104 protein-coding genes and 2 pseudogenes (2 of these 106 cut by a window edge) are annotated in these 115,343 nt (G+C 47.2%); 24 read left to right on the forward strand and 82 right to left on the reverse strand.

The window, feature by feature from the left end; all coding sequences use genetic code 11:
- The 3 genes from V6668_RS28670 to V6668_RS28680 form a co-directional block, all read right to left on the reverse strand.
- Window positions 1-2,177: the 5' portion of a tetratricopeptide repeat protein gene (locus V6668_RS28670; RefSeq protein ID WP_338707273.1), read on the reverse strand. 106 nt of this gene lie to the left of the window's left edge; 2,177 of the gene's 2,283 nt are visible here — the first part of the coding sequence; the start codon lies at window positions 2,175-2,177; the stop codon falls past the left edge of the window.
- Window positions 2,178-2,255: 78 nt separating this feature from the next.
- On the reverse strand, window positions 2,256-3,701 hold the full coding sequence (locus V6668_RS28675; protein WP_338707274.1) for a DUF6385 domain-containing protein: 1,446 nt from the start codon (window positions 3,699-3,701) through the stop codon (window positions 2,256-2,258).
- A 45-nt stretch (window positions 3,702-3,746) separates the two neighbouring features.
- The gene (locus V6668_RS28680; protein WP_338707275.1) at window positions 3,747-4,244 is read right to left on the reverse strand and encodes a DUF6385 domain-containing protein; all 498 of its coding nucleotides are present in this window, start codon (window positions 4,242-4,244) and stop codon (window positions 3,747-3,749) included.
- A gap of 197 nt (window positions 4,245-4,441) precedes the next feature.
- Here V6668_RS28680 and V6668_RS28685 point away from each other — a divergent pair, with 197 nt between their 5' ends.
- Window positions 4,442-4,975, forward strand: coding sequence for a hypothetical protein (locus V6668_RS28685; RefSeq protein WP_338707276.1), 534 nt, complete (start codon window positions 4,442-4,444; stop codon window positions 4,973-4,975).
- 30 nt (window positions 4,976-5,005) lie between these two features.
- The gene (locus V6668_RS28690; RefSeq protein WP_036671589.1) at window positions 5,006-5,587 is read left to right on the forward strand and encodes a hypothetical protein; all 582 of its coding nucleotides are present in this window, start codon (window positions 5,006-5,008) and stop codon (window positions 5,585-5,587) included.
- A gap of 427 nt (window positions 5,588-6,014) precedes the next feature.
- Here the strand turns inward: V6668_RS28690 and V6668_RS28695 are convergent, their stop codons facing one another.
- The 27 genes from V6668_RS28695 to lspA form a co-directional block, all read right to left on the reverse strand.
- Window positions 6,015-6,263, reverse strand: a complete 249-nt coding sequence (locus V6668_RS28695; protein ID WP_221819765.1) for a hypothetical protein — start codon at window positions 6,261-6,263, stop codon at window positions 6,015-6,017.
- 34 nt (window positions 6,264-6,297) lie between these two features.
- Window positions 6,298-7,080: a hypothetical protein gene (locus V6668_RS28700; RefSeq protein WP_076320090.1), complete on the reverse strand. Its 783-nt coding sequence runs from the start codon at window positions 7,078-7,080 to the stop codon at window positions 6,298-6,300.
- Between the two features lie 644 nt (window positions 7,081-7,724).
- Window positions 7,725-9,071: an MFS transporter gene (locus V6668_RS28705; protein WP_338707277.1), complete on the reverse strand. Its 1,347-nt coding sequence runs from the start codon at window positions 9,069-9,071 to the stop codon at window positions 7,725-7,727.
- A gap of 69 nt (window positions 9,072-9,140) precedes the next feature.
- Entirely contained in the window at window positions 9,141-10,319 is a 1,179-nt protein-coding gene (locus tag V6668_RS28710) for a winged helix-turn-helix domain-containing protein (RefSeq protein WP_338707278.1), read from the reverse strand.
- 192 nt (window positions 10,320-10,511) lie between these two features.
- Entirely contained in the window at window positions 10,512-11,306 is a 795-nt protein-coding gene (locus V6668_RS28715; protein WP_036606660.1) for an ABC transporter ATP-binding protein, read from the reverse strand.
- A gap of 2 nt (window positions 11,307-11,308) precedes the next feature.
- On the reverse strand, window positions 11,309-12,169 hold the full coding sequence (locus V6668_RS28720) for an ABC transporter permease (protein ID WP_047841071.1): 861 nt from the start codon (window positions 12,167-12,169) through the stop codon (window positions 11,309-11,311).
- 194 nt (window positions 12,170-12,363) lie between these two features.
- A complete protein-coding gene (locus V6668_RS28725; RefSeq protein WP_338707279.1) occupies window positions 12,364-13,413 on the reverse strand; it encodes an ABC transporter substrate-binding protein in 1,050 nt (349 codons plus the stop codon).
- Window positions 13,414-13,751: 338 nt separating this feature from the next.
- Window positions 13,752-14,045 carry a hypothetical protein gene (locus tag V6668_RS28730; protein ID WP_338707280.1) on the reverse strand — a complete coding sequence of 98 codons (294 nt, stop codon included), beginning with the start codon at window positions 14,043-14,045 and terminating at the stop codon, window positions 13,752-13,754.
- 118 nt (window positions 14,046-14,163) lie between these two features.
- Window positions 14,164-15,069, reverse strand: a complete 906-nt coding sequence (locus V6668_RS28735) for an Rpn family recombination-promoting nuclease/putative transposase (protein WP_253504028.1) — start codon at window positions 15,067-15,069, stop codon at window positions 14,164-14,166.
- 196 nt (window positions 15,070-15,265) lie between these two features.
- Window positions 15,266-15,913 (reverse strand): helix-turn-helix transcriptional regulator, encoded by a 648-nt coding sequence (locus tag V6668_RS28740; protein WP_338707281.1) that lies wholly within the window; start codon window positions 15,911-15,913, stop codon window positions 15,266-15,268.
- Window positions 15,914-15,925: 12 nt separating this feature from the next.
- Complete coding sequence (locus V6668_RS28745; protein WP_338707282.1) at window positions 15,926-16,813, reverse strand: rhodanese-related sulfurtransferase; 888 nt, start codon at window positions 16,811-16,813, stop codon at window positions 15,926-15,928.
- A gap of 239 nt (window positions 16,814-17,052) precedes the next feature.
- Window positions 17,053-18,159 (reverse strand): hypothetical protein, encoded by a 1,107-nt coding sequence (locus V6668_RS28750; RefSeq protein ID WP_338707283.1) that lies wholly within the window; start codon window positions 18,157-18,159, stop codon window positions 17,053-17,055.
- Between the two features lie 60 nt (window positions 18,160-18,219).
- Window positions 18,220-19,725 carry a HAMP domain-containing sensor histidine kinase gene (locus V6668_RS28755; RefSeq protein ID WP_338707284.1) on the reverse strand — a complete coding sequence of 502 codons (1,506 nt, stop codon included), beginning with the start codon at window positions 19,723-19,725 and terminating at the stop codon, window positions 18,220-18,222.
- Window positions 19,722-20,432, reverse strand: coding sequence for a response regulator transcription factor (locus tag V6668_RS28760; RefSeq protein WP_338707285.1), 711 nt, complete (start codon window positions 20,430-20,432; stop codon window positions 19,722-19,724). The genes V6668_RS28755 and V6668_RS28760 overlap by 4 nt, the downstream gene beginning before the upstream one ends.
- 213 nt (window positions 20,433-20,645) lie before the next feature.
- On the reverse strand, window positions 20,646-21,485 hold the full coding sequence (locus V6668_RS28765) for an Rpn family recombination-promoting nuclease/putative transposase (protein ID WP_036671594.1): 840 nt from the start codon (window positions 21,483-21,485) through the stop codon (window positions 20,646-20,648).
- Between the two features lie 85 nt (window positions 21,486-21,570).
- Window positions 21,571-22,467 (reverse strand): helix-turn-helix transcriptional regulator, encoded by an 897-nt coding sequence (locus V6668_RS28770; protein WP_084650287.1) that lies wholly within the window; start codon window positions 22,465-22,467, stop codon window positions 21,571-21,573.
- A 249-nt stretch (window positions 22,468-22,716) separates the two neighbouring features.
- Complete coding sequence (locus V6668_RS28775) at window positions 22,717-24,126, reverse strand: MATE family efflux transporter (RefSeq protein WP_036671595.1); 1,410 nt, start codon at window positions 24,124-24,126, stop codon at window positions 22,717-22,719.
- Between the two features lie 31 nt (window positions 24,127-24,157).
- Window positions 24,158-24,301 (reverse strand): hypothetical protein, encoded by a 144-nt coding sequence (locus tag V6668_RS28780; RefSeq protein WP_338707286.1) that lies wholly within the window; start codon window positions 24,299-24,301, stop codon window positions 24,158-24,160.
- Window positions 24,302-24,362: 61 nt separating this feature from the next.
- Complete coding sequence (locus V6668_RS28785; RefSeq protein ID WP_338707287.1) at window positions 24,363-25,250, reverse strand: carbohydrate ABC transporter permease; 888 nt, start codon at window positions 25,248-25,250, stop codon at window positions 24,363-24,365.
- Window positions 25,251-25,443: 193 nt separating this feature from the next.
- A complete protein-coding gene (locus V6668_RS28790; RefSeq protein ID WP_036606643.1) occupies window positions 25,444-26,325 on the reverse strand; it encodes a carbohydrate ABC transporter permease in 882 nt (293 codons plus the stop codon).
- Window positions 26,326-26,363: 38 nt separating this feature from the next.
- Entirely contained in the window at window positions 26,364-27,683 is a 1,320-nt protein-coding gene (locus V6668_RS28795; protein ID WP_036671596.1) for an extracellular solute-binding protein, read from the reverse strand.
- A gap of 114 nt (window positions 27,684-27,797) precedes the next feature.
- Window positions 27,798-28,592 (reverse strand): response regulator transcription factor, encoded by a 795-nt coding sequence (locus tag V6668_RS28800; RefSeq protein ID WP_338707288.1) that lies wholly within the window; start codon window positions 28,590-28,592, stop codon window positions 27,798-27,800.
- Window positions 28,582-30,354: a sensor histidine kinase gene (locus V6668_RS28805; RefSeq protein WP_338707289.1), complete on the reverse strand. Its 1,773-nt coding sequence runs from the start codon at window positions 30,352-30,354 to the stop codon at window positions 28,582-28,584. Before V6668_RS28805 ends, V6668_RS28800 begins: the two co-directional genes overlap by 11 nt.
- Before the next feature lie 329 nt (window positions 30,355-30,683).
- A complete protein-coding gene (locus tag V6668_RS28810) occupies window positions 30,684-31,511 on the reverse strand; it encodes a carbohydrate ABC transporter permease (protein ID WP_076251848.1) in 828 nt (275 codons plus the stop codon).
- Window positions 31,511-32,377 (reverse strand): carbohydrate ABC transporter permease, encoded by an 867-nt coding sequence (locus tag V6668_RS28815; RefSeq protein WP_036606633.1) that lies wholly within the window; start codon window positions 32,375-32,377, stop codon window positions 31,511-31,513. Before V6668_RS28815 ends, V6668_RS28810 begins: the two co-directional genes overlap by 1 nt.
- Window positions 32,378-32,401: 24 nt before the next feature.
- Window positions 32,402-33,592 (reverse strand): ABC transporter substrate-binding protein, encoded by a 1,191-nt coding sequence (locus tag V6668_RS28820; protein ID WP_422395295.1) that lies wholly within the window; start codon window positions 33,590-33,592, stop codon window positions 32,402-32,404.
- 529 nt (window positions 33,593-34,121) lie between these two features.
- Complete coding sequence (gene lspA, locus V6668_RS28825; protein ID WP_036606631.1) at window positions 34,122-34,613, reverse strand: signal peptidase II; 492 nt, start codon at window positions 34,611-34,613, stop codon at window positions 34,122-34,124.
- 178 nt (window positions 34,614-34,791) lie between these two features.
- Here lspA and V6668_RS28830 point away from each other — a divergent pair, with 178 nt between their 5' ends.
- A complete protein-coding gene (locus V6668_RS28830; protein WP_081745843.1) occupies window positions 34,792-35,319 on the forward strand; it encodes a heme-degrading domain-containing protein in 528 nt (175 codons plus the stop codon).
- 78 nt (window positions 35,320-35,397) lie between these two features.
- Here V6668_RS28830 and V6668_RS28835 read toward each other — a convergent pair whose 3' ends face one another.
- From V6668_RS28835 to V6668_RS28880, 10 genes are all read right to left on the reverse strand, one after another.
- Entirely contained in the window at window positions 35,398-36,345 is a 948-nt protein-coding gene (locus V6668_RS28835) for a nucleoside hydrolase (protein ID WP_338707291.1), read from the reverse strand.
- Window positions 36,346-36,402: 57 nt separating this feature from the next.
- Entirely contained in the window at window positions 36,403-36,807 is a 405-nt protein-coding gene (locus V6668_RS28840) for a DUF350 domain-containing protein (protein ID WP_017691702.1), read from the reverse strand.
- The gene (locus V6668_RS28845) at window positions 36,789-38,192 is read right to left on the reverse strand and encodes a glutathionylspermidine synthase family protein (protein WP_036606627.1); all 1,404 of its coding nucleotides are present in this window, start codon (window positions 38,190-38,192) and stop codon (window positions 36,789-36,791) included. The genes V6668_RS28840 and V6668_RS28845 overlap by 19 nt, the downstream gene beginning before the upstream one ends.
- Window positions 38,193-38,196: 4 nt before the next feature.
- Window positions 38,197-38,481, reverse strand: coding sequence for a hypothetical protein (locus tag V6668_RS28850; RefSeq protein ID WP_036606625.1), 285 nt, complete (start codon window positions 38,479-38,481; stop codon window positions 38,197-38,199).
- Window positions 38,481-38,948, reverse strand: a complete 468-nt coding sequence (locus V6668_RS28855; protein ID WP_081745842.1) for a hypothetical protein — start codon at window positions 38,946-38,948, stop codon at window positions 38,481-38,483. The genes V6668_RS28850 and V6668_RS28855 overlap by 1 nt, the downstream gene beginning before the upstream one ends.
- Before the next feature lie 393 nt (window positions 38,949-39,341).
- Window positions 39,342-41,423 (reverse strand): ribosomal protection-like ABC-F family protein, encoded by a 2,082-nt coding sequence (abc-f, locus tag V6668_RS28860; RefSeq protein WP_036606623.1) that lies wholly within the window; start codon window positions 41,421-41,423, stop codon window positions 39,342-39,344.
- Between the two features lie 98 nt (window positions 41,424-41,521).
- Complete coding sequence (locus V6668_RS28865) at window positions 41,522-41,683, reverse strand: hypothetical protein (protein WP_179086570.1); 162 nt, start codon at window positions 41,681-41,683, stop codon at window positions 41,522-41,524.
- 113 nt (window positions 41,684-41,796) lie between these two features.
- Window positions 41,797-42,081 (reverse strand): YesK family protein, encoded by a 285-nt coding sequence (locus tag V6668_RS28870; RefSeq protein ID WP_036606621.1) that lies wholly within the window; start codon window positions 42,079-42,081, stop codon window positions 41,797-41,799.
- Window positions 42,082-42,134: 53 nt separating this feature from the next.
- Window positions 42,135-43,133: a glycosyltransferase gene (locus tag V6668_RS28875; protein ID WP_076329250.1), complete on the reverse strand. Its 999-nt coding sequence runs from the start codon at window positions 43,131-43,133 to the stop codon at window positions 42,135-42,137.
- An 18-nt stretch (window positions 43,134-43,151) separates the two neighbouring features.
- Entirely contained in the window at window positions 43,152-44,135 is a 984-nt protein-coding gene (locus V6668_RS28880; RefSeq protein ID WP_051447006.1) for a phosphotransferase family protein, read from the reverse strand.
- Window positions 44,136-44,295: 160 nt separating this feature from the next.
- Here V6668_RS28880 and V6668_RS28885 point away from each other — a divergent pair, with 160 nt between their 5' ends.
- Together V6668_RS28885 and V6668_RS28890 are read left to right on the forward strand one after the other, a co-directional pair.
- Window positions 44,296-44,886 carry a TetR/AcrR family transcriptional regulator gene (locus V6668_RS28885; protein WP_036606709.1) on the forward strand — a complete coding sequence of 197 codons (591 nt, stop codon included), beginning with the start codon at window positions 44,296-44,298 and terminating at the stop codon, window positions 44,884-44,886.
- Window positions 44,887-45,198: 312 nt separating this feature from the next.
- Window positions 45,199-45,777, forward strand: a complete 579-nt coding sequence (locus V6668_RS28890; RefSeq protein WP_036606617.1) for an NAD(P)H-dependent oxidoreductase — start codon at window positions 45,199-45,201, stop codon at window positions 45,775-45,777.
- 569 nt (window positions 45,778-46,346) lie between these two features.
- Here V6668_RS28890 and nikE read toward each other — a convergent pair.
- The 10 genes from nikE to V6668_RS28940 all read right to left on the reverse strand — a co-directional run bounded on the left by nikE (window position 46,347) and on the right by V6668_RS28940 (window position 57,412).
- Window positions 46,347-47,147, reverse strand: coding sequence for a nickel import ATP-binding protein NikE (gene nikE, locus V6668_RS28895; RefSeq protein WP_338707292.1), 801 nt, complete (start codon window positions 47,145-47,147; stop codon window positions 46,347-46,349).
- 160 nt (window positions 47,148-47,307) lie between these two features.
- Entirely contained in the window at window positions 47,308-48,114 is an 807-nt protein-coding gene (gene nikD / locus V6668_RS28900) for a nickel import ATP-binding protein NikD (protein ID WP_100528229.1), read from the reverse strand.
- Window positions 48,115-48,153: 39 nt separating this feature from the next.
- Window positions 48,154-48,984 (reverse strand): nickel ABC transporter permease subunit NikC, encoded by an 831-nt coding sequence (gene nikC / locus V6668_RS28905; protein ID WP_338707293.1) that lies wholly within the window; start codon window positions 48,982-48,984, stop codon window positions 48,154-48,156.
- A complete protein-coding gene (nikB, locus tag V6668_RS28910) occupies window positions 48,981-49,925 on the reverse strand; it encodes a nickel ABC transporter permease subunit NikB (RefSeq protein WP_036606609.1) in 945 nt (314 codons plus the stop codon). Before nikB ends, nikC begins: the two co-directional genes overlap by 4 nt.
- A gap of 74 nt (window positions 49,926-49,999) precedes the next feature.
- Window positions 50,000-51,634: a nickel ABC transporter substrate-binding protein gene (gene nikA / locus V6668_RS28915; RefSeq protein ID WP_076329285.1), complete on the reverse strand. Its 1,635-nt coding sequence runs from the start codon at window positions 51,632-51,634 to the stop codon at window positions 50,000-50,002.
- A 295-nt stretch (window positions 51,635-51,929) separates the two neighbouring features.
- A complete protein-coding gene (locus tag V6668_RS28920; protein WP_076329284.1) occupies window positions 51,930-52,871 on the reverse strand; it encodes a glycoside hydrolase family 113 in 942 nt (313 codons plus the stop codon).
- Between the two features lie 5 nt (window positions 52,872-52,876).
- Entirely contained in the window at window positions 52,877-53,914 is a 1,038-nt protein-coding gene (locus V6668_RS28925) for a glycoside hydrolase family 130 protein (RefSeq protein ID WP_036671614.1), read from the reverse strand.
- Window positions 53,915-54,179: 265 nt separating this feature from the next.
- On the reverse strand, window positions 54,180-55,013 hold the full coding sequence (locus V6668_RS28930) for a carbohydrate ABC transporter permease (RefSeq protein ID WP_036671615.1): 834 nt from the start codon (window positions 55,011-55,013) through the stop codon (window positions 54,180-54,182).
- A 2-nt stretch (window positions 55,014-55,015) separates the two neighbouring features.
- Window positions 55,016-55,903, reverse strand: coding sequence for a carbohydrate ABC transporter permease (locus V6668_RS28935; RefSeq protein ID WP_036606603.1), 888 nt, complete (start codon window positions 55,901-55,903; stop codon window positions 55,016-55,018).
- A gap of 195 nt (window positions 55,904-56,098) precedes the next feature.
- Window positions 56,099-57,412, reverse strand: coding sequence for an ABC transporter substrate-binding protein (locus tag V6668_RS28940; protein WP_036671616.1), 1,314 nt, complete (start codon window positions 57,410-57,412; stop codon window positions 56,099-56,101).
- Window positions 57,413-57,827: 415 nt separating this feature from the next.
- Here V6668_RS28940 and V6668_RS28945 point away from each other — a divergent pair, with 415 nt between their 5' ends.
- The 3 genes from V6668_RS28945 to V6668_RS28955 all read left to right on the forward strand — a co-directional run bounded on the left by V6668_RS28945 (window position 57,828) and on the right by V6668_RS28955 (window position 61,416).
- Window positions 57,828-59,018 (forward strand): AGE family epimerase/isomerase, encoded by a 1,191-nt coding sequence (locus V6668_RS28945; protein ID WP_338707296.1) that lies wholly within the window; start codon window positions 57,828-57,830, stop codon window positions 59,016-59,018.
- Complete coding sequence (locus V6668_RS28950) at window positions 59,015-60,199, forward strand: glycosidase (RefSeq protein WP_338707299.1); 1,185 nt, start codon at window positions 59,015-59,017, stop codon at window positions 60,197-60,199. The genes V6668_RS28945 and V6668_RS28950 overlap by 4 nt, the downstream gene beginning before the upstream one ends.
- Before the next feature lie 140 nt (window positions 60,200-60,339).
- Window positions 60,340-61,416, forward strand: coding sequence for a substrate-binding domain-containing protein (locus V6668_RS28955; protein ID WP_338707300.1), 1,077 nt, complete (start codon window positions 60,340-60,342; stop codon window positions 61,414-61,416).
- 75 nt (window positions 61,417-61,491) lie between these two features.
- Here V6668_RS28955 and V6668_RS28960 read toward each other — a convergent pair whose 3' ends face one another.
- From V6668_RS28960 to V6668_RS28970, 3 genes are all read right to left on the reverse strand, one after another.
- Window positions 61,492-62,169 (reverse strand): hypothetical protein, encoded by a 678-nt coding sequence (locus V6668_RS28960; protein WP_338707301.1) that lies wholly within the window; start codon window positions 62,167-62,169, stop codon window positions 61,492-61,494.
- A gap of 324 nt (window positions 62,170-62,493) precedes the next feature.
- A complete protein-coding gene (locus tag V6668_RS28965; protein WP_422395233.1) occupies window positions 62,494-63,921 on the reverse strand; it encodes a hypothetical protein in 1,428 nt (475 codons plus the stop codon).
- A 289-nt stretch (window positions 63,922-64,210) separates the two neighbouring features.
- Window positions 64,211-64,726 carry a DUF2179 domain-containing protein gene (locus V6668_RS28970; protein WP_036671622.1) on the reverse strand — a complete coding sequence of 172 codons (516 nt, stop codon included), beginning with the start codon at window positions 64,724-64,726 and terminating at the stop codon, window positions 64,211-64,213.
- 346 nt (window positions 64,727-65,072) lie between these two features.
- On the opposite strand from V6668_RS28970, the gene V6668_RS28975 reads away from it, so the two are divergent.
- Window positions 65,073-66,287 carry a Leu/Phe/Val dehydrogenase gene (locus V6668_RS28975; RefSeq protein WP_338707302.1) on the forward strand — a complete coding sequence of 405 codons (1,215 nt, stop codon included), beginning with the start codon at window positions 65,073-65,075 and terminating at the stop codon, window positions 66,285-66,287.
- 720 nt (window positions 66,288-67,007) lie between these two features.
- On the opposite strand, the gene V6668_RS28980 is transcribed toward V6668_RS28975, so the two are convergent.
- The 11 genes from V6668_RS28980 to V6668_RS29030 form a co-directional block, all read right to left on the reverse strand.
- A complete protein-coding gene (locus V6668_RS28980; protein WP_338707303.1) occupies window positions 67,008-68,675 on the reverse strand; it encodes a hypothetical protein in 1,668 nt (555 codons plus the stop codon).
- 1 nt (window position 68,676) lies between these two features.
- Window positions 68,677-69,462 (reverse strand): ABC transporter ATP-binding protein, encoded by a 786-nt coding sequence (locus V6668_RS28985; RefSeq protein WP_036606587.1) that lies wholly within the window; start codon window positions 69,460-69,462, stop codon window positions 68,677-68,679.
- A 233-nt stretch (window positions 69,463-69,695) separates the two neighbouring features.
- Entirely contained in the window at window positions 69,696-71,204 is a 1,509-nt protein-coding gene (locus V6668_RS28990) for an RICIN domain-containing protein (protein WP_338707304.1), read from the reverse strand.
- A gap of 34 nt (window positions 71,205-71,238) precedes the next feature.
- Window positions 71,239-71,430 (reverse strand): hypothetical protein, encoded by a 192-nt coding sequence (locus tag V6668_RS28995; RefSeq protein WP_338707305.1) that lies wholly within the window; start codon window positions 71,428-71,430, stop codon window positions 71,239-71,241.
- A 135-nt stretch (window positions 71,431-71,565) separates the two neighbouring features.
- The gene (locus V6668_RS29000) at window positions 71,566-72,162 is read right to left on the reverse strand and encodes a PepSY domain-containing protein (RefSeq protein WP_338707306.1); all 597 of its coding nucleotides are present in this window, start codon (window positions 72,160-72,162) and stop codon (window positions 71,566-71,568) included.
- A gap of 271 nt (window positions 72,163-72,433) precedes the next feature.
- Window positions 72,434-73,234: a PepSY domain-containing protein gene (locus V6668_RS29005; protein ID WP_165789942.1), complete on the reverse strand. Its 801-nt coding sequence runs from the start codon at window positions 73,232-73,234 to the stop codon at window positions 72,434-72,436.
- A gap of 78 nt (window positions 73,235-73,312) precedes the next feature.
- Window positions 73,313-74,689 (reverse strand): sensor histidine kinase, encoded by a 1,377-nt coding sequence (locus V6668_RS29010; protein ID WP_338707307.1) that lies wholly within the window; start codon window positions 74,687-74,689, stop codon window positions 73,313-73,315.
- Window positions 74,686-75,441, reverse strand: a complete 756-nt coding sequence (locus tag V6668_RS29015) for a response regulator transcription factor (protein ID WP_100528216.1) — start codon at window positions 75,439-75,441, stop codon at window positions 74,686-74,688. Before V6668_RS29015 ends, V6668_RS29010 begins: the two co-directional genes overlap by 4 nt.
- 55 nt (window positions 75,442-75,496) lie before the next feature.
- On the reverse strand, window positions 75,497-76,141 hold the full coding sequence (locus V6668_RS29020) for an SDR family oxidoreductase (RefSeq protein ID WP_127550365.1): 645 nt from the start codon (window positions 76,139-76,141) through the stop codon (window positions 75,497-75,499).
- A gap of 315 nt (window positions 76,142-76,456) precedes the next feature.
- Window positions 76,457-77,638: an NAD(P)/FAD-dependent oxidoreductase gene (locus V6668_RS29025; RefSeq protein WP_036606574.1), complete on the reverse strand. Its 1,182-nt coding sequence runs from the start codon at window positions 77,636-77,638 to the stop codon at window positions 76,457-76,459.
- A gap of 24 nt (window positions 77,639-77,662) precedes the next feature.
- Window positions 77,663-78,109 (reverse strand): DUF1641 domain-containing protein, encoded by a 447-nt coding sequence (locus V6668_RS29030; protein WP_017691658.1) that lies wholly within the window; start codon window positions 78,107-78,109, stop codon window positions 77,663-77,665.
- A 685-nt stretch (window positions 78,110-78,794) separates the two neighbouring features.
- Here V6668_RS29030 and V6668_RS29035 point away from each other — a divergent pair.
- Window positions 78,795-78,971, forward strand: coding sequence for a CsbD family protein (locus tag V6668_RS29035; protein WP_074092719.1), 177 nt, complete (start codon window positions 78,795-78,797; stop codon window positions 78,969-78,971).
- Between the two features lie 165 nt (window positions 78,972-79,136).
- Here V6668_RS29035 and V6668_RS29040 read toward each other — a convergent pair whose 3' ends face one another.
- The gene (locus tag V6668_RS29040) at window positions 79,137-80,138 is read right to left on the reverse strand and encodes an NAD-dependent epimerase/dehydratase family protein (RefSeq protein ID WP_200868488.1); all 1,002 of its coding nucleotides are present in this window, start codon (window positions 80,136-80,138) and stop codon (window positions 79,137-79,139) included.
- Between the two features lie 152 nt (window positions 80,139-80,290).
- Between V6668_RS29040 and V6668_RS29045 the strand changes: the two genes are divergently transcribed.
- On the forward strand, window positions 80,291-80,809 hold the full coding sequence (locus tag V6668_RS29045) for a cupin domain-containing protein (protein ID WP_338707308.1): 519 nt from the start codon (window positions 80,291-80,293) through the stop codon (window positions 80,807-80,809).
- Window positions 80,810-81,086: 277 nt separating this feature from the next.
- On the opposite strand, the gene V6668_RS29050 is transcribed toward V6668_RS29045, so the two are convergent.
- From V6668_RS29050 to V6668_RS29085, 8 genes and pseudogenes are all read right to left on the reverse strand, one after another.
- The gene (locus V6668_RS29050) at window positions 81,087-82,166 is read right to left on the reverse strand and encodes a DUF1835 domain-containing protein (protein WP_282319922.1); all 1,080 of its coding nucleotides are present in this window, start codon (window positions 82,164-82,166) and stop codon (window positions 81,087-81,089) included.
- Between the two features lie 67 nt (window positions 82,167-82,233).
- The gene (locus tag V6668_RS29055) at window positions 82,234-82,869 is read right to left on the reverse strand and encodes a TVP38/TMEM64 family protein (protein ID WP_338707309.1); all 636 of its coding nucleotides are present in this window, start codon (window positions 82,867-82,869) and stop codon (window positions 82,234-82,236) included.
- A 291-nt stretch (window positions 82,870-83,160) separates the two neighbouring features.
- Window positions 83,161-83,604: pseudogene (locus tag V6668_RS29060) on the reverse strand (HNH endonuclease); the annotation flags it as partial.
- 1,583 nt (window positions 83,605-85,187) lie between these two features.
- Window positions 85,188-86,360, reverse strand: a complete 1,173-nt coding sequence (locus V6668_RS29065; protein ID WP_338707310.1) for an acyltransferase — start codon at window positions 86,358-86,360, stop codon at window positions 85,188-85,190.
- A 281-nt stretch (window positions 86,361-86,641) separates the two neighbouring features.
- Window positions 86,642-87,988: a cryptochrome/photolyase family protein gene (locus V6668_RS29070; protein WP_076320118.1), complete on the reverse strand. Its 1,347-nt coding sequence runs from the start codon at window positions 87,986-87,988 to the stop codon at window positions 86,642-86,644.
- Between the two features lie 35 nt (window positions 87,989-88,023).
- The gene (locus tag V6668_RS29075; protein WP_338707311.1) at window positions 88,024-89,187 is read right to left on the reverse strand and encodes a response regulator; all 1,164 of its coding nucleotides are present in this window, start codon (window positions 89,185-89,187) and stop codon (window positions 88,024-88,026) included.
- A 95-nt stretch (window positions 89,188-89,282) separates the two neighbouring features.
- On the reverse strand, window positions 89,283-92,378 hold the full coding sequence (locus V6668_RS29080; RefSeq protein ID WP_338707312.1) for an ATP-binding protein: 3,096 nt from the start codon (window positions 92,376-92,378) through the stop codon (window positions 89,283-89,285).
- A 239-nt stretch (window positions 92,379-92,617) separates the two neighbouring features.
- Window positions 92,618-93,046 carry an SRPBCC family protein gene (locus V6668_RS29085; RefSeq protein ID WP_076320120.1) on the reverse strand — a complete coding sequence of 143 codons (429 nt, stop codon included), beginning with the start codon at window positions 93,044-93,046 and terminating at the stop codon, window positions 92,618-92,620.
- A 227-nt stretch (window positions 93,047-93,273) separates the two neighbouring features.
- Here V6668_RS29085 and V6668_RS29090 point away from each other — a divergent pair, with 227 nt between their 5' ends.
- The gene (locus V6668_RS29090) at window positions 93,274-94,041 is read left to right on the forward strand and encodes a class I SAM-dependent methyltransferase (RefSeq protein WP_338707313.1); all 768 of its coding nucleotides are present in this window, start codon (window positions 93,274-93,276) and stop codon (window positions 94,039-94,041) included.
- A 265-nt stretch (window positions 94,042-94,306) separates the two neighbouring features.
- On the opposite strand, the gene V6668_RS29095 is transcribed toward V6668_RS29090, so the two are convergent.
- Both V6668_RS29095 and V6668_RS29100 read right to left on the reverse strand, forming a co-directional pair.
- Window positions 94,307-95,341 carry an NADH:flavin oxidoreductase/NADH oxidase gene (locus V6668_RS29095; RefSeq protein ID WP_017691643.1) on the reverse strand — a complete coding sequence of 345 codons (1,035 nt, stop codon included), beginning with the start codon at window positions 95,339-95,341 and terminating at the stop codon, window positions 94,307-94,309.
- 48 nt (window positions 95,342-95,389) lie between these two features.
- Window positions 95,390-95,581, reverse strand: a complete 192-nt coding sequence (locus tag V6668_RS29100) for a tautomerase family protein (protein WP_017691642.1) — start codon at window positions 95,579-95,581, stop codon at window positions 95,390-95,392.
- A 442-nt stretch (window positions 95,582-96,023) separates the two neighbouring features.
- On the opposite strand from V6668_RS29100, the gene pepT reads away from it, so the two are divergent.
- Window positions 96,024-97,262, forward strand: a complete 1,239-nt coding sequence (gene pepT / locus V6668_RS29105) for a peptidase T (RefSeq protein ID WP_036671635.1) — start codon at window positions 96,024-96,026, stop codon at window positions 97,260-97,262.
- A 136-nt stretch (window positions 97,263-97,398) separates the two neighbouring features.
- Here pepT and V6668_RS29110 read toward each other — a convergent pair whose 3' ends face one another.
- Both V6668_RS29110 and V6668_RS29115 read right to left on the reverse strand, forming a co-directional pair.
- Window positions 97,399-97,938: a Crp/Fnr family transcriptional regulator gene (locus tag V6668_RS29110; protein WP_338707314.1), complete on the reverse strand. Its 540-nt coding sequence runs from the start codon at window positions 97,936-97,938 to the stop codon at window positions 97,399-97,401.
- Window positions 97,939-97,947: 9 nt separating this feature from the next.
- Entirely contained in the window at window positions 97,948-98,091 is a 144-nt protein-coding gene (locus tag V6668_RS29115; protein WP_338707315.1) for a hypothetical protein, read from the reverse strand.
- A gap of 663 nt (window positions 98,092-98,754) precedes the next feature.
- Here V6668_RS29115 and V6668_RS32250 point away from each other — a divergent pair.
- Entirely contained in the window at window positions 98,755-99,213 is a 459-nt protein-coding gene (locus V6668_RS32250) for a methyl-accepting chemotaxis protein (RefSeq protein WP_223200021.1), read from the forward strand.
- A 145-nt stretch (window positions 99,214-99,358) separates the two neighbouring features.
- Here the strand turns inward: V6668_RS32250 and V6668_RS29125 are convergent, their stop codons facing one another.
- Window positions 99,359-100,795 (reverse strand): alanine/glycine:cation symporter family protein, encoded by a 1,437-nt coding sequence (locus V6668_RS29125; protein ID WP_338707316.1) that lies wholly within the window; start codon window positions 100,793-100,795, stop codon window positions 99,359-99,361.
- A gap of 329 nt (window positions 100,796-101,124) precedes the next feature.
- Between V6668_RS29125 and V6668_RS29130 the strand changes: the two genes are divergently transcribed.
- Window positions 101,125-102,054: a response regulator gene (locus V6668_RS29130; protein ID WP_100528198.1), complete on the forward strand. Its 930-nt coding sequence runs from the start codon at window positions 101,125-101,127 to the stop codon at window positions 102,052-102,054.
- 173 nt (window positions 102,055-102,227) lie between these two features.
- Here V6668_RS29130 and V6668_RS29135 read toward each other — a convergent pair whose 3' ends face one another.
- Complete coding sequence (locus tag V6668_RS29135) at window positions 102,228-102,404, reverse strand: aspartyl-phosphate phosphatase Spo0E family protein (RefSeq protein ID WP_017691636.1); 177 nt, start codon at window positions 102,402-102,404, stop codon at window positions 102,228-102,230.
- A 435-nt stretch (window positions 102,405-102,839) separates the two neighbouring features.
- On the opposite strand from V6668_RS29135, the gene V6668_RS29140 reads away from it, so the two are divergent.
- From V6668_RS29140 to V6668_RS29155, 4 genes and pseudogenes are all read left to right on the forward strand, one after another.
- Window positions 102,840-103,463: an acetate uptake transporter gene (locus tag V6668_RS29140; protein ID WP_036671640.1), complete on the forward strand. Its 624-nt coding sequence runs from the start codon at window positions 102,840-102,842 to the stop codon at window positions 103,461-103,463.
- Between the two features lie 143 nt (window positions 103,464-103,606).
- Window positions 103,607-104,678, forward strand: a pseudogene (locus tag V6668_RS29145) (IS3 family transposase); the annotation flags it as partial.
- Between the two features lie 651 nt (window positions 104,679-105,329).
- Entirely contained in the window at window positions 105,330-106,268 is a 939-nt protein-coding gene (locus V6668_RS29150) for a DUF6973 domain-containing protein (RefSeq protein ID WP_036671642.1), read from the forward strand.
- A gap of 664 nt (window positions 106,269-106,932) precedes the next feature.
- Window positions 106,933-107,445, forward strand: a complete 513-nt coding sequence (locus V6668_RS29155; RefSeq protein WP_026081401.1) for an acyl-CoA thioesterase — start codon at window positions 106,933-106,935, stop codon at window positions 107,443-107,445.
- Between the two features lie 41 nt (window positions 107,446-107,486).
- On the opposite strand, the gene V6668_RS29160 is transcribed toward V6668_RS29155, so the two are convergent.
- On the reverse strand, window positions 107,487-108,563 hold the full coding sequence (locus V6668_RS29160) for an anthranilate phosphoribosyltransferase (RefSeq protein WP_076329232.1): 1,077 nt from the start codon (window positions 108,561-108,563) through the stop codon (window positions 107,487-107,489).
- An 18-nt stretch (window positions 108,564-108,581) separates the two neighbouring features.
- Window positions 108,582-109,175, reverse strand: coding sequence for an ANTAR domain-containing response regulator (locus V6668_RS29165; RefSeq protein WP_036671644.1), 594 nt, complete (start codon window positions 109,173-109,175; stop codon window positions 108,582-108,584).
- Window positions 109,176-109,765: 590 nt separating this feature from the next.
- Between V6668_RS29165 and nirB the strand changes: the two genes are divergently transcribed.
- The 4 genes from nirB to cobA are packed head-to-tail and all read left to right on the forward strand — an operon-like array spanning window position 109,766 to window position 114,227.
- Window positions 109,766-112,207: a nitrite reductase large subunit NirB gene (gene nirB / locus V6668_RS29170; RefSeq protein WP_338707317.1), complete on the forward strand. Its 2,442-nt coding sequence runs from the start codon at window positions 109,766-109,768 to the stop codon at window positions 112,205-112,207.
- A 16-nt stretch (window positions 112,208-112,223) separates the two neighbouring features.
- Complete coding sequence (gene nirD, locus V6668_RS29175; protein ID WP_338707318.1) at window positions 112,224-112,541, forward strand: nitrite reductase small subunit NirD; 318 nt, start codon at window positions 112,224-112,226, stop codon at window positions 112,539-112,541.
- A 37-nt stretch (window positions 112,542-112,578) separates the two neighbouring features.
- Complete coding sequence (locus V6668_RS29180) at window positions 112,579-113,460, forward strand: formate/nitrite transporter family protein (protein ID WP_338707319.1); 882 nt, start codon at window positions 112,579-112,581, stop codon at window positions 113,458-113,460.
- Window positions 113,457-114,227 carry a uroporphyrinogen-III C-methyltransferase gene (cobA, locus tag V6668_RS29185; RefSeq protein ID WP_036671651.1) on the forward strand — a complete coding sequence of 257 codons (771 nt, stop codon included), beginning with the start codon at window positions 113,457-113,459 and terminating at the stop codon, window positions 114,225-114,227. Before V6668_RS29180 ends, cobA begins: the two co-directional genes overlap by 4 nt.
- A 232-nt stretch (window positions 114,228-114,459) precedes the next feature.
- Here cobA and V6668_RS29190 read toward each other — a convergent pair whose 3' ends face one another.
- Window positions 114,460-115,098, reverse strand: a complete 639-nt coding sequence (locus tag V6668_RS29190) for a TetR/AcrR family transcriptional regulator (RefSeq protein ID WP_036671653.1) — start codon at window positions 115,096-115,098, stop codon at window positions 114,460-114,462.
- A gap of 195 nt (window positions 115,099-115,293) precedes the next feature.
- Between V6668_RS29190 and V6668_RS29195 the strand changes: the two genes are divergently transcribed.
- Window positions 115,294-115,343, forward strand: partial view of an SDR family NAD(P)-dependent oxidoreductase gene (locus V6668_RS29195; protein ID WP_036671654.1) — the start only. The gene runs 718 nt beyond the window's last position; 50 of the gene's 768 nt are visible here — the first part of the coding sequence; it begins with the start codon at window positions 115,294-115,296; its stop codon lies beyond the right edge, outside the window.

A 115,343-nucleotide genomic window follows, 5' to 3' on the forward strand; every position in this document is an offset into this window, starting at 1 on the left:
AGCCTTTGTTCCAGTGCATTATGTTGTGCAACGAGTACACCTGAAGAAGGAGATCGAACCAATTCCTGCCGAATCGCCTCCATTGCCAATCGCATGTAACATACAGCTGCTCCAACTCGGGCCTGCCACATATCAGGCTCCCGCTCCAGAGCCTGCTCGAACAGAGACAGCGCTTGATCGTTGTGGCCTTTTGCATACAGCGTTTCACCCAGCCAGAATAACCCTTCGGCATCCAGCTCACTCTCGGTCATGCACTGAATCAGGATGTTCGCGGCTACCATGGTATACCCGTGACGATACAGCAGACTTGCAAACTTTCGCCTTCGAGTTAAAGTCGTTCCCCAATGATCACACATCATCATGGCCCGCAACTCATGCAGTTGCTCAGCAAGTGTGAGCTGTCCTGTTTTTACGGCTTGCTGCACAACCTTCTCTGCTACCATTTCTGCCTGCGGACCCCATTGAATAAGCTTCTGTTCTTGTGACGCAGGTTCCGTGCTTCGCGGCTCTTTCGATAGCTGATCCAGCAGTCGATCCATGACCTTCCAAACGTTATTTTCTTGTGGAAGCGTAGTTGCGAGGAACGCCTCGGATAATCTTAATCCGTTGGCCCAACAAGCCAGTGCCCAATCCATTCTGTGCTCAGCCAGCAGATTGGCTTCATGCACACACCCCACGCTCCAGTGTTCTTCTGCCAGTTGCAGTGCTTCGGAAACCCTATTCGCACACAACATCCAATGTATTTGATCCGCTACATGGATACGAGCAGTACACGAATCTGCATCCAGCATTTTCAATGCCTGTTCATATGCTCCACAGCCTGTTAGAACATGAATCATTTGCACCAGATGATCCTCATTTGTCACTGCATATGAATGGGGCATTTCACCACGAATCAAATCACCGTGATCTGACTCTCCGATTCCTCTGCTTCTGGAAAGTAATGTTTCTCCTATGTTCTCATCCGTTTCACCGGATTGTTGCAGCACGTCTGCCAACCCGGCCCATGCCGGAGCATATGTGAACATGCTGTCCAGAGCCAGCCCGTACAGATGTGCAGACTCTTTATAGAATCCCCGTTTCTGTGCAAGTCTTGCCATGGCGGTATAGGCTCTGTAACTGTTAGAACCCGCTTCCGTTACATATGACGCGTCTAACGTGCTACCGCCATCACTGTGTCCAACACGGTCTATTCCCTCCCGGCAGTTCGTTGCTCGGGCATACGATTGATATGCACGCTCCTCCAAACCTTGCTGCTCCAACGTCTCCCCATACAACAGATGCAGATCAGCATAGGATGGATAACGCTGTCTTTCCACAGCCAGAATTGCATGCGCCTCGTCGTAATGTTCCGATCCTACAAGGGTCATTGCATAATCTCTAACCAGTGTAGAACGATATGGCGCGAGCGACTCTGTCAGGCGCAATGATTCACGGAACGCTTCAATTGCCTTTTCGACCTGACCAAGCTGGCAATACGTTACTCCCAGATTGTACAGGTGAAAAGGCTGTGCAGGCTCATCTGCAAGTTCCCGCTCAATCAGCTTTAAATTACGTCTTGGTTTATGTTCCTTCGCAATCGTTGAGGCCAGATATCCATCATGAATCAGACATAGTGGAGCAAGCGGTTCAGTCTCGATCAATTGGCTTTGTTCATCTGTATAGGTCTCGCTCTTATTCATATCAGCAGCCTGATCCAGGACAAGCTTGCTTGGGATACAACGAACCAACTGCTCATGGACGCGTCCCGCATATCGATACCCCTGATGAGCACGGAACAGCCTCACCGGCCGAGAGATAACGCTCTCTTCTACCCCTTCGCCGTATCGATTTTCTATGGTAATACGTAATCTTGAAATGCTTTTATGGACTTTAGGTAAATAATTCAGCAGTTCTTCCAATCCCTGCGTAACGTACTCATCCGCATCCAAACACAGGACCCATTCCGTGCTCGCCAGAGGCAGGCTGATATTTCGTGCATGGGCAAAGTCATCTTGCCAGCAGGCGTGCAACACCGTTGCTCCGTATAATCTAGCGATCTCGGGTGTACGGTCAGATGAGCCAGTATCGGTGATAAAACATTCCGTGCTGATATGCTTCAAGCTGTCGAGACAGCGGGGCAGGTGATGTTCTTCATTTTGCACAATCATATGAATTCCAAGTAAACGGTTCTTCAAATGTAACCACCTCCAATACAAAAAAGTACATGAAGTCCACCAAAGGAACTCCATGTACCTATATGACAAATAAATGGGTTATGTGCCTTGTCCATTGAAGAACACATCAATCGTGCTTGGTGCGCCGATTAGGCTGGAGCGGTAGGAAAGACGCGTGTATTTGAGAAAACGCTGTGGTACCAATACATCGACTGACCCGGACAAAATGCCCGTTACCGTCGTCACATCCGTGTACCAGTTCGTTCCATTGGCGCTGATCTCAACAAGAGCATCTACCCGGTTTACACCCGGCCCCCGGTTATATACAAAGAAAGAATACGTGCCAAATACACTGGTCGTAACCGCCGGGAGCGCTGTGAAGGTGTTGGCGGTCGGGGTGCTTATGAGTTGGGACTCCTGGAAACTCTTCTGTGAAATGGATGTCACACTGCTAAGTGTTCCCGCTGTAATTGTAGCACCCAGCACACTGGTAATCGTTCCGTTCAACAAATTTGTCAGGGTTCCTGCGGTGATCGTTGCCCCGAGTACACTCGTAATCGTACCGTTCAGCAGGTTCGTCAATGTACCAGCAGTTACGGTTGCGCCAAGTACGCTTGTAATGGTTCCGTTCAATAAGTTCGTCAGGGTTCCGGCTGTAATCGTTGCTCCCAGTACACTCGTAATCGTACCATTCAGCAAATTGGTCAACGTACCCGCTGTTACCGTTGCACCGAGTACACTGGTGATCGTACCTGCGGTAATCGTTGCTCCGAGTATACCTGTGATGGTACCCGCCGTGATGGTCGCTCCAAGCACGCTAGTGATCGTTCCAGCGGTAATCGTCGCTCCCAATACACTGGTAATCGTACCATTCAGCAAGTTCGTCAATGTTCCTGCGGTCACCGTGGCCCCGAGCACACTCGTGATCGTTCCGGCGGTAATCGTTGCTCCCAATACACTGGTGATCGTACCATTCAGCAAGTTCGTCAGTGTTCCTGCGGTCACCGTGGCTCCGAGCACACTCGTGATCGTTCCGGCGGTAATCGTCGCTCCCAATACACTGGTGATCGTACCATTCAGCAAGTTCGTCAGTGTTCCTGCGGTCACCGTGGCCCCAAGCACACTCGTGATTGTACCGTTCAACAAGTTTGTCAGCGTTCCTGCTGTTACAGTTGCCCCGAGTACACTTGTAATCGTTCCCGCCGTGATCGTTGCTCCCAATACACTTGTGATCGTACCATTTAGCAAGTTCGTTAATGTACCCGCTGTAACTGTGGCTCCAAGCACACTGTTGATCGTACCTGCCGTGATCGTCGCTCCAAGTACACTCGTGATCGTTCCGTTCAGAATGTTGGTAATGGTTCCGGCGTTAATTGTAACCGTGGTCAGACCTGAGATGTTACTGATGGTTCCGTCCAAAATAATGCCAACCACGTTCCCGCTTGTATCCGTTCTGACAGGCTGGGCTGTGCCTGTACTATCCTGGCCAAAAATCAACGTTCTCAGATTATCCGGATTCGTATTAAACGTTGTAAAGTTAGGCATGTGCCTCGTCCTCCTCCCTGGTCAAATCTGTGAGATCATACTCCCTTATGGCATACGCTGCGCCTGAAAGTAAACATCGAGCCGGGTCGGATGATCCGGTTCAACGGATCGAATTGCAAGCCGGGTATAGTGCAAAAATCGCAATGGTACCAGCGCTTTGGTCTGGCCTCCCGCGACCACCTCCTGGCTGTCCACAGCATAATCCACGGCATTGGGGCTGATCTGGATCTGTACAAGAGCCGGATGTTTTCCCCGATTCACAACGCCATAGGTATACATGCTGAGTGATGAGGTGTCTTGTGCCGGGAGTGAATCCATGCTGCTACTGGTTTCGGCTCCGACATACGTATGCTCTGTAAAACAATGAATAGCACCAGGAAGTTTCGTACGTGAGGAAGCACCCTGCTTGAACCGGGGACGAGTAATCCGGGAACAAGGGGGTTTCAGCAATTTAGCGCGGCAGGAATGACGGGAGCGGCGGCGACTGACATATTTAGTTGGTTGCTTCGTTCTCTTCTTGCTTTGCTTCGCTGTTCGACTCATCTCGATTTCCCCTTAAAAAATGTGCTTACGCATCGTATGCCCGGATTGGATATACGGGCACGGCAACCGCCGTTATTTCCAGATATACGGCTCAGTCCCCAATCCATTTTGCTTCTTTCACATACACTGCAAGTACAATGAAATACGAATCAATCGGAATGTTGCTCAAATGAACTGGTCTATGGGAGGTGGATGAGATGACCAACTATAATGTATTCAACCAATCTAATCGTCCCCTGTTTACTCAACTGACCAATACCTTCTCAGCCCCGGGCATTGAAGCGTCACCAGACAGCGGTGCAGCTGCTGCAGGCAGTTTTTTTGCCCTGACGACCAACAATACCTTAACTCCTTCCAACCAGAGTCTTCTTCTACAGATCCTGAATGCGGCCGGCAGCGGCCGAACAATACGTATATCCAGCCTCACAGGAGGCACAACAGCGGCAGCTACTCTTGTTATCTATTCAGGAGGAACCGTGACTGCTGGTAGCACACCAGTGCCTGTCAATACGTTACTTGGAAATACCAACGCCAGTGTAGTTACCACAAGACAAAATACAGGTACCCTGGGGGGAACCTTCACGAGCATCGCAAGTATTCCGCTCACCGCAGGAATGTATTCACTGGATCTGAATGGCTCCATTATTGTTCCACCGGGACAAACATTATCCATTAGCGTAGGCACGGGGAATCAGACCGCATCCATTAATCTGTTCTGGTGGGAATTCTGAGTTCGACCCTGATGAAAGGAGGTGCACACTGTGCCAAACAATAATGTATTTAACCCGTTAAGCCAGCCCGTCTATACGTCCAACACCAACACGTATATTTCTCCCGGCATTGTTGCACCTCCGGAGAATAATGCTGGCAGTACAGGCAATCTGTACAATGCAGGTTCCACCAACTCCACAACACTGGGGTTGCTGGGAGGAACGGTTATCGCCACCGTACAATTGGCCAATCCCGCAGGGAGCGGGAAAACCTTATACGTATCGCGGCTCTCTGGTGGAATTACGGTCTCACTCAATCTGTTATCTTCCTTCAGCGGTTCCATGAGTCTGAGCGCTAATGGAACACTGACATCGCCCACCACACTAACATCAGTAAACAGCAATCTTTCCAGCAGCAATACCAGCGTAGCCACGGTACGGTTCTCTGCTGCTACACCTTCAGGAGCGACCCCATTGATGGCTATGCCCCTTCAAGCAGGGCCGTTTCTGTCCAATGAATTTGGCCGTTACGTGGTTCCTCCGGGTCAGGCCATTAACCTCTCTGTCAGCGGATCACTTTCGGTTGGCGGACTGATGGCCTCCACTGCTTATTTTGCTTGGTGGGAAGTATGATTCGTTCAATATATAACATTCTAGGATAGCAAACGGCCGACACACATTAAAAAGAACCGGCATATGCCAGTTCTCGCCATGTTTTAATCTCTTTAGTGTCTATCTTTCTTATTTCCCTAAAAGCATATGGATTTGTACTTCGAAGATCGAACCATCAAAATAGCACTCTATCATAATCCGTTACCTCTACCGATTGTTCAGCACAGAGCATAATGAATTGCTCCCACTCCGGTTTTAATAAGTTATCTACACTTATACCTTCTAAGTAGTTACGAGAATGTAATGGCCACCTAATGTGGCGGCGACACGTAAAAATTCATGCTTGCAGTGTGTTATATTCTCACGGACATAAAATCGATTCATTTAAGATCAAAAAGAGCACCCGTATGGATGCTCTCTAAGAATGAGTAAAACGATGATTTATTATTCAATGCACTTCTTTCTTTTTGTCCATTTCAGCCCATACTAGATAAATAATTCCTAGACATAGTGCAATTATTTCTGGGACAAAAGAAAAGGATCTAGTAACTGACAAAGCGTACTCAAACATACCCTCACCTAAAACATTATCTTTGCGGCCCATAATTGCCGCAACAATAAAATGTGTACTATTTCTCGAAATAAACAATATGGCAGAGATGACAAGGAGGGTAATACCAGCTGCCCGTTTATTCATATAATCATTCCTCCTTGGTATCAATAGATTTGTTTTAATTCGGAACTGTATCAGTTTCCATTATTACATAGAGCCCATCAGGCAATCCTGCATTTCCTTTTTTCGCGATATAAACGTCTAGAAAATATGTCTCATCAGTTATTTTCACATTGGTCTTACCATCGAAGTTCCATAGTTCTTCATACATTGTACCAAAAGAATTACTCATGTTGGGAGTATATTGCATCCATGAGTATTTTTTTGGAGGTATTGGTTGAGCAATTGAATCAGTGTTAGAGTATGAGTTGCTCCACGATGCCCCTACTGATACCCCTGCAGTAAATGCTTTTTTTGTATGAGAAGCGGATAAACTAACGTTACTCGTAAAGGATTGTGAAGCCGCAAAGGAGATAGTTCTAGTGGCAGTTTGTGTCCCAGAATTATAAACCGGAACGGAAATTCTGCGAGCTAAATTTTGCCGATACACTGTAGGTACGAAGCCAGCCTGAACGTATCTACTTCGATCAATCAAAGCAAATGGTGTAATCAAATCATCATCATTAGAACGACTCTTTAAATCCCCAATATTAATTCTATTAGTCATAATACTTTTCTGTGCCTCTAAAAGTTGTTGTTTTTCCTCATTTTCCTTTATTAAAAGATCATACTGCTCAGTATTAAGCTCTTTTTTCACCCCATCTTCAACGATAAATGCTCTTGATACATTAGACTCGGCCGAGACTGTATTTTCAGTTTCAGCAAAAGCAGCTGAGCTGGTACCTCCTACCAGTGCTACTACTAAAGACAGAATTACAGGAAACTTCAACTTCAACTTCATTTTTCACTTTCCCCTCTCTTAGGTTTATTTACGTACAACCAAATACAATTAATGTATTAAATGTATCTGATTATAATAAGAACACCTTATCTCAGTGTAAAGTTATGGAATTTTATAAAAAAATAATAATTTATTATCCATATGAGAAAATAACATCCATATTTATAGGTTTCCACACCAGATCCAAGATATAATCACTAAAAAAATACCGATGAGGATCACCGTTTCTTTGAATATTCAAGCTCAATCAGAACAACACGTACTCTTCATCTAAGAATAGTTTTGGGAATTGATCTCTCACTTTTTCTTCCTTAGAATTTACAATCATTTTATAAGAAAATAGTTGAGCGTCACTGCTCCAGGGTTTAGTAACCTATAATTCACGGATTCTTTCCTCTTATTCATGTTCAGGATAAGGAACTATATCAGGATCAAGTAATGCATCATCAATTCCTAAAATATTGAAGATACGCTTGTCGTATCTTATTTACATGTAAGTTCGCTTCTCTCGGCTTTGGTAAAACCATGATTATCTCCTCACTCTTTTATGGTAGGAACAGCTAGCTATTAAGAGAGCCCCAAGTTTTAATACGGCTAGTTGTCTGACTGTGGATACAATGATGTTAGGAATCGGGTCAAAGCTGTCAGGCCGATTCCTGCGGAATGTTCTCTTTGGCTTCCGTTATGAGAGGCTGTTTCCTCTCCCATAAGATACGTTGTAGCAGTATGCCGGCAAGACCAATTACCAGCGTAGCGAGACCGATATATTGAAAGGTGGGGCTCGGCCCCGCAACTCGAATGAGCGCTCCACCTGCAAGTGGAGCTACAACCAGTACAACACTGGATAACGAGTTTTGAATGCCAAAGACGCGCCCTACATAGGCAGAAGGGGTCTCTTTTTGCAACAAATAATTCAGTGTTACCATAAAGAGTCCATTACCCAGCCCAATGCAGAGGCCCCAGATAATGACCCAAATTTCAGGTGTTTGTGGGCCGATCCACCCCAGCGCAGCGATTCCGGCACCCACGAACAGATATCCTCCACCCAGTCCCCACCCATACCCAATTCTCGGCAAGCGATTTAACAACAAAATGGTGACGACTGCCCCGGCTCCTGCCGAAGACCCCAACCATCCGAGCAGTGATTCATTACCTGGCTTGATCTCCCGAAACAGAGTCGTAAACTGATAATCAATCATCAAAATGGCCATGAGTCCAAAACAGCCGAACAAAATCGTACTCAGCACGGTGCGACTGCTACGTATAAAACGCCAGCCTTGCTTCCATTGGGAGAACAAAGATTCCGAACCATCCTTTTCACTAGCAGCACTTCCATCTGATTCAAGGGACTCCGACCTTTCCACCAAACGCCGCAAGGGCCATAATACCGCACCCGACAACAGGCGGGTACAGGCATTAATGACAATACAGATTTGTGGTGAAAAGAAGGCCAAAATGACTGCACCCAGAAGTGGTCCCGCCACTTTCGAACACTGGCTCACAAAACCGTTTAGGGACGATGCCTGAAACAGATGCTCCTCTGCCACCACCTGGCGGGTTAACGCCTGCTGGGCTGGAACATGGAACACCCCCATCATGGCCCGCAGAGCAAGAAGTGGCAGCAACCAAACCGGGCTTGGTGCGAATAAAATAGCAACGGTTAATCCCACGGTGATCACATCACACAAGATCATGATCTTTACTTTGTGCAGTCGATCAGCCAAGGCACCTGCAAAGGAGCCAAGCAGTATACCCGGGACAGCCATACATACAGGAATAAGTGCAATGATCAGTGGGTCAGCACCCCAGCGGTAAGCCACCATCACCTGGATCGCAAGTACATCGAACCAATCTCCAAACGTAGCCAGTGAGTATGCGATAAACATGCGGACAAACTGGAGGTTAGTCCATAAGCTTTTGGAAGATTCCGCAGATGAGGCGGTTAATTCGGTGGATTCATTGGATGTGGGTTCATTTGAAATGACGGTCATACATGTACTCCCTCCCTTGATTACAGCCGTTAGCGGTCTGTATGTTCCTTGGCTGTAATCATAAGGGCGTTATATCAGAGGAAGATCAGAGGATGGGGAGATAGGAGATAAGAAGTTACGTATTTCATCTACAATTTGTTGTCCAAATGCGGGTACACTGTAACTTTTGCCGATCCCTGTATACACTTGACGATACTTACTGCGAATTCTACCTTCAATTCGATGATGACCCAGGAATAGGAGAATCTGATATGCAGCATTCAGATATAGCGGTGCGTTCAGCGACATTTTCAATACATCCAGACCGTCATCCATTCTTAACTCTGCCTCACGAATCCGTCCCTGCCGAAGTAACCATAATCCTTCCATCATCTGAAAACGCCCGATCTCTCGCAGATACGGGGCATCCTTCAATCCTGATTGCAGGACTGCCATCTGAGCCTCAACAGCTTCACCGCTGCCACCCCACAGTTCCACATACAACGCTGCAAGTGCTACAGGCAGTCTGAAATTCTTGAGCTCGTCAGTCTCTATTACACGATATGTTTCTTCCAGCTGCTCTTTGGCACGTTGATATTGGCCCACCTCTACATAGACTTCAACGATGTTCAGAATGCGGAATTCGCGAAGCTGATCGGCAGACAATGCCGATGAATTCAATGCCTGCTCATACAAAGGTAAGCTTTCTGATGGTTCGATTAGGGGATGCACGAAAATCAGTAGCCAATATAGTCGCTCCTCAAAGGGAATTTCCTTTGTTGTAATCAGCCATTCCAGATCTCCCTGTATAAAACGGATATACAACTGATAATAAGGGGCAATCTGAATGCCAAGTTCTTCCTGCTGTTGAACCAGTGTCTGTATGGCGTTTCCCTGCCCAAACAAGTGATATTTACGAAGTAATCCGTGAATGACCTCCTGCATTTCTGGGTCCTGAGCAGATGGGCTAGCGGGTAGAGCGGACTTATTCTCATGCACAGCAAGTCGATATCCGTAGCCCCGTACTGTATCCAGACGGATCTCGTCCCAGCGTTTCAGCTTCTTGCGCAGGCGATAGATATGATCGTCCACAGTGCGTTCAACCGGATATTCAAGCGGCCATACCCGATCCAGCAATTGACTGCGGGTGAAGGCTTTCTCCTTGTTTTCATACAGAAAATGCAGCAGTGCAAATTCCTTGGCGAGCAGGCGAATGGACTCTGTACGCCGCGTGACCGTATATGTCCCTTCATCCAATTGCAAAGACATGCCTGGTTCCTCCTACTATGTATAATTCGCTGATCCGAAATCGTATAGATTCATTCCATTTTTTCAACGTGTTCAACATACCACAAAAACCCTTTGCGAGAACGCAAAAGGTTTTTATCGTCTAACTTATAGATGGCTTAGATTGTGGATTACGGTACGTATAGCTGTTCTTCCAACAAGTGTTCCCTTGTCTTAACCCAGCACGACACGATCATCTGCCATTTTTTTGCCGCTAATCCGTTCGAATTCACCAAGCAACTCAGGGACAGTCAACGTACGCTTGCGCTCTTCGCTGACATCCAGAATTATTCGGCCTTTGTCCATCATGATCAGACGGTTACCCAGACGAATGGCCTGCTCCATATTGTGCGTCACCATCAATGTAGTAAGTCTCATCTCACGCACAAGTGTCTCCGTTAGTTCCGTTATCAGTTCGGCACGTGATGGGTCAAGGGCTGCCGTATGCTCATCCAATAGCAAAATTTGCGGCTGGGTAAACGTAGCCATTAACAGGCTAAGTGCCTGGCGCTCCCCACCAGACAAGAGACCTACTTTTGCATTGGGACGCTTTTCCAGTCCGATTCCCAGCTTCTCCAGTTGGGTGTTGAATATCTCCCGTCTGGCACGGGTAACTCCGAAGCCCAGTCCGCGTCCTTTGCCACGTTTGTATGCCATCGCCATATTCTCTTCAATGGACATATGTGGTGCTGTTCCTGCCATCGGGTCCTGAAACACCCGGCCAATCCAGCTGCTGCGTTTATGCTCTGGCAGGTTTTTAATGGAGCGGTCATTGATCAGCACATCGCCCATATCCGGCTTCATCACACCCGAAATGATGTTCATCAGCGTGGATTTACCCGCTCCGTTACTGCCAATCACCGTCACAAAGTCTCCCGGATTCATCGTCAGATTCACACCGACCAGCGCGGTCTTCTCATCCGTTGTACCTGGGTTGAACAGCTTGGTTACTTGCGTAATCTCCAGCATGATCACATACCTCCCTTCGCCTGTTGACCCCCGGATCGCATCAACTCTTCCGTTCGTTTGCGAGCCAGACTACGCTGCTTCATGGAGCGCTGCATCGTTGGGAATACAAGAGCAATAATGACGATCACCGCGGTGATCAACTTCAGATCAGATGTATCAAACCATTCCACTTGAAGGGCAAGCGCGACCACAATCCGATAAATGATTGAACCAACGATCGCTGCAAGTGTAGCCCAGAATACCGTTCTTGCTCCAAGAATGGCTTCACCGATAATGACGGAAGCCAGTCCAATAACGATCATACCGATGCCCATCGTGATGTCTGCAAAACCTGATTGCTGTGCAATGAATGCACCAGATAGTGCAACCAATCCATTGGATAAGCTGACACCTACAATGGTAGTCACATCCGTATTTGCACCAAAGCTGCGAATCATGCGTTTGTTATCACCTGTCGCGCGGAGTGCGAGTCCAACATCTGTTTTCATGAACAGATCGAGCATGATTTTAAACACCAGCACCACGATGATAATTAACACCATGACATGCTCACCTGAGAATGGATTATCCATACCCATAATGGATTTATTCGGTGCGCCAAGAATACGCATATTAATGGAGTAGAGCGCGATCATCATCAAAATCCCGGATAATAATCCGTTGATTTTGCCTTTGGTATGAAGCAGACCTGTACAAGCCCCAGCCACCATGCCGCCAGCCATTGCCGCCAAACAGGCGAGCCAAGGAGAGAAGTCATTGGAGATCATAACCGCCGCGATTGCGCCTCCTGTTGTAAAACTTCCGTCTACGGTAAGGTCAGGAAAATCGAGTATGCGGAACGTAATATATACACCAAGTGCCATCAGTGCGTATAAAAGCCCCAGCTCGATCGCCCCTTCAATTGAATTCCAGCTTATACTCACACTACTTCCTCCCTGTCTATCGAAAAGAATGAGGCGAACCCGTTGCATGTCCGCCTCGCATCCATACTGCCGAATTTGCATTCCGGTCAGATTATTGAATCAATCTGATAACTCATTAAATTTATGAATTGATTCTATTGAATAATGTTGTTTTCCTGGTCTTTTACTTCCGCTTTCATCTCATCCGTAACCGTGATACCTTGGGCTTCAGCCGCTTTCAGGTTCAGGATCAGATCCAGTTTGTCCGGAACGGTGACTTTCATATCACCAGGATTCGTACCATTTTTCAGAATGTCCGCGGCCATCTCACCAACCTGATATCCATGGTCATAATATTTGAAGCCAACGGTTGCGAAAGCTCCTTTTTCAACGGTATCCCGATCACTGGAGAAGAACGGAATTTTATTACTGTTTGCCGTTTGGATGATCGTATCAACAGCACTCACGACAGAATTATCCAGTGTAATGTAGAAGGCATCTACTTTGCCAACGAGGGAATCCGTAGCCTGTTTTACTTCTGATGTATTCGTAACTGGTGCTTTCACCAGCTTGATATTATGTGTTGCGAGCGCTTTTTCAGCGTTATCTGCCATAACCACCGCATTTGGTTCACCTTCGTTAATGACCAAGCCCACCGTTTTCACATCCGGCAGATTTTTAGCGATAAAGTCAGCCAATTGTACAATAGCCTCCGGATTCGTATCCGATGCACCTGTAACATTGCCGCCCGGCTTATCCATATCGGTCACCAGTTTGGCACCCAGTGGGTCTGTCACTGCTGCAAATAACAATGGCTTGTCCTTCACTTGTTGAGCCAGAGCCAGCGCAGATGGTGTTGCGATGCCGAGTACGAGATCATTTTTGGAATCACCTGAGATTTTCTGTGCAATGGACAGGTTGTTCGTCGAATCACCTTGAGCATTATTGTAATCGATTTTGAGGTTCTTGTTCTCTTCAATGCCCGCATCCTTCAGGGCTGCGATGAACCCTTCACGTGTAGCATCCAGAGATGGATGTTCAACAATCTGCGAGATGGCAATCTGATATGATTTTTCCTCGCTGCCTCCACCTGTTGTAGTCCCTGATCCTTCGGATTCCGAGCCTGTACCGCTGTTATTTCCGCAACCTGCTGCAACGATCATTGAAGCAACCATCATCAGTGACATCCAAAATTTCTTTTTCATGTGTGAGAACCCCTCTCCATCTTATAAAATGTGGTTACCCTTATCGAGATTCCATTGACACGATAGGGCGGGACAAAACAAACGCTTCAACGCATTGTTGCTTTGATCGACAAAAGCAGACAAATATAGACTTTTCTCATGCGACTGAAGTCCATGACCCGTGTTGGTGTTTTATTGTTCCCCTAATATTAAGGGGCGTCCCGATATCCGTCAATGGTTGAACCGCTTCCAATTTACTTTCATCGTATGGTTGTGATAGAAAACATTACATAAAACATAAAAACCACCTACATTGTTCTGTAGATGGTCGCCATGGGTACAGCAAAATAAGGTCCTACTCATGAAAGTGGAGTATGAAGTCTTCTTCTAATCTCGTCCACAAGTATTGTTTTCTCCGCTTCTGATATGGCATCCGCGATCAATTTGCGTACCGCAACAAGCTTAATCCAGGGTTCGATATCTGCAAAGCCAATACCGGACAACTTCTCATACTCCTTCATAAAGATGCGAATGCTGGACGCTCTGGTAACATCAAGAACAACCGTCGCTTCATGTGGCAGATGCGGGGGCAGTATGGCGTTGGGTAATTGATCCAACTGGGCAATCACGGCAGCTTTCTCCGCTCCAGACAAGTATTGTGCTTCATCATGAGATTTTTCAAATTTAAAATTTTCAAAAAAAAGAGGCCTCCCTCCCAATGTACTTTGGGTATGGTCGCCTTATATCAATCAAAGGATAGCTCCAGAGTGCTTATTCCTTTTCTTTTTGCAGTTCCTCTAGTTCAGATGGAGTTAGCCCGGTAGCCTTAATAATCGTAGCCTGATCAAGACCTAAAGTGAGCATATTCATTGCGATTTTTCGCTTGCTCTCAGCTTCACCTTCTTTGATCCCTTCTTCGATTCCTTTTTGAATTCCTTCCTCCATGCCTTTCTTGAGACCCTCTTCTCGTGCGCCCTCAATCATGGAAGCTTCGTCCCATAGAAATTTCTGACGGTCGATATATCGTTGACGTGCTTGCTCATCCTGGCTCAGAAACTCCAATACACTCATGGCTTTTTTCAAAGCCGGTTCGGGTTCGTGCATCATTAACGCCTCCCAGCTTGATTTAGTCATTCCTTTCAGAAATAACAGCCAACGCACCAATCCATCCTTTATTTGAATATTTTCATCATTCAGCTTTGGTATTTCCATAAAATGAATCTCTATAACATCCGTCAACGGAATATCAGTATGGTCTTCTCTTAAATGAAATACGTTGTGGTACTGATCATTAGCGAGCATTTTGAAATTAACAATGTTGATCGCTACGCATTTTTTGAGTTGACTATATCTCTGTCCTTCAAGTAATTGTCCGGAATATTGTTTACCCCAATAGAACAAAGTCCTCTTCTCTAAATCATACTGATTAAACAACTGCATTTCAACATTAATTAGCTCACCTTGATCTGTTTTGGCCCGTATGTCCAGTATGGACTGTTTATCTCTCGGTGTATCCTTGTCCAGATAAGGGTTGATTAACACAATCTCGGTCAGTAAAGATTCACCTGCATTTTTGAAGGTATGATTCAGAAAAGCCAAAAGAACATCCTTATTCTCTTCACTTCCAAAGATTCGTTTAAACACATAATCGTTCTTGGGATCAAGCAACTCTGTCATTATTATTCACTCCTACGCGCAAAATGGACAGGATATATCTGCTGAAGTATAAGCAAATATAAGGATGCGAACATGCACTGGATGTTCGTTCCATTATAACACGCATCGCCATACGTAAATAGCGTTTATACGTAATTCATTACCAAAAAAAGAGACTATTTCGACGAATCGAAACAATCTCTTGTGTATAAACCAATTAATTCCCCGACGCTTCGCGAATCTCATACTTGCACCTTTTGCCGCCATCGGCGTAACATTCGGTACGCTCCACCTCAGCTTGAAGTAGCGAGCGAAACAGATCGAGTTCACAGCGGCAAGCCTGCTTGTAGACACTCGCGACTTGTACAATCGGGCAGTTCATTTCCGTAATGACGTAGGTTCCATCTGCATCTCTGGACGCATCCGCCATATATCCGTTGGCATTCTGGATTCGCGCGAGTTCCTCCACCCGTCCAGCCAGATCCTGGCCCTCCATCTGTGGCAATCCGCTGCGAAGCAACTTGTCCCGGCGACTCTCGAACAATGCATCTACCACACCGCTCCCGGCTGAGTCAGACAATTCTTCAAGAAGTTCCAGCGTAAGGGACGAATATGATTTTGGAAAAAAGCTGTCCCCGCGTACCGTCAATTGGTACACCGAGGACGGACGTCCGGCCGTAGCCCGGGCCTCCCGAACCTCAATCCAGCCGTCCTGCTCCAGTGCCGTCAGATGACGGCGAATGGCCATGCCGGTCAGACCCAGATCAGCTGTCATTTCCCTCGCCGTCAATGTACCTTGCTGCTTCAGCATGAACAAAATCCGTTCACGCGTCGTTCGTTCCTCTTCGCGCTTCACGATCAGCACCTGCTCTCCTGCTTATGCGTGTACCGGTGCTGCCTCCCGGCAGGCATCCGAGCAAAAGCGGTTATGCGTCTCTTCGCAATCCTCACAGCTTACGTGCTGCAGGTTGCAGGTTGGACAATTAATATATCGGTCATGTGTCGTTCCACAGTGATAACAGCTGGCAATGACAACATCCTCTTCTGTCCGGTTAATCGGTACAGAGATGCGCTCGTCAAACACGTAACACTTGCCATCGAACAGATGGCCTTGTACTTCCGGATCTTTACCGTACGTGACAATACCGCCGTCCAATTGAGCCACATCCTGGAATCCTTCATTGATCATGAACCCGGTCAGCTTCTCGCAGCGAATGCCGCCAGTACAGTAGGTAATAATCGTTTTGTCTTTCATGTCACCCAGGTTCTCCCGAATCCACTCCGGAAACTCACGGAACGACTCCACATCTGGACGGATGGCCCCGCGGAAATGACCAATTTCGTATTCATAATCATTGCGACCATCGATAACGATAACGTCATCACGTTGTAGATGTTCATGGAACTCTTTCGGCGAAAGGCGTTTGCCGCTAGTCACATTTGGGTCAAGTTCATCTTCCACACGGAAGGTTACCAGCTCTGCTTTGTGACGAACAAAGATTTTTTTGAACGCATGCTCCTCGACATCATCAATCTTGAACACCATGTCGCTGAATAGCGGATTAGCCAGCATATCTTTCATGTACTGTTCCGTCTGTTCTGGCGTTCCGGATACCGTACCGTTAATGCCTTCGGATGCGATCAGAATACGGCCTTTCACACCAAGGTCCTTACAGTATTGCAGATGCTCTTGTGTAAACGTCTCGGGGTCTTCAATCTTCACGAACTTATAATATAAAAGCACGCGGTACGCGCTGTTACACATGTATATCACCTGTTCCTATTCCATGTTGTTATTAGCCGGATCATCCGGCAAGACGACTACGTTGCACCCTTACTGTTAAAAAGAAAATAAACAGCCGCCCGAAACATCGTCTCGAACTGCTGCCTGACATTCGACTTTTATTCCTGCATTCTAGTTTATCGGAAGCGGAACAGCTTAGTCAATATAAATGTATAGAAAGGCATGAAAGATATGGAACATATCTTTCTGCACCATTCACCCTATTCCGAGATCGTAATGACCGAGGTTACAAAGTGATACGATTCATTCTCCAATACCGCCTGCGATAACAGGATTTTATTTCCTTTCGGGCTCCAGGCGAGTGGGTCAGAAGCGTTGTCCATATCCGCCGAGATCTGGAACTGTTCTGCTGACTCCGTGTTGGAGACAAACAGCCCTTTCTCATTATCATTCTCGGAATTGATCGTATACGCAATCTTGGAATCATCACCCGACCAGCTTGTGCCGAAGATCTGCGTGCCTCTGGCGAGCGTGGCTTTTTCATTGCCTTCCAGATCGGTGAGCACCAGCGCCCGTTTGGTATCCGCCGTTCTTTTCACAATCGCAAGCCTTGTTCCATCATTAGAAGGGATGACCCACTCCACACTTTTCAGCACCTGTTTCACGTCACTCGTCTTCGCATCGTATGCATTCAACTGGCCATCTTCGCCCGTAATATAATAGAGCATATTGCCCGACACCTTGATACTCCGTACATTGAAATTACCTGTCTCCACCAGCACTTTCGTTGTGCCATCTACACTTGCCGAGATCAGATCACCCTTCATATTGGGGAAAACGACATGTTCATTATCCAGCCACGCGCCCTCTTGGATGAATCCATCCTCCTTACCAGCAGGGGTTGTCTCCCCGTTATGCAGGTTCAAGAAGTAGCCTTTGCCCGTATTTTCCTCCGGCTCCCGATAGAATAAGTACTGACCATCCGGTGACACTAGCGGTGCACCCAGGCTGGCTTCACTTTCCTTAAGCGGCGTGTCTGTGCCTTTCGTCAGATCATACATATATAAGTTATGCGGGTATCTTTCCTGACCTTCAACCGTGACGGGTTTCAGGGACTTGTTCTCCTTGTCGGATACAATCCAGTCATCACTAAGCCATGCAATTCCGCGCATATTCGGCAATTTATCAATCTTCTCCAGCTTGAAGCTCTGGTACACGGACGTGTTGGTATTATCTTTTACCGTAATATCCGTGCCCGTTTTCCCGCCTTGTGCGTTGCCCCCCGGCTCCGTTGTTCCCCCGCATGCCGCTGTCGTTAACAGGGCAATGGCTCCGAACGTGCCCATAGCTGCTTGTTTCCAATTCATGATGGTCCCCCCTGGTTTCTCTTGCTATAGACCAAGCATACACATCGCATACTTCCAAAGTTATTCAGACTTGTTTCGAACTTGTAAACTTGAATCAGCCAAAGGGAACATGAGCTGGAACGTCACACCTTCCCCATCTTCTGGATCGCCCGACAGCAGGGTGATTGTACCGCCCTGTTTTTCAACAAACTGCTTCACGAGAGATAGCCCCAGTCCGGTTCCGCCGGTTTTTCTGGCTCTGTCTTTGTTCACGGTGTAAAAGGGTTCAAAAATTTTCTCCCGCGCCTCTGCCGGAATCGGCGTACCCGAGTTGTAGATGCGAATGACTGCTTGACGCTCCTGCATCCGTAATTCATTCTTCACCCGGATCACACCATCCGGAACGTTATATTTGATGGCATTATCCAGCATGTTGATGAAAATATGCATAAGACTCTCCCGATCGCTGCGGATCACCGCCGGTTCAAGATCCAGTTCCATGTTCAGCGCAAACTTCTCCGCTTTCCCACGCATCCGGCCACAGGCATCCTCCAGCAGAGCGCTGACCTCTACATCTTCGGCCTGGTTCTCGAAGTCATACTTCTCCAGAGCAGATAAATGTAGTACTTTCTCGACCATCTCGTACAGCCGCTCCGTTTCTTTGCCAATGTTACTCGTGGCATCATCAAGCAGTTGCGGATCATCCTTATACATGTCGAGCAGCTCCACATAAGCTTTGATCGATGTCAGTGGTGTCTTGAATTCATGGCTAATGTTACCGATATATTGTTTCTGCTGCTGTTCCAGCGCCTGAAGTTTCTCAATCGCCAGTTGCAGCTTCTGCTGCTCCGCATGCATGGCTGTGATATTTTGCTGAATGGATGTACTCATATAATAAATGCCCTGCCCCAGCTCCCCCAACTCATCCTTGCGCTTTAAAGGAGACTCCGTAATGTAATTCCCTTCGCGAATGGAATCTGCGGACTTTTTCAGCCGAGTAATCGCAACGGCAAACCGATTGTAGAACAGATAACCTAATATGAAGCTCAGCGCAACAACGGTAATTCCTGCCCATATGAACAATTGAAGGATGCGAGTATAGAATTCATGGTAGCTTTGGACCGGATATTGCATCCATACGGCACCCATCTGTCCGTCCGGACCGTCCAGTGGTGCGGCATAGAGCAAGGTATCCCCTTGTTCATGATAGGCAATTTTATTTTGCAGTGCATAGTTGAGCGTATCCTGAACAATCGCACTCTCCCCAGAGCTGATCGATGAGCCGACTTGCTGGCCTTTCATATCATAAAGCGCTATCGGCAATCCGGTAGAGTTGGCCAGTTCCTGTGCAAGCCTGCGGCCGTTTTGTTGTAAAAAAACGTCCTGTTCAAGATGAACGGACTCCGTGTAGTAGGACTGTCGCACATTCAGATTCACCAGCCGTGTCTGCTGTGATAAAATACCTTCAATCTGTGACTGCTGATTGCGTTCAATACCGCGCAGGACCAGTGAACTAAGCACCACCACGGTAAGGATAAGTAATGCTGCCAGAAAAACACTGAACTTCAGCTTGATGCTGACTCTCATATGGCCCCGCCTGTTTCAGGTGCAGATGCTTTGTAGCCAATCCCGTATACGGTCTGTAATTTTTGCTGATCCGTATCTCCAATTTTTTTACGCAAACGCTGGATGTGAATGTCTACGGTTCGTGTACCACCCGCATATTCCATGCCCCACACTCGATCCAGCAGATCGTCTCGTGTGTACACACGTTCAGGATTGGACATGAGAATGGTCAGCAGGTCGAACTCTTTTGGTGTCAGATCCAGCTTCTCCTCATTCACGGTCACTGTGCGGTGAGCAACATGAATACGCAGTGTGCCATTCACGATGGCCTGATTCTTCGAATCGTCAGGTGGTGGACTGCCTTTCTCGACACGGCGCATGAGCGCTTTCACCCTTGCAAGCAGTTCACGGATCTCGAATGGTTTGGTCATGTAATCATCGGCGCCCATTTCCAGGCCAACGATTTTGTCCACGATATCATTTTTGACGGTCAGCAAAATAATGCCGATATCCTCGCGGTCCTCCAGCCTGCGGCATACGCCATATCCATCAAGCCTTGGCATCATGACGTCCAAAATCATGACCTGCGGATGAAACGATGCGACCTTGACCAAGGCCTCTTCGCCGTCACTCGCAGTATCTACTTCATATCCTTCGCGCCGCAGCGCGTAAGCAATGGCACTGACGATGCTTGATTCGTCATCTACCACGAGCACTTTTTTATTCATGGGATTCATCCTCTTTATCTATGTCATGAGTTAGTTTATGGGTCTATGTTAGCAAGGTCTTTGCGATTTAGCTATGGATGAGTTTGCAATTTGTATGAGAAGCTTTCATCCTCTCAGCTTGGACTTGGCTCTACTTTCTTTATACCCCAATGACGACAAAAAGAGCCAACCCGTGATTGGATCAGCCCTTAATCTATAGATTCCCGTTTCATGTTACTGTTTAGGCAATAACTTCTTAATTTCATCTTCAGAGAGTCCAGATGCTTTAACTATAGCTGAGAGATCTACGCCAAGTGTGAGTAACTCACGAGCCATTTCTCTCTTGCCTTCAGCCGCTCCTTCAGCTCGTGCGCCTTCAATCATTGATTTTTCGTCACTCAATGCTTTCATTCGAGCATCGTAGGCCATTCTGGTGGACGCATCCTGACTCAGAAATTCCAGCGTATCCATCGCCTTTTTCAACATCGGTTCATTCATGGCCAGCACCTCCCAGTTTGATGTATCTATTCCTTTAAGGAATAATAACCAATTCACGAGTCCGCCTTTTTCCATCGGAACAGAATACTCATCCAATTTGGTTAGTTCCATCACATGTATTTCGATATCATCCGTCAAACCAATACCTGTATGATCTTCTCGTAAATGAAAAACATTGTGATATCGCTCATTATCCAGACAGGAGTAGTTGAGTATATTAATAGTCACGCATTTTTTGAGTAGACTATAGTTTTCACCCTTTTTTATCTGATGAAAGTACATCTCACTCCAATAAAACAACGTCCTTTTCTCCATGTTATACGGGTTAAACAGCTGCATTTCAATGTTAATTAGTTTGCCTTCTAACGTCTTGGCTTTAATATCCAGAATGGATTGTTTATCCTCTGGACTATCCTTATCTGTATACGTGTTAACCACAGTGATCTCCGTAAGAGGAGATTCGCCGGTCTCTATAAACGTGCTGTTCAGAAAAGCTAACAAAACATCTTTGTTTTGCTCACTTCCAAAAATGCGTTTGAACACAAAATCTACTCGTGGATCGAGTAATTCCGTCACTCAGCATCAGCTCCATTCTCACCAGCATTATATCATAATTCCCATATAGCCTCAGCTTGATAATGGATCTGCACTTAAATTGCATTTACTCCTCAAATGACAGATTCAGCGGCTCGTCCGACATCTCGTACTCTGTCTCCATATGTGTCAGTGGTGTGTTCAGATCAACCTCCTCGAAGCGGAAGCTGTCGACCCACACTTTTCCTTTGCCGTTCAAAATAACCCCAAACGAAATGACCGCACTGCCCTCCGGTACATCAAGCACAATACTATACTGATTCCATGGCTGCGTACCCGTAATTGGCCGATCATGCATGTTATCAAATTGAAGTACATCATGCACGTTATTATCCACACGCATCCATAATCCGCAGAATGCATCCACATGCTCGGTCTTCACAAATCCCGATAACTTCATCCGCTTGCCCACATACTTGTCCGCTCTGAACTGTTGCATCATTGTTGCGAACTCGTTAGGCTCCATCGGCGTAACGGCCTTCAAATATCCTGAAGCTTTCCCCTGATGCACTTCAGCAGGATCAATACCCATCTCATAATTCTGCGGGTGACTTCCGGTTAACATCCAACCTGTAATTGTTGACGTCTGATTCATCTGTAATTCTCCTCCTCTGGTTCTTCCTTCGAATAATTTCAGATCAAACAATTTGCGAAAACGTCCTGGTGGCATGCCATATAATTTGCGGAATGCACGGGTGAAGGCTTCCTGACTCTCAAAACCACATGCCAGGGCGATGTCCAAAATGCCCGCATCCGTCGATCGGAGGGTGGTGGACGCCAGACTCATCCGACGGTTTCGGATATAATCCACCACGGTCATGCCCACCTCATTACGGAAAATCCGATGGTAGTGATATGGCGACAACAACGCCTCGGACGCCACTTCTTCCAGCCCAATCTGCTCATGCAGATGAGTCTCAATATAGAACAAACTTTGCTGAATCATTGCACGGTAACGGCTCAACTGAGGTAAAGCCCCCTTCCATATCCTTACTATACGTGAATGGTGTAACCGCCGTTTTGATCATTTTTGCTATCTTCACTTCGGTTGTCCTCTATCAATAACGAAAAAAAGAGCCAATCACGGATGGAATCCTGTCCGTAATTGACTCTTCTGGGAAACTGCTGCCCTGTGGCTACTGTAGAGCCACTTCATTGATCTACAGCAGGTTCATTTATATCTTTGCTTTGTTTATCCGCACATCATTCTTCGTCAGACAGCCGGTACCGGCTGTGCACCAACCTCTTCGTCATCATGTTCCACCAGTTCATGTTTCTCCCAAGCTCTACTCTTCCAGCGGAAGTACATAATGACCGCGCGGGTCCACTCATCCGCCGCAATGGCAAGCCACACACCAGCGAGTCCCAGATGAAGCTTGAATATGAGCAGATATCCCAGTGGCAGACTCATGCAGACCATGGAGATCAAACCCATGTATACCGGGAATTTTGCATCCCCTGCCGCACGCAAGGAACCAATGATCACTATATTGCAGGTACGTCCGGTTTCGAGCAAAAGACTGAGCAGAATCACTTGAGCCCCCAGCTTGATAATTTCCGGATTATCCGTAAAGATGCTCATCAGTGGCACACGGAAAAAAATGATGATTACATCAATGATAACCGTGGCCAGAAGGGCCCATTTTACACTGTCAAAAACACGTTTGTACGCATCGTCTTTACGCCGCGCACCCACAAGCCGACCTACAATGATCGATGTCCCCATACCAATTGCCATGCTGAACAAGTAGATATAGCTGGAGATGTTACCCGCATACTGCTTGGTTGCCATAGCTTCTGCGCCCAGATAGGTCACATACAGCGTGAACACGAGCTGGCAGGAATGATATACCATCGATTCCATCGCAGACGGAATGCCAATCCGCAGAATTTTGCCAATGAATTTCTTGGATAACTTAATGTAGTATTCAAAATCCACCCGCACCTCGCTCACACGATACAACAACCAGAAGAAGATCAGCAGGCAGATAAAACGGCTTCCCACCGTGGAGATCGCTGCCCCTTCCACCCCAAGCTTCGGCAGGCCGAAGTGGCCAAAGATCAATGCATAGTTACCAACAACGTGAATCACGTTCATGAATACAGCAACATACATCGTTTCTTTGGTGTAACCATGTGTACGAATCGTCGCAGCCAGCGCATTAATGAGCGCCTGAAGGAAGATACCGCCACCGACTATATTTATATACGAACGGGCAAAATCATAAATTTCGCCTTGAATGTTCAGGAGTGATAACAAATGTCCTCCGAACAGAAGGAAGATTCCGCTCAGGACCAGACCTACGATAAGATTCAGTGTGATCGCATTACCCGTAACTTGTGCTGCTTCACTTAACTTTTTGGATCCGATATATTGTGCGACTACAATCGCAGCACCATGTCCAATGACTTCCAATACAAGGATAGCGATAGAAATAATCTGATTGGCTGCTCCAACGCCGGAGACCGCATTATCGGATACCGAGCTGAGCATGAGCGTATCCACGCTCCCCATCAACATAAATAAGAAGAGTTCCAAGAAAATAGGCCATGTAAGTCGAATCAGATTCAGATCCTTGGCATCAGAACGAAGGGACTCTTTGGTTGAGGATATTGCTGTCATTTTCTCACCTTTCCCATGTGGGCTTTAATTCTTAGGGTATGTTAGCACAGGTGGTTTGAAAATGCAGTAGTTTTGCGAAAATAGTTGAAAGTTTTTTGTAATTCCATAAATAGGTATTTTCACCACTTTCATAAAGCCCCATTTCCGTAAGCTTATCAGATGTTTCAGAAGACAAAAAAGGCCCCTCCCAACTCGCTTTTAAGCAAGTAATGGAAGGACCTTGGACCCTCAACCTTTTAACCTTTAACAGAACCCGCAGCAATGCCCTCCACAATTCGATTACTCAAGATGAGAAAAGCAATCAGGATTGGCATAATGCTAATCATCAGCGTTGCACCAATGGCTCCCCAATCCGTTGTGTATTGACCAATAAAGTTCTGTACCCCAACAGTCAGGGTTTTGTACGAATCTGTACTGATGAACGTATTAACAAAGATGAATTCATTCCAGTTATAGATCATGTTAATGATCGCCGTTGTGGAAATGACCGAAGACGTCATCGGCAGCACAATCCGAAAGAAAATCCGATGCACGGAGCAACCATCCATCACTGCGGCTTCTTCCACTTCCCGGGGGAGCGCGTAGTAGAATCCAAGTAGAATCATAATGGTAATTGGCATATTAAAGGCAATATAAGACAGGATGACTGACAAAGGATGATCTGTGAGATGAAGCTTCAGGAACAAGCTGAACAGCGGGATCAACGTGGAGTGTACAGGGATCATCAGACCCACCATAAATAGCCCCAGCACCAGCGAACGACCCTTCCAGCGCATACGTGTAATGGCAAAGGTCACCAGACTGGCGAACAGCACGGTGATCACCACCGAGACCACCGTAATCCATACACTGTTGAAGAAGTACAAGCTGATATTTCCCTCTGTCCATACCTTGACATAGTTTTCCCAACGCGGAGTAGCAGGAAGGGAAAAAGGCGCCATGTCGAATACTTCCTGATTATTTTTAAGCGAGAACAACAGTAGCCATACCAAAGGTAAAATTTGCAGCAAAGCTACCAGGGACAAGAGGAAATACAGCAGAACATATCCGAATCTCCTTAACCATGCCGAACCTCGGCTTGTCCCCGGGTAAGTTGGTAATCTTACAGCCGTATCCGTCTTCACCGGGATGGACCTCCTTTCATTTCACTAGGGCGTGTCTGGAAACTCCGAAGGTGGCAGATTTTGCCGAATTTTCGTTCCAAGCAAGGAAATTTTCCGCAGGCGTGCCGGGGCACGTCAAGGGAAAGTGACGCAGCAGGGGGCGAAAAGGCGGTAAAAGGATGCACTTCAGCGAGTTTTCAGACACGAACTAGCGTCAGGAATACTGGATCGTATCTTTGGATGCTGTCGCTTTTCGAAGCAGCCAGGTAACAAGCAGACAGATCAAGAGCAGGAAGAACCCTACAGCACTGCCGTAACCAAAGTCGAAGCTACGGAACGCCTGACGATACATATAGGAGGCCATCACTTCGCTGGAACCATTCGGTCCGCCATCGGTCATCACGTAGATGAGATCAAAATACTTGAGTGAGCCTACCACAGCCAGTACCACAGTCACCTTGATGACTTCTGTAATAAGGGGCAGCTTGATTCGAAAAGCGATCTGCCAAGGGCTTGCTCCATCAATCCGGGCTGCTTCCACCAGAGATTCCGGAATATTTTTGAGGGCCGCATAATAGATCAAAATATAGAAGCCTGCATACTGCCATAGAATCGGCACGAACAGTGCATACAACACCAGGGATGGCTCCGCCAGCCAGGCTGGCGGATTGCTGAAGCCGATCGCTTCCAGAAAGGTGTTTAGCACACCATTGCTGGGATGATAGATCTTCAGCCATAACTGGGCGATCGCGACCGAAGACAGCAGCATCGGGATCAAATATATTTTACGGAACAGATTGGCCCCCTTGATCTTGCCTGACAGCACCAAAGCGATCATCAGATAACCGATCAGACTCAGCGCAGAGAACAAAGCAAGCAAAAAGGTATGATTCGCACTCTGCCAGAATGTTCCGTCTTGAAGAAGTCTGGCGTAATTATCCAATCCAATAAAGGTCATTGCACCGATCCCGTCCCATTGCATCAACCCATAATACCCGGTGAGCACGATCGGGATGTACACCAAGACCAGCAGCAGAAGCAGTGCAGGAAGCACGTACAACGCAGCAACGAGACGGTTGGACATGACTTTGTCCATCACATTATCCTCCCTTCAAGCGTTCAAACGTGTGTACGTCAATTGCCTTTATCAATTGCAGCCTGATGATTCTTCACAAAGTCCTCCGGTGTTACCGCTTTGCCAAACAATGCCTGAATCATGTCAAGATGGGCCTGAGCGGCTGCCGGTTTCATCTGTACGTCTGCAAAGAGCGTAAGGCTGCTGGCCTGATTCAATTCGTTCAGCAGGTCAATATAGAGCTGTGGCAACTGTACTGCCGCCGTATCCACTTTGGTAGCCGGGATGACGCCTGCTTCAGTTACCGAACTTTCACCCCATTTTTCCACAAAGTATTGCACAAACTTCTGCGCTTCTTCCTTCACTTTGGAGTTCTGGGCCACGAACAACCCTACACCTGGACCACCTACCCAGCTATTAATATCGCTCTTGCCATCTTCCATTGTTGGGAATTTGAAAAATCCAATCTTGTCTTTGAATTCCTGCGGGATGTCCGGGTTAGTCGTGAAGTTTGGCAGTTCCCAGGTACCCATCAGATACATAGCAGCTTTTTCGTTCATGAATTCGGATTTGCCCTCATCGTTAGACAACCCGTTAAAGCCTTTGTTGAAAGCATTCATATCCACCAGTTTTTGTACCTCGGCAGCAGCTTGAGTCAGCGCAGGGTCGTCAAACTTGCCAGAGCCATTGATGGCCTTTTCCAGTGCATCTCCACCTAACCGATTCGCCAGATACATATACCAGAGTGAGCCGGTCCAGCGGTCTTTATTGCCCAGTGCGATCGGCACCTCACCGTTCTCTGTCAGTGTCTTCAGCACACTCAGGAATTCATCGTACGTTGCTGGCGGCTGCAAGTTATATTTCGCAAAAATGGCTTTGTTATAATAAATGGGGGAGATATTCAACTCGATTGGTAACGCATATGTTTTGCCGTCTATGGCATAAGCTTCTGTTGTACCGGCTATGAATTTCTCGCCCAGCGAGTCGCTCAGCAGATCATCGACCGGTGCGAACAGGTTCCCCTTTACATAAGGCTCCAGAAATCCAGCAGCCCAAGTTACACCCACATCGGGAAGTTCATTGGATGCCGACAGAATTTTCAATTTGTTCTTATATTGTTCATTCTCCAGCACTTCCTGCTTAATGGTTACATTCGGATGATCCGTTTGATACTGCTTGATGATATCGTTGACCAGTTTGTTTTGCTGTGCGGAACTGCCTGCTGGCCAGAGGTGCATAAATTTGAGGGTTACTTTCCCATCTGTGCCGTTGCTGCCTGTTTCACCCTCTTCATCCGAACTTGAACTGTTACATCCGGATAAAATTACGGCGAGAACCAGCGTCCATGACAGAAGAATGGCCATCGTCTTTTTGCTCATTATTCCAACCCCCTTGGTTTTATCGGTTAATGTAACCGCTTTAACCAAATTGTAGCACGCGCCTATCACACCTATAAGACCAAAACAATTTGGAAAAACTCCACTTTTTTGAGGTTATTTGTTATTTCGTTCAGATAGGGAATGCCGATATTTGCTTGGACTTAGCCCCTCAAGGCTTTTAAATACTGTGATAAAATACTTATCCGTCTGATAACCCACCTGTTCCGCAATCTCCGAGATTGGCATCGTTGTCTGCACAAGCAACTCCTTCGCGCGCTGAATGCGTTTGCGGGTAAGGTATTCACTAAAATTGATGCCGATCTGTTCCTTAAACAATACGCTGAAGTAACTGGAGTTTAGATGGAGTAGATCAGCGATTTCACGCATGGTCACATGTTCACCCAGATGAGCATCCACATAGGTCAAAGCTTCACTGATCTGGCTATTGAGCCTCTGTTCTCCGCGCTCCTTAACATCTAGCAGCTTCGGGTCAACCATTTCTTGCATCGTTTGAATACGTCGCTGTTGTTCGCTGAACTTTAGGGCTTTTTCGACGGTCTGCAGCAATTGTTCCTTATCAATCGGTTTCAACATATACTCCACAACACCCAACTTAATGGCCTGCTGGGCGTATTGAAAATCGGCATGTCCCGACATAATCAGGACAACAGGCTTGTTCGAAAAATGTTGAATGGCTTCAATCAGAGACAAGCCAGAGAATTCCGGCATGCGAACATCCGTTATTAACAGATCTGCCGGCTTTTTCTTGAGCCATTCCACAGCCTCGACGCCACTTTCTGCAGTCTGAATGTGATTTCGTCCTGCCGACCATCCCTCCAGTATTTTGCGAATACCCTCTCTTGTACGCGGCTCATCATCCACGATAAGAATTGTTTTGTCATGAATCATATGCACCCTCCGTTCCCATGGGAATCTCAAAGCAAATGACAGTCCCTTCCCCAACCTTACTTGTTATGGAAAGCTTGCAACGTTCGCCAAGTTGGCTGCCAAAGTAAAGCATCAGTCGCCGATGTACGTTGATTAGACCTACACCTGTACCCTTGTTAGATACAGGGGGGCCACCATGTAAAGCTTGAATGACAGCTTGAAGCCGTAATTCATCCATACCGGGACCATCATCCCGAACCTTAATGCAAACCAGATTTTTCTCTGTCAAAGCATCCACATGGATGCTTATCTTTCCCGGTCCCAGTTTACTTTCAATCCCATGGAGAATCGCATTTTCCACTAAGGGCTGTATGAGCAGTTTCGGTATTGCGACCTTACGCACCGTATCACTCAGCTGAATCTCCCATTGCATTCTCTCTCCCAACCGCATCTGCATAATTTGAAGATAACGCTCGGCGTGTTCCAGCTCGTTGGCAATCGTAACCCATTCATCCTGCTGCGAACTGGAGATGATATAACGAAATAATCGGGACATCGCCACAACCATACGTGCCATCTCCTCGTCTCCCTTCTCCTCAAGGGACCAATAGAATGCCTCCAGTGTGTTGAATAAAAAATGGGGATTAATCTGAGACTGCAACGCCTTCAGCTCAGCCCGGGACTGCATGACTTCCTTCTCATGAACCACACGGGTCAATTCATTCTGCCTGTAGACCATCTGGTTATATACGTTGTTAAGTTCATTGATCTCCATCGTAGAGCTAACCATTAGATTAGGTCTCATTGCTCCCGGCTCTGCACTGCGCATGGCCCGCATCAGCCGTATGAGTGGACGTGTAATCATTGTGGACAGGAAGAAGGACATGATAAGGAACAGAACAACACCAATCATTCCCGAGACGAGCAACGCTGTTCTCAGGATGGATACACCTTCCGTTGTCTCCCGCAACGGGGTCAGGACAGCAAGTGTCCATCCCGTTAACTCCGATTTTTGCCTGACGACGATATAGGATTCCTCCCCGTTCTGCACGACTGATCCGCTGTCCAATATGGCCTTTGGATCGAGATTAATCTCCAGATCAGAAGTCACCACTTCGCCTGCCCCATCCAAGAGCATGATAGAGTCCTGCGAACCATCTGCCCCATTCGAATCATTGAGTTGAAAAAAACTACGCTGCATCCGCACCACCACATAACCTCCGTGTTCGAAAGAATGATCCAGCAGGTTAATCCGCCGAATAGCCAGGAGCACACCCGGATCTTCAGGGTCAGCGCCTGCCCATACCAGTCTGCCTTTTCCTTCATCCGCCAGGTTGATCCAGTTGCGCTCCACTCTGAGATCGAGGGATCGGTCATCCATCGGAAAGATGCGGTTATAACCCGTAGTGTATATCTCCATACTCTGCGCGCCATTAATGAAAGACTGATAACTGCCTGCAATCTGCAAGAGAGCTTGGCGCTGATTAAAGGTGGCCGGGTTACCTTGCTTCTCATCGCTGAGCAGACGCTGCACGTATGAATCATCCGCCACCTGGGCGGTCAGCGAATTCACTTGTGCAATGAGTGCATCCAATCTGCCACTGGCTTGGACGGCGGTTTGGTGAATATGTTTCTCCGCATTGCTTTTCAGCAGGGCAGCTACCCGATCATAAGCCGATATGCCTGCGAGCAGCAGAACAACAAGCATCACCATAACAAAACCAATGAAGATCTGATTGCGAAGTGAGTTGAAATGTCCTTTTTTCCCGTGCAACTTCCCCATTCTCCTCTCTTTTTGGCATGTAAAAGAACCCACCACCTTACGCCCGTGCTCTTGAAGACTGGGTACAAACGATGCCGGATTATCTACGTATTCAGTTCTTCTCGTTAAAGCGCTTGCAGAAATGAACCTTACTCTTCTTCTCTCTTAGTCTTTGTTTACCGATTAAACTAACGACTAAAAAATAGCATAGTTTTACAGGTTAATCAATCCTCCCGAATAGTTCCCAAACGTTAAATGACAAGGATCAAAAAAAGAGAGGGGACTTTTAAAGTCCACCTCTCTTTGTTCATATCCCTTCACACATATCCTTCTCTGTGACACATCTTCAGTTATTTCACGGACCCTTGGGTAACCCCGTTGATGATCCACTTCTGCGCAAACAGGTAGATGATAATCATCGGCAGCAACGCGAGCAGGTAGGATGCAAACGCAAGGTTAAATTCAGTATTAAACTGTCCTTGGAATACATACTGTACCAGCGGCAGCGTGTACTGTCCCGGATCACTGATAATAATGAGTGGTAGCAAGAAATCGTTGTACGTGGATAGGCATGTCAGAATACCAACCGTGGCACTGATGGGTGCCATGAGCGGGAAAATGATTTTCCAGAACGTGCCCCAAGTTGTCGCCCCATCTACAAACGCCGCTTCCTCAAGCGCTACCGGAATGGACCGGATGTAGCCAACGTATACAAATACGTTGAATGCCAAGCCATAAACCGTGTGAAGCAGGATCAGACCTACCAGATTTGTCATCTCCAGCGATGCGGTCAGCTTAACAATCGGCAGCATGATGATTGGAAATGGAATGAACATCGCGCTGACAAAGTAATAATACAATCCTTTGAAAAACTTGCGTTTCTCCATATTCCGCGCAATCGCATAGGCTACCATCGAGTTACTGAGCAACGTCAAAAGCACGGTGGATGCGGTAACGATTGCACTGTTACGGAACGATTGGAAGAAGTTTGTCATGTCGATGGCTCTCGCGAAATTCTCCCAGTGAAGTGTTGTCGGAATGGCAAAGACCGATTGGGCCATCTGTTCCGGATTTTTCAAAGCTATTGTAACGGTCATATACAATGGGAACAGGATAAACAAGGTACCCAACACAACAAGCAGCATAACGGGCCAATTGATTCGTGTACGGCTTCTCATTACAGATCCATCTCCCTTCTTTGCAGGAACCGGATTTGCAGAATTGAAATCACCGCAATAACGATGAAGTAAATAACCGAGTTCGCAGATTGATATGCATATTCGCCGCCCTCAAATCCACCGGTATAGATCAAGTGGGAGATGGACTGCGTCGCCCGTCCGGGACCACCGTTGGTCAAGGCTACGATTTGGTCGAAGACCATAAGTGAATTTTTCATCGCCAGCACCATATTAATGGTGAAGAATGGAGCAATGAGCGGGAATGTAATACTCCAGAATTCACGCCATTTGCCTGCACCGTCGAGGTTGGAAGCCTCGTACAGTGTCGTTGGTATCGTTTGCAGACCAGCCAAATACAGAATTGTATTCAGGGCCACCGATTGCCATACTGCAACAATGACGATACCGATCCAAGCCAGACTCTCGCTGCCAAGAATGTTGGTGGATAGCGCGTTGATGCCCAGATTTTGTCCCCAGATCGGGAATACGTTGGAGAACAGGTAGTTAAATATGTAACCTACGATCAGTACACTCAGAATATTGGGCAGGAAGTAGATGCCGCGGAAAAAGTTACGGAACTTAATCTTGGCATTCAGCCCGAGTGCAATGAGTAAGCTCAGAATATTGGTCAGGATCGTCACCACGATCGCGAACTTGAACGTAAACCAGTAGGCATTGCCTACATTGTCATCTTGGAACAAGTTGAAATAGTTTTTAAAACCAACAAAATCATATTCTTTCCCGAAACCGTTATAATTCGTAAATGAATAATAGATGCCCTGGAGGGCCGGCAGCGTCATAAACACAAAGAACAACACGACTGCCGGAACCGTCATCCAGTAATAGGGTGCGATACGCTTGTTCATACTCCATCCTCCTTCTGACAAGGCTTAGCGCCGATTAGCAACCTTGTCCCATTCTTTGTCGAGTGTATCTAGATAGTTGTCGATGTTTTGGTTCTGCAAAAAGGACTGTACGATGGAATTCAGCTGCACGGCAGCCGGAATATAGTGATCGGGAAAGTCAATAACCTTGCCCTTCTCGATATAAGGCATCAATTCCTGTACGGCAGGATCATCCTGCTTCACGCCTTCTACCGCAGAGAACAGCGTCTGTTCGTCAATGTATCTTCCGATATTTTCAGGCTCTAATAGAAACGCAATAAACGTCTCTGCCTGCTCGCGATTAGGCGTGTCCTCCGCAATGGTAAACAGGGAGTCGATCCCGTTCACCAGCTTGATCTCGCTTGCATCGTTGCCTGTTGGGAATGGGAAGAAACCAATTTCAACACTCGGGTTCGCTTTGCGAATCTCCGAGATGGCCCAGGTTCCCTGGATGTACATAAAGGCTTCACCGTTAGCAAAAGCGCGGTTACCGTCCGAATAAGCTTTACCAAAGTTATCGCCGTGACCGTATTTCATGAGTTCCAGTTGCTTCTCAGCTACCTCGCGGTACTTCTCCTTGAACGTCACTTTGTTATCTCGCCGCTCTTGGTAGAAATCAATACCGACCAGATTGGAAGCTAGTGCATTGAACGGCAGGCTCGTCTGCCAGTCATCCTTGTATGTGAAGTAAAATGGAATCTCACCTGCATCCTTAATCTTTTGGGCGGTCGCAATGAGTTCATCCCACGTCTTGGGCACGTCCAATCCCATTTCCTTAAACAGCGTTTTGTTGTACATGATGCCGTTTGCATTAGTCGCGTAAGGAATACCTGTCACTTCGTCCATGCCTGTGAGATCCTTCAGCATTTGTATGTAGTTCGGATCAATCGTCTGGAGTAATGAGCTGTCCGTCAGATCGGTGAAAATATCACTCTGGGCCAGAATGGAATAGGTGTCGGTTGCACCCATGGCCATAATATCCGGTATATCATTTTTGACTACACGCGTTTTTAAGACCGTCTCCGCATCTGGCGGATTCACCTGGGTCACCTGAATATCGTTATGCTCCGCGTTGAACGTCTTGATCAATTCATCAAAGGTTGTTTTGGCTTCAGGCTTGTTCTGGAAAAATTCAATCTGCACTTTGCCATTCGCGCTATCTCCACTGGTACAGGAAGATAAAAGTACAGCCATCATTCCACACAGCAACATTGTCCCGAGAGCCTTGGTAAGCGTTGTTCTCATGTTGTACCTCCCTCAGCTTAATAAATTGAACTAATGTGATTTACACAGTGTCACTCCGATTGCAGTACCATCTTCCGATCGTTGTTATCCCCAGATTTTTTTGATTCCCTTCCTCAAAGGGAAAATCCGGTTTTTAGCGTATGCTTTCGAAGTAGCTTTCTTTCAGAAAGCTTTTAGCTGCGCTTCTTCAGATTGGTTCTGCACTCTCCGTGTTCGTGTATATCTTAGTTTCACTTTATATACGTAAAGATTTACCCATAAAAATAGTGAAATAACCATTTGGTTAATCCTTCCAAACTAACTTCAATCTGAATGGATGATATAGGTCTTTATTATTCCTAAAACGGTTTCGGTAAAAATGAATCACGGCAGTTCTTCCCATGACCCGAATTGGGCATAACAAAAAGGACACTGGATAATATCCAATGTCCCTCATTTAATAAGCTTATATTCAGCCACTGTAACGCTTTTATCCAACCTATTACGAACGTTCTGCTTTCGGCAAAGCATTACGTAAACGCTTGGCCCGATAACTCTGATATGCACGAATCAACATGCCGATGATAATCATGACCACACCGATGTTAATTGCAACATCAGCGAGATTCAAAATCCCGCGTCCTGACGGAAATACGAGGAAATCCGTTACCCGGGCATAGATAAATCGATCGATCGCATTTCCTAAAGCCCCGCCGACCATAAAACCCGCGCCAGCTTGCATCCAGAAACCGCGAATCTCACCTTTACTCCGGTAATACAGCATGCCCGCTATGAACAGAACAGCAATCACACCGAACAGACGCGCATTTCCCTGAAACATGCTGCCAGCCATTCCACTGTTCTCGTAATGCTGTAACTGCATGCCCGAGTTACCCAGTCTCATGACGTCGCCAACTTCCATATACATCCTCACTGCAATCTTGGTTCCCTGGTCCACCAAAGTCACCAGCAGTGCTACAAAATAAAACAGCATCGTGCTTCTCCTCCTGCCTACGTAGCAATAACTTATTTTAACTTTAAGAGTTATGTATATTAGGTTCCCTTCACTTTAACACAGCCGATGTACGGTCTCCAAATGAACGGTCTTTAACCACGCAAATAACGTTCACTAACATCGTTCAGACTGCATCCAGAAGGGACTACACCAATCCATGTCGAATGTAGACATCAATCATATACGTAAAGGGGATGCCTGTAATTTGAACCTGACCACGACAGAGAAATTAAAGGAAATGCAACAGGAAGAAAAGGACTTGGTATTTGACACATTTGATTCTGAAACAGCACTCCAACTTGGCCAGCATCTGGTCGAAGAAGCGAAGCGTCGCTCCCAAGCCGTGACCATCGACATCACCCTGGAGGGGCATCGCCTCTTTTTGCATGCGATGGAAGGCACTCATCCCGACAACGAAGACTGGATTCGCCGCAAGAACAACGTAGTGAATCATTTCTCATCCAGCTCTTGGCACACGGCTCTGCGGTTGAGAAGTGAAAACCAGACACTTGAACAAGACTTCAATCTGCCTTCATCGGACTATGTCCTAGCCGGTGGCGCTTTCCCGCTGATTCTGAAAAATGAGGGACAAGTCGGCACCATTACGGTATCAGGTCTGCCTGATGAGGAAGACCATGATCTGGTCACGACAGGCATTCGCTCGTTTTTGTTGCAGCAAGATTAGATTAAAATGGGCAATAAAAAATCCGTACCTGGGATAGGCACGGATTTTCTTCTTTTTCCTGTAGTTAAATTCCTGCGTTTATTGGATCGCCGAGAGAACGTCCAGCAGCATAGATTTGAATTTGGGCCGATCGATGGCTTCACAGACACGTACATTCGGCTCTTTGCCAAAACGTCCGTTGATATCGACCACGCTATATCCACGTGTCAGTTCTCCTGCCGCTTCCACGTCCACATAATATTGACCCGACTTGGTCATGATGGATTCATCCGCGGCTACAGCCATCAACAACGTATCGGGATGAGTGGTGCCATTGAGTTTATGTACCGACTTGTTGAACTGCATAACCACTTTGTTGATTGCAGTGAAGAAATCGGCACCCGATGTACCCAGAGCCGCAATCTCTGCATGATCGTCATCGTCCATCACTGAATATTGCGTGCACATCTCCCAACCAACCATCGTGATTGGAATGCCTGCATGCAGTACAATTTTCGCTGCTTCCGGGTCCACGTAGAAGTTATACTCCGCCGCCGGTGTAATATTGCCCAGTGCATTATTCGTTCCGCCCATGATGTACAGGTGAGCAATCTCCGGGATAATCGTGGGGTCTTTCTGAATTGCCATCGCAATGTTAGTCAGTGGAGCAATAGCCAGAAGTTCAATTTCGCCTGGATGTGCATGCACCTTCTCAATGAGAAAATCAACCGCATGCCCGCTCTCGGGACGGTGATCTGCCTTCGGGAAATGCGCGCCGCCCATACCATCATCGCCATGCACATCTTCCACTGTCCGGTGCTGAGCTTTACCGTAGGCCATTAGCGGACGTTCGAAACCTTTATACACAGGTACCTTGCCGCCATGTCCAGCAACCTGTACCGTGTACAGGGCATTTTCAACCTCTTGGTCGAATTGTACGTTACCGCCCGTAATGGTGATGCCCTCCACCTGAAAGTGATGCAATGCTGTCAGGATCGCAATCGTATCGTCTCCTGCTGTATCTGTATCGATGATGACTCTTCTCATGATGCCGCGCTCCTTCTTCCGTTTAATAGTAAACTCCATAAAACACTATGTCTTATTTTACATCAAAAACGTACCAATGACGATGGAAACGCCGATGATAATCGAACGCAGCAGCTGGGCTACCGCCATATTACCTCGTGCGATTTCGTCACACACCCGCATTTTTGGAATCAGGAAATCAAATATAATATAGACCAGGCACAGCACAATAATTCCAAACGCCGACCACAGCAGCATATCCAACCACGAATGCGTCGAGAAAGATACCATGCCCACAATAATACACAGTCCCAGTAATTTGCTGCCCATGTACATGCCTGCCGCCTCGTTACCTTTGGCGATTTCCTCACTATCGTTATACCGGGTCAATTTGCTAAAAGCGAAATATCCACATACCAATACCACCAGCAGAATGCCTACACCCACCGCCACATTCACGAGGTTTAATCCCAAGTTTTCCATTCCTTCTTCTCCTCCTCATCATTCATCCGTTCACTAACCGTAGCCGCGCAATAATAGGCCATATCTCCGGTTACTTTCTCCCCGACCCGTGGTAGTATCCCAGCCAAACGCCCACCGATAACAAACACCCCTGTAAGCAGATAGCCGCTGTATGCTCCAGCTTCCGTCTCGATCACAACCTGTTCCATCGGAACCAGCTGCTGATAGATTTTGGGCTGATTTTCGTAATAAGCTGTGATCTCTTCATCCTCGTCTGTTGCCCCAGATGCAAGATTGGATTCCAGCGCCTCGTTAAGAGGATGCTCCATATCCTGCTTTCCAAAGGCATTGTCCGTTCCTTCATCCAGCAAAAGAGTTCCTCTGCCTTCGCGCCCCCAATAACTCTTCGCTACATATGGCGTGGCGTTCAGCTCGAAAGGCTCTGCCGAAAAATAGGTGGGCAGCAGATATCGGGAAATCACGTCCATCTCTGCTTCATCAAAGAGGGTAAACCCGCAATATTCTGGGGTTTGCTCGTTACGCTCGTAAAGTGACCAGATTGCTGCCATGAAGCCTTTGCTCTGCATCAGCACATGCTGAACGGGATTCATCAGGCCCAATCTTCCCTCACGTACAAGTTCAAGCAGCGCAGCACCAATGTCCACCCCTGTCGTCTCATCCCGATCATCGATCAGATACTCCAGTGGATAAAGGCGATACAGCAAGTTAATCTCCCGCCCCCTATGGTAAAGCGCCTCTCCCGGAACAATCTCCAGTTCCTCAAGTGGAGCATAGAAAACCTCGTATCCCGCTTCCTGACAACGTCTCATCAGGTATTCCGTATTCGTTCGGTCTTCGACATGTTCGCCAAAAGAAGTGAATGTCACCGGACCCTTTAATCCCTGCTCTGTATAGAATTCCAGCCACATCTTGAAACATTCCCGAATACGTGTATCCATCTCGGCAGATGGCGCAGTTAACGCGGCATCCTCAGCAAGACCGACCAGGATATTTTCCAATGCAGCAGCCTCCGGTATGCCAGTAGGCGTGTCCGTATTATTTTCAATACACTTGGGCCCAGCTTCTCCGATAATCCAGTCCTGACGGGTAATGCCTCCAGTTACCAACTCCATACGTGCCGCCGGGATAAGCCCCGGATGAATACCCAACTGATGCTCTAAAAAAGAATCCGGCATATATTGCTGGATAAATCGCATCACTTTACAGTAAATGCCGTCTACCGCCTCGGCTGCGGTATGCAGTTCCAGCACCTCCGAGGGAGAGTAGACCGTTAATGCTGGCACACAATATTGCTTCCCGTACATTCGATGATATGGAATCTGTTGTTCCGTTTCACCCTGAAATACCTCTTCGTGACTTAACGGCAGTTGAACCACTTGCCTCATCCGGTTATCCTCCCGAGCTGCGGAAGAAGCTACCGAAGCCGCTTGATTTGGACTTGGATTTGCTATAGGAGCTGTTACTGTCCTTATTGCTTCGATACGACGACCCACCGTAGTAATAGTGCCCACTGCTGGAATCATATTCACATCCGGTATCATACTCCGGGTCACATTCATCATTGTTGCTAGCACAACCGGATAACACGGCAGGAACCGCCAGCATCAGGGAGAAAGCAACCAGCTTTGCTTTTGATCCGGGTTTCGATGCTTGCCCCCGCTCTTGGTCACTCATTACAGATCCACCTCTTTCATATAAAACAACACTTTCTTGCGATCCGCATCCAGCACGGAATACAGGAACTCATACGTCTTGCCACCGCGAACCATGTAATGGTCCAGCAGTTGCTCGGCAAGCTCCATTGTATAGGTGGATGAAGCTATGAGCTCCAACTCCTGAAACGAACTTCCATTCCACAACATATACTCTGGGCTGTACATGGAAGACATTTTGCACATCGCCAGCGCAGCATCCGCAATGGCTGCACCGTACTCGTCCGGCATCTGTTGGTCATATGGCGTTACATATACTGCATGTTCCCGCCCATCCTGGCATTCATTGGACAGATGCGCCCAGAGTTTGTTTTTCACCAAGGTGGCATCCACCAGTTTGCGCATGAACAGTTCATCTCGTGTGACTGAAGCCTGTTCCAGCACTCCCGTCTCCGCCTGTCGATCATCCGACCAACTCCGATACGTCAATGAATAATAGATACCGATAACCTCCCTTTTTGCGAGCTCTTAGGTGAGCCGTTTCAATTCATACAAACGTATTTAACGCATCAGAAGGAAAAAAGTTACACTAGTGAATCAATTTCATAGTACCTTTAGCTGCTTCAAATCAAGGCTAGACATAGATCAAAATGGTTTAATTTGTCTATGTCTAGTTACAAAACTCCATTTTTAGTGATTTATGAAATTGATTCTATTCACCATGACATGTAATAAAGAACATGTTGGCTACCTTCGTTCTCCGATTAACGAAGCAGGAAATAACATACTGTTTTCTACTTTTGGTATGTAATCCAGTTCAAAAAGGCCGGAGAAGACTCTCCGACCGCACTTTTTTTAATCTTATGCTCATGCCATTCTGACTTATAACTCAGCCCACTGTGCCAATACATCATTATATTCAGCGGACAATTGCTCGCGATCATTCCAGATTTGTTCCAGTTCAAGCGGATTGTTCTGCACCATTTCCAACTGTTGATCCAGCACCTGAATCTCTGCCTCAAGACGAGCCAACGTCTGTTCCAGCTTCTCCGCAGATTGTTGGTTGCCACTGCCACTTCTATGTTTCGATGCAGTTGCTGCCGAAGGAGTCAACGCCTTACCTGATTCAGTAGAAGCTTTATGGTCATGACTTCCACCGGCAGCTACAACAGTGGATCCGTTCATTGTCGAGGTTGCTCCTGGCTTCTTCCCTGATCTGGCAGTCCCGCCGGGCGCGGACGTTAAACCTGACTTCATCTCTGACTTGGTGTTCCCACGAGAAGAAACGCCCACGCCTGCTGTAGCCTGAGTTGTCGCCGCCGCACGAGCTTGCAAATCAAGCTTCTTCTCACGATACGCCTCATAGTCTCCCAGGTAAGCGGTCATCTGACCGTCCTCCAGTTCCCACACACGGGAAGCGAGGCGATTGACGAAGTACCGATCATGCGAGATGGCAAGTACGGTTCCTTCAAAATCAACCAGTGACTCTTCCAGCGCTTCTCTCGATGCGATATCCAGATGGTTGGTTGGCTCATCGAGCAACAGTACATTGGGTTTGCGCTGCACCAGCAGAGCTAGCCGCAGACGCGTCCATTCCCCACCAGATAATTGCCCGACAGAGCGGAATACATCCGCTCCATAGAACAGGTATCGGGCCAGAATTCCGCGAGCCTCTCCCTCTTCCACGCCTGCTTCCAGACGGAAGTATTCGAGTACGTTCAGCTTTGGATTCGTGGGTTCCTCCTGTTGAGCCAGATACCCTACATCCACGCGTGCTCCCCACTCCAGCTTGCCCGCATTGGGCTGCTCGTCACCAAGCAACAGCTTGAACAGGGTCGTCTTGCCGGAGCCATTGCGTCCAATGAGTGCAATTTTATCCCCATATTCCAACAGACCCGAGATTCCGCGCAGGATTTCACGCTCGCCATAGCTCTTCTCGACCTGTTCCAATACCGCTACCCGTTTACCCGTTCGATCCGTAGGACGCACATCGAACTCGGCATTGCGGCGCTCCAGTACAGGACGCTTCACCTGCTCCATCCGCTCGATGGCTTTACGCATCGAAGCCGCCCGCCGGAAGAACTTTTCATTGCCACCCACACGACCCCACTCCTCTAACTGGCGGATCGTTTCCTTCATTTTTTTGATAACCTTCTGCTGCTCCTTGAACTCCTCGAATTGCTGCAACAGCCGTTGTTCCTTCACTTTCATATATTCCGTATAACCGCCAGCAGATGTTTCCGCTTCTCCATCCTCCAGCTCCAGTGTTCGATTCACGACCCGATCCAGAAAATAGCGATCATGCGAGATCAGGACAATGGTGCCGGGATATTCTCGTAAAAATCCTTCCAGCCACTCAACCCGCTCCAGATCAAGATGGTTTGTCGGCTCATCCAGCAATAACAGGTCGGGTCTTACGATTAGCTGTGAAGCCAGCACCACCCGAGTCTGCTCCCCACCAGACAGGGAACCAAAGCGCCAACCATAGTGTGCCTTGGCGATATCCAAACCGTCCGCCACCTGATCGATCCGGGCATCCATTTCATATCCACCCTCACGCTCGAACTGGTCTTGCAGTGCCGCGTAGCGTTTCAGCAGGCGCTCCAATTGATTAGGGTCTGCTGCACATGCCGGATCGGACATCTGCTGCTCCATTTCCTTCATTTGCGTGCGACATATCATAAGCTCCTTGAATCCAAGACTCAGTACATCCAGTACGGTATGGTCATCCAATCCTTCTGGAACCTGAGCCACATATCCCATTCGTGTATCTTTCTTGATCATCAATTGCCCTTCATCCGGCTTGTTCAGTCTTGCCATCAGGCGCATAAGTGTGGTCTTGCCGCTTCCGTTGCGGCCAATCAGGGCGACCTTGTCACCTTCCATAATTTCAAACGTAATGCCGTCCAGCACCAGATGTGCTCCGTGGTATTGAGTCAGTTGTTGCGCGCTAATCATTATCATAATAAGGTTCCTCCTATGGTATGGAAGATCCTGACCGCAACACAAAAAGAGCCGCAGGAGGTTAGCTCCGCGGCCCTTCAGAATTCAAGCAATATCGCTTATAGTCCGAATGAGGTCAAGGCAGGCATCTTCTCGCAAATGTTAACTTCCGTATATTCAAAATTGGACAGACTTCTCCCGTTGGTCAGAAAAGTATGAACAATGCCAGCCATAGCAATCGGCAGCTGGCTAATACGGTTGTTAAGCATCTCGTGATTCACCTGTCTTCACCTCCCTTGTCATAATTAATGTCAATATATCACAGACGAATGCGTTTCCGCAACCATCCCTTCGCCCAATTCAATCATACTGTACAGTAGTTTCATTCTTACGCTTAATTCCTGCCCCGTCGCCGAAGCATTACATCCCTGATCGCCACCGTAATAAGTGTTAACATTCCCGAGGTACCCAGTGATGCGCCAAGCAGGGCATATCCGATGCCATTCCACCCGCCAATATCGATGCTGATCATGATTACAACGGCACCGCCGAGCAAGGCCACACATGGCAATATATATTGAACCCACGTCATTCGCCGTCCTTGCAATCGGTAAATAAGCCATTCAATCAGCAGCAGCACCGCCCACATTCCCAATGTCCACAAGATCAGTACTTCCATAAGGTTCCCCTCCTGTTGCTGGATGGATTAAGCCCTTTGTTACAGACCTTACGTTACTTCAACCAATCTGAGAAAAAGTTCCGGTACCCTTCTTTCATTTTCGTGCGCGAAAAAGCACCAAAGGCATACTTCCGGTTGTCTTCTGACACACTGCGCGGCGCAGCCGCAGCCATGTTCACCAGTTCAAACCAGTTATCCTCGTTGCCTGCAAAGGCATGCGTGGATCGAATGTGACCGTAGCAAGCATGCTCCGGTTTCACGACCATTTTGCCCATGGCCATCGCTTCCGTCAGCGGCATCGCAAAGGTATCAAAGGCCGAACAGTTCCAATACACCTTGGATGAGTTTATCAACGTAAATATCTCATCCTGCGTGAGCGCAAACTTCAGCTTCACGTTGGCAGGAATGTCGTACTTCTTCATGGTTTCCTTATAGCGTACACCGCCAAACACCATATATACTTCCTTGTCCGGGTTCTGCCGAGCGTATTCCAAAACTAGATCCGGGCGACGGTTCGCCTCATCCCGACCGATCCAGAGCACCCGATTATGCACAACCTGGCTCGGATCATAGTGCCGGTTCGCCAGCTCTTCGCTAAAGCCAATCGGAATAACGTTCACGTCATGTACACCGAAATTGCGACCCAGTTCTGTTTTTAAAAACTCCGTCTGTACAATTGCTTTATCCACCATCGTATAAAATGGCTTCATCATCTCATATCCCGTTAGCGCGGGATCGGGGAAACTGTGCGGGAACAATACACTTTTCGGTAAGAACATCTTCAAAAATGTAAACCCGGATACGGTGTAGATAACATGCTCTATATTATGGCTATGAATCTGGTCCAGCACGATATCGTAGTTCACCAGGTCACCTTTCTCATGCTCATAACCAGGCAACCAGTCGTATCCACTGACATGACGCTCCGGCGAGATGAACACGATATCCACGCCCAACTCCAGACCAATCTGCTTCAGCCTATCCGCAAATACGCGCGGCCCCTGAGCTTCCGTGAATTGAATTTTACGCATAACAAGTCCGACTTTACGCAAGCTTCTCACCCCTCATTTCTATTCCTCACCCATATGCTTCATGCACTGCTCCAGCGTCGCTGCCGTCTCATTCCATTGGCTTCGCAGCTGTTCCTTCGGCCACACACATTCCTCACTTCTCAGATCACCGTCAATTAAACGCAGCATCCAGAGCGAGAATACAATAGCATAGGCGTGGTACCATTCTGCAAAAGAAACCCGTTCAATCTGCATGCCCAGGCTCCCCAGTTTGTCCAAATAAACATCCATAACCCGCTCTCGCAATGCAGGCGTAACCGTTCTGGGAAACAGCGGATGCGAGAGATCAACTAGGTGAAATATATCCCACAATGGCGCATTCAGATGGGCATGCTCCCAGTCCAAGATGACCAGTCTGCCGTCCACCTCCGCCATGTTACCTGGATGCAGGTCTCCGTGACACAAAACGGTTGGAAGTTCTTCCTCTGCCATGAGGATCAACCTGGAGATCTTGTCCCAATCGGATTCGGACAGCTGCATATCCAGCCTGGATAAAAATTCATCCGTAGATTGTCTGTGCATTTGTAACTCATCCAGCATTGTGTGAATGGGCGGTTTCTGGCCCACGCGAGGCAGTTCGCTCCAATCCGTGACAGACAACGCATGCCATACTGCCATATGTGCCGCTGCGCCGAGCATCGTCGCTTCTTGCGAATCATGCACCAGTTGCCCCAAATCCTCGTAGATCATCCAGCTCTGTGCTGGAGCAATGGTAAGATCCGACGCTGCAATGAGTTGCGGATAGATTGGTGGTAAGCCAGACATCACATGCTCGTACATCCATCGTTCCCGTCCATGCTGCGCAGGATTCGTCAGTGGTTTGAAAATATAACTGCCCCCGGTAGGAATCGTGAATCGCTCCACATATCGTCCGTTTATTCCTTTATACAACTGCTCGCGGCTTGTTATATAGTGATCATTCAGCATTCCTTCGGGCGTCACCCAGCTGTATGCATCCAACTCTTCGTTCACGCTACCCACCATCCATTTCGTTCTCCCTGCTACTCCGATGTTGATTTCTATTCATCATACGTTGCCGCTCACAAGCCTGCAAGCTTTGGTCGTAAGAGCTTATTCAGTGTCTCAATTCAGAGTTTCAAAATTGCTTATTGCATTTTGGTTAGTAATCACTTACTATACAATCATGAAGAACAAATCTCATGTGGATAGCAAAAAGAAAGATATCCTACAAGCGGCGATGCGCTTGTTCGCAACCAAAGGCGTTGACGGCATATCCGTCAAAGAGATCGGTGACGCCGCCGGAGTAACCGATGCGGCGATCTACAAACATTTTAAAAACAAAGATGCCGTTGCCCTGGAAGCCTTCACCCAATACTGTGTCGACTATACTGCACTGATTGACGGGTATGTTCGACAGGAAGGTCCGGTGTTGGAACGCTTCAAGCAACTGGTTACCGAGGTTCTCCATCTGCATGATGAAGATCCCTACGGACTGCTACTGATTTCACAGAATCATGAAATATTCATTGAAGCCGGAAGCAGCGAGGATTACCGTCAGCCGTTGGATGCGTTGATGGATCTGATCGATCAGGGAATGATGCGGGGCGAACTGCCTCAGCAGGATTCACGGCTCACAGCCGTTCTGGTGATCGGTGCAATTACACGCATGGCGGTCTCCAGTATGCAAGGTGAGCTACCGGAGCTGTTGGTACCTTATACGGGGGAAACGGTTCACCGGCTTGCATCAATGTTGGGGCACTTATCTCAGAAGTAACGATGGAGATGGGATGAAGCTAGAAATGGAGTAGCGGAGTGTAGGGAAAACGACGTGAGCAACTACATTGTTTCCGAAGGAAACAACCTTCGTAAGCACCCCTCTTATTTCGGCTGAATCCCATATTCGATGCGGATTATGCCGCTAGGCATGATTCGTAATCAAAGGCGGACTTGTTGAATAACTTCTAAAAGAGAATCGTCAACATACCATCAGGATATACAGATGGATTACCGGGTCATACGTGACCTTTTCTTTTTGCACATGAGGTTAGTGTTCATTAACTAAAATAGTCAGGACGTGTCATCTTCCATGAAAAAAATATTAATTATTCAAGGCAATCCCGTCTCTCCCAGTTACAACGGTGCAATCGCCGAGGCTTACCGAAAAGGTGCGGTGCAGGCTGGTGCCGACGTCCGCATGATCACCCTTAACGAGTTGGCATTCAACATGAATCTGGAGGGAGGATATCGTAATAAACTTCCACTTGAACCAGATTTGCTGGAGGCCCAAGAAGCAATCAAGTGGGCCGAGCATCTTGTATGGGTATTCCCAATCTGGTGGGGAGGACCACCTGCCCTGCTGAAAGGTTTCGTTGACCGAATCTTTATGCCAGGTTACGCCTTCAAGTATCAAAAAGGTAAACCTTTTCCAGATCAGTTGCTCAAAGGCCGCACCGCTCGCATGATCACTACCATGGATGGCCCAAGCTGGTATTTCAAATGGTTCCAGGGTGAGCCCGCACATAAAATGATGAAGATCTCCACATTTGCACTGACTGGCATCAAACCTGTGCGGATAACACCTGTAGATCAAGTTGGTAAAAAGTCAGATGAACAGAGAAAGAATTGGCTTGATAAGATTGAGCAGCTTGGGCGGAAGATGGGGTAAAAGATTTCTGCAAAAAAGCCTCATGGGAAGTATATGCTTCTCTCCAGATTTTCACGTTTTAAGTTAAATCAAAATTCTGGGGATACGCGCAATTCGAAGATAGTCCTGTAATCCGCAAGTGGCTCAATTGTAATCTTAGTTTAACTTATATCAGAGAGCAGAAATGTGCCTATTCCCAGTTACAAAAAAGGGTTGTCCCCTACGTCTTGAACAAGACGTAGGGGACAACCCTTTTAGCATTCATTATGGTCTAACGAACCGTAAACACGCTATTAGCGCCATTTCCGATAAGTCTGAGGTTTAACGAATCGTAGACGCATTATTTCCTCGATCTGTGTATCATTTGGAGGTTTTAAACTAGTTTGCACCGGAATAACTTCACTGAGGTTCGTTACATTTTGCATTCCACGCTAAATCGCCATTTAACACTCACTCGGTTCGTTAGCGACCTGCACTTAGAGAGACAAGTCCACACTACAGGTCAGCTTGATACGCCAATCGCCCGCCTTTGGAAAGTCGACTTCGCAACCAACGGTAATGAAATGGAAACAACCATGGCAAGCAACGCATTACCCAAACGAAATACGACCTGATGGATGCTCAGGTAAAATGGACGATACCAACTGCTGCACAGCTGGATGATCCGACTGCATCACCGAATCCCCGGCATCACCGCTATATACCAGCTTTCCCTGATCCATTACCGCAATGCGGTCACAGATCGTCATGGCGGCCCGAATATCATGCGTGATAAAGAGATACGATAACCCGTAGGACGCTCTTAACTCCGCCAGCAAAGATAATATTTGCGTCTGGTGCACCATATCCAGGCTGCTGATTGATTCGTCCAGTACGATTAACTTCGGTTTGAGCGCGATAGCTCGTGCGATGTTGACCCTCTGTAATTGGCCACCGCTGAACTGGTGCGGAAGCTTATTTGCATCCTCAGGTGTAAGTCCAACCTGCTCAAGCAGTTGTTCAACCACACGAAGTTGTTCTTTTGCCGACAAACGCTCGTAATTATCCAGCGGCTCCCCAATGATCTGCGCGGCAGTCATAAGCGGATTCACAGCCGAATAACAGTCCTGGAACACGACCTGCAGATCACGCCGTAATCCCTTGAGCACTGGTTTGCTAGATCGGTAGATATCCTGACCTTGAAATAAAACCTGACCCTGGCTGGGCTTCTCCAGACCAAGAATGATTTTGCCCAAGGTACTTTTACCTGCCCCGCTCGTACCCAGGAGCCCCAGACACACACCCTTTTCAATCGTAAGTGAGATGTCTGCCAGCACAGGAGGACGCGCTCCCGAACGATCCAGCCAGTTGCGTTTGCCATAGCTATGGCTTATTTCACGTACCTGAAGCATCAGGTCACCCTCCTCTTTTGTACTTGGCAGAAGCAATCTCCGAAGAAGCTGAAATTACACATCACCATGCCCATTCCACCCCTACGACTACCCACTCAAAATACAGTTCATACCCGCTCTACGCATACATTCACTAACGATTCAACTCATCTGTCATTCGCTATTGTCCTAAATACATACTGGGTCTGGCATTTAACAACATCCGTGTATACTCATGCTGCGGGTGATCGAACAGTTGGTACACATCCGCCTGCTCCACAATTCGCCCCTTCTGCATGACCGCGACTTCATCCGCCATTTGCGAGATCACGCCCAGATCGTGGGAGATGAGCAAGATGGATGTGCCGTATTCCGTACGTAAACGATCCAATTCCTGAAGCACCTTGAACTGATTCACGACATCCAGTGCCGTCGTTGGTTCATCCGCAATAACCAAAGCCGGTCGCAGGCACATCGATATGGCGATCATCACCCGCTGCAACATACCGCCACTCAGTTGGAAGGGATATCGCTTCATCAGTTTAGCTGGTTCGGGTAAGTTCATATCTGCCAAGGCAGCAATGGCCCGCTCCCTGGCAGTTGCTTTGGACATTCCCGTATGCGTACGCAAGGTTTCAATGAATTGAGATCCAATCGTATATACGGGTGTAAAAGCATTCATCGGATTCTGCATAATAAATCCGATGTCCTTGCCGCGGATGCGCCGCATCTCCTCACCTGACAACGAGCCAAGCTCCCGTCCATTCAGGTGGATGCTGCCCGACACTTCCATCCTGCGCGGATCAAGCAGATGGAGCAACGCGTTACATGTAACGGTCTTACCGCTGCCACTCTCACCGACGAGACCGAAGACACGACCTTTTTTTAATTCAAAATCAATGGGCTCCAGTAACGGGACTGAACCCTCCGCTGTTCTTAGATTCACTTGCAGACCACGAACTTCGAGTACCTTCGCTGCATCATCCATCGTTACGTTCACCCCTCATATGCCTTCGATTCCGAACCACTACCTTTTTGCAATGCCATAACGCTCGGATAACGCTTCTCCCAAAATATTGAACGTAATGACTACGAGCAGAATCAATGCCCCCGGGTAGATCATCAACTCCGGATGACTGCGAATATAACCTGTCCCCTCATGTATCATAGCGCCCCATTCTGCATTCGGTGGTTGAATACCGAGTCCCAGGAAAGACAGAGCAGATATATCCATAATCGCCCACCCCATCTCCAGAGTACCCATCACAACGATCGGACGCTGCACGTTGGGGATGATATGTTTCCGAATAATCGTCCACGAAGAGGAGCCGCTAATCCGCGCCGCTGCGATGAAGTTCCGTTCTTTCAGACTACCGACCATGTTCCGGCAGATACGTGCATAATACACCCACTGTACCATCATGAGTGCTAGAAGCACCTGCATCAAACCTGGACCAAAGATCCCTACAATACCGAGCACCAGCACCAGATTCGGAAACGCCATAATGCCTTCACACAAGCGCATCAACAGACTGTCCACCCAACCACCAAGGTAACCGGAGATTGAACCTACAATGACACCTATGAGCAAAGATGACAGGAAGATCAGGGTAGCAAATCCAAGCGACACTCTCGCTCCATACATCAGCCTGGTGAGATTGTCGCGTCCCAGATAATCCGTTCCGAGCCAATGCTCAAGCGATGGACTCGCCAGCTTCTGCAACAGATTCACCTTCACCGGGTCATGAGGAGCAATCCATGGGGCTAATAACGCGATCACGAAGAAAAGCAATATGATCACCGAGCAGATCTGGATGGCTCTCTGCTCTTTAAATACCGCACGCCATTTGTTTATCAATGTTCTGCCCGTCCTTTCGCTGAAATCCGTGGGTCCATAACGAGCTGCACCAGATCAACGAGCAGATTGCATACGATGAACAGGCAGGCCGCCAGGAAGACATAACATTGAATAACGGGAATATCCCGATTAAATATCGCATCGACAAAATAACGTCCGAACCCAGGCCAGGAAAACACCTGCTCTACAATAATGGTGCCTGTGAGCAGCTTGCCCATACTCATCCCCATTCCTGTAATAAGGGGCGATATGGCGATTTTCAGGACATGCTTGAGCATAATCACTCTTTCGCGAATCCCGCGTGTTCTCGCATACTGTACATATGTCTCCTGCAATTGCTCCAGTACACTGGAACGTAACAATCGGGTGTAGACCGCAATAAGAATCAAGGAAAGTGTAATCGTAGGCAGAACCAGATTCTCCCACGATCCACGCCCCTCCACAGGCAGCCAGTCCAATTTCACTGAGAAAAAGAAGATCAGCAGGTAACCGAGCCAGAATTGCGGAATAGATGCTCCTAAATAGGAAATCGCACGACTGACCATGTCAATCCAGCTATTCTTATACACCGCCGCCAGTATTCCCAAGGGAATACTCACCAAAGCCGATAACAATATACTCCAGAAGGCTAGTTCAGCCGTAGCGGGAATCCTTAGTTTCACTTCATCCCATACGGGTTTGTTGGTGAGATATGAGGTGCCAAAGTCGAGCTTGGCAATCTTCTGAATCGTATGCACATACTGGGTTAATAAAGGCTGATCCAGACCGAACTCATGCCGTTTTTGCGCAAGCAGCTCCGGTGTTGGATAGATATGAGCGGCTGTCAGATAAGCCTCGGCCGGATCAACTGGTGAAATATGAATAAGCGCAAAGGTAACGAGTGTAGCGATAAAAACGATAGGAATTATCGCGATCATTCGTTTCCCGATATAACTGATCAACAAACTTCCTCCCTTTTATCAAGCTACATGACCTTGCCAAGGCTTTACCACTCCGAAATTAAAGTAAATACAACTTATTGGTTGCCCAATTCAATGCCTACAAACGGATTCTCATCACGGTTCGCCGGGAAAATAAAGTTGGAAATTTTCTTCTGATATACCGCCGTTTTCTTAACATACGAGATGGGGACAATCGCCGATTGTTCCTGAAGTGTTGTCAGGATAGAGCCATACAGCTCCTGACGTTTCGTCTCATCTGTTGATGATAGTGCGGCATGTACCTGCTCGTCCAGTTCCTTTTTCATCGGCAAGGCACTGAGCGTCTCAGAGATACCAAATCCAGGGCTCGCTACAACGTTAATGAAGGAATGTGGATCATACGGAGCACCATAGTTGTACCAGAAATACAGGTCAAAATCATTGGCTTTCAAACGTTTGATCTGTACCGTCAGTTCTAGCCCAGTGAGGTTTACCTTAACCCCAAGCTCGCTCCATTCCGCCTGAATGGTCTCAGCCATCGCTTTCTGAATCGGGTCCGTCTTGTCAAAAATCATTTCGAATTCAAGCTGTTGTCCGTCTTTCTCACGAACGCTACCATTCGCAGGCATCTTCCAACCCGCTTCATCCAATAAAGCTTTGGATTGTTCCACGTTATATTCGATCGGTTTCAGGTCAACATTGGTGTATGGGTAGTTTTTGGATAGTGCCGTATCTGCCGGTTCTTCCAGACCCAGAGTGATGCCTTCCACCATCGCTTTTTTGTTAAATCCTTGCTGGAGCGCCATCCGTACTCTGAGATCAGACAGCTTCGGATTGGAGGAATTCAGCAGCAGATCTCGCGTACCTACCGGATCAGACAGCTGACTCACATATTTATCGTTGTCACGAAGCTGTTGGAACGCATCCAGACTGATCATGCCTTCACCATAGATCAGGTCGAGATCACCTTTTTCAAAAGCAAGCACGCGGGTTTCTGCATCAGGGATGATCTTAACCGTAATCTGATCCACCTTCGGTGCGGTTCCCCAATAATTCGGGTTGCGTTTGAAAACAGCATATTCGTCCTGCTTGTAATCAGCCAGCATCCACGGGCCCGTTCCAACTGGCTCTTTGATGCCTTGGGATGTATCTCCGTCATCCGGGAATCCGGCTTCACCCAGGAAGCGGAAAGGACGAACCACAGACAAATCCTGAAGAACAGGATAGTACGGCTCTGTGAGTGTCATACGGAACGTATGGTCGTCCACAACCTCCGTCTTGTCGAGCACACCTACAATGCCCAGCCAGCTATGTGTATCTTTATTTTTCATTACAGCATCAAAATTCTTTTTCACAATCTCAGCATTAAACGGTGTACCATCTGAGAATTTCACACCTTGGCGAAGCTTAAATGTATATACTTTGCCGTCATCGGAGATGGTCCATGATTCTGCCAGAGCAGGTTCCAGTTTTCCGTCCTTCTGGTAACTGATCAGTGGCTCATAGAGCATCGATTGGGCAAATAATTGCGAAGGATTGTACGTATGCGGATTCATTGTACCGATATCACGTGGCCATGACATCGTAATCGACTTCGTAGATGTTTGATCCGAAGCAGCAGATGAGGATTCATCTCCACTTCCTGTATTGCTGCAACCCACAATAACGAATAACAACAAGAGCATAGTTGCCAACGTGAGGGCCGAAGATTTGCGATGTTGTACAGACATGAATGTTGAACCCCTTTTCTCTATTTTATGATAATGATTATCATATTCATCCATTAAGAATAGGCAGGAGCCCACCTTTTGTCAACAAAATTCGACATGGTATGTGTTGTTACTAAAATAGCCAAAAAAAGCCCTTCCTGTGGGAGGAAGAGCCTCTCGACCTGCATATGAATCACAACTGCAAAAATAAGCTCCATCATAATCTGTTATTCCTTGCTCACAGCATGGAAATCACGAAAGTACATATGCAGATATATCACTGAAATCCATCTTCATACGCCTTCTTGTTTCTCATTTAAACTTCTACAGCGATGCCCTCATAGAACCGACGAATAACCTTCTCCGCGGGCTTACCATACACCCCGTATCCGTCATCGGTCAGCGCATCCTTCTCCGCATGCAGATGTGCGCTCCAATCCCATAGACCGAATCCGCGCACCCAGTCACGCTGACTGACATGCCGGAACATCGCTTCATAGAAACGCTCCTGTTCCTCCGCGCTGACTTCGCCTTCCAGCCCCCAATCGTTTGGTACGTGGGCTAATCCACTGCGGCTGGGACAGCCTGCTTCTGCGAAGAAAAAGGGTTTGCCATAAGGAGCAATCGCCTGCTGGATTCGATCCAGTTGTGCCTCCCAGTCTCCGATGGGATAATACCCACTGGAAGAGATGACATCCACCGCATCCCACCATTTCACATGATCTTCCTGATATTTATCCGTGTTGTATGACACCAGTCCTGTGTACTCTTCACGCACACCGGCGATCACCTCGCGCCACTCTTCATCCCGACGCTCGGATTGCACCATCTCACAACCTACAATGAACATCTCACACTTTTCCTGCTCTGCAATCGCTGCATAATGCTTCTGAAATGCTGTGTAACTGCGGAACCAATCCTTCCACTTCGGCTCACAAGGCACATCGATATCAAAAAAGTTAATGTGTGCACGCCATGTGCCATCGGTACAGTTAACGGTTGGTTTCAGAATGACACGCAGCCCGAGTGTACGGGCATAACGAATCATGTCCACCAGTTCATCATCCTCTACCAGATGTGTACCTCGATACTTGACCTCTACCGCCTGCGGATGATCCTGATGTGCCGCCAGTGCAAAAATAACATGAGAACTGCCTGTACGTTCTGCCATCAGGCGCAAAGATTCTTTGGCTTCCGGCTTACGGAAGTCACCCTTGCCACTCATCCAGCCAAATGTAAATCCCTTGATATAATCCATATGCATTACAGCTTGCCCTCTTCATGATCTCCGGCGATGACTTCATCCGTCTCGATCACATAGTTCACGATCTCTTCGATGGTCGTGTACGCCACGCCCACATACGTATCGGCAGCGCCATAATAGATGGCGATACGTCCGGTATCGGCATCATGCAGTGTTGCACACGGGAAAATGACGTTATCAACGAAGCCTTGTTCTTCGTACCATTTTTCCGGTGTCAGTACAAAGTTGGAGGAACGATATTTCACTTTGGACGGTTCATCCAGATCCAGAATTACCGCACCCATGCTATATACCAATCCGTTACAGGTCCCAGTGACGCCATGGTAGAACATCAGCCAGCCTTCGGACGTTTCGATCGGAGCAGGCCCGCCGCCAATTTTGACCGATTGCCACCAGCCTTGGCCACCTTTGCTCATCACATGACGGTGCTTGCCCCAGTACACAAGATCCGGGCTTTCGCTCAGGAAAATGTCTCCGAATGGCGTATGTCCACTGTCACTTGGTCTGGACAACATCACATAGTTGTCGTTGATTTTGCGCGGGAACAACACGCCATTCCGGTTGAACGGCAGCATTGGATTTTCGAGGCGGACAAATGTTTTGAAGTCATCCGTTTTGGCCAGACCCAGTGCTGCGCCGTAGAAGTCTGTACACCAGATGATGTAATACGTGTCCTCGACTTTGACCAAACGTGGATCGTACGCATAGTTCGGCATAAACGGATCGCCATTTTCATCTACAAATGCAATGCGTTCCTCTTCAATTGTCCACTCCAGACCATCTTCGCTTGCGCCCATGTGAAGGTGTGGACGTCCATTAACGGTTTCGGCGCGGAATACCCCAATGAATTTTCCTTCATACGGTACAACGGCACTGTTAAAAATGCGGGCAACACCTTTGACCGGGTTACGCGGAACCACCGGGTTGGCCGAATGTCTCCATACCGGGCCTTCCGTTCCCTCCGGTTTGTTCTCCCAAGGCATATTCGGCAAAGCATCCCCAACAATGTGTACGTTTTTCGTTTCAGCAACTGACATTTTTCATTCTCCCTTCGGTTAGGCTTTATGAAATGAATACTTAAAATTGCACTAGACCACTTTGATGACAGAACAACCTTCCGATCGCCGTTATCCCCAGATTTTTTTGATCCCCTTATAAAAGGGAAAATCCGGTTATAGCGTATGCTTACGGAGCGAGCTTTCTTTCAGAAAGCTTTTAGCGTCCCCTCCGTTTCTCCAGCTTTTTTCTGTCCTCTTCGTTCCTGTGTATTCTCATATGCATTTCATATAGCCTTTCGTTTTTTTATTTAACTGAGCCTTGCGCGAAGCCATTGTAGATGTACTTCTGTAACAGCAGGAAGATGATCATCGTTGGAATAATGGCGATCATGATGCCGGCGCTGATGACCTCCCACTGCGATCCGAACGGTCCCTTGAATTTGAACAAGGCGGTGGATATGACCTGTAGATCGGTCTTTGGCATGTAGAGGAACGGTGTGTAGAAGTCATTATAGATGTTCACACCCTTCACGATAATGACCGTTACAATGGCCGGTTTCAGCAGTGGCAGAATGATTTTCCAGTAGATCGTGAAGTACGACGCGCCGTCCAGCATGGCGGATTCATCCAGTGCACTTGAGATGGAGCCCAGGAACTGTAGGAAGATATAAACCGCGATGATATCTGTACCCAGGTACATCACGATGGCCGCCCAGCGTGTGTTAAACAGGTCGAGCGCGTTGATGATCTGGAATGTGGCGACCTGCGTTGTAACACTTGGAATCAGGGTAGCGAGCAGGAATGCCGCGACCATAATTTTCTTGCCCTTGAATTTGAACCGATCCAGCACATACGCGATCATGGAACCCGTTAAGGTCGCTCCTATAATAGAGATGATCAGGATAATAATTGTATTTTTGAAACCAACCAGCATGTTGCCATCCACAAAAGCCTTCGCATAGTTCGCGAAGTTCAGCCAGTTGGCTGGCGGGGCAAGCGGGCTGCTGGTAGCGTACTCCGCATTGGTTTTGAGAGATGCAAACAGGATGACCACGATGGGTAACAGTGCGATAAACGCCGCAATAACCAGGGAAGCATATTTAACCACGCTTGCAAGGGTGTATTTGAGTTGTGTCACGTTTATTCCTCCCCTTTCATGGTGACTCGCTGCACAAGCGTAACGAGAATAACGATCATGAGCAGCACCACAGCCATGGCGGATGCCAGTCCCAGCTTGCCGTATTTAAACGCCAAATGAACCGTCTGGATTACAAATGTCATACTGCCGTTGGAACCATCGGTCATGATATATGGAATATCGAACGCACTAATTGCGCCGCTAATCGCCAAGATCAGGTTGAGTTGCAGGATGCGCGTAATACTCGGCAGGATGATGTGGCGGAATTGCTGCCAGCGATTGGCGCCATCAATATCGGATGCTTCATACACATCCTTTGGAATGGAGGAGATTGCACCCAGGAAAATGATAAAGTTGAAGCCCATGTATCTCCATACCGATGCACCTGCGAGTGACACGTTGATAATATTCGGATTACCGAGCCAGAGCTGCGTGTATTGTCCCAGCCCTACAGCATGCATGAGCATATCGAGTGTACCGTCCGGTTTGAAGAAAAAGAGGAAGATAAAACCGATGGCTACCCCATTCAGCAAATAAGGGAAAAACAGTATGCCTTTGAAAAAGTTTTTGCCTCGAACCTTGAAACTCAGAATGGTGGCAAAGTAAAGCGCCAAGCCCATCTGTAAGAACGTAGCCACGAAGTAATACAAGCTGACAATAAATACTTTGAAGTATTCGGGATCACTGAATATGCGCGTGTAGTTCTCAAACCCAACATAATCAAACCTTTTACTGTATCCGTTCCAATCGGTGAAACTGTATTTGAACATGTTGATGACAGGTAAGTATGCAAACGTGAACAGCAACGCCAGCGGAATAATTGAGAAGGCACAGATGATAAATATGCGTTGCGCTGAGTAGCCCCAATTCGAAAGTTTTAAGTACTTCATGCTCTCCACACCTCCAAGCGGTTCTCCCGCCTATATATCGAAAGACTCCCGTCCAATGGAATTCCTGCGGAATAACTGCCGGGGAAGAGCATGGGTACCATGCTTTCAAATACCACATATTCCATACTCCATTCATAAATGGCTTCCTATATCCCCGCAGTCCATTCATCACCTGATCCACTTACGTTAATCCAATTATTTTGTGAGTTCTGCTCTTGCTTTGACCCACTTGTCGTTCAGATCTTTCATGATGTCGTCATACGATTCCTTGCGGTTCCCAATACCTGCTTCGATAATGCGTTTCTTGAAATCAGGCTGCCAGAGACCGATTTCGCCTTCGTTATCAATCTTGTCGACCAGACCTTCCTGACCTTCTTTGGCAGGTGTAAGCGTGGAGAATTTAACGTCTTTATATTGATCCAAAATGGGTGGTAATTCAGCATTCTTGTCTGCATCCATACCGCCACCCTGTTCAACCGCGTAGTTTGATTTCGCCAGGAACCAGTCAATCCAAGCTTTGGCAGCAGGTTTGTTCTCACTGTTCACGTTCATGCCGATGTTATAGTCCGCGGAGAGCGGAACCACAACCTCACTTGCATTCGTAGGGAAAGGAAGGAATCCAATGTCGTCCGGTGTATCCGTCATCCCTTGAATCTGCGTGATGGCCCAAGAGCCCAGTGCCATCGTGGCAATTTTGCCTTTGGCGAGATCCGCTTTGGAGCTTTCCCAGTCGGTTGTTGTTGGATCTTTCTCGATTAGACCGTTCTTGGCTGCATCATAGAGCACTTTATATAGTTCATAGTGCGGCTGACCAGGCACAAAGTTCTCATCTGTATTCGGTTGGTCCACGTTAACGTAATCCACACTGCCTGCAACGGTTGGCAGATCCGATTCCCATTGGGTGAGAGCCCAGCCAGATGCATAGTTGGTGTAGAGCGGAACCGCATCTGTATTGTCTTTGACCAATTGGAGCGCAACCTGGAATTGCTCCGGTGTTTTTGGCAATTCGGTAACGCCTGCGTCTTTGAAGACCTGTTTGTTATAAATGATTCCGGAGAACGTGATCACGGTAGGGATACCGTAGACCTGACCATCCACCATGCGTTCTTCAATAGCGGTGTATTTGTCTTTCAATTCATCGTATGTGCCGAGTGGCTCGAAAAAGTCCGGGATATCTGCGATCGGAACACTGGTCGGGATCATCAGTACATCACCATAATCCTTGGTGCTCATACGGATCTTCACTTGTCCTTCGTAGTCGGCCAGTGCCTGGAAATTTACTTTCACATCGGGATATTCCTTGTTGAACTCAGCAGCGTAATCTTTAAATACGGTATCAACAATATCTGTACGTTGTGTAAGGACGGTAATTTCGCCCTTGATATCTGCCGGATCTGTACTGATCTCCTCCCCTGCCTGCGAAGATCCACCTCCGGATGAACATGCAGCAAGTAGTGAAGTGATGAGCAGCATCGTCAGCAACATCATCCAACCTTTGTTTTTTCTCAATTGTTTCGACCCCTCTCTTAAGTTAATTAAGTTATCGTTAAGGTTACAAAATGAATTCTATTATGGTAACGCTTACCTGTCAATTGAATTATTTATAACTTAACAATAAAAATTGCGATGCATTTCGTTGACATCTGTTTTTCAGAGCACTAATATTGATTAATAAAGTTATCGTTAACTTAACTATATATATATTGATTAAACATTTACACGAAACGTAGAGGACAGAAAGAACCTGAAGAAGCGGAGCGTTCGCCTTTATCACCGGAATTTCACCTTTGAAAAAGGGAATCAAAAAAATCTGGGGATAACAGCGATCGGAAGGTTATTCTGTCATCGGAGTGGCCAGTGTAAATATTCTTTAGTTCAATTTATATATTAAGATTTATGTAACACGTTGAAGGAGCGCTCACTTATGAATACAAAAACAATCGAACTTCAATCTGAGATTAAAGCGCATTGGGAGAAGCAGATTTTACCCTTCTGGTCCAACCTTAAAGATACAACCCACGGTGGATTCTACGGCTGGGTTGGCAATGATCTTCAAGTGAATCAACAGGCGCCCAAAGGCGGGATCGCCACGGCACGGCAACTTTGGTCTTTTGCAGCAGCCTATCGGGTAACCGGAAACGAAAGATGGCGCGATCACGCGGAGCACGCCTATCGGTTTCTCGCTGACCATGTGATGGATACCGAATATGGCGGTATGTACTGGATGGTAGATTACACAGGGGAAGCGCTGGACACGAGCAAACATGTGTATACGCAATCATTCGGCGTGTATTCACTCAGTGAGTACTATCGTGCAACCAGGGATGCTTCTGCATTGGAACTTGCGAAATCGCTTTTTGCTCTAATCGAGGATAAAGGTCTGGATGCCGAACTACCTGCGTACAAGGAACAATTTGATCGCACATGGAAGGAACAGCCCAATGAAATGCTGAGCGAAAATGGGGTTATGGCGGATTACACAATGAATACGCATATCCATGTGCTGGAGGCCTACACCACGCTCTATCGCGTGTGGCCGGATCAACAAGTGAAGGCGGCGCTGGAACGCCTGCTCGGGATTTTATATGAACGGGTGTATGACCAAGACACCAAGTTTCTCGGGGTATTTTTCAACAAACATTGGGAATCCATCATTGACCTGCGCTCGTTCGGACATGACATTGAAGCCAGCTGGCTGATTGACGAAGCATTGAAAGTTCTGGGGATGGAACAACATCTGGAGTATGCGGCGATGGTTACGGATATCGCCTATAACATTTCCAATGTAGCCGTGAATGCGGATGGTTCCCTGTTAAATGAACAAGAAGGTGAACATATCGATGAGAAGCGAATCTGGTGGGTTCAAGCTGAGGCGATGGTCGGTTTCTATAATGCATATCAGCGTACAGGTGATCCATTGTTTCTGGAGAGAGTGGAACGCTTGTGGACCTATACCAAAGAAAACATCATTGATCAGCGCGCTGGTGGGGAATGGTACTGGTCGGTTGATGCAAACGGAACACCGGATCAGAGCGAAATTGCCGGACCGTGGAAATGCCCGTATCACAATAGCAGATTCTGTATTGAACTAATCGAGAGGATGGGATCAGAATGATACACCCGAAATACAAGGAGTTACTGGAAAAACAGGAGCAGCTACTTAGTCGCCCTAATGAGATCAATTCTTCCTTTTACAACGGCATATATGATCGGTACCAATATCCGGTTATCACTCGCCATCATGTACCGCTGCATTGGAGATTCGATCTGGATGAGACGACGAACCCGCATTTTATGGAGCGTCTGGGCATTAATGCAACGTTGAATCCGGGAGCCATCTATTTCAATGGCAAATATATCATGGTCATTCGTACCGAAGGATTGGACCGCAAATCGATCTTTGCGCTCGCCGAGAGCGACAATGGGATTGACGGGTTCCGTTTCACGGGTAAACCATTGGTCTGGGATGATATCGATGCGGATGAAACCAATCAATATGATATGCGCCTTGTTCAGCATGAGGATGGCTGGATCTATGGCATCTATTGCTCGGAACGCAAAGACCCGGAGGCTCCTGCATTTGACACGTCCAGCGCAGTGGCACAGGCAGGACTGGTTCGTACTCGAGATCTCACTAGCTGGGAACGGTTGCCCAACATCACAACGAATTCTCCTCAACAGCGCAATGTCGTATTGCACCCGGAATTCGTGGATGGAAAGTATGCCTTCTACACCCGTCCACAAGACGGTTTCATCTCGACAGGCAGTGGCGGCGGAATCGCCTTTGGTCTGTGTGAGGATATCTTGAACCCTGTCATTCATGAAGAGACCATTATCGACGAACGGCAATATCATACGGTATATGAGGTCAAAAACGGTCAAGGCCCTGCTCCGCTCAAGACGGATCGTGGCTGGATTCACATTGCTCATGGAGTTCGGAACACCGCAGCAGGCCTGCGTTACGTGTTATACACCTTCGCTACGGATCTGAATGATCCGGCGCGTATTATTGCCAAGCCGGGCGGCCACTTCATTGCTCCTTATGACGATGAGCGGGTAGGCGATGTGTCCAATGTTATTTTCTGCAACGGTGCTGTGGTCAATGAGCAGGAAGAAGTCTTTATCTATTACGCTTCCAGCGATACCCGCTGTCATGTGGCAACAACGACTCTGGAGAAACTGGTCGATTATACGTTCAATACACCGGCTGATCCGTATCGTTCCCTGGACTGTGCCAGCCAGCGGGGTCAGCTGATTGAACAGAATGAGAAGCTTTTACAGAAACAATTAACGTAACATCGGTAGAGCGTCCTCTCAGGGAAACCTGCAATGTGCTGAAAATTAGCGAAACAACAGCCAGAATGGCTTTATTCCAAGTGGGTAACGATGTATACTGATATGGATTGTTATTATGTTGGAAGAAAGTGTTCATCATAATGACAGCACATTGTGCCTATACCGGCTTGAAGGAGGCGACCATACTGAAGAACAATATCACCATGCGGGATATCGCCGACAGGCTCGGGGTCAGCAGTGTGACCGTCTCGAAAGCATTGAATGATAAAGATGGCGTGAGTGGCGAATTAAAGGAAAAAATTAAAGTGCTTGCTGTTGAAATGGGCTATCGGTATAATGCTGCTGCCCGTTCGATGAAGGAAGGCTTAACCCATAATATTGGCGTAATTATCCCGGAGCGTTTTACCGGGCCTACGCAGTCGTTCTATGTACGCGTGTTCCAGCGCATCACCAAACATCTGGAGGAACAGGGCTACTACGGCATTCTGCACATTCTGAATGTGGAGGATGAGGAAGAATTAACGTTGCCCAAGCTGTACAGTGACAACAAGGTCGATGGTTTCATCGTGCTCGGACAGATCAGCAAAGAGTATATTGAACTGGTGCGATCGATGGAAGTTCCCAAAATGTTTCTCGACTTCTACGATGAACATTCGGACATCGATTCCGTTGTTACCGATAACTTCTACGCTGCCTATGAGCTGACGAACTATCTGGTTCAGCAGGGTCACCGTAACATTGCTTATGTAGGGAACCTGTATTCCACGAGCAGCATCCAGGACCGATTCCTCGGGTACTACAAATCCTTGCTGGAACATCGGTTGCCGATGAATCCGGATCTGGTTCTGAATGATCGGGATGAACGGGGTACGTTTATTGAGATTGATCTGCCGGAACAGCTGCCAACCGCTTTTGTATGCAACTGTGATCAGGTCGCTCATCTGCTCGTTCAGAAACTGACTTCCATGGATATTCAGGTGCCTGGCCAATGCTCTGTTGTTGGTTTTGATAATGATATCTACGCGATGCTCTCCGATCCCAAGCTCACAACTGTTGAAGTGGATGTGGAACAGATGGCACGCACGGCAGTTCAGTCCATGCTCAAAAAGGTCGACAACCCAAACCGCAGTTTCGGCCGTGTACACGTGAAAGGCAACATCATCTATCGTGAATCGGTAAGTGCTGTGTCTGCCTCATCAGATACTATGGATATCTGAATAAAAAAATGAAATAAACGAACACAGATGACTGGCCTTTATCTTACTGGCCAGTCTTTTCTGATGCATTGGAGCTTAACGACGGCGATGATCTGTTGAATTTTTCAAAAATGTAGTCGTTCTCCAAATCGAGAGGATGAGGATCAGCTCATACACATTGGTTAAAGTACCGGTTTCCACTGGCAGGGAGATTAACTGCCCTACAAACAACAAGGCAGTTCCAACAAACAGCCAAACCCATTTATGTTTGAAAAGAACGACCAGGCTAACAAATAACAGAACAAGCCCCACGATGATCACCATCATCGGCGGACCTCCATGACCTTCTGCCATATATCTCAGTACTCCATACTCTTCTATAACCTTGAGATTTTTAACCTCGGATAAAGTAAAACCTACAATCTGGTAGATAACCAGACCTAAAGTTATCAGCCATGCCACCACACTCGTTATACTTCTATTGGCAAACTTGGCACCTGAGCTGCGCAAGATATGGTAGCCAACAAGAATAAGGGTAGGGGTAGCAAAGGCATGTAGCCAAAATCGAAGGCTACTGAGGACCATTAACACTTCCCCATCCCCTATCAAATTACCTACAGCAATAATTCCATTGTCATATGCCAAGCTGAACGCTACGAATAGCTGAAAACTGGAATACGCGAGCCATTGCTTCCTCTGGGTTAAATCGACGGCCATCCAAACAACAAGTATCAAATAAACAAGAGTAAGTGCGGAATATATCCATACATCCAAGCTGCTTCACCATCCTTATTGGTCAATTCTAGTAATTATATTTACCGGTAAGTAAAATTACAAGGCGTACTTGCATAAATGGTTAATTTGTCATAAATTACTCACTGATGTAATGAAGATGAATATCGATATATAACGTTTACCCGGAAGACTAACACATGCTTTAGCTCGAGATTATTCACCCTTACGAGGAATCATTATTCAAACAACCCGCAAACTGTTTATGGAGCTGATTCATATAAAAAGAGCACTCCCGGCTATCGTAGCTGCAGGAGCACTCTTTTCCTTATTTGAAGAACGTAAAAGCAACAGGTTACTCTGATATCAATAACTTGTCTTCAACCAATTGTCCTTGGACCAGGTCAATTTACCCGAACCCGCGCCATTGGAAGCCGTGAGGCGTGCATTCAACGTAGATGGATCATCCGTGGTATAGCTGTAAGGAAGTGTCGAGAAGCCGTTCCAGGAGAACGATTTCACCACGGCCGGGATCGGCGCCAGTGGACTGCCAGCCGTATCACTGCTGCCACGGAATGAGCTTCCATCCAAAGAATACATGGTATCGGTCACTCTGATTTTGCCGGTATAGGTTGGATCTGCCGGATCGGTCTGATTGTTGCGCACAGGATACAGAACGTCCTTGATGACTGATTTCTCGACCAATACGGCTCCGCTCTCTGTGGAGATTGCCCCATTGCCAATGATATCGAACTTATAACCTTTGGACGCAATCGCTGTTGCCATCGCCGTTGTAATTTTGGCTTTAGCGGCACGTGCCCCTGTCGCATCCATCACGATGTTGTATGCATGTGCGTTGCCTCCGCGGAGACGTGGCATCCTGTCCTGAATATCCTTGTATAAGTTATGGTGCAGCGTCATGGACAGGTTGGCATTAGCCGATTCCAGGCTGGTCGAACCGACCAGATGTCCTTTCTTTTGGGGTCCTGAGATGGCGATAATATCGGCTTTGCTGAGACCTACCGCACTGCTGCGCAGGTAGTTATACATGGGATAGGAAGCCTTGTTTGCTTCCAACTCGTTAATCTGCTGGGTAACCCAGCTGTTCGAGCTGCCGTCATCCCCTTTGAAGAGGGACCAGGAGATGGTCACGCCGCTGGTTCCTTTTTTCGAATCGACGAGTCCGTCATAGGCTTTATTAAATGTGCAGTGATCAATCCATACGTTGCTGTTCTCCTCCAGGGTGATGTAATCCCAATCGTTCTTGTCGTAATCACCTTTGGTGGATTCATCCCATTCCCATAACTCATCAAATTCCAGGTTGCGGATGATGACGTTAGAGCTTCGTTTCACGCTGATCGCAGCGTGTTTAATTTTGGAACCGTTGGCGGAGAAAATCGTGAGTCCATTGAAACCGTCAATCGTGAGCTTGCTGACACCGGTCTGTTTCAGTACGGGATGCGTCAACGCATCATTATGCTTGGCAAAAGGAGAAGTCTGCGCTGCGCTCGGAATTTCATTCCATCCCAGATTCAGATCGTTCATGATCTCAACAACTTTGACACCGGAGTTCTTTTTCAGAGCTAGTGCCAGATCGGTCGCATTATACACTTTCTTATACGTGGCTGTGTTTGATTCGCTAATGATGCCGCCGCCCGCGTTCCCTTGGGAGAAGCCTGTAAGATTGTAGTCTGCGTTACCCGCTGCCTGCACACTTGCCGGGCCGGACAATAAAGTTAACCCCAACGTTAGAGCCAGGGCTGTGCTGCATAAACTTCGAAATTTAGTTTTCACGATTCCATTCCTCCCGATATATGATGATGACATTCGTCCATCGCTGCCATGCCAAGTTACGAAGGACATGTTCTCAATGTACATTTTGAAAGCGATTACAACAATAATCACTATCTCACATGTGGTTAGGAAAGGCTCGTATGGTAAGGGTTTGTACTGTAAGCAACCTTGAATCGTACAGAGTTAACTTGGAGAGTGAGGTTTCAGGGATACATCGTGGTAACAAGAACTTTCCAGATGGGATGAAATTAAAAAAGCAGGACTGCATCTGCCGCAGACCTGCTCGATTTTACTTTTTAATGGAACGTGTCCAGAAGCCGCCATGGAACTGTTTGGGCTCCACAGTAATGACAAATGCTTTCGGGTCCAGACTGAGAATCGTCTGATAGAGCAGTTTCTGGTTTTTTCGTTTCGCCAGAATCTCCATCACAAGCCGATCCCCGTCACGTCCACTACCCACCCACGCAGTAACACCGTACCCTTTATCCCGCAGGGCATTCGCGACGCTTCCATCCAGCTGATTACAGATTACTTTAACGGTGATATAACCGAGCGCAATCTTTTCTTCAATCCACGCTCCGAGCAGCACACCCAATCCGTAACCTACCGCATATACAATCAGGGCCTCCGGTTGTTTAAGATAGTTTAACACCAGATTCAGACCGAGCACATAGATCACAATCTCACCCATGCTGATCAGTGCAGCGATGTATTTCTGTCCTTTGAGTGTCAGAATCATCCGGAGTGTATAAGCGGATACGTAGACAATCTGGATCAAAAAGATAAATACCAATATTTTAAACAATCACAATCCCTCTTTCCTGGCCTTCACAACGGAATTGGCCCTTTGCTGCATATACTCGACGATTTCGTTTCATCTATGCTTCCTGTATGTTTGCTCTATCTCCATCATTGGACGTTATACCCTCATTCTAAACGGTTGGATGTAAATCCGTAGGCATTTTCTGCTCTCTGGCATGCCGGAACTGCAATTATAGAACCGTTTGTACCGATTATCAACCCGGCGGAGGTCCCAGGGGCGAAAATGGGAGTCTTTGAATATGCTGTATCATCATAAAGCCAAGCACGCTGACACAGGATATCAGGTCAAAACCAGGATGGATGGGTCAAAACAAAAAGGGGGTACCGTCATGCAGCTATGGCAGGAGATGGAGCGGGAAGGCATGGAGGAACTCATTTTTTGCCATGATGCAGATAGTGGATTGAGGGCGGTCATTGCCATTCATAACACGGTCCTTGGACCTGCGCTCGGCGGATGCCGCTACTGGACTTATGCATCCGAGGAAGAAGCTGTTCGGGATGCTGTGAAGCTTGCCAAAGGCATGACGTACAAAAATGCAATCTCTGGACTACCGTATGGTGGCGGGAAAGTGGTCATATGGGATGTACCTTTTGCCAAGAATACAAAACCGGATGAGGATGGTTGCGGATCTCAAAGTGTTGAGCAGGTCGCTGGAGATCTAGGGGTAGAGCAGCAAAAGGGCGCTGCCGCTGAACGGAAAGTCGTCGCCGATGAGGGTGCTGATCGTATAGATAAGAGCCTGGATACGGACGTATCCAAGCGGGCGCAGCGCTTTCGTGCACTGGGTCGTTGTCTGGAGCGGCTGAACGGGCGATACGTGACCGGTCTTGATCTGGGTACCACGGCGACAGACATGGACCAGATCCGACTGGAGACCGCACATGTGACGGACACCACGGGTTCGCTTGGGGCGCAGGATGACTTCACTGCCGAGATGACCGCCTACGGCGTACACATCGGCATTGTGACCTCGCTGCGCCAGCAAGGCATTGAATCTTTGCAGGGTATTCCCGTTGCCGTCCAGGGACTGGGCAAGGTCGGGTATGCCCTGTGCCGTTACCTGTATGCAGCCGGGGCACGGCTCATTGTGGCAGACGTTGTACCGGAGCGTGTACAACGTGCCCTTGTGCAGTTCAGCGGCGCCATCTCGGCCGATCCGGCCCATATTCACGCCGCTGACTGCAAGGTCTTCGCCCCCTGTGCCCTAGGGGGCGTACTGACCCCGGCAACGGTGGAGGAGCTGCGCTGCTCCATCGTTGCCGGGGCGGCCAACAACCAGCTGAGTGAACGACAGCTGGTTGCAGGCCGCATGCAGGCGCGCGGCATCCTGTACGCGCCTGATTATGTGCTCAACGCAGGCGGAATCATCTCCACCGCCTACGAGCTGGAAGGCGCCGGGCCTGACCTGATCCGCCAAAAAGTGGCGGGGATTGCAGGCACGCTGAGCAAGGTATACGCAGAGGCTACGCAATCTGCGATCTCCACAGCCGATGCAGCCGATCGGCTAGCCGAATCCTTCCTCCAATCAGGCCATAAAAAATAAGGTGTCCCACCCTGCATCTAAGTATAATCATACAACCAACACATTCTCCGCCACTCTATAGGTTCTAAGTTTGAATGTACCAGGAACTCATTATGGGCTTCATTGGATTCCGACTTACCTCTGCAAGAGAGCCTCCACTGCTTTACCTCATTCTAACGAACCTGATACACGTTATTAGCCCCTTTTAGCATGAATCTAATATCTAACGAATCTTAGGCACGTTATTGTGCCTAGTTTGGTTCTTTTTCAAGCTAAATAGCTACTTTTCCGAAGGATAGCGTTCCTGAGGTTCGTTAGAATTTATATTTCAGATTTTCACCCTGAATAGGTTGTCTCAGGTTCGTTAGCGCTGCGGCGAAGGTTTCCTTGGGGTAGTATCACCTATCAAAAAGAGCTAACCTAGACGTAAGTGTCCCGGTTAGCTCTTTTTAGCTCTTTTTAGCTCTTTTTAGCCCTTCTTAGTTCTTCTTAGCACTCTTAATTCTTCTAGGCTCTTATCACTTCGTCCTTCTACTTTCTAATCCCTTATCGCTTTTGCTCTTGCTCTTGATTCCTTGATTCCTTGATTCCTTGATTCCTTGATTCTTTGGCTCATTTTTTTCCAATCGCTCTCTGTACGGATTACATTAAGTTTTCTTGTAAACCGTCCCTCTCAACGTAATCCACCCTCTTTTCTTTCCTTCTTTTACTCTTTTATTCTTCAGTTCTACTACTCTATTCTCAAACGGCAACCGACCTCTTCTTCGCTGTCTTCTTCTCTCGAAACAGTAGCGTCCACAGCAACACATTCGCTACGATCAGTAGCGCACCATAGATCCACACGCCCCCCGACACTGATCGGAAAAAGACATGGACTCCCCATAACATAGCAAGCACAGGAAGGGCGGCGAATACATACCAGCCATCACTTTGCTGTGCCATACTGAAGGATTGGGAGAACGGCGGCTTACGCAACAACAATTTGCCTGCCAGTGGGACAAGCGCCGTAGCTGTCAGCATAATAATTGCAATATCCGGCAGTATCCGTGATCCAAATGTCCAGGTAAACAAAATGGCATTTGCCAGAAATATAGGCAGGAACATGTTGCATAAGAATGCCTTTAGAGCGCCTTTATACAACGCGCTATCATTCGCCATCGGTGCAGCGCGAAAAGTCCAGAATGCCTTATATTGTCCTGAAAATTTCAGCATGACCACAACCGTTACAACCAGCATTAGTACGATATAAAAAGTGTATACAAACGAACTTTGCCTAAACTCCGCCCAGGTAGAAGACTGCAATTCGGTAAACCAAAATACATAAGGTAAAACAAATGATAAACCAAGCGATGGATACACCTTCAGCTTGAATTCCCGTTCATTACGCATCATGCTGGCTGACAGACGGAAGCAAGCCTGTTCCTCTCTGGAACGACTGACCACCTTGGAGATCAACCGATCCCATCTTCCACGTCTGCGTCCGGAGGACTGGCCCGAATGTGCCATTTTCTCCAAATACAATTCAAAGGAAGGCATAAGCTTCACATATACGATCATACTCACCACAGGAACCAAGACTGCCAGTGCTGTGAACGTATAGATCCACACATTCCCGCCCCCTGCAAATAACCATTCATATGCAGCCGCATACCATAATGGAGGTAACAGCAACTGCCACCAAGCCGGGGTAAATACCATACCAAAGTCAATAATACTGAACGAACGAATGACCAGCTGATAACCGATCGCAATCCCCACGGAAAGCAGAATCTGCACCATATTGATCATATCCTTCAGCTTCTCACCATCCAGAAACTTCATCATGAACAGATAGATCAGAGACGTTGTCACCAGAATCAGCATATTGATCAGAATCAGTTCCACAAGGAAGATCAGAAAGAATCCGATTCCATGCGTTACTAACGCGGCAATTAGCGGTATACCGGTTAATGAACCTGTCAGTAATAGCAGGTATACGCCCGCATGGATGGCTCGGGCCATCCCCACCGTTCTTCCATTAACGGGCTTGGTCATAATAATATTACGATCCCGGATGTCCAGCAGCACAGAGGAAAAATCCGAGATCATGGACGTCATGATCATAAACATTAAGATGCCAAACACAAGTCCCATCTGAAGCATGAAATGCCCCGTATCCCAGACGATGAAGGGAACCATCATCAGTCCCATTAATCCATATAACCACAGGGATCGAAGAAACTGATTACCTTCCTTGCGCTCCTTTTTCCCTGAATTGTTGGATAAAATAGTAGGTACTCTGCGTTGATCCATCTGGAACTTCACTCGCAAGATCAGGCGCAGCACATCATAATCCGCCCCTGTTCTGGCGATGAGCGGACGAAAGCGATCCAGAATCTTGAGTGTGCGGAAGTCGGAGGATTCCTCCATATCAGTACACCTCCTGCACAATGGATACAAAACGCTCCGCAATGGCTTTATGTTCATTAAAGCCCGTCAATTGATTGAACACTTCTTCCAGCGTGCCTTCCATGGATTGCTGTTGGAGCTGCTTGAATGTACCGTCTGCCACTACGCGCCCTTCAGCAATCAGTACAATTCGACTGCTGATCTTCTCCACCACATCCATGATGTGTGACGAATAGAAGATGGTTGTGCCTTTGGCTGACAATTGTGACAAAATCTCTTTGACCACCATCACACTATTGGCATCCAATCCGCTGAGTGGTTCATCCAGGAACAACAGATCCGGGTCATGCAGCAGCGCAGAGATCAACAGCACTTTCTGACGCATACCTTTGGAAAAAGAGGCAATGCGGGAATGATATGATTTTTCCATTCCAAAACAATCCATCAATAGCTTGGCTTTGTAATCCGCATCCTCATAGGACATACCGTATAACTCTCCCGTAAAAGTCAGATACTCCGCAGGCGTTAATTGTTCGTACAATTCCGCCACCTCCGGAACATAGCCGATTCTGCGTTTATACTCTACATCGCCATCCGCAATATCTTTACCAAAGATTCGCACCGTGCCTACATATCCTTCAACCAGCCCGAGTAAAATCTTAACCGTCGTACTTTTGCCAGCCCCGTTTGGACCAATATATCCAATCATCTCACCGCGATTTACTTCCAGATCGATGCCGTTCAGCACATAACGTCCGTTGTATCTCATACGCAAGCTTTCAATGGATAGCACTTGTTGTTCACTCACTTCGTTATCCAGCTCCTGTCTCTATCTTTTTCTACAATTCTACTAGTTTACCACAGATTGGGATGGTAATGATCGGAAATAGGTCACGGTATGAGCCATCATCTGGATATCCCTTTCGAGTAAAAGCAACACGTAACATGCGTGAATACATCACAAAGCCCCTATCCCACCTTATGGTAAGAGACAAGGGCTTCCACTTTATGTTGAATCTTATTTTCTAATATCTAAAAGTCTTACTGCACCTTAACAATCTGAAAATGTTGATTCATGCCGCCATTATCCGTCCACTGGATGGCCGCAGCCCCATCTGCCAAGGATTGACTGGAGATGTCCAAGACCTTGCCTGTACTGCGGTTCTTCAGTTTATAATAACCACCACCTACATGGACAAGCTGCCACTGTTGGCTGGCCCAACCGCCATCATTCCACTGTTCAATGACAGCCCCATCGGTCGTGGCACCATTCTCCACACCAATTAGCTTGCCACTGGAACGGTTGATGATTTTGACATAACCGCCACCCGCATCGGTAATCTGCCACTGTTGACTTGTCATCCCCCCATCTGCTCGCTGCTCCAGATCAGCACCGTTGGCGGAAGAACCCCCAATGACATTTAGCAATTTGTTACTCTTACGGCTAATCAGCTGATATGAAACATTCGGGTCCCAGACATCCGGTGTACTCACTCCGGTCACAGTCCCTGTTGCTGTATCAATCGTAATACTGCTGGCCCAGTTCATCGCCAGACTAGTTGCGCTAGGGAACGATAGGGGCAGCCAAACATACTTGGAATCCTGCACCGGTCCGCTCCATGCACCAGCCCAGCGATCACCCATGTAGAGATAGGATGTGGTCTGTGAACCTTCTACTGGAACAACATAGGTGGATTGAGAACCATACGTTGTGCTGTCTCCAAAATTGCTTAGACCGCTCCATGTGCCTGTAATGCTGGAGGCTGTCGCATATTTGGCCTGATTTGGATTCCAGCCGGTCGCACCCGAGGTGATCAGGAAGTAGACGCCGTCTTTTTTGAATAGGGCTGGTGCTTCACGATATTGTCCAGGCCACAGCGTTGTGACTAGGGATTCCACACCCAGAAAATCCGGGGTCAGCTTATATATATTCAGATCAGCATTCACTCGGGTCGCAGAGATCAGATAAGCGGTTCCGTTATCGTTGTATACCGTCATGTCTCTGGAATCATACCCAAGTGGACGATAACTGCCCACATATGTGTAATTGCCATCCACCGTATTCGAAGTAGCTACCGCCACTCGGGCCTCGCCATAATCCAGACCATTCTCCTTGTGCATCCACAGCACATATTTGCCAGTAGCACTGTTGTAGATGACCTTTGGGCGTTCAATGTTAGAGATATTTAGCTCGGCTGCCGAGCTGCTGGTCAGCACATCATTGCGATACTCCCAGTTCTTCAGATCCGATGAACGATACACCGATACCGCCTTGAACGTTCCATTCGTATTACGATTCTCCCCAAACCAGTAATAATACCCATTTGCCTTGATCATCCCGCCCCCATGAGCATGAACGACATTGCCATTAGTATCCTTGAACTGTATCCCGTTCGTTAGACTGAGCGGAGCAGCTGAAGCATCCGGTCCGGGTGCAAGCAGCATACCTATGGATTGCAGCGCCAAAACCAAAGCAAGCAGATAACTTAAGCGGCGGGTAAAGCGACGTGATTGTGTATTCTTTTTCAACCATCCATCGTTCATAGCCATATCGTAATGCACCTCCATGTTTTTTGTGAAGCGCTTACATAAAAGAAAATCGATATGTCTCATCTGCCTCCGATCGATGATGCATTTCAGCATTAGAATTCCTGGCAATACTGGCTGGGCGTTCACCTCCCTGATTCCGATTGTATCCGCCACGTTCCTGCTCGAATAGTGAACAATCCGGCGGAAGATGTACAATTTTATACTCCGCTCTCTCGATCAACAACAAAAAGACGCTTCCCCCGAAGCGTCCTCTGCTATACCTGCCCTGCCCCTCCATGATGTAACGATCTCTAGGTGTGTGCGGCTGTTCATAGGCAGGTTTTTATATGATGTTTTATCGGCGTATACTCGCCCTTATTGCTTAATCTTGGTCGTCAAAATCCTGGTCAAACGATAACACTTTACCTGTGTTGGCATCGATATCTACATCTGCTTCACCTTGAGCAGTTCTCAGTTCGATCTCATACACATAGCGACCATCATCATGATCCAGCTCGACTTTGGTTACTTTACCACCCGTAACTTGTTTCAACGCAATGTTTGAAGCCTGGGATGCCGTCAATTTGACCTGCTTGGAAGTAGAGTTATTAGATGTGTTGCCTGATACAGTACCTTTATAATCGTCGTCATCATCGTAGTCTTCATCATTCACGACCGCAAGGATTTTGCCTGTATAAGCATCCAGACGAACGACAACATCATTGGTTCCTTTTCTGTCGATCTCAACTTCATAGAACGTTTGGCCGTTTCTACGCTCCAGATCCACGTCATCCACTTTACCATCGGCTGCTTTTAACGCCAACGCTTTCGCTTGGGATGCATTCAGCATTTTACCTGTGCTGTTCTGATTCTGTGTTGCAGATTGTGTTGTTGACGTTGGTGTAGTTTGCACCGATTGTCCGTTCACATTCCCGCTAGCCGCTACGGCCGATCCACCAAGTAATACTGCTGCTGACAAGCTACCAATCCAAAGTTTATGTTTGTTCATCATCATCATTCATCTCCTCGTTGTTGTTGTTTCGTTCTCGTCTACATTTATAGAATAACCTGCAGGAATGAGAGATCAGCGAGAGTTAGATTAGAATTTGATGAGAAAATGAAGAGAATGCTCATTTAATGAGTGTTCATTATGTATGTAATCTAAAAGAAATGAAAAAGATGACCCCTACATTAGGAATCATCTATCCAACAAGGTGTAACTCTATATTCAATGGATTCCTGTACAAATGTTAATCATCGTCCTCATCCCAAGTCACCGAACGAATTGCTCCTGAGATGGCATTCACTTGCACAATAGCCTCCCGGCCATCCTCCAAATCAATTTCAACCAGATAATATGGATTCCCGCTGTTGGTTCCACGCAGTTCGATGTCGTCCACTTCCCCCGGAACCTCCGCAAGTGCCTTCTGTTTGGCTTGTTTCTCGCTCAGAAACTGAGGTTTGGGATCATCCTTGGTTGGTTCAGTTGTCGGGGCTGCTATTGTTTTGGAAGCTATCGTCTCTCCCGTGTATGGATCAATCGTGAGTTCTTCACGACTGTTATCCTTTGCCTTCACTACCGCGGTGTATACCGGACTGCCTTGCTGCTCCACAAGTTCAAGCGAGACCAATTGGTTATCTGTTTGTTGTTTTAACAACGCCGTTTTGATCTGCTCGCGGCTCCATAACGTCTTCTCTTCCGCTTGCGGGTTCGACTCCAGCCGTTTAATGGAATTCACAGCAGCTGTAACGGCATCCACTTGCACATCATATAGGCCGGTCTCCGAACGGAGCTGCATGATATACGTCCCGTCCTTCAACGTCGAATTTACAATCTCTCCTGGATATTGATCAAGCACCGATTGTGCTGCCGCATCTGCCGTAAGTACCGCACCAGTCGATTGCCAAGGCTTCCACCACACCACAACTGCCACAATCAGCACAACGAGAAGCCCTGCACCCCACCAGAGTGACCTTCGCGATTTTGCCCATCCGCTGTTCCCCTGTTCATGCCGTTTCATCTCCGGTGGTCGCTGCTCATGTTCTGTCATCACGTTTCCCCCTATGCACTCTCTTATCATCCCCAGTTGATCTGATGCTTATCAGTATATAAGAGAAGAATGAGAATTTCATGAGAGAGGCCTGTTCTGAACCGATAAAGGCAAAATAATTGAAGCCTCGGTGCCTTCACCCTCGGTGCTGGTCAGTTCGATCCGTGCTCCAACTGCTCCTGCAAGCTCTTTGGCGAGTGACAATCCCAGACCTGAACCACTTGCCCCTAAGCTGCGTGTTCTGGCCGGATCAACCCGGTAGAATCGGTCAAATACCTTCTCCAGCTCGTCCTCCCGCATACCAATCCCGGTATCCACGATCCGAATACGGCACTCTTGCCCCTTGGCTTCCAGCCTGACTTCAATTGCATCCTCACTATACTTCCGGGCATTATCCAGCAAAATAAACAAAAGCTGCTTCAGCTTACTCTCATCGCTGATCGCCCAGATTGGACCTGGATCTTCACACCGAACTTCACGGTGATAGGCTTCGCGAAACGCACGTGTGGAGTCTGTAGCCAGTCTCGTGATATCCACACGCGCCAACTGTACATTCCACTGCTCTGGCTGCTTCGCGAGCAGTAACAGTTGCTCGGTCATCTCTCGCATGCGAACCGATTCGGACAGAATCGCTTCCACCGCTTCATCAAATACCTCGGGCCGCTCTTTTCCTCGCCGCTGTAGCAGACTGGCGTAGCTCTCAATAATGGTTAGCGGTGTTTTGAGCTCATGAGATGCATCGGATACAAATCGCTCCTGTCGCTCAAAGTTGGATTCGAGCAGATCCATCATCCGGTTGAACGTCTGTCCCATCGTTTTCAGTTCATCCTTAGACCCTTCCTCCAGTGGAAGACGCTTGAATTGGCCGCTGGACTGGATATCAGTCATCGTGCGTGTCATCTGCTGAATCGGTCTGGTCATTCGATTCGCCAGAATCCGGCTGGAGATAATGGCTGGAATGAGAGCAATAATCGTGACCGCCACAAGCACAGTTCGCAGTACAGACAGACGATTCTCCGTCTCTGCAATGCTCTCGGTGACTTGTACATTCACCACCTCGCCATCAGGCCAGATGACCGGGACTGATACCCACACATAACCAATCTGTTCAACTTGGGTATACTCCGATTTCTTCTCACTTTCGTACTTATAAGGCAGCTTGCTCAGCTGCTCGGAAGCTGCTGTTGTTGTCACCGGGGAACTGGTGCCGTCTTCATTAACAATCCGGAGCATGCCGTTCACAGGCGCGTAGGCCCGTAACAAGTCATCCGGCGGAATGGAGCCGGCAGACTGACGTACTCCTTTGACAATAGACTCCGCTTCCGCTTCCACCCGATTAACCTCGTTATCAATCGACATTCGTTCAAACACGATGTAGACCGACAGGTTCACCGCGATTAACAGCACAGCAAATAATACAGACGAATACCCGTAGATTTTACTGCGCAGGCTCATAACTGTTCCTTCAGGACGTATCCTACGCCCCGTACGGTATGTATTAAGGGCGGTGTGAATCCGTTATCCACCTTTTTGCGCACATAACGGATGTACACATCCACCACATTGGTATCTCCATAATAATCGTATCCCCACACGGCCTGCACAATCTGGTCACGACTGAGCACCTGACGTTGATTCTGAAGCAGATACACGAGCAGGTCGAACTCACGTGGAGTAAGCTCAATGGCCACACCATCTCGGGATACCTCTCGCGTTCCTTCATTTAGTTTCAACCCGGCAGCCGTCAACCAGCCCGCCTCAGCTTCATCCTGATGCCCAGAAGAGTCATTCCCCATATCAGCAGGTGTAGAAGAAGAAGCGGAAGAAACAACAGACGCCACTGCACTAAGCCGCAATGCAGCCCGAACTCGGGCAAGCAGCTCTTCAATCTGGAAGGGCTTGGTGATGTAGTCATTGGCTCCTAGATCCAGGCCGGATACTTTGTCTTCTACAGAATCTTTGGCAGTGAGCATAATGATCGGAACCGTAGCATCTTTGGCCCGAACTCGCCGCAACACTTCAATTCCACTCAGACCAGGCAACATCACATCCAGCAGAATCAGATCCCACTGTCCTTCAGCATACTTCTCCAGTCCTTCTGTTCCACTACCAGCCTTGCCCACCTGATATCCCTCATACTGTAGTTCCAGTTCCAGCAGACGTGCTATTTTGGGCTCATCCTCTATGACCAGCACGGCTTCGTTCATGCAGCGCTCCCCCTCATCCCCATCATTTCATTCTCCCGTTATCTTACAATAACATCTACAATTTGCCCAAGGCATCTTCAACCGGATGCTCCCCGGCAATCAGATCAAAGGCCATTCGGTACGTCTTCTCTTCCTGCAAAGAAGCCACGATTACGCGAGCTACATCTTCACGCGGGATGCTTCCTGGCTCCAGATCGGTTCCAACTGCGATCTTACCTGTGCCCGGTTCATTCTTCAGACCACCTGGACGTATAATCGTGTAATTGAGATCACTTGCAAACAACACACGATCCGCATAATGTTTCGCCACGTAATAAGGCTTAATGGACTCTGACCATTTCTCCCGTTGATCTGCGCCATACGCACTGACCAGAATATATCTGGAGATTCCTTGCTGCTCTGCGGCTTCCATCGTTTTCACCGCACCGTCGAGATCAATAAGCAGTGTTTTGTCCTGACCGGTAGATCCGCCAGAACCCGCCGTAAACACAATGGCATTATGATCCTTCATTGCCTCAGCCAAATCCTCTACACTACCCTCCAGGTCACCAATCACCACATCTGCACCGAGTTCCTTCAGTGCATCCGCCTGCTCCGGTTTGCGGATCATAGCCGTTACTTTATGTTTGCCTTCCTGTGCCAGCTGCTCCACCACAAACTTACCGATTTGTCCATTTGCTCCTATAACTAAAACGTTCATACGTCATTCTCCTCTCAGTTGAACGGATGGCTTGTTGTTGCTCCCCGTTCCTTTTATTTAAAGATACTCATCCTATAATTTAAACGAAAGCCGGCGCTTCTAAGCGCCGGCTTCATGTCCATGCCCGTTCAGTACCTCTATGAAATGTGAAGGATTCCATCGTTCCATTAATATGCCATATCCCCTAGGTACTTTATACGCGACCTCACATCGACCACTTCTGCCGCACCTTTTTTCATCTGAATATCTGTTATTCTTTGTAATGGTGACAACCAAAAAGGACGCCCAAAAGGGCGCCCTTGAATGGCATTAAGATTAGTAAGCCAGTGCGAACAAACCGTGAATGTGAGCCAAGTAACGGATGTTACTTGCTTCTTTCATCATGGTTGCAGGCAGACCTTTCAGACGAGTCTGGTTGCCACCGATCATGCCGACAGCATCTTTACGACCCAGACTTCCCAGCGTACCGGAGAATACTGGTGTGAAGGATTCCATTGCGCCACCTTTGAACATAACGCCCAAGTTGTGACCAATAGTCTCACCCATTTGCCAAGCCAATTGTGCTGTTGGAGGGTAAGGGCGAGCGCCTTCGCTAGGGAAGACCACTGCGCTGTCACCAGCAACAAACACGTCTTTGTGAGAAGTAGATTGCAGAACTTCCGTAACTTTCGCACGGCCACGATCCACTTCAATTCCGCTGTTAGCAACAACAGCGTTGCCTTGTACGCCACCTGTCCATACGAGTGTGTTCGTAGGGATGGAGCTGCCGTCTTTCAGCAGAACTTCGTTTTCTTTCATCTCGGTAATCGCTACGCCAACGATGAAGTTAACGCCACGTTTCTCAAGACTTGATTTAGCACGTTCAACCAGCTCTGGCGGGAATCCTGCCAGGATGGAAGGACCTGCTTCAACTGTGTACAGGGATACTTCTTTGAAGTCTATGCCTTTTTCTTGACATACAGCAGGAAGCAGGTCAGCGAATTCGCCAACAAGCTCAATACCTGTCAAGCCGCCGCCACCAATAACAAACGTAGCGTCTGCTTTGTTGCCGGACTGTTTGTAAGCATCAAGACGTGCTTCAACGTGTGCACGAATACGGTTTGCATCGCTAACCGATTTGAGCGTGAAGCTGTACTCTTGCAATCCCGGAATTCCGAAGAATGCCGTTTCGCTGCCCAAGGCAACGACAAGTGCATCGTAAGAGTATGTGGAGCCGCTGGTCATCAGAACTTTTTTCTCATCCGGCTTGATTGTATCCACCGTATCGATTTTCAAGTTCACGTTTTTGCCACGCAGCAATTTTTCAAGTGGAAGAGCAACTGCTTGTTCAGCAATGCTTCCCGCTGCAAGACGGTGCAGTTCCGTGATAATTTGGTGTGTAGGGTAACGGTTCACGACAGTAATTGTCGCTTCTTCCGGAGACAAGTATTGACGCGCAGTCAATGCAGTCAACAGACCGCCGTATCCTCCACCCAAGATCAAAATTTGCTTCGACATATCCATCCTCCGTTCTTCTAAGTCTTAACGTTTCGGTTGTTGACGCTCGTTCAAGATGCTCAAGAAAGATTGAGCAAAACGAAGCGATTGTTGTACGTTTGGATCTTTAAGCATTTTCAGCATAGCGAACAAGCCAACTGAAGTTTGCTCTGTTTGCGCACGGTCATTGGCTTCGATGGCAGCAGAAGCTACACCTTTAGCTTTGTCTACAACAGGCTTAGCGAACTCGCCCATTGCGCTCATTGTGTCGCTGATCAGAACTTTGTCTGTTGCTACACTTTGTGCAAAGTCATAAGCTTTTGTCATAGCAGTAACCATTTCAGCCAATTTAGGCAGGTTCTCCACCAGAACGGTTAAAGACTCCTGTACCTCAGGCTTCATCAGTTGATCCAGAACGTCCAAGGACTGGCGCTCGGAAACGTTGGCACCTTCTGTAACTGGCACCTCTTGTTGAGTAGGCGATTGTGACATAAGAGAAAGTCCTCCTTTACTTTGGGATAGAAGTCCGCGACTTTCATGATGCCTGTCAAGCAGAGCCGAACCACAAAATACATCGAATACATTTAAATGTACCAAATTTCACACAATAGGATGAGCGTAGCTCATGGCCACTCCCATATCATGCATTGTATCTTGGATCTATTGCGGACAACATGTGTTGACGCACAAAACGACAAGCAGGCCGAAACCGAACTCTATACCCTTATATTACACCTCTTACACATGAACATGAAAAAGAAATTTTTTACACTTGTGAAGATATTGTGAACATTGTAACAAAATCGATTTTTTTGTCAACCCATGAAGGCAAGCTAACGCCGCCGATCCTCCTGTCCAAGATCCGTATTCCTACCACATGTGGTATTAAGACAAGATCACATATGACCAGATGTGCGATATGTACACAAGGAAGGATTCGTTTATCCAAATGTTCAGGAATTGTTTTCCAATATCACGATAATCATGCAACGAAATTGGTCACTGTCGTTATTATGCAGCGTTGGGCTAAGCCTTATTCCATCATTGGGACATCTTTTCTATTTCAAGTATGAACCTCTTGCGTCACGAATGCAAAACTTGGAACAAAGCCATTGCGTTTAGAATGCGGACATCCCGGTTAATAAGGACTACACCAGAAACGAAGGAGATGTTCGATATGAGTAATTCAACTGGCGACAAAATCAAAGCAGGCGTAAACAAGGCCAAAGGCGAAGTGAAGGATCAGATCGGTAATGCAACAAACAACAGATCCCTTCAGGCTGAGGGTAAAAAAGACAAAGCCAAAGGTGCTGTACAGGATAAAATTGCCGACATTAAAAAAGATCATCACTAGATCCATTTAATGTGAGGTCCAACAGCACGAAAATTTCGTGCAATAGATCGTTTTAAAACAGCCAGACCGTCCGTGTTCGGAAGCTATCCGAAAATGAGACGGTGGCGCAAAAAAGCCAAGGAAGGTGTTACTCAATACACCCTTCCCTGGCTTTTTTTGTGCATTTTATACTGCTGGAACTGCGTATCTTGCCATATCGATAATGAAACTGCGCGTTTCCCTTGTTGTATGGTATTCACGGCTAAACTGTCTGACCCATTCGGGATGTTCCTGATACCAACGGAAAGTTTTTTCCAATCCCTTTTCCAACGTGGTTTGCGGTAACCAACCCAATTCCGCTCGCAATCTGCCTGAATGTACGACCAGACTCGACCCTCTGGACTGGGTTGGTTCTTGCTCCCGGATCTCTACAGCAGCTACGGATCGATCCATTGGTTTCAATATCTCCCCTATTTCCTGCATGGTTGTTCCAAGCCCTGTCGATATGTTGTAGACCTGTCCGTCTTTGCCTTTCAGCATGATCTGTTCAATGGCCCGGAGGGCATCATCTACATACAAGAAATCACGCACTGCCGATCCCTGAATATCCAGAGGCAGTCCGTCCAACATCCGACCAAAATTTCGGGGAATAATACGGTCTGGCAACTGCCATGGACCATAGAGGTTGGTCAAACGAAAGAGTTTGACTGGAAGCTGGTAACATTGAGCATAGGAGTGAGCCAGCATTTCACACGCGACTTTGGACGCGGAATAAGGAGAGACGGGTGCATACGGATCTGATTCGTGATAGACTCTGCCCCAATCGCCGCCATACACTTCAACGGATGAAGCCAGCAAGACTGGAATGTGATGTTCTGTAGCATATTGCAGGATAGACTGTGTGCTGAGTGTATTATTGCGGAAAACTTCCCCTGGCTGATGATACGAATAATCCACGTGTGGCATGGCCGCCAGATGGATTATGTAATCTGTTCCTGGAGGTAGATGAATCCGGTCCGATGCAAGGTCACAACAGATGAACGGCATCTCGTGCAGAGGAGAGATATGAACCAGCCTCTGACAATAATCATCCCGATCCAGAAGGGTAATTCGATGCCCCTTTTGCGCCAAATACTGTGAAAGATTAAATCCCACAAATCCAGAAGCCCCTGTAATCACAATGTTCACACACGATTCCCCCTTGCGATTTATACAACGAGTGCAATGAAGAGAGTATATGTACTGAGTATAACCTTAAAATGATACATTTTGTATCATTTTACAATTGTTTTTTGTTCGTCCTTGAGGTTATCGGGTAATTTATAGTGAGGTGATGTGAGATGAATGAACGGAAAAAGGACATAGAGACGTTATTCCTTCAGGATGATGGTGTAATTCCCAATCATCCGACCCTGCCTGTGCTTTTGTATAAGAACGTATGGGCTGAAGAGGCCCTTCACGCAGAATCGTTGCTGAACCGTAACGGATGGGGAAATAGCTGGTTGAATGGTGTGTTCAACTATCATCATTATCATAGTAATGCTCATGAGGCTCTTGCTGTGGTGAGTGGATTCGTGAAACTGATTTTAGGCGGAGAAAATGGTCAGAAAGTTTACCTTCAAACAGGCGACGTTGTCGTGCTTCCCGCTGGAACAGGGCATAAACGTCTGGAGTCCAGCACTGATTTTCGTATTGCCGGTGCTTATCCGGGCGGCATGAGTTACAACACACGCACAGGTGAGGAAGACGATCGTGCCAAGGCTCTTCAGGAAATTCGAAAGGTTCCGATCCCGGTTACCGATCCGGTCTATGGACAGCACGGACCGCTACTAGAAATCTGGAATGGGAAGAAATTATAACAGATATGGAGATAATCAAGAAGCATCTTATTGGACAATGCACAGGAGAAGCTGGTTCGGTACTTAACGAGAAAAAATAGACTGTTCCCCGGAAAAGTAGGAGTTACTCACCGATGGAACAGTCTATTTAAGTGTTAAGTCTGAACAGCTGGTATCGGGAACTCTTCGTGATCATCTTACTATATGGGCAAGGAACTGCTCAAATCTTCCGTCTTATTTCAAACTTCGCGATCTCGTCGCTTGTTTTTCTATCCGTGCGTTTCAGCCTTAGTCCCTTTCAGCGCTCGGCAAGCCGAATACTGTAATACCTCATTGCAAGTGGCTTTCCATCCATTTCAAGTTGGCCTTGCAGCACCAGTTGTCGTAGACGGTACTCCACGAACGCATCACTTATATGCTGGCTACTTGTACCAATCACTTCACCCACAATACGAGCTGCTCGGATATACTTGCCTGGCTCCCAGTTCGGTGTCAGTTCCCTCACCTTCTGCATAATGTACTCGTCCAACGCATCTTCAGTTAAGCTCCGAATCACGCCATTCTCCATCATACGTAATAGCCCAGGCTGTACCGAAAGTTCCAGCCAATCCTGTTCCAGTTGGCGGCGTTCTCCCTTGGACAGCGGCTCTTGCTCAGAGCAGACGTGCCACATCGCCAGAAGCTTTTCCGGAAGAATCTCGCCTGTGTGGAGCACATCGTATTGAACGTCAGGTCTATCAAATAATTGCTTATATAAGCCACTCGTTTCGATAAGATATATGGGACTCTCGGTGTTCCGCAATAGATACATGGCATAGAGTAGTCCCGTCTTCTCCCGTGCATTATTCGCATACCAGATAATGATCGACGTCTTGGAATCAAAGGACTGTATTGTGGCGTTGAGCTCAAATAATGATTCCAGTTCATGCATGCCATATGCCTCACGGTCATTGAGACACATTCGTTCGGTCAGCCAGAGATGCCTGCGTTGCAAGTCTGCACGCCGGGTCAGATCACCTAACGGCCCTACCGCATAATTATCATCTATAGAAAAAAAACTCCGTTTTTCCTGATCAGGTAATGTACTCATTCCCATTTTCAGACTACTCAGAGGTGATTCTCCAAACGTAATATGAATTTCATTTGGCTTGTCGACCTCGGAGAGAGCTTGTTGTTCCAGACGCCCCAGATCAAAAGGGATATCCATATTCCGAAACAGTGACTGTACCGCTTCCGCAAAATCCACCTTTTCGCCTTGCTCTTCCTGCCGCTTGACCACTTGTGCTGATTTCATATAGAGCACACGCAGTACTGAACGAAGTTCATCTTCACTCATACGATTTATTGTTCGGCTGAATGCATAGATATTATCATTCATGCTGGGTCCTCCTTCGAGCTAACGAGATTACTGAAATCCTATATCTTCGCACTGATCATTCTTTTATTCATGAGGAAATCGATTTTCCAGCGGGTTGATTCAGATCATGTAGATCTTCACCATCTGACGATGACCGGGTAAAGTGTCGCTCCAGTTTGCGGCTTGCCCACAGGGATACCGCAATAAACAGCAATACGCCTACCCAGCGTACGGGGTGCTCCAGAAACTGTTCCACATTGGAACCGATATACGTAACTGAGAAGATCATGATCGCTTTACCACAGCCCACCGCAAGCAGGAAAGATAATAATCGCATTCGCGCGATACCTGCCGCCACGTTAATAATGACAAACGGACCTACCGGGAAGATACTCAGCAGAAAAACATAACTGAATGCATTCCTTCGAATCCATACCATACTGCGTTGCACACGAGGTTTGCGTGCCCATCGCTCTACAAAAGCAGATTTCCCAATCTCCCGTACGATCAGGAACGTAACGGTACAACCGAGCACCATGCCGATCCATGAATATATAAATCCTGCCCACAGACCGTATACCGCACCGTTTACGCCCACAATCAACAGCGTTGGAAGCGGTGGTACAAATGATTTCATAAACGTAAGCAAAATTCCCGGTAACGGGCCCAGGGAGCGAAACTTCTCCAGCCAGAAACGAATATTTTCTTCCGTAATATATGACATAATGTCTAATGCTGCCGGGGTCATCTGCATCCATCCAATCTATACAGTCTAAGTTCTCAGGTTTGATGTTCACTATACATTTCATCATTCATATGGATGATGAAGCTTCTTTAGTAACTCCCTCCCAGTATAACGTACATCTTCGATGAACACCGTTGTCAATTTGAAGAAATTATTGCACAGCGAACTGACTTCCCACCCAAATCAGAATTAAATCAAAAAAGCACACCTCGACCTCTGTGGTCTTGGTGTGCTCTTTATATTAAAACCCCTATTCCATCTTCGGGGCATTTATCCTTCTTCCAGCTGCGCTTCCTGCATGGCCAGTTCAATCAATTCTGCCTGATGGGCAGCATTCCATTCGGGAATACCGGAACGCATGAACTCTTCGGCATCCATCGCTGCTTTGGACTGGTTGCACAGATTACAGGCGCAGACACAGTTGAGCGGAGTGGTATGTCCACCTTTGGCACGCGGCAGCAGATGGTCAATCGTATCTCCATACGATCCACAGAAGTAACAGGTGTAGTGATCCCGAGTCAGTATATACCGCTTGAAATCCTTGTTGCTGAACAATCGGCGAATCGTGTACCGATTCACCACCACAGCGGCTTTTTCCTTGACCAGCGTGACCGCAAGCTCCATGTCCACTTCTTGATGCCAACGTCTGCCCTTGTCCGTCTTCCCCCTCATCCGTACCATGCCTTGCCGGTTGGTCCGGAGCGAAGCCGGATCTTCCGGGTCGATGGCTACCGGGGCCGACGGCGTCTGACGGCGGGGACGGCCATCCGTGCCAGCCCCGTGACTACGGCTGGCGTGCGCGGGTCGCTGCCCGGATGCAACGCGGGCAGCGTCTTCGCCGCTCGCCTTGGGCGCACGCTCCTTGCGCGTCTGGCGCGGCTTGGACCCTGGCGAGCCAGGCTGGCGCACGGGCGCAGGAGGCCCTGCCTCCGCAGCGGCCCCCGGCGCTTGCCCGGGCTCGCGCCCGGTGGCGGCAGGCTGTGCCTCCGCCGCCGAAGGTACAGCGACCGTGGTGGCATCGCCACGGTCGCTCAGTGCCGGCGCATGGGCCTCAGCAGCTACGCTGCGGGCCTGCCCTGCGCCGGGCGCGAGCGCGCCAGCACGTTTGCGGCGCCGCTTGCGCTTGCGTTTGGCTGCGGTCGGTTGATCCGCAGCCATGGGCTCTGCTGCCGGGCCTTGCGGCTCAGCCTGCAGCAGAGCCTGTTGGGCCGCCGCAGTCTGCTCGGCGGCCTGCACTGCAGCGGCTGCTTGCGCGCCAGCCCGCTGTGCACTGCCCTTTTCATTCGCAGCAGCATGCCCGTGCGAATGCCCTTCTTCCCCACGCCAATGCTCACCTGGCTGTGGCTCATCTCCTACTTCACCTGCCAAACCATCATGCTCCAGACTCATCTCTCTCAGCTCATTGCCCGTTATGCTCTCTGATCGCTTGCTCTTCCTCCGTCTTCTCCTCTTCTTCCGAATACCCGAAGAAGAGGGGGAGGAAGTCACCAAGTCAGCATGTTCATCGTCATTCGAAGATGACGAGTCTACTGACGGTTGAGACAACAGACTTCTGTCAGACTCAGACGCCGTAGCAGATCCCTGCTCCATACCATGGGAGGTAAGACCTGCCTCATTTCTCGCAGATGCAGAGGGTCTGGCAGTAACAGCACGTGTCTCCAAGCCATCCCGTTGATGCTCGATCCGTTCATTCGTTCGTCCGCTCACGCTTGAACCTGACTCGTGGTCAGCCTGTCCACCAAGCTGGCGACAGCTGTGGCAGGCTCCACGCCTGGCTCCGGGACCTGCCCGCTTTCCGGTTCTGCGCCGGAATTCGGACATCGGCCGCTGTTGTCCGCAATACATACACGTTTTGCTCAGTCGCGCTTCTTGTTCCGTCTTTCCTTGCCGGAAAGGGGCTGGACCCGTCTCCATGTTGTCACCTCGGTTCCGTATGAATCCGGTTTCTTTCTATTGTATCACATCTGCTCGTGAACACCCTCATGGCCATAGGCCTGATAATCTTTTGAGTTGTACTCCTGTGTCTGTTCACTGCATTCGTGAAGAATGTGTTCCACATATTCCAATATATCCTGCATCGGTCTCCCGCATTTTTCGCATGTTGTCATTATATTCACCTTAATCCTGTTATCCATAATGTATTATCGTTCCGCCTTATGATTACCCCTCTTACATGAAAAAGAAACACTCGTTCCCCATATTACACATATCTGCATACATCAAAAAAACCGCTTCCTGCTCTCCCCTAAGGTCGACCAAGAAACGGTTTATTATTCCTGTGTTGGAAATACATCTTATCAAACGTCCAATTGCCCCGAGTTCTGTTGTGGGACGAGACGTGGTTTGGGTTTTGGCAGATTGCCAAAGATGACCCATGCATATGGAACAAACCTTGCCGTCAATCCAACGACGATCCACGAAGCCATCAGAGCTACACCGAATCCTCCGGCATACCACAGATGCACTAACCAAGAAACACCTGTTTGCGGTGGAAATTCACGATACACCAGCAGGAAGAAGGGATGGATCAGATAGATGCCAAAGGACAATGCCCCAAGCCGATTCAGCGGCTTGACGATGAGTGAAGGCCCTTTGCGATAGAGCAGATAGGCAATCTGGATAAGCACCAGTGCACAAGCAAAGGTATGCACATTCCAGAAGAATTCATACCACAGTGTGTTATACGTTGCGATCTTCAGACGCAGCAGGTAATAGATATACACATGGCCAAGCCCAGCAATGATCCATACCGCCCAGAGCAGAATCCATGAAGCTACGCGTCCTTTGGTTGCATTGGCTCGACTGATAACAAACCATTGCTTGATTTTAGGGAAATATACCCCGATAAAAGCACCAAGCATGAAATAGGAGAAGTACGAAAACGCCCAGCTTCCCTTGTTGGGCACCTGGAATCCATATTTATTACTTACGATGAATGCCCATTGAATCAATAGTCCAATCGGAACAGACCATTTCACCACAGAAGGATATTTCTTAAGCAACCATAACACCAATGGGAATAACAGATAAAATTGCATGTTAATAAACACAAAGTACAGATGTGTATAGGCCTTACCTGTAAACAATTTCGTGATAAAACTTACTGCCGATTCGCCGAAAGGTCGGCCCTGATAATGCGTGAAATGCAGCAATACAAAATACATTAATGAAAAAAGGAAATACGGAAGCAAAATATACACAAATCTTTTCTTGTAGAAGTTACTCACGAGTTTCTTATCCAGCGGACGGGAATAATAGTTATAGAACAGTACAAAACTGCTCATAAAAATAAAGGTTGGCGTACCATATTTCATAAAGATATTAATAAAGTTGTACAGCCAGTAGTAGCCTGAACCCGTCATGTCCACCGTTGCATAGGACGTGGAATGCACGCACAGTACGCCGATAATTGCCATGGCACGCACCAGATTCAGCTCTGGAATTCGCTCTCTTTTCAGTGTTTCACTCATGTTTACGTTTCTCCTTAATGTGTTCGTCAATATGTCAGATATGACTTAATACAATAAAGCTCTCTATCTATTAAAAGCCATAATGCTTAAGATGGATAGTCTATTTTCTTAACAATCCCTAAATTTTCAACACATTTCACACTATTTTCATGTCTATATATGTAAAAAAGACCGCGAGTACGCGGTCTGTGGAACATCCTGCTCTCAACCAAATGAATATTGGATCAACCGGATGAGAATGGTAAATTTGGGTTTGGGCATGATCACGCCCCTGACTGAGTCTACTTCGCACGACTCGCCAGAATCTGTTTATACACGTCAATAGCTGCCTGTCTCGATGCCTTCAGATCAACAATGGCATCCTTGCGCGGCTGATGGATGTCCTTGCTATGCAGATCCTTCAATTCAGGCAACCACTTGCGAATATAATCACCTTGCGGATCATATTTCTCGGATTGTGTTACCGGATTGTTCACGCGAAAATACGGAGCCGCATTCTCCCCAAGCGAGGCACACCATAACCAGTTACCACGGTTTTGAATGTTATCATAGTCACGCAGCTTACGCCTGAAATAAGCTTCGCCCAGGGTGAATGGGCATTGCAGGTTTTTGGTGAGAAACATCGCCGTGAGAATCCGCAGCCGGTTTGGCATATGTCCGGTTTCATTCAGTTCCGTCATCGCTGCATCAATAATCGGAATGCCTGTCTCCGCCTTGCACCACCGTTCAAAGTAATCATCATGGAGAGCCGAGAGATCGTACACCTTTTCATATGCAAAATAGTGACTCTCATAGACCGCTCGATACAGATAGAAGTCGCGGAAGCACAACTGCCTGATCCATTCCCCAGCCTCAGCCGTGCGACTCGCCGCATCATACATTTTGCGAATGGATACAGCTCCCACAGCTACGTAAGAACTGAGATGACTCGGCTCGTACGCCTCATATTCATCCCGATGATCCCCGTATTCAGCAATTCGATCCGACAAAAATTGATCCAACAGCAGATGCGGGTCCTCGTCATTCGAACCACTGCCCTCCAGCAACTCCGGAGGTACCTGCATTGCATCCGGCCATTCAATCTGACGATCACTCACCTTCAACGCTGCAACCGTTGTTGCCGAAGGAGGGTTGGGATGTTCATTCATGAATTCCACCCACCGCCGATGGAAAGCCGCAAATACCTTATATGGCTCCGACTTGCCTGTAAAATTGGCAAATCCATTCAGATCCATCAGCAGATGATCCGTCAGTTGTGTGAACGTAACCTCGTGCGCCTCACTGACTTTGCGTATGGCCCTATCCCGCTCGATTGCATATGGCGTCATGTCCCGATGGACCACAATCTCGTTAATCTCACCTTTGAATTCGTTCAGGATGAATTCAACCACTTCAGCCGGTTTGCCGTAAGCAACATGCAGTTTTCGTTTGGCTTCAAGATACTGTCTGCCTAATTCCGCTGCGTGCTGCCTGAAATTCACACCGCTGTGTTCCTTCTCTCGGCCTTGCCGCAGGAGGAATGAATCATAGATGAGAACATGCACACTCTCTTCTTGGTGTTCCCGCAAATAATCGAATGCGGCCAGATCATCCGTACGTAAATCTTTGCGGTGTATGAATAGCTTCATGCTCACCCTCCTGTCTGAACTTACATTACATACGTTTATTTGTCCGTCAGGTTCTTATATAACCTGCTTGTTTCGGGCTCGGGCTGATACCCCAGATCCTCATTTAATGTCAATGTAAATGAATGATACAAACGAAGTATGCCTTGCTGATCATCCATAGATGCATACACTTCCATCATGAGTCGGCAGATCTCTTCCGAATAAGGCTCCCGTTCCTGTAATATCGTTAATTGCTCAATCGCTTCCTTGCCACGACCATGCTCCATGTCCCATCTCGCGATATCCATAACCAGCGCTGTATACTTGCGTCTGAGTTCCCTTGCTTTGGCCTGTGCCCAATGATAATCATGCTCTTCCAGATAATCGCCACGATAAAGCGGTATCATATGCCTCAAGTCATCGATATTGTCTGCTGTGATGACGTTGTAGACCATGGATTTTTCAAATTGATCCACATCACTTACCAGATTGCCTGATAACAGACGATAACGGTTCATATTGTACTCCAGCTTGCCTGTCATGTTCCATTCCTTAAGCAGCTTTCGAATCTGGTACACGGAAGTATGTAGATGGGTTAAACCCTTTTCCTGGGAAACATCACCCCACAGCTTATCCAGCAGAATCTCCTTGCTTACCCATTCTTCCCTGTGATGAAACAAAAAAGCAAACAATTCCTGTGATTTGGTTGTGCGCCACTTATGTTTCTTGGCACCCTGATCTAAACTTCTGTAGATATCCAGATGTTTGAACGTAAGCAGCCCCGGAACTTCAGTATCCAACTCCACAGGTACGGGTTCCGATCCCTGTACCTCGGCGGTGGCTGCAACTTGAGAATTATGCGACATTATGCCCGCGATTCGATCAACGGTTTTGGCCAATCGGGTCGAGCTGACCGGTTTCAGTACATAATCCAGTGCATGCAGCTCAAATGCTTCCACTGCATGGTCCGCATAAGCCGTAACAAAGATAATACGAATACTCTGATCCAATTGCTGTATATATTCAGCCGCTTCCAGGCCATTCATCTCCGGCATTCCAATGTCCAAAAATACAACATCTACACGTTCCTTTGCCAGAAAATGCAGACCATCACGAGCTGTTGAAAAACATTGCACGGGTGTAATTCGTCCGTCCGTTCGTAGTAGTCGTTCCAGATGAAGCTGCGCTGGCTTCTCATCATCGATCACAATGGCTCTCACCGTTCTTTCAGCCTCCTGCCATGAAAGATTCAATAGGAATACCGATTTTATCGGCACCCCCTAGTCTGTTAACCATAATTGCTTCACTTGGCACACTAATTGGAATAATCCACCTTTTGCACAGGGATACGGAATCGGATCTGCGTGCCTTTACCCACATGGCTATGAATCTCCAGTCCCTGACCATAGAGAGACATCAGGCGACGGTTTATATTTTGCAGCCCCACACCTCCCGGACCTTCGGTACGCCCAGACTTGACCTGAGCCATACGCTCAGGAGGGATACCTACACCATCATCCTGAACCTGTACGACTACATGCTCGCTCTCTTGGAAAATCCTAAGATGAACTGTCCCGCCGGCTGCCCGCTCCATCACGCCGTGGCGAATGGCGTTCTCCACAAGAGGCTGAATACTGAGAGGTGGCAGATACAGATGTACGTCCGATTCCACCTCATACTCAACCACCAGTCTTTCCTCAAATCTCGCCTGTTCCAGATGCACATAAGACTCCACCAATTCCAGCTCTTTGGTCAAAGGAACAAGTTGCTCCCTGTTCTGGAAGTCAAAACTTCCGCGCAGGTAATGACTCAATTCAATCAGCAGATCGGTTGCTTTGTCCGGATTCACTGCACAGGTCGCAATAATGACATTGAGTGCATTATATAGAAAGTGTGGCTTGATCTGGGCCTGCAAAAAGGCCATTTCGGTCCGAATAGCTTCCTGCACAGAACTCCGCATCTCAATTAACGTCCGAACCCGGGCACGCAATTCACCGGCATCCACCGGTTTGCTCAGGAAGTCATTGGCTCCCGCCTGGAATCCGTGTTTGATATCCTCAGGCAACCCGCGGGCGGTCAGCATCAGAATCGGTAACTCCGACAAGGAACTGTGCTCGCGCAGTTTGCGACATAACTCAAGCCCGGACATCTTAGGCATCATCCAGTCCGTAATAACAAGATCAATGGACGGGAACTCCTCACGAAGTTTCAATGCGGTGGACCCACTGTCTGCTGCGATCACACGATACCGCTCCGTCGATAACAGGTTAAGCAATACCTGTCGATTAACGGGATCATCATCTACAATCAGAATCGTATGCTCCGCTTCCGTAAGATCATCCTGCTCATCTGACTCTCTTGTCACAAGCTCCTTCGCCCCTGCCCCCTGTGCAGCAACATATCGGGCGGCAGCTGGTTTCGAATGAGTTTGCAAAAGTGGCATCTTCATAACAGGCAGGGTGAAATGAAAGGTCGAACCTTGCCCCGGCTCCGATTCAACCCAGATCTCACCACCGCCAAGCTCAACGAGTTTTCGCGTAATACTCAGACCCAGTCCGGTTCCATTATTCAATCGCTCAATCGTGCCGTTACTCTGCTCATACGCCTGGAAGATATCCTCCTGTTTGTCCAAGGCAATGCCTACCCCTGTATCCGCGACCGATACCTTCACCCAGTCCCCTTCAACGCTGGCGTACAATCGAATCTCACCCTGCTCAGTGTACTTATAGGCGTTACCCAGCAAGTTATACAGAACTTGCCTTAGGCGATCTTCGTCTGCCTCAACAAGTGGCAAGGACTGGGGCCATTGTTGAATCAATATAACCGGCTTGTCCTCAAACGTGAAACCTGAGACTTCAACCACAGTACGAGCAACGGATTCCAGATCAACAGCTACCCGTTTTAACTCGATCTCACTATTTTTTAATTTGGCAAAATCCAAAATATCGTTAACCAGCAGTGAAAGGCGCTTCCCGGTTGAAGTAATCATGGAGAGATTTTTCGCTTGCTTGGGCGTGACTGCTCCAGCCGCCCCTTCCAGCATGGATTGCGCAATATTAATGATGCCATGCAGGGGCGTTCGTAGCTCATGAGACGTATTCGCCATGAACTCGTCCTTCAGGCTGTCGATGGCCAGCAAACGCTCAGACAGAGCTTCCACGTCTCGGAATGATTGTGCAAAGCGGATTGCGGTCACAATCATCTGGGCAAATACAAATAATAAAAGTTCAATCAGCGCAAAGAACGCTGTGTCTAGGGTAGTGAACGCACCAAGCGTATATAACACAACAACCATGAGTATGCTCATCATACTCACCAGTGCAAAGTGGCTGTCATTCGGCCGTCCTTTCAACCAATAGAAAATGGCTCGCAGCGTATATAACATGACAACAAGTGAGATCAGCAACATGGGAAGCTCAAGAGACGAGAAAAGCGTTGGAGGAAGCGTAAGACCCACAATAGTCTGGGTAACGATTAGCACTACAGCCAGACGAACAAACCACTGATGAACTGCTCCTGGTACACGGGCATCCATATACCGAAGCAAAAAATAATAGGCAAAGGCTGAACTAAGGAGCTGAATCCGAAGTATCTCATTATTGGTCAGGAACGGTACAAACGTACCCAGTAACTTCTCCCCATGTGTCAGAGCGTACACCGCACCAGAAAGGCTGAATAATCCGAGAAAACGAAGCTCCTTCTCCGTACGTCGTAATCTGAACAGAAGTAGAAAAAAGGCGGCTGGCAAGATAAAACCAAATAAGGCCATCAGATCCCTGAGCCAATCTTGTTGCTGACTTTTCAGAATACTATGCTCGTCTCCAAACAAAATGGGCGCTACTATGCCCCCGGACGAGTAACTATAATTTGATACTTGAATGATAATGTCAGCCGTATTGCCCTCAATGGACGTGAATCCTGTAAAGGGCAGATTTAATTGTATATCTGTTGCCCTAGTCTTTCCTGGCAGGCCTTTGCCACCAATCTCTTTCCCATCGATAAATACCCGGTGGGCCATGCGTATATTCTGTGTGCGTATACCATAATCATTTTTCATCGTCCGGGGTGTAAGCTGAACTTGCAAATGATAGGTTCCATACCCATGGGCCTGCCCCAAAGATTTGTTCCATCGGGCAGGAACTTGAGTGCCCGACGAAGCCGGCAAAGGCTTGCGACCGGATACACTTGCTTCAATATCTGCCGGGCTCAGCAACTGCCCAGGGTAGAAATCCCAGACACCCTTTAGAGACGCTGCACCCTTGCGATCAAAGTCCCATTGGGTCAGGTCAATTTTCCCCTCTGAAGCTTGAGGGTTAATCCGCTCGCTAATTAACGTCTGGGCGATCCAACCCAGCGGAACAATGACAATGCATATGAAACTTATGGTCAGCATAATCCAGTGTTTTCTCATCTATGTATTCCTTCCATTCACAATGGCGAGAGACGTCTAATTTTGTCGATTTATTACTATAATTCATGTTACACGTTTCTGGTGCTCACGGAAATAGTTTCCGTATCATAATCGGTCAAATTCGTTATAATTTGAAGGATTTCTATCTTTTCCGCCAGCTCTTGGTACACCAAGGAACCCCAGGCCGAATTTCACCGGAAAGAACGGGCGAAATGACCTGGGGTTGATTGAATGAAGATTTATTTAACAACTTGGGCAAGCTTCTGAACGATTCCGGCCCATCCCTGTTCCATACGTTCGCGTACGATAGCGTGGGCCTGTCCAAACTCGGTCAGTTTATCCGCATCCCAACCGCTGTGAATCAGTGTGAAATCCGTACCTTCGGGCTGTTCATTCAGTTGGAATGTCAACGTCCAGTCCTTACCCCAGCGGAATGAAAGCTTGTGCAGCGGAAGAACTTCCGTCACCTGACATGGTGATTGGCCGAAGGGGCCTGCTTCCAATATAAACTCGTGACCTTCCACGGGTTCCAGATTGCCTGGCATGAACCAGGTTTTCAGTCCCTGCTCGGTCGAGACCATTTCCCACACCTTCTTTACAGGTGCATGGAGCATAAGTTCCTGCCGGATATCTGGCAGTGCACTTGATGAACTTGATGATGAATCCATTCGAATCACCTCCTTATACATTTCATTTCGTATAACTATCCGAATAGAAGTTGACCTCCGCTTTATCCCCACCCTATAATTGGAACATATTACATAAAAGGTGCGTGATTCCTATGATAGTCTGCTCTGAAAAATCCAATTCCAACCGTTGCCGGAAGGGATAATCCTGCTCATTCCCCTTCCACGTTTTCATTTTAATACATTTACATGTGGGGGACACCTATACTATGTCATTCAGTTATTACGGTCCATTATGCACCGCCGTTTATGATCTCACGAAACCTGTGGGACACTCCTTGGGAGGAGACATTGAATTCTATCGCCATTATCTTCAGCGCTGCAATGGACGTATCCTTGAAGCCATGTCGGGATCAGGCCGAGTGCTCATTCCTTTGCTTGAAGCATGCTTGAAGGTGGATGGAATTGATTATTCAATGGATATGATTGACTCTTGCCGTTCTCGTTGTATGGAGCGGGCGTTACCCATGCCTGAGCTGTTCGTTGCCGATCTAGAGAAGCTTGACCTTCCATATCGATACGAGGTAATTATCATTCCCGGAGGTTCTCTGCTCCTCATCCAAGACAGACAGGCATCGATTAACGTATTACGTAATCTATTTCAGCATTTAGAACCCGGCGGCAGGCTCGTGTTTGATCTGTTTCTGCCCGATGTGACACAATCCTCTTCTGTGGAAACATCAACCGTTTCATTACCCGATGGTGATACGATCACGGTAGAAGTGAAAACCATTGAAGTGAACCTTCTTCAACAGTACAAAGTAAGTCTCATTCGCTATGAGCAATGGCATCAGGGTGCTCTTGTTGCTACGGAACTGCAACAGCTTACCTTGCGCTGGTACGGCATAGAAGAGTTACGCCTAATTCTCGAACACATTGGTTTCTCTGACATTAAAGTGTACGCCGATTTCAACCCGGATCAACCACCCACGCAGTCGAATCAAAAATTCGTATATGAAGCGACTAGAAGAGCGTAGTAATCCGTAATTGAATGGATATGCTGATGCTTCTCACTATAAAAAAATTAGGCCACAGCAAAGGTTATCCCCTGCTGTGGCCTATTTTACTATATAAAATTTGCAATAACATTTACATGAGAACGCAGAGGGCAGAAATAGCCTGAAGAAGCGGAGCTACAAGCTTTCTGCAAGAAAGCTACATCGAAAGCATACACTTCGCCTTTATCCTCAGATCGGAAGGTTATTCTGTCATCGGAGTGGCAAGTGTAAATGTTAGTGCAAGTTAGTATCCACGAGAATATTGCTCCGCAATGGCAGCTTGATCCTTACTGACACCCAGTTCCAGAGCCGCATGGTTCGCCCAGTACGGGTCACGCAGCATGCCTCTGCCAACGGCAACCAGATCCGCATCACCGTTTCCGATCACCGCTTGAGCCAACGCTGCATCCTCCAGCATACCCACTGCGATTACAGGAACGTTCAGTTCTTCACGGAAACGACGGGCAAATGGTACCTGATACCCCGGATAGTTCCCCGGTTTCCGCTGTCCGGAAGGACCTTCGCCACCTGAACTGATATGGAACATGTCCACGCCTGCATCTTGGTAGGCACGAGCGATATTGATGGTGTGGTCGATATCGTATCCACCATCCGCGTATTCTACAGCCGAAATCCGCAAAATCAGCGGCATATCTGCTGGCATTTCTTTTTTCACTGCACGAATGACTTCAACGCCAAAACGGGACAGATCCTGCCCATATACATCCTCACGATGGTTCATCAGCGGGGAATGGAACTGGTGGATCAGGTATCCATGTGCACCGTGCAGCTCAATGGTATCTACTCCAGCCTGCACTGCGCGGCGAACACCGTCTGCGAACTTCTGTACCATGGCTTCTACCTCTTCCGTGCTTAATGCACGAGGCTCCTTGTACTTTTCTCCCGGGAATGTAACTACCGATGGGGCAACCGGCTGCGGTGCATCCTCTGCTTTTCGTCCCGCATGTGCGATCTGAATAGCTACTTTGGAGCCGTAGGCATGAATTCCATCTACAAGTTTGGTGAAGGCAGGCACATGCTCATCTGACCATATCCCCAAGTCATTATCGGTAATACGTCCATCCGGATCTACATCGGTCATCTCGATTACAATTAGTCCTGTTCCTCCAACCGCACGGCTCACATAGTGAACCTGATGCCAATCGTTCGGAATGCCATCCTTCGCAGTGACAGAATATTGGCACATCGGTGCCATGACGACACGGTTATTTAATTGTAGGCTCTTGAATTGATAGGGCGAAAATAATTGTTCAGTCATTAATGTTACATCTCCTGTTCCATGATCATGATATATATGAACTCTTACTTATTTGTCTAAGTCCGAAAACAGTTTTCCGTTCTTGCCGTAATTGTCCTTCTCCAAATCCTCAATGAAGATAAAGACTTTGCTCGGATCAACATCCAGTGTCTCACAAGCCACCTGAGTCATACGTTCAATCAACTGACGTTTCTGTTCGACCGACTTGCCTTCCAGTACCTTAACCGTGATAAATGGCATGTCTTGAACACATCCTTTCTTCATCATTTATTATGAACCTCAGTTATAGAAATACAAGTACGTACATTTTTGTGACCTAGTACCCTTTTTGATACCTAGAAATCCTCATATTTCGGATCTGCCCCATTCTGGAAATGACTGCAAAACATGATATGATAACCGTAGAGAACCACAATAATTACTATACCCAATTTACATAAGTTGTGACTAACGGTACACGATAACGGAGAGGGCAGAAATAACCTGTAGAAGCGGAGCTAAAAGCTTTCTGCAAGAAAGCTGCATCGAAAGCATACGCTATCCTCAGATTTTCACCTTTGTAAAAGTGGATCAAAAAAATCTGGGGATAACAGCGATCAGAAGGTTATTCTGGCCTCGTAGTGGATCAGTGTAAAACAAGTAGTTCAACTTATATACTACTCAAGCTAGGGAGAGGTTATATATGAAAGATATATTAATTCAAAGACTGAGTACTTATGTTCAGATGGATACCCAATCCGATGAAAATAGCGAGACATGCCCTTCCACACCCGGCCAACTGGCCTTGGGCAAACTGCTCGTTGAAGAATGTACATCCATTGGTCTGCAAGATGTAACGATGGATGAGAACGGTTATGTCATGGCTACACTGCCATCCAATACCGATAAGGATGTTCCCGTAATTGGTTTCCTGGCTCACCTCGATACAGCGACCGACTTTACTGGCAAAAATGTAAAACCACAGGTTATCGATAACTATGACGGTGCTGATATTGTGTTGAACTCGGAACTGGATGTAGTACTGTCCAACAAGGATTTCCCAGAACTGCACGAGTATAAGGGCCACACGCTGATCACAACCGACGGTACAACATTGCTTGGTGCAGACAATAAGGCAGGCATTGCTGAGATCATGACGGCGATGGCCTATCTGATTGAGCACCCGGAAGTGAAACACGGTAAGATTCGGGTTGCTTTTACCCCGGATGAAGAGATTGGCCGTGGACCGCACAAGTTTGACGTAGCTGCTTTTGGAGCCAAATATGCTTACACAGTTGATGGCGGACCGCTTGGCGAGCTGGAATACGAGAGCTTTAACGCAGCCGCCGCCAAAATTACCGTACGAGGCACCAATGTGCATCCCGGAACAGCGAAGGATAAGATGGTGAACTCCCTGAAAATTGCGATGGAATTGAATCGACGCCTGCCTGTGGAGGAAGCTCCTGAATTCACGGACGGTTATGATGGCTTCTACCATCTGTTGTCTCTGGAGGGTGATGTTGAGCTGACAAAGATGAGTTACATCATCCGTGATTTCGACCGGGAGAAGTTTGAAGAGCGCAAAACAAATCTGCTCCATATCGCAAACGAACTGAAGACCAAGTATGGAGAGAAAAGCATCACGGTTGAATTGAATGACCAGTACTATAACATGCGCGAGAAAATTGAACCCGTACGCCAGATCGTCGATATTGCCCATGAAGCCATGACCCGACTGGACATCGAACCTGTTATTCGTCCCATCCGGGGAGGAACAGATGGTTCCCAACTATCCTATATGGGCATGCCAACACCAAATATCTTCACTGGTGGTGAGAACTACCACGGCAAATTCGAATATGTATCGGTAGACAATATGGTGAAGGCCACCCGTGTTATTGTAGAGATCGCTCAATTGTTCGAACAACGCGGAGATATCTAATCCACTTGAAGTGCAGAGCAAAAAGAGCACCCCTTGGTATATTCGGGAGGGTGCTCTTTGTTGTGCCGTATTGTATTTTATTGTGTCGCGTCATGTCGCTTAGATATGCAGGCTTGGGCTTTATTTTAAAATACCATCACTCATATATATTGCCTCCTGCGATGACGCGCAACTGTTCCAGATCACAGATCACTAGCTTTCGCTGCACTTTGCGAATAATATCTCGATTACACAGATCTTGAACAACTCTATTAAGATGTCTATAGCTGGTGCCCAGCATATCGGCCAGTTCGGTGAGCTTGGAGGTCTGGATCTCTTCCGAAGAAGACTCGTCCTGGCCCATTGTGGACAACAGATAGCTGGCAAATCGGCTCTCGACCGGATATAACATATTCAGACTCGACAGGTTGGAAAAGGTATACAATTTGTGCGTAACTTGACTCAGCATAAAGTGGAGAAACTTAGGGTTCTCTGCATACGTATTCTGGAGAGCGCGATAGCCGATACCCAGCAGCAGGCTTTTGCTCACAGACTCTACCGTATTCATAGCCTCCTTGCCATTCACCAGTTCCAAATCTCCCACAAGCGCAAGGGGTGTACTGAAACGAAGCAACAGAGACTTGCCGTTAGGCAGGGTGGTATAGATCTTGAGCTTGCCCTGCACGAGAAAATACAACCGCTCGGGTCATTCACCTTTGGTACATATCATCTCGCCCTTCGCAGCCTCAAGTAGTCGCAACTCAGCGAGCGCAGGCTCGTCCAGCACCTGATCCAACCCGTTCTCACGGGCGAGTTGCCGCACAAGTCCAAAGTCCATAATTTCTTTCATTCCGACTTCCCTCCGTTGCCCTATATAATGTACACAAAAGGACACATGTCCTATATTTGATATACATCCGTACAAATATCTTGATATAAAAATAGTTACAACTAACACTTATATCCAATAAATCATTTTAGATGGGAAATATTTTAAAATTTAATCATAAAATGTTCATTCTTTCATGCAAAATGCCGTTCACGAAAAGTCATTTCCGTCCGATGAAAGATAGAGCATTCCATAGATCGTTAAAAATAATACATTCAAATATTGAAAGGATGGTCCTCTTCCATGAACGTTGTAGATGCCCTGCTTAAAGTAATGCCTTATATCAGCCTGATCCTCAGAGAACCAGCTAGTTTAACTCTTTACGATCACGAAAAAGTATTAGATGTCATTATGACAGATAAATTTGATCTTGGTTTTGAAAAAGGAATGTCTCTCTTGGAATCGTATCAAAACTTTGCCATCTTAAAAAACGGAAGAGAAGCTACTCTCGCTACTCTCTCCAAGGAAGTTTATGGTATCGAACTGGATATTCTGAACATTCCGATCTTTGATGATCACCAAAAAGTTGTTGCTGTTTTCTGTGTATCTTACGACCAATCTAACCAGAACCAACTTGAAGACATTATACAAGAAAATCAAACCATCAATGGTAACCTCGTTGATATGGTGCAACATGTCGCCGCTCATGCCGAAGAATTGCAAGCAACCAGTGAGCAGATCTTGCAGAACACAAGACTTGCTGTTCAGAACTCTTCCCAAATCAACAAAGTAGCCGGGTTCATTCGTGAAATCTCTGAGCAAACCAACTTGCTCGGCCTGAATGCCGCTATTGAAGCCGCTCGCGTTGGTGAAGCCGGTGCCGGCTTCGGTGTGGTTGCTTCCGAAGTACGCAAACTCTCTGTGGATGCCAAACAAGCTACAAGTGATATCGATACCAGTCTGAGAGATGTGCAACAGGTCATCAAACAGATGGAAGTTGAAGTCTCCCAGATTGCAGCCTCTTCACAGGAACAAGCAACGCTTGTATCCTCCTTTACGGATGTGATTGAGCAGCTTAATGAAACAGGGGAGCGAATGAAAGCTCTGTCCGAACAACTGATCAGCTATTCCGTTAAAAATTAATCAAAATATATCTTTGATGAACTTTGGCTAGTGCAAAGATACATTTTATATGCAAAAACAGGACTCGGGTTGCCCATGATGGATAATCCAAGTCCTGTTGTTTGTTGTGCCCATTTTATATAACCAACTACGTTCAGATAAAATCTTAATTGGTTACATGTATTGATTTATCTCCAATAACTTCTTCTTCCGACTCCCAGCATTCCACTTCACCCGGAATATGAATCCGGTCCCGGGTAAAGACGGGATCACGGCCTTCAGCCTTCTGTTTTTTGTAGTCCTTCAACGCTTCGAAAGTCACCTTGGACAGCATCAGAATTGCAATCAGGTTCACCACCACCATGAGCCCCATGAACAGGTCAGCCAAATCCCATACCAGCTGCACTTTGGCTACCGCACCAAACACCACCATTGCAATAACGCAAATACGGTATACCCACAGCCAAACTTTGTTGGATTTGATAAACTCAATGTTGGTTTCTCCATAGTAATAATTTCCGATTAGCGTACTGAAGGCAAACAGGAACACCATAACCGCCAGGAATCCCGATGCCCATGAACCAATATGTACACTTAATGCAGCCTGAGTTAATTCAATGCCTCCGAGATTGGAACCTTTGTATACCCCGGATAGCAAAATAATCATGGCTGTGCTTGTACATATCACTAACGTATCTGTCAGCACGCCAAACGCCTGAATAAGCCCCTGTTTCACCGGATGTGTTGTATCCGCCGTTGCAGCAGCATTCGGGGCGCTACCCATGCCCGCCTCATTGGAGAACAATCCGCGTTTCACACCGTTCATCAGTGCAGCGCCTAAAGTTCCGCCGGCCACCTGTTCGATGCCGAAGGCATTTTTGACGATCAACGCAATCATGGCCGGAAGCTGGGTAATATTCGCCAGCACCACAAAAACCGCTACCCCAATGTACAATACGGCCAGTACAACAACGATGTATTCCGATGCTTTTGCAATCCGTTTGACACCGCCCATGATAATTCCTGCAAATATCAAAGCCATAATGATACCCACCGTTAACCGATCCGTGCCAAATGAGTTCTCAAATGCAACAGTAATCGTGTTAGACTGCACCGCATTAAAGACCAAACCAAATGAAAGCGTAATGAGAATGGCAAATAAAATCCCCATCCAGCGTTTGCCCAACCCACGCTCCATATAATATGCAGGACCGCCGCGGAATCCGCCCTTATCCTTCACTTTATAGATCTGAGCCAGCGTACTCTCCACAAAACTGGAGGCTGATCCGATAATTGCAATGATCCACATCCAGAATATAGCCCCAGGTCCACCCAGTGCGATAGCCAGTGCAATACCCGTAATATTCCCTGTACCTACACGGGCCGCCATACTAATACAGAACGCCTGAAAAGGTGAAATTTTGCCTGGTTCCTTGCTTTTTGGCTCTCGAAGCACCTTTACCATATCTCCAATCATGCGGAATTGCATGAATCGGGTCTTGGTGGTGAAGTATATACCACATACTACCAATAATATAATTAACACTTTGGACCATAGAAAATCATTGAAAATGACGACAATATCTTGTATTGTTTGCTCCATCGGTATGCCCCTTTTTATGGTGTATTTCAAGCACAGAGATGGTTACGGGAAAAGTTTGTACCATTCTGCACAACACTAGCCCCAGACTTCGGGATGTTACTTATACTACAAGAACATCTACGAAAAACGACAAATACCTACATGCAATTCCTACATTTATTTTAAAAATGGGCTTTGACCGCCCAATCATTGTCATTTAACCTGACATGTCAGGTTCTATGCAAGAAGGAAAGGAACGATTACACTGGAACGAGAGTTCATCGCGGCGTTAACCGCCTTTACCATAGATTTATCAATCACACCATTCGCAGAGAAAGGGAATGACTGACATGCGTTATTTTATCGTGGATGATGATCCTGGCGTTCGTTCCATGTTGATGGATATTATTGAGGATGAAGGCCTGGGCGATATTGCCGGGGAAGCTGAGGACGGAGCACATATTCACGCGGAACTATTGGAACTGCATAAGGTGGATGTACTGCTGATTGATCTGCTGATGCCCCAACGAGACGGGATTCAGACTGTGCGAGCACTTGAAGGAAGGTTCGAGGGCAAGATCGTCATGATCTCCCAGATCGAGTCGAAAAATATGATCGGAGAAGCCTATTCACTAGGCATTGAATATTATATTACGAAGCCGATTAACCGGCTGGAGATTCTATCTGTTCTGCGGCTGGTGAGCGAAAGGCTTCGTATGCAGCAATCCATCGCAGATATCCAACGGACATTGCAGGGATTGTCCGGTTTGAATTCTACCGAACGTGCTGCGGCTCCGGTTCCGGACAAAACAATTACGACTGCAGGACATTTCCTGCTGTCCGAGATGGGCATGATCGGTGAAGCGGGCAGCAGGGATCTGCTGGACATGCTGGAATATCTGGAGCAGGTAGAGACAGATGAACATAAGCTGTCCCCCTATACGTTCCCATCCCTCAAAGACATCTTCCAGAATGTAGCGATACGTAAACTGGGAGAAGACGCATCTCTCGCAGAGGTGAACAAGGAGATCAAGGCATCGGAACAACGTGTGCGCCGGGCCATCTTCCAGACTCTGAGCCATGTGGTTTCTCTGGGATTAACAGATTATACACATCCCAAATTCGAGAACTATGCATCCAAATTTTTCGATTTCACCGAAATTCGCAAGAAAATGCTGGAGCTGCAAAACAATGTGGAGCCTTCCTTGTCCCAGACACGCATTAATACGAAAAAATTCGTACAGGTCCTATATTTGGAAGCCAAACGATTACTGCATTAAACAGATGCATGATGGATACGATGCAAAAACAAACGGGCATGAATATTACACCGGTAGGATACCGCCTCTTCAAGTGAGGCTGTCCATACCGGCTATATTCATGCCCGTCTGTACGATCAAGCGTTACAATCTATGTGATTTGTTCCGTGTATAAAATTAAAATCGCTTTGGGTTCAGGCCCGTGAATGGTTTCGGCTAATTCGGTTATACTCATTAATCAATTCGTCCAATGCCATAGACTGCCGAATCACATCGGGATGCCCAAGACCACCCTTGTTATGCTCTACCAGCATATGAAGGTTATGTCTGGCCTTCTCTATTTTATTTTTCAAATCCAAACTCATAACCATGACCCCTGATACCTCCTTATTCTGTGAACCATTTTAGTTTTTCCTGTCAATCTATAGTTGGATTAACATATGGCATAGGAGACAAGGATGTTTTGTATTCTTCTCCAAATTTTGATAAAGATTATTTTATCACACTAAAGCTTATCCGAAAATGGCTGATATGACGCAATTTTAGTGGTAACACCGAGGGTTGGATTCTAACGTCTGGCCTCATCATTCACGGCCAGAACGGATTGTGTCGTAAATGTGTATATTGAAAAAACAAAAAGTCTATTGGTTCAAAAGGTAATAAAATCCCTTTCCATAATGGGGTCATTCAGGTACAATAGGGCGATGTGTGTGTCCGGACCCGGCGGATACAAATGATGTAATGTAGAGGACGGCCAACGACGGCCATTGATCCTGATTTGATATTATTGGAGGCTTATCATCACCATGCAGACCGATTCACAGACTAAAGTCAAAATTGTTAACGCCGATCCCAGCGCAATGGGATTATTTGGGTTGGCTATCGTAACCCTGGTCGCTTCTTCCCAAAAGCTTGGCATTACAGAAGGACTTAGCTACGCTATTCCTTGGGCGATCTTTTTGGGTGCTTTTGCCCAGCTATTCGCATGTATTCAAGATTCCAAACGTAACAACACCTTTGGCACAACGGCTTTTGGCGCGTACGCATTCTTCTGGTTTGCCATGGCTGCCAACTGGATGATCAAAATGGGCGTATTTGGCTCCACTCTCGCTGAACAGGCCGATGGCAAGCAGCTCGGATTTGCTTTTGCCGGATACCTCGTATTCACCCTGTTCATGACGATTGGTGCTATTGAAGCGAATAAAGTATTGCTTATCATCTTCATTCTGATTGACTTCCTGTTCCTTGGCTTGACCTTTGACGCTTTCGGCGTAGCTCCTCACATTTTCCACACCATTGCAGCATACGCTGAACTGGCGATCGGAATTGTGTCCCTGTATGGTACAGGTGCTTCGGTACTGAACGCTCACTTCGGTTATGCGTTCTTGCCGATCGGCAAACCGTCCGGCATTTTCAAACCCAAGGCTTAATATACAGCAGTAAACCGCCAGCGCGCCGGTCCGCGCTGAACTGCACCCCAATTGTTAGACACAACTACCAATTGGAGGTGCAGTTTTTTTTATGACCAAATTTAGCACAAATGTAAAAGTACAGCTGTTATGCGTTATGAAAAGGGTTAGGCGCCCTTCAACCAAAGAAAAAGGGGCGCTCATCCATGAAAAAAGGAACTAAAGCACAGAAGGATAAAACGCTAGTAGAAGGATCTGTAGAGGCTTTACAAGCAGAGGTAGAGCGTTTGAAAATGGAGAATCCTGATTTAAAAAGTTGAATGCCTCGGTTCGAAGCAAGGAAAAATCACCAAACAAGACAAAGCTCAAGTAGTCTATGAACTAAGGAACGAATTTTCGGTAAAAGCACTTCTACAGCTAGCAGATATCCCTCGTAGCGCGTATTATTACGTGGTAAAAGCGTTTGGTACGCTAGACAAGGATTAGAGCTAAAAGACATGATACAAGCGATTTATAAGGAGCATGAGGGATGCTATGGTTATCGTCGTATTCGTGACGAGTTAATCAATCATGGACACCATGTGAATCATAAAAAGGTACAGCGTTTGATGAAAGTATTGGGATTAAAGTGTTTGGTACGTATGAAGAAATATCGTTCGTATAAAGGGACGATTGGCAAGATTGCATCGAACCTATTAGAACGCAATTCCCACGCTGAAAGGCCAAACGAGAAGTAGGTTTACGGACATTACAGAGTTTAAATTGTTCGGAGAAAAACTATATTTATCTCCCATACTTGATCTGTATAACGGAGAAATCATTACATATACGATTGGTTCAAGACCAATCTACTCCCTTGTTTCAACGATGTTAGATCGAGCATTTTGCAGTTTAACAAATAAAGATAAACTCCTTATTCATTTGGATCAAGGCTGGCACTACCAGATGAGATCGTATCGTCATGCCCTTGAAGAACGTGGCATCTCGCAAAGTATGTCCCGTAAAGGTAACTGTTACGATAACGCCGTCATGGAGAACTTCTTTGGCAACATGAAGTCCGAGTTTTTGTATTTAAAGGAATTTGAAAATATCTCACATTTTAAACATGAACTATCCAAATACATCGATTATTACAACAACAAACGCATTAAGACAAAACTAAAAGACATGAGTCCGGTACGGTACCGGATTCATGCAGCAGGATTGGCTCCTTTTTCTTCTTTGGAACTCATATAATGCTCCTATATCCAGCTTCCCCAACGATCCTCAATTACCCACATTTAGTCTTTAATTTACAAATTTTACAATATATCCACCTTTATTGATCCCAAACTATTGACAAACTAATGAAATGTCAAACCTTCTTCCACCCACAGACGATTCCCTCTTACTACGTTTATTTGATTGCATCAAAAAATCCTCTCCGATTTCCAGTGTTAAGTTCATATTAATATGAACTCTTTTTTCACTATCTACCTTGAGAGGATAACACCACGTTGTTGTCTCACTAGTCTTCCAGAACAATCACAGGAAAGTCATATACATAGGAGAAGATTGTAAAGATTATTAGGCAAAGTAAAATAAGTCTCCAGCTTAATCTATTAATACGATATGGTATTAAATAAAAATATAGAAGTATAATTGCCCAAACAAGCAACACGCCAAATGTTTGGGTGAATATTGAAGGTCCAAACAAATTTCCCGAAATTAAAATGAGTGCAAAACTACCAATTTGAAACCCAACTAACAAAAATAAAACGGTTATTATAGCGAAAAGAGTATGCTTATTCATAATATTCCTCCTTTTTACAAAAATTCATTGTTTAAACTGTATAGTAATGATATTATAATCTTGTTTCTATTACAATATCTGGAGGATTATCTATTATGAAAAAAGTTTCACTAGCCCTTCTTTCTAGCTTTACAGCTTATTCAATTTTTGCTTCTGCTGTTGGAGCATCATCAATCTCCGATGCTAATATTAGTGCCGAAATGCTAGAAAGTAGAGTGGAGCAATTAGCTCAAACAGATTTTAATAACTATGTTACAATTAATGAATTTGAAAGCGAATTGTCTTCATTTCTAAACAATGTTGTTCTGGTGAAAGAGTACCAGTACTTTACTCCTGAAGAAGTAGAGAAATGGGAAATTCTATCTTCCAACTTTCAAGCCATTCAATCTTCAATTGCACCTGCTCAAACTGCTTCGACTGCATCTCTTAATGCAGCAGTAAATAATACATACCCAAATTTACAGAGAGATATTGAGGGAGCAATTGTGACTAGCAAGTATGGTGCAGTAGTCCTTGCTGGAGTATATGTTGCAACTGACCGAGCTAACGAGGAACAACAAGTATACAAAAACAGATATGGCTTTACAACTACACAGGAAAATGAAGTTGACGCCTTTAGACACTTCTCATGGAACTATCATTTAACGGATACAATTACGATTACTAGAGGTGCTGCTACCTTTATAGCTGATAATCATGAATTCTCTGCTTTTGGTGTTAGATATGCAGAAAACAATTTTCCTACTGCTACTGCAGCTACAAAACTCGCACAGGGGATCTACTATACAAATAAAGTAAAAGGCGAAACCAATACAGCAAGTAAATTCAAATCTTTATTTGTTAACTCAAATTTTATGGATTTCAATAACAATGAAGCTGGCCGGGCTTATGAAAGCAAGGGATATAAAGACAATTACGAAGCGTTTGCAGCAGCAAAATCAAATGGACATGTAACTACTAGTCCAAGCCAGTGGACGTCTAGTAAATTATCAAGTAGAGCATATGATATTTACTCTGGAGCATTCAAATACTAGAAATAAAAATCGTGAAACTTGCCTGTAATTGATCAAATAGTTTTCATCACTTATCCATTCCTAAATTTATTCACCCTCTTTGTCATAATTAGTTTAAAGACTCTCGAATAATTCCGACCGTTTCCCAACACTCTAATGGGAAACGGTCTTTTAGTTTAAATGAAGTGTAGTTTAAACGTATCAGTATATTAAAAATACTACTTCATCACAACCGTTACTCCCCCCACATAAGCTTTTCAAGCTACTTGGTTGATTATACCGTTTAAGAAAATCTGAACATTTTGAGCTTTAGTTCGAGCACTCTAACTTTTATTAGGCTTACGGGTTTCCAGACCCTCTACAAACACTTTATTACATGCTTCTATATCCATAAGATCACTTGTACCACTCCGTGCTTTCTGCATACAGAATTATATTCGATGTCACCTCGCTCAATTTCTTCAAGGATAGCCACTTTACCCGAAACAGTATATGATTATCTAACAGTAAACCACCCTCTCAAAACCAGGCTTTAATTATTCCCCTCTTTACCGTTAGAGGAGTAACCTAGGGATAACAGATCAAAAATAGACCCTACAACACATGAAATAAAATGTCACAGCAGCCATACTGTAAGGAGGAAAAAAGCATGAGAGAGATACCGAAACCAACGGAGATGGATCAGGTGGAGAAAAAATATGTACGCGAAACACGTTGTTTCAAGACGGCACGGGTGTTCCCAACCGATGTCAACAATCATAATACGTTATTCGGCGGCAAGCTGATGTCCTACATCGATGATATTGCATCCATTGCCGCTTCCAAGCTATGCCGGGTCAATACCGTAACGGCTTCAACCGACTCTGTCGATTTCCTGTACCCGATTAATCCAACGGATTCGGTTACGCTTGAATCGTTCGCGTCCTGGACAGGACGAAGTTCCATGGAGATTTTTGTGAAGGTGATTCGAGAGGATCTGAAGACCGGAGAGAAGAAAATTGCAGCGACTGCATTTCTGACCTTTGTGGCCTTGGACGAAAATAATCGCAAACTGATCGTACCCCGCATTATCCCGGAGACGGAAGAAGAGAAGAAATTATACGAGACCGCTCCGGATCGGGCGGCCATGCGGAAACAACGGCGGGAAGAGAGCAAGAAATTCGCTGACTTCCTGACTGTTACTTATCCTTGGGAATAAAATAACGCTAAACAATAACAAGATTGAACACCAGCATTACATTATCTGGACGATGCCGGATAGATGGACACCGCTCTGCTATCCGGCAGTTCGCCACCCATGGAGACACACCACTGTTGGTAGAGACGATATGCTGCACCACTCTCCAGTAATCCCTGACAAGTGTATATGCCCTCTTCAATGGAATTGACACGCCCCGCCGCGTACAAGCGGAAACCTCCATTTAACAAAACCTGATTCACGAAAGCAATATGACCCTCACCACTTAACACACTTTCCGCCACTTCAAGCTGCTTCGCAGCCGTCCAGACCAGTTCCGGCACGGGCATATCCAGTTCATAGGCTGCAGGATCAACCAGTTCCAGCTTCATATCACCGTCTTCCACGGCGTATACGCGGGTTGGCCGATCAATATACAGATCCTCAGAACCTTCCATCCCCTGTACAACATAAGCACGCCGATAGTTAAACCGGGTGAGCAACTTCGCAATCCGATCCAGAAAGGTATTATGAAACACACCAAACACCAAATACGGTGAATGGTTATAATCAATCAGTTTCTCCGCTGTGTTAAACACCGTTCGAAAACCCAACTCTTCCCGTAACGGACGAAGCTTACGAAGAGGTTCGCACCAATCCTCGGAGGATACGTACATGACACCCGAACGCAATGCAGCGCTCCGTGCATCTTCCCGATCCATTTTACGTGTATCAATTCCTGCTTCCTTTAACAGAACCGACAGCGTAACTCCCCATTTGGGTGGTAAAGGGTCACTCCCATGCAAAGTCACCGGCAACCCGGCCGCCGCGAGTACAAACGCAACCGGAAACGTGGCCATGAACGACTTTGTTCGTCCATCATAGGGACCCGCACAGTCCAATCCATCCTGAAATATGGAGAAACGTTCCGCACTGTTACGACATGCATGAACAAAAGCTTCCAGTTCCTCGACGTTTTCCATTTTCATACGTTCAGCCATTAGAAACGCAGCCGTCTGGGCAGGGGAAACCTCCTGTTTCAGGATTTTCTCTGCTACAGTCAGTGCCTCTGTATAATTCAGATCACGCGAGCCTCGTTTCCCACGTCCGACCTCTCGGAGTATCTGAGACATATCCATGGAGAATCCTCCTTCCAACTAAGACTGGAGCAGTTGATGGGCCTTCACAATCGCTGTGGCTACATCGACCATCCGTTTGCGTTCATCCATCGCTTTCTTGCGTAACAGGTCATAGGCTTCGGCCTCCGAGATCTGCTTCAGATCACTAAGGATAGCCTTCGCCATATCAATCCACTTCCGATCCTCCAGCCTGGATTGCAACTGCTTCCGTTCCTGCTCCCACTGTTTGCGTTCCATGTAGCGTCGGGCTGCAAAGTGAAGAGTCCAGTGAATCTCGGGCCCAGTCATGGACGGTGTAAGTATTCCATCAAATGAAGTTTCGACCTCGCAGGATTCTGCGGAGGAAGAGGCTGTATCTGGCGCGCACCACCAAAGCAGCGGTGAATCCGACTTCCCCTTTCCCAGGCAGTTCACCCAGTACTCCACATCAGCCAGCGACAGATGCAAAATGGACGCTTCGGCCACACGAGCTAGCTTCACCGCTTCCGCTTCACTGCCCGCAACCTGTACATGGTACCCGTTTGCTCCCAGCAGCCTCTCCGGTGTCAGAGGGATTGCATCGGATGAGGCAGCTATCGTTGGTTGAACACGGATGACCAATAAAGATCGCATGATGGATCAATCCCTCCCTATTGCGTATAATCAGAGTCCATATCATTTAAGACGTTAATACACGAAAGCGATAAACATGTTATATTACCTAACAAAAAATAAGTGGTGACGATTATGCGTCTTATTTTTAACATTAGAATGATCTTTTCATGCCTCATCATGTTGCAATTAAAAAGGGTGAAACACTATACATGGCACCTTTTCTACAGTATTTATCGTATCCAGCGTGCTAACGTTATCTAGAAGCCTTTAAACTAAGAAGATATACTCGTAAAACTTCGTCGTCCATTCGATATTCCAATAAACTCATGTAAACATAATTAACTTTAAATTTCAAATACTTTTTTATGTTAACTATATTGACATGGTTAGATCGATCTTTTATAGTTAAGCCATAACAACTCCATATTTGAATCGATCACAGTTACAACGGCGTAGCTGGTTGAAACGGCAATGAAGCCTGTTTTGCAATCTCGGAGCAAGGGATGCGTATGTATATGCGCAGTCCTCCGAGGCATAACAGGCTTTTTCGATTTTAGAGACAAGGTTTTGAGGCAGTTTGCAGAATGGACCTAAGGGGGCTAATCATAATGAGTACAACGAAAAAACTGGTGCTGGTCGGCAATGGCATGGCGGGAATCCGCACAATCGAACATATCCTTAAGCTTGCTCCACACGCTTATGAAATCACAGTCTTCGGCGCAGAGCCGCATCCCAACTACAACCGGATCATGCTATCCTCTGTACTGGCAGGCGGAACATCCATCGAAGATATCGTAATCAACGAGTGGAGCTGGTACGAAGATAACGGCATTCGGGTGCACCCGGGTGACCCGGTCGTTCAGATCGATACCAAGCGCAAGGAAGTTGTATCTCAAAATGGTGTACGCGCAGCCTATGATGAGCTGATTATGGCAACCGGTTCACAAGCGTTCATCCTCCCGCTTCCCGGCGCTAACAAGGAAGGCGTAATCGGATTCCGAGATATTAAAGACTGTGAGACCATGATGGCAGCATCACAAAAGTATCGCAAAGCTGCCGTCATTGGAGGTGGATTGCTAGGACTTGAAGCAGCGCGGGGGCTGCTCAATCTGGGCATGGACGTCACGGTCATCCATATTAACGGTCATCTGATGGACCGGAACCTAGATTTGCCGGCAGGTCTGATGCTCCAGCGTGAGCTTGAAGAACAGGGCATGAAGTTCCTTTTGAACAAACATACCGAAGAAATCACAGGCAAACATCGAGTGAAGGCCATTCGTTTTACTGATCAAACGGTGCTTGAAGCGGATCTGGTTGTCATGGCTGTCGGGATTCGCCCTCAGATTGAACTGGCTCGCAATACCGGCCTCGATGTGAATCGTGGAGTCATTGTAGATGATTATATGCATACCAGCATCCCTGGTATATCTGCCGTCGGCGAATGTGCAGAACACCGCGGTATTGCCTACGGACTGGTTGCTCCATTATATGAACAAGGTATGGTACTTGCGAAACGTCTGGCTGGCGCGGCAACCGAAGGATACGAAGGTTCAGTCACTTCTACCAAGCTGAAAGTATCCGGTGTGGACGTATTCTCTGCCGGACAATTCAAAGACGCTGCGGACACTCGCAGCATTCGCATTCAGGATGACGTTGATGGTGTGTACAAAAAGATGGTGATCAAGGATGGGCAGCTCATTGGAGCTGTATTGTTCGGGGATACCACGGATGGCGCATCGCTGTTTTCCCTCATTAAAAGTGGTGAGAAAATCAGTGGTCGGGAGAAAGAAATTTTGCTCGGTGTACCTTCCGGTGGTTCAGGCTCGGGTCCATCTGTCGCAGAACGAATGGCGAGTATGCCGGATGACGAGATCGTCTGTGGTTGTAACGGTGTTACCAAATCTTCCATCGGGGACGCCGTTCTGAATAAAGGCTGTAATACACTCGGTGCAATCAAATCCTGTACCAAAGCCTCCGCTTCTTGCGGTGGGTGCAAACCTATTATCGAAAACCTGCTCACGTATTATGCCGGCGATAATGTAGGTGAACAGACCAAAGAAGGCATCTGTGGCTGTACATCCTATGATCGGGATGAGATTGTTGCTCAGATCAAGGAGATGGGACTCAAAAGCGTTAAGGAAGTCATGAACGTTCTCGGGTGGAATGAACCGGAAGGTTGCTCCAAGTGCCGTCCTTCCCTCAACTATTATCTCGGTATGATCTGGCCGGCTGAATACACAGATGAGCGTGTATCCAAATTCACCAACGAACGTTATCACGCCAATATCCAGAAAGACGGTACCTACTCCGTTATTCCACGGATCTATGGTGGTGTCACTTCCCCGGCGGAATTGATCAAGATTGCAACTGTCGCAGAGAAATACGATGTGCCGTTGGTGAAATTCACGGGTGGGCAACGACTCGATCTGCTCGGTGTACAGAAAGAGAACCTGCCGAAGATCTGGGAGGAACTCGATATGCCTTCCGGTTTTGGTTATGGCAAGGCGCTTCGTACGGTGAAGACTTGTGTAGGTAATACGTTCTGCCGATTCGGCACACAGGATTCCATTGAGATGGGTATTCGTCTGGAGAAAAAACTCGACAAGATGGTGGCTCCGGCCAAAGTGAAACTCGCTGTCTCCGGATGTCCGCGGAACTGTGCTGAAGCAACCATCAAGGATCTGGGTGTTGTCGCCATTGATGGCGCTTGGGAGATTCATGTTGGCGGTAACGCGGGAGTCAAGGTTCGTGCAGCCGAGTTGCTCTGTACGGTGAAGACCGATGCGGAAGTGGAAGAGTGGACTTACTCTTACCTGCAATATTATAGAGAGAACGCAAAATGGAATGAGAGAACAGCGGCTTGGATTGAACGGGTTGGTCTGGATCATGTGAAGGAAGCATTGGCGGATCGGGATGTACGTCTCGCTCTGGTTGAACGTCTGGAAGTTACACTGGGTCACACGGTTGATCCTTGGAAAGAAATCATACAAGACGAGAAATTACGTAAAAACTTCACCCCACTGTCCGGTGCCGAGCCGGTAACCCACTAGAAGAGGAGGAACAGCGATGAACAAATTCCGGATTGGACACCTTGCAGATATTGATGAAAAGGGAGCACGGACCTTCCTGATACAGGATACCGAAATTGCAGTCTTCAAACTGAGCGACGGAAGTCTGCACGCCGTCGAGAATCACTGCCCTCACAAGGGCGGCAAGCTGTCGGAAGGCATGGTGTGCGGGACAGCGGTTCATTGTCCTTTGCATGATTGGAAGATTGATCTGCGTAACGGTAAGGTACACGAGCCGGATGAAGGCTGCTTGAATACCTACAAAACAGAAGTGGACGGCAACAGTGGAGAAATCTTCATCACAATTGCGGGTTAAAGGCTAGAGATACCCTGACATCAAGGAGGCGTGCGCTATGGATTTTGTTAAACCTGCAGAAGTGCTGCAATCAATGGTCGAAGCTGGTGAGAGCAAAGCCAGAATGAATCGGGTACAGATGCTGATCCGCGGTTTTCTGGCGGGGGCTATTCTTGCCTTTGCAACCACACTGGCATATACCGCTGTATCTCAAACTTCCGTTGGTTTGGCAGGTGCACTGATATTCCCGGCGGGATTTGTCATCATTATTCTGCTGGGTCTCGAATTGGTGACAGGAAACTTTGCGATGCTTCCACTCGCAGTGTTGAAACGCAGAATTACATGGATGGATATGCTTCGAAATTATTTTTGGGTGATCACAGGACATCTGCTCGGATGTGCATTCTATGCTCTCTTATACGGCCTGACCATTACCAGGATGGGTACGGATATGAGCAACCCTCTAATTCAAACGCTGATCCAGAACAGTGAAACCAAAACATTGGGGTATCAGCACTTGGGTGGGGATGGCATTGTACTGGTCATCATCAAAGCCATTCTATGTAACTGGATGGTCACACTCGGGGCAGTGATGGCAATGACGTCCACTTCTACACTGGGCAAAATCGTAGCGATGTGGCTGCCCATTACCATATTTTTCGCTCAGGGATTTGAGCATGCTGTGGTAAATATGTTTGTCATCCCGGCAGGCATGATGCTCGGTGCACAGGTCACTATGGCTGACTGGTGGCTATGGAATCAGATCCCGGTGTTGTTGGGTAACCTCATTGGCGGAGCTGTATTTACAGGCCTCGGTCTATATGCTGCACACCACTGGGGGAATCCGGTGAAACTATCGACGAAACTGGCAACCATTCAGGGTGGTCGTTCAGGATTGGCAAGTTCTGATGCTGCACCGAAATTGGGGACACGATCATGAGCCGGGGCCTGGTTAGTATTGTTGGCGCTGGTCCTGGAGATCCGGAACTGATTACGGTAAAAGCCCTGAAACGTATTCAGTCCGCAGATGTCATTATGTATGATCGGCTTGTGAATGATCAATTGCTCGCTGAAGCTCGTGAAGGAGCACTCCGCATCTACTGCGGCAAGGCTCCAGGCCTTCATTCCATGAGTCAGGAGATGATTGGACGGATGCTGGCTGCCCATGCAGCGGAAGGCAAACAAGTCGTAAGACTCAAGGGTGGCGATCCGTTCATCTTTGGCCGTGGTGGTGAAGAAGCGCTTGTGCTGGCGGAAGCAGGGATTGCATTTGAGATCATTCCTGGCATCACTTCAGCTGTAGGTACATCCGCTTCATCCCTTATTCCGTTAACCCATCGCGGGGTTGCTTCATCCTTCGCATGTGTCACGGGAACCGGCAGTGATGGAAGTGTATCTTCGGTCCGCTGGGATCTACTTGCCCATAGTGTGGATACACTGGTCATCTACATGGGTATTAGCCAACTGCCCCAGATTCAACATGAATTGCTTCACCATGGCAAAAGTGGACACACCCCTGCGGCTTTAATCGAACGAGGAACCACTTCGGAGGAACGGATTATTACCGGCACACTTGCCGAACTCCATTCCCTCGCCCTGTTACATCAAGTGAATAATCCGGCATTGATTATGGTCGGAGAGTCCGTTCTGATCCGCGAACAGCTGCTTCAGATGCAACAGGCCGCGAACGCCTCCATGACAGGATAATCGAATTGGATTTCTTCATCTATATCAATTGAACTAAACATTTACACAAAACGGAGAGGACAGAAACGACCTGAAGAAGCGGAGCGTTCGCCTTTATCCCCGGATTTACCCTTTATAAAGGAATCAAAAAAATCTGGGGATAACAGCGATCGGAAGGTTGTTCTGTCATCGGAGTGTGCAGTGTAAATATTCTTTAGTTCAAGTGATATAGAACAAAACTCTCATTCGACCTTTAATCCAACAGCATACGCTCGTGAATAGTCCGACCCTTCTGCCCTGGTTCAATCAGCAGACGGGTCGGTTTGATGTTAATCAGCGCCGTAAGCTGCTCTCCCATATAATGCGCAGAATACTTGAATCCAATCTCTGCCCAATGCATGATTACACCTACCGTTGCAGATACCAGATAACTTAACATGATGTCGTAATTAATCGTCCACTCACTATCCTCGGTCACCAATACAAAATCTTCGGTTAGATACGTTCTAAACATATTGCACAGCCGGGAGCTCATATCTGAATGCATCGTTATTAATGCACGAAAGATATCCTGATGGGCTTCAATATATTCGAATACAGGCATCGTGGATGGCAGCAATACAGTCATGTCCACTTCTTTGAGCTGTGCGTATGGTTCTGCATAAGCTCGCCCCACTCCCTGCATAAAATCATCCAGAATGAACTGCAACAACTCCGGTTTGCCGGGAAAATGTAAATAGAAGGTTCCCCGGTTGTAATCCGCCCGTTCCGTAATATCCCGGATTGTGAGGGCATCCGCTCCCTTCTCTAATATCAAAGAAACCGCCGCAGCGATGATCGCATCCTGCGTTCTTCGTGCTCTCCGGTCCTGAGGATGTTCAATGATCAACATTTTCGCCTCCTTTGTTCATTATTGTAATATAAATGAACACCGCTTACACCTCTGTCCGATAGCTGACATATGCGATGTCAATGATTATTGTCACATTGCTATGTATATCTTAACATTGAGACAGGAAAGATAGACGACAGGTTGAAACTTTTTTTGAGAAATACCTGCCAATAATGAATAAGGAGCGGATATATCATGAGTACATCTTATAAACATACAGCCGTTATTACAGGAGCAGCCGGGGG

Source organism: Paenibacillus amylolyticus (genome assembly GCF_036894225.1).
GTDB classification, from domain to species: Bacteria; Bacillota; Bacilli; order Paenibacillales; family Paenibacillaceae; genus Paenibacillus; species Paenibacillus amylolyticus.

Excerpts from the sequence above, each read along its gene's own strand:
- V6668_RS28820 (WP_422395295.1), bottom strand. The coding sequence starts at position 33,592 with ATGATGGCTGTACTTTTATCTTCCTGTACCAGTGGAGATAGCGCGAAT.
- nirB (WP_338707317.1), top strand. The coding sequence starts at position 109,766 with ATGAGTACAACGAAAAAACTGGTGCTGGTCGGCAATGGCATGGCGGGA.
- V6668_RS28950 (WP_338707299.1), top strand. The coding sequence starts at position 59,015 with ATGATACACCCGAAATACAAGGAGTTACTGGAAAAACAGGAGCAGCTA.
- lspA (WP_036606631.1), bottom strand. The coding sequence starts at position 34,613 with ATGCTGTTTTATTTTGTAGCACTGCTGGTGACTTTGGTGGACCAGGGA.
- V6668_RS28705 (WP_338707277.1), bottom strand. The coding sequence starts at position 9,071 with ATGACCGTCATTTCAAATGAACCCACATCCAATGAATCCACCGAATTA.
- V6668_RS29095 (WP_017691643.1), bottom strand. The coding sequence starts at position 95,341 with ATGACTGAACAATTATTTTCGCCCTATCAATTCAAGAGCCTACAATTA.
- V6668_RS32250 (WP_223200021.1), top strand. The coding sequence starts at position 98,755 with ATGGTGCAACATGTCGCCGCTCATGCCGAAGAATTGCAAGCAACCAGT.
- V6668_RS28925 (WP_036671614.1), bottom strand. The coding sequence starts at position 53,914 with ATGTCAGTTGCTGAAACGAAAAACGTACACATTGTTGGGGATGCTTTG.
- V6668_RS29150 (WP_036671642.1), top strand. The coding sequence starts at position 105,330 with ATGAAAAAAGTTTCACTAGCCCTTCTTTCTAGCTTTACAGCTTATTCA.
- cobA (WP_036671651.1), top strand. The coding sequence starts at position 113,457 with ATGAGCCGGGGCCTGGTTAGTATTGTTGGCGCTGGTCCTGGAGATCCG.
- nikD (WP_100528229.1), bottom strand. The coding sequence starts at position 48,114 with ATGGATGATGCAGCGAAGGTACTCGAAGTTCGTGGTCTGCAAGTGAAT.
- V6668_RS28715 (WP_036606660.1), bottom strand. The coding sequence starts at position 11,306 with ATGCTGGAGATTACGCAAGTAACCAAGCTGTTCAACCCAGGTACAACG.
- V6668_RS28720 (WP_047841071.1), bottom strand. The coding sequence starts at position 12,169 with ATGGCACTTGGTGTATATATTACGTTCCGCATACTCGATTTTCCTGAC.
- V6668_RS28700 (WP_076320090.1), bottom strand. The coding sequence starts at position 7,080 with ATGAAGTTGAAGTTGAAGTTTCCTGTAATTCTGTCTTTAGTAGTAGCA.
- V6668_RS28815 (WP_036606633.1), bottom strand. The coding sequence starts at position 32,377 with ATGAACAAGCGTATCGCACCCTATTACTGGATGACGGTTCCGGCAGTC.
- V6668_RS29030 (WP_017691658.1), bottom strand. The coding sequence starts at position 78,109 with ATGTCACAATCGCCTACTCAACAAGAGGTGCCAGTTACAGAAGGTGCC.
- V6668_RS29070 (WP_076320118.1), bottom strand. The coding sequence starts at position 87,988 with ATGAAGCTATTCATACACCGCAAAGATTTACGTACGGATGATCTGGCC.
- V6668_RS28790 (WP_036606643.1), bottom strand. The coding sequence starts at position 26,325 with ATGGACAAAGTCATGTCCAACCGTCTCGTTGCTGCGTTGTACGTGCTT.
- V6668_RS29020 (WP_127550365.1), bottom strand. The coding sequence starts at position 76,141 with ATGAACGTTTTAGTTATAGGAGCAAATGGACAAATCGGTAAGTTTGTG.
- V6668_RS28920 (WP_076329284.1), bottom strand. The coding sequence starts at position 52,871 with ATGGATTATATCAAGGGATTTACATTTGGCTGGATGAGTGGCAAGGGT.
- nikA (WP_076329285.1), bottom strand. The coding sequence starts at position 51,634 with ATGTCTGTACAACATCGCAAATCTTCGGCCCTCACGTTGGCAACTATG.
- V6668_RS28955 (WP_338707300.1), top strand. The coding sequence starts at position 60,340 with ATGACAGCACATTGTGCCTATACCGGCTTGAAGGAGGCGACCATACTG.
- V6668_RS28945 (WP_338707296.1), top strand. The coding sequence starts at position 57,828 with ATGAATACAAAAACAATCGAACTTCAATCTGAGATTAAAGCGCATTGG.
- V6668_RS29160 (WP_076329232.1), bottom strand. The coding sequence starts at position 108,563 with ATGGATATGTCTCAGATACTCCGAGAGGTCGGACGTGGGAAACGAGGC.
- V6668_RS28975 (WP_338707302.1), top strand. The coding sequence starts at position 65,073 with ATGCAGCTATGGCAGGAGATGGAGCGGGAAGGCATGGAGGAACTCATT.
- V6668_RS28835 (WP_338707291.1), bottom strand. The coding sequence starts at position 36,345 with ATGAGAAGAGTCATCATCGATACAGATACAGCAGGAGACGATACGATT.
- V6668_RS29140 (WP_036671640.1), top strand. The coding sequence starts at position 102,840 with ATGCAGACCGATTCACAGACTAAAGTCAAAATTGTTAACGCCGATCCC.
- V6668_RS28725 (WP_338707279.1), bottom strand. The coding sequence starts at position 13,413 with ATGAAAAAGAAATTTTGGATGTCACTGATGATGGTTGCTTCAATGATC.
- V6668_RS28840 (WP_017691702.1), bottom strand. The coding sequence starts at position 36,807 with ATGGAAAACTTGGGATTAAACCTCGTGAATGTGGCGGTGGGTGTAGGC.
- V6668_RS29010 (WP_338707307.1), bottom strand. The coding sequence starts at position 74,689 with ATGAGCCTGCGCAGTAAAATCTACGGGTATTCGTCTGTATTATTTGCT.
- V6668_RS29135 (WP_017691636.1), bottom strand. The coding sequence starts at position 102,404 with ATGGTTATGAGTTTGGATTTGAAAAATAAAATAGAGAAGGCCAGACAT.
- V6668_RS28695 (WP_221819765.1), bottom strand. The coding sequence starts at position 6,263 with ATGAATAAACGGGCAGCTGGTATTACCCTCCTTGTCATCTCTGCCATA.
- V6668_RS28890 (WP_036606617.1), top strand. The coding sequence starts at position 45,199 with ATGAAAAAAATATTAATTATTCAAGGCAATCCCGTCTCTCCCAGTTAC.
- V6668_RS29180 (WP_338707319.1), top strand. The coding sequence starts at position 112,579 with ATGGATTTTGTTAAACCTGCAGAAGTGCTGCAATCAATGGTCGAAGCT.
- V6668_RS29005 (WP_165789942.1), bottom strand. The coding sequence starts at position 73,234 with ATGACAGAACATGAGCAGCGACCACCGGAGATGAAACGGCATGAACAG.
- V6668_RS28750 (WP_338707283.1), bottom strand. The coding sequence starts at position 18,159 with ATGAATTGGAAACAAGCAGCTATGGGCACGTTCGGAGCCATTGCCCTG.
- V6668_RS28845 (WP_036606627.1), bottom strand. The coding sequence starts at position 38,192 with ATGAGGCAAGTGGTTCAACTGCCGTTAAGTCACGAAGAGGTATTTCAG.
- V6668_RS29025 (WP_036606574.1), bottom strand. The coding sequence starts at position 77,638 with ATGTCGAAGCAAATTTTGATCTTGGGTGGAGGATACGGCGGTCTGTTG.
- V6668_RS29115 (WP_338707315.1), bottom strand. The coding sequence starts at position 98,091 with ATGAAAGAAATTATGGACTTTGGACTTGTGCGGCAACTCGCCCGTGAG.
- nikE (WP_338707292.1), bottom strand. The coding sequence starts at position 47,147 with ATGCTTCAGGTACGTGAAATAAGCCATAGCTATGGCAAACGCAACTGG.
- V6668_RS28755 (WP_338707284.1), bottom strand. The coding sequence starts at position 19,725 with ATGAGAGTCAGCATCAAGCTGAAGTTCAGTGTTTTTCTGGCAGCATTA.
- V6668_RS29090 (WP_338707313.1), top strand. The coding sequence starts at position 93,274 with ATGTCATTCAGTTATTACGGTCCATTATGCACCGCCGTTTATGATCTC.
- V6668_RS28745 (WP_338707282.1), bottom strand. The coding sequence starts at position 16,813 with ATGTGTAACAGCGCGTACCGCGTGCTTTTATATTATAAGTTCGTGAAG.
- V6668_RS28800 (WP_338707288.1), bottom strand. The coding sequence starts at position 28,592 with ATGATTCATGACAAAACAATTCTTATCGTGGATGATGAGCCGCGTACA.
- V6668_RS28805 (WP_338707289.1), bottom strand. The coding sequence starts at position 30,354 with ATGGGGAAGTTGCACGGGAAAAAAGGACATTTCAACTCACTTCGCAAT.
- nirD (WP_338707318.1), top strand. The coding sequence starts at position 112,224 with ATGAACAAATTCCGGATTGGACACCTTGCAGATATTGATGAAAAGGGA.
- V6668_RS29065 (WP_338707310.1), bottom strand. The coding sequence starts at position 86,360 with ATGAGTGAAACACTGAAAAGAGAGCGAATTCCAGAGCTGAATCTGGTG.
- V6668_RS29055 (WP_338707309.1), bottom strand. The coding sequence starts at position 82,869 with ATGTCATATATTACGGAAGAAAATATTCGTTTCTGGCTGGAGAAGTTT.
- V6668_RS29045 (WP_338707308.1), top strand. The coding sequence starts at position 80,291 with ATGAATGAACGGAAAAAGGACATAGAGACGTTATTCCTTCAGGATGAT.
- V6668_RS28735 (WP_253504028.1), bottom strand. The coding sequence starts at position 15,069 with ATGACAGAGTTGCTTGATCCCAAGAACGATTATGTGTTTAAACGAATC.
- V6668_RS28675 (WP_338707274.1), bottom strand. The coding sequence starts at position 3,701 with ATGCCTAACTTTACAACGTTTAATACGAATCCGGATAATCTGAGAACG.
- V6668_RS28810 (WP_076251848.1), bottom strand. The coding sequence starts at position 31,511 with ATGAGAAGCCGTACACGAATCAATTGGCCCGTTATGCTGCTTGTTGTG.
- V6668_RS28980 (WP_338707303.1), bottom strand. The coding sequence starts at position 68,675 with ATGGAGGAATCCTCCGACTTCCGCACACTCAAGATTCTGGATCGCTTT.
- V6668_RS28760 (WP_338707285.1), bottom strand. The coding sequence starts at position 20,432 with ATGAATAAAAAAGTGCTCGTGGTAGATGACGAATCAAGCATCGTCAGT.
- V6668_RS28870 (WP_036606621.1), bottom strand. The coding sequence starts at position 42,081 with ATGGAAGTACTGATCTTGTGGACATTGGGAATGTGGGCGGTGCTGCTG.
- V6668_RS29015 (WP_100528216.1), bottom strand. The coding sequence starts at position 75,441 with ATGAACGAAGCCGTGCTGGTCATAGAGGATGAGCCCAAAATAGCACGT.
- V6668_RS29080 (WP_338707312.1), bottom strand. The coding sequence starts at position 92,378 with ATGAGAAAACACTGGATTATGCTGACCATAAGTTTCATATGCATTGTC.
- V6668_RS28885 (WP_036606709.1), top strand. The coding sequence starts at position 44,296 with ATGAAGAACAAATCTCATGTGGATAGCAAAAAGAAAGATATCCTACAA.
- V6668_RS29125 (WP_338707316.1), bottom strand. The coding sequence starts at position 100,795 with ATGGAGCAAACAATACAAGATATTGTCGTCATTTTCAATGATTTTCTA.
- V6668_RS28775 (WP_036671595.1), bottom strand. The coding sequence starts at position 24,126 with ATGACAGCAATATCCTCAACCAAAGAGTCCCTTCGTTCTGATGCCAAG.
- V6668_RS28680 (WP_338707275.1), bottom strand. The coding sequence starts at position 4,244 with ATGAGTCGAACAGCGAAGCAAAGCAAGAAGAGAACGAAGCAACCAACT.
- V6668_RS29085 (WP_076320120.1), bottom strand. The coding sequence starts at position 93,046 with ATGGATTCATCATCAAGTTCATCAAGTGCACTGCCAGATATCCGGCAG.
- V6668_RS28990 (WP_338707304.1), bottom strand. The coding sequence starts at position 71,204 with ATGGCTATGAACGATGGATGGTTGAAAAAGAATACACAATCACGTCGC.
- V6668_RS29130 (WP_100528198.1), top strand. The coding sequence starts at position 101,125 with ATGCGTTATTTTATCGTGGATGATGATCCTGGCGTTCGTTCCATGTTG.
- V6668_RS29050 (WP_282319922.1), bottom strand. The coding sequence starts at position 82,166 with ATGAATGATAATATCTATGCATTCAGCCGAACAATAAATCGTATGAGT.
- V6668_RS28880 (WP_051447006.1), bottom strand. The coding sequence starts at position 44,135 with ATGGTGGGTAGCGTGAACGAAGAGTTGGATGCATACAGCTGGGTGACG.
- V6668_RS29190 (WP_036671653.1), bottom strand. The coding sequence starts at position 115,098 with ATGTTGATCATTGAACATCCTCAGGACCGGAGAGCACGAAGAACGCAG.
- V6668_RS29165 (WP_036671644.1), bottom strand. The coding sequence starts at position 109,175 with ATGCGATCTTTATTGGTCATCCGTGTTCAACCAACGATAGCTGCCTCA.
- abc-f (WP_036606623.1), bottom strand. The coding sequence starts at position 41,423 with ATGATAATGATTAGCGCGCAACAACTGACTCAATACCACGGAGCACAT.
- V6668_RS28795 (WP_036671596.1), bottom strand. The coding sequence starts at position 27,683 with ATGAGCAAAAAGACGATGGCCATTCTTCTGTCATGGACGCTGGTTCTC.
- pepT (WP_036671635.1), top strand. The coding sequence starts at position 96,024 with ATGAAAGATATATTAATTCAAAGACTGAGTACTTATGTTCAGATGGAT.
- V6668_RS28710 (WP_338707278.1), bottom strand. The coding sequence starts at position 10,319 with ATGTCTTTGCAATTGGATGAAGGGACATATACGGTCACGCGGCGTACA.
- V6668_RS29035 (WP_074092719.1), top strand. The coding sequence starts at position 78,795 with ATGAGTAATTCAACTGGCGACAAAATCAAAGCAGGCGTAAACAAGGCC.
- V6668_RS28850 (WP_036606625.1), bottom strand. The coding sequence starts at position 38,481 with ATGAGTGACCAAGAGCGGGGGCAAGCATCGAAACCCGGATCAAAAGCA.
- V6668_RS28685 (WP_338707276.1), top strand. The coding sequence starts at position 4,442 with ATGACCAACTATAATGTATTCAACCAATCTAATCGTCCCCTGTTTACT.
- V6668_RS29100 (WP_017691642.1), bottom strand. The coding sequence starts at position 95,581 with ATGCCATTTATCACGGTTAAGGTACTGGAAGGCAAGTCGGTCGAACAG.
- V6668_RS28830 (WP_081745843.1), top strand. The coding sequence starts at position 34,792 with ATGTCGAATGTAGACATCAATCATATACGTAAAGGGGATGCCTGTAAT.
- V6668_RS28935 (WP_036606603.1), bottom strand. The coding sequence starts at position 55,903 with ATGAAGTACTTAAAACTTTCGAATTGGGGCTACTCAGCGCAACGCATA.